Consider the following 115,343-nt stretch of genomic DNA (forward strand, 5'->3'; position numbering starts at 1 on the left):
CTGCGACATATAAAGTATTACAGCCTGTTTTTTCGACGCGAACCATAACGTGCTCGCCTTCGCCATCAAGCTCAAAACCTAAGTCTTCTTTCACCACGAAATCTTCAGGAATACTTTTTAATGTCCCTGAAGAGAGGGGTTTACCATGCAGGTACTGAACATTCATAACTTTCATTACTATTATCTTTGATAAGTAAAACTACAGCGGCGCAAGCAATCCCTTCTTTACGGCCCACAAAGCCCAATTGTTCTGTGGTGGTTGCTTTCACATTGACGTCGTCCATGTGGCATTCGAGATCTTCAGCAATATTCACACGCATTTGTGGAATATGTGGCAACATTTTTGGTGCTTGCGCCATGATAGTCACGTCGATATTACCAATTAAATAACCTTTTTTACGGACTTGGCAAAAGGCTTCTCTGAGTAATACTCGGCTATCTGCGCCTTTATAAGCAGGGTCAGTATCTGGGAATAACTTTCCGATATCCCCAAGTGCCGCAGCACCTAAAATGGCATCTGTCAGCGCGTGTAAGACCACATCACCATCCGAATGTGCGATAAGACCTTGTTCGTAAGGAATGCGAACGCCACCAATAACGATAGGACCTTCACCACCAAACTTATGCACATCAAAACCGTGTCCGATTCTCATTTTTTTTCCTTATGATTTCATTCTTGAAAGATAAAATTCCGCCAGTGCCAAGTCCTCTGGTCGCGTCACCTTAAGGTTATCAGCTCGTCCCGATACTAATATCGGTTGATAGCCACAATGCTCAAGTGCGGAAGCCTCATCCGTGATCACTGCATTTTCTTTCAATGCTTTATCTAAACAGTCGCGTAGTAATACTAATGGGAAAAACTGCGGTGTTAAGGCATGCCAGAGCGCTTCTCGCTCAACGGTATGGGAAATACTTTGCGTTCCCTCTGCGCCCCGCTTCATCGTATCCCGAACCGGAGCCGCCAGTATGCCCCCACAACAATCATTCTGAGTGGCTAACTGAACGATGGCATTTAAATCATCTAAATGCAGACACGGACGTGCCGCATCATGTACCAATACCCAGGCATCATCATATTCAGGTTGCTGTACCAGATAGTTTAATCCTGATAATACTGAATCTGCACGCGCTTTCCCCCCGGTAACCGTGACGATACGAGGGTCTTTGGCAATATCGAGGTGATGGAAATAATCATCTTCAGCACTTAATGCAACCACGATTTTTTGTACGTCTCCACTACGCAATAAGGCGTCAATGGTGTGTTCAATAATGGTTTTCCCTGCGACCGACAAATATTGTTTTGGGCAATCTGCATTCATACGACTGCCCACTCCCGCTGCGGGGATCAGAGCAACAATCGGTGCTGCACTGGATGTTCTTGGATTTATCATGATTCGAATCTTACATCAGAAATTATCAGGCTCTTGGGTGTGGACTACCCTACACGATGATTATTGAGATGACGGTGGATTATTACGCTCTTTGACCATTCGATAGAATGATTCCCCAGGCTTTAACATACCTAGCTCGCTACGTGCGCGTTCTTCAATTGCATCCTGACCATCATTCAAGTCATTGATTTCTGCAAATAGCTGCTCATTACGCTGTTTTAAACGCGCATTCACAATTTCCTGCGCAGCAACATCATCCTTAACTTTGACATAGTCATGGATGCCATTTTTGCCTAACCATAAGGAATATTGTAACCAAGCTAATATCGCAATTAATAGTAGCGTTAATTTACCCATCTTGCCCCCTGAAATGATTTGCTAATCATCCCATAACTAAGCGCATGACGCTACTGCGATGCAAATATTGTCTAAAAAAGTCAGAATTGTTCGCGCTAGAAGAGATTAAATATCACCCAATTCCCTATAAATGTAGAAAAGGATGATATTTAAGTAAAAATCAATTTGCTATAGAAATAACATTTCGCTGTTGCAGCAGTTGAATCACCTGCGCTAAAGAATCATGGATAGGGCGCAGCCCATCAAGGTGCAGTTCTGGATTTTGTGGCGATTGATAAGGCGAGTCAATCCCCGTGAAATGGGATATTTTTCCTGCTCTCGCTTGCTGATATAACCCTTTGGGATCTCGCTTTTCACAGACCTCAATGGGTGTATCCACATACAGCTCATAAAACTGGTCGGGTTCAAACAGTTCGCGAACTCGCTGTCTATCTTCCTGATAGGGAGAAATAAACGCCGTCGCCACAATCAGCCCCGCATCCACCATTAACTTGGCAACTTCGCCAATCCGTCGAATATTCTCCTGCCGCTCTGCATCACTAAACCCAAGGTCTCGACACAATCCATGGCGAACATTATCTCCATCAAGAAGATAAGTTTTGATCCCTAAGCTCGCCAACTGTGTCTCTATCGCCCCTGCCAAAGTGGACTTTCCCGACCCAGATAACCCTGTAAACCACAGCACCGCGCCTTTGTGACCATTGCGCTGCTCTCGCCATTGCCGAGTCACATTATGGGAATGCCAAACAATATTTTCAGGTGGCTTGTTTTCCAGTGTATCCATGACGTTATTTCCCACCTAACACATCACGGGTACCCCAATGCGGGAAGTGGCGGCGGATCAGTTGGTTAAGTTCAATTTCAAATTGGCTAAATTCACCACGGTGTACCGTTTCTTCTGGCTGCGCTTCTCGAACTAGCCCTGCTCCCACCGTCACGTTTGTTAGCCTATCAATCAAAATCATCCCACCGGTATCCCCATTATTTTGGTAATTTTCCAGTAGTAGCGGCTCATCGAAAGAAAACGCCACCAAACCAATGCCGTTCAATGGCAGCTCCGTGGCCACTTTCTGCGTTAAATTATTCACATCCACTTGATATTGAATATTTTCAACTTTGCCTCGGCTGCGTTTTCCCGCCACTTTAATATCCACTTGTTGACCTTGCACCAAAGGCTGCTCAGACATCCAAACCACGTCAACTAACGCGTGCTGACTTGCAAGTAATTCTTCGCTTTCAGCGACAATCAAATCACCGCGACTGATATCAATTTCATCGTTCAGCACTAGCGTGATAGCTTCTCCTGCAATGGCTGCTGGCGGGTTACCGGAAAATGTCACAATCTCTTTGATGGTCGAAACACTGCCAGAAGGCAGCACTTTCACGCGTTGCCCCACCTGTACAACCCCCGATGACACCGTGCCACTGTAGCCACGAAAATCTAAATTTGGGCGGTTCACATATTGCACAGGAAAGCGCAGTGGCTGGTTAGCGGCCGTTTGAGTGACTTGCACCGTTTCTAGCAGCGACAATAATGTTTCCCCTTGATACCACGGCAAATTACCGCTTGGTGATACGATATTATCCCCATCCAGTGCAGATATCGGCACAAACCAGACGTTTAAATCCACCGGAAGTTGCTGCGCAAATTGCAGGTAATCTTGCTGGATTTTATCAAACACGGACTGACTATAATCCACCAGATCCATCTTATTCACCGCGACGATCAAATGGCGGATCCCCAATAACGTACTAATAAAACTGTGGCGTCGCGTTTGCTCTTGAATGCCTTTTCGAGCATCGATCAGCAGAATAGAGAGTGAGCACGTTGATGCGCCGGTCGCCATATTGCGGGTGTATTGTTCATGTCCGGGGGTATCTGCGATGATAAACTTGCGTTTTTCTGTCGAAAAATAACGATATGCCACATCGATGGTGATCCCCTGCTCGCGTTCGGCAGCTAATCCATCCACCAGCAGCGCCAGATCTAATTTCTCACCTTGCGTGCCAATCCGCTTACTGTCGCTCTGTAAAACTGACAATTGATCTTGGTAGATTTGTTGCGTGTCATGCAGCAAGCGCCCAATCAAGGTACTTTTTCCATCATCCACGTTGCCGCAGGTAAGAAATCGCAATAAACCCTTATGTTGCTGAGCCTGTAAGTAAGCTTCCACGCCGCCTTGCTGTTGAATTTGATGCGCCATTGCATCGTTGTACGCTAATTCAGCCATGATGTTGCTCTCCTCACCGATTGATTAAAAATAGCCTTGGCGCTTTTTCAGCTCCATAGAGGCGGATTGGTCACTATCAATCAAACGCCCTTGGCGTTCACTGGTGGTGGATAGCAACATCTCTTCGATAATTTCAGGCAGAGTGCTAGCATTTGACGGCACGGCTCCCGTCAATGGCCAGCAGCCTAATGTCCGAAAACGCACTTTTTGCTTGGTAATGACCTCTCCCGCTTTTAGCTCGATGCGCCGATCATCCACCATGATTAAGGTACCATCGCGCTCAATTACAGGGCGTTCATCCGCAAAATAGAGTGGGACAATGTCGATGTTTTCCAAGTAGATATATTGCCAAATATCCAGTTCAGTCCAATTGGATAATGGGAAAACGCGGATGCTTTCCCCTTTATTGATTTGTCCGTTGTAATTGTGCCAAAGCTCCGGTCGTTGGTTTTTCGGATCCCAACGGTGCGAGCGGTCACGGAATGAATAAATTCGTTCTTTTGCCCGTGATTTTTCTTCATCACGCCTAGCGCCACCGAATGCAGCATCAAAGCCATATTTATCTAACGCCTGCTTTAAGCCCTCGGTTTTCATGATGTCCGTATGCTTAGCACTACCATGAATAAATGGGTTGATGCCGAGACGCTCCCCTTCTGGATTTCGGTGGATCAATAATTCAAAACCGTATTTTTTCGCCGTCTCATCACGAAACTGGTACATTTCACGAAATTTCCATCCGGTATCCACATGCAGCAAAGGGAAAGGGATCGTGCCCGGATAAAACGCTTTTCGAGCCAAATGCAGCATCACGGATGAGTCTTTACCAATGGAATAGAGCATCACGGGATTCGCAAATTCCGCCGCCACTTCACGAATAATATGAATACTTTCCGCTTCTAATTGCTGTAAGTGGGTTAATTTTTTTTCGTTCACGATTTACTCCTCGATTAAGCCAATTCCAGCACGGCTGAGCGCCATTGGATGGTTTCGGGTTGCTGACCAAACCACGCCAGCTGTTGATGTAATGCCGCCACTTCGCCAATGACGATTAATGCAGGCGCTGGCGCTTGCTGAGCCAATGACTCCAATTCATGCAACGCCCCCACGATCACTTTTTGATTTTGCCGAGTCCCACAGCCAATCACCGCAACGGGGGTATCTTGATGACGCCCATATTGAATAAGCTGCTGACAAATGTTAGCTGCTGTCACGGTACCCATGTAGATAGCCAGTGTTTGGTGACCGCGTGCTAGTGCTTGCCAATCCAGCTCAGCGCCATTTTGACGGCAATGACCGGTAATAAAAGTAATACTCTGCGCGTGTTCCCTGTGAGTCAGCGGGATCCCTGCATAAGCCGCCGCACCAATAGCAGCAGTGATACCGGGTACAACTTGAAAAGGAATATTGGCCTCGGCAGCAACCTGCAACTCTTCACCGCCACGCCCAAAAATAAACGGATCCCCACCTTTTAAGCGCACTACCTTTTTGCCTTGCTGAGCATAGTTGACGATCAACTGATTGGTTTCCTCTTGGGAAACACTGTGGTTGCCCGCCCGTTTCCCCACACAGACTTTGTCTGCATCACGGCGAACAAGGTCAAGGATTTCCGTGCTCACCAAATGGTCATACAACACCACATCCGCATTTTGCAGTACTCTCAGCCCTTTAAGTGTTAATAGCCCCGCATCACCCGGCCCCGCCCCCACTAAAGTCAGCTCCCCTTGGTTATCCGGCTTCGTTAGCTGTTGCTCCAGCTGCTTTTCGGCATCATCCAGTTGTCCACTTTCCACTAAAGAGGCAAAGCGCCCGCTAAAACTCAATTCCCAAAAACGTTTACGCTCACTGAGCTTGGTCAAATTCTGTTTTACGCGCTCACGCCAACGCCCTGCAATCTCCGCCATTTTACCCAGCGATGTCGGCAACAATGTTTCCAGTTTTTCCCGTAATAATTTGGCTAAGACAGGTGCGGTTCCACCCGATGAAATCGCCACCATAATGGGAGAACGGTCGATAATCGAGGGAACAATAAAGGAACATAAGGGCTGGTCATCCACCACATTGACAAAAATATGGCGCTGCTGCGCATCATGAAAAACTTTCTCATTGAGCGCTTGGTCATCCGTGGCAGCAATCACCAAGTAAGCATCATCAAGGTGATAAGCTTGATAAGGCTGCTGCACCCAATGCAATTGTTTTTGTTGATATGCCAACTGCAAGCTTTCGCAAAGCTCAGGGGAAATCACCACCAGCGAGGCATGAGCTTTCAATAATAATTCGGCTTTACGAGCCGCGACGACACCGCCGCCAATCAAGACCACTTGTCTTTCTCGCACACTCACAAATAAGGGTAGGTAATCCATAAATCGCTTCCATCCAGCATTTTAATTATAAGAGCAATGAAATTGACTATATGGCGTGAATTGATCACTTTGAAATGACAAAAAAGCATGAATAGGAACAGAAAGGCATAAGCTAAATGAAGTGAGGGAAACCCAGTAAATTAAGCCTATCTCCCGCAATTTGACATAAATAAAAAATAAAGGGATACCCTTATTTTAAATAAAGGCATCCCTTTGTTATTACACAAATAAATTAGTTTTTTACTTATTAGTAATGCAAGTAATTAATTATTTAAACCAAGTCTTTAATTTTCTTAAAACACATTAATTTTCATGCAACCCGCATTCACGTTTTAAGCCAAAGAAACGCGTCTGTTCTTCACTCATACCGGGTTCCCACGGACGGCTGGTATGAGTATCTCCCACCGATAAATACCCTTTTTCCCATAATGGATGGTAGGGTAAATTATGTTTGGTCAGATACTGATAAACCTCTTTATTATTCCAATCAATCACTGGCAGAATTTTAAAAATCCCGCGCCCAATACTTAATACAGGTAACGCCGCTCGGCTCGCCGATTGTTCTCGTCTTAATCCTGAAAACCAACTTTGCGCCTGCAATTCATGCAGCGCCCGCGTCATAGGCTCCACTTTGTTCAATTGGTTATAACGCTCAATTCCCTCAACCCCTTGAGTCCACAACTGCCCATGAATGGCCTCTTGCCATGCAGGGCTGGTCGCCGCTCGGTACACTTTTACGTTTAAATTTAACCGTTCCGTTAACTGTTCAATAAACTGATAGGTTTCGGGAAACAGATAGCCAGTATCCGTTAAAATGACCGGAATATTGGGCACCACTTGCGTGACTAAGTGCAGCGCCAAAGCACCTTGGATACCAAAGCTTGATGACAACACAAATTCAGCAGGAAGATGTTCAACCGCCCATTCAATGCGGGCTAGCGCGGTCATCTCTTCAAGTTTCGCGTTGAACTCCGCCAAATAAGCGACTTGGGCTTGTTTATCTAACGCCTGAACTTGCGTTAATTGAAGTCGGCTCATACCGCCTCCTTAACCTCGTAAAAATCGATAGCAGAATTGAGTACTGGCTTCACGACATTAGCGCGGATCAGGTAATCACCGAAACCTTCATTCGGCTGACGCTCTGTTGCCCAGCGACCAATCAGCTCATCAAGGATGGTTAAAATTTCTGCGCTGCTGATATTTTCCTTATACATCCGCGGAATACGCGTACCGATGCGGTTCCCGCCTAAATGTAGGTTATAACGGTCGAGGGCTTTACCCACCAGCCCCACTTCTGCCAGCATCGCGCGACCACAACCATTTGGGCAGCCCGTAACGCGTAAAACAATATGTTCATCCGCCACGTGATGCGCCGCCATGATGTTTTCAACTTGCGTGACAAACTCCGGCAAAAAGCGCTCAGCTTCCGCCATCGCCAGCGGACAGGTTGGGAAAGAGACACAGGCCATCGAGTTTTCACGCTGGCGCGTCACTTCACCGCTCATCAAACCGTGCTCAATGGCAATTTTCTCGATTGTCGCTTTATCTTCTTCCGCAATCCCCGCCACAATTAAGTTCTGATTGGCCGTTAGGCGAAAATCCCCTTTATGAACTTTAGCGATTTCGGCAACGCCGGTTTTTAACGGTTTATCCGCTAAGTCGATTAAGCGCCCATTCTCCACAAACAAGGTTAAATGCCAGCGGTTATCAATCCCCTTAAGCCAGCCAATTTGGTCGCCGCGCTCCGTAAATTGGTAAGGGCGAATAGCATCAAACTGCACACCAGCACGTTTTTCCACTTCCGCCTTAAACACCTCAATCCCAACGCGCTCAAGGGTGTATTTGGTTTTAGCATTTTTACGATCAGTTCGGTTTCCCCAATCGCGCTGCGTTGTGACTATCGCTTCCGCAATTGCCAAGGTTTTATCTAAAGGAATAAAACCAAATTCACTGGCAAGACGTGGGAACGTGTTGGTATCGCCGTGGGTCATCGCTAAACCGCCGCCCACCAGCACGTTGAAACCGATCAATTGCCCTTTTTCAGCAATCGCCACAAAGTTCATATCATTGGCATGGAGATCCACATCATTCAATGGCGGGATCACCACCGTGGTTTTAAATTTCCGAGGGAGATAGGTTTGCCCTAAAATCGGCTCTTCATCGGTGGTCACAATCTTTTCTTTATCCAACCAAATCTCAGCATACGCACTGGTACGCGGGAGCAAATGCTCAGAGATTTTTTTCGCCCATTCATAGGCTTGCTGATGCAGTTCGGACTGCACTGGGTTAGACGTACACAGTACGTTACGGTTTACGTCATTGGCGGTAGCTAACGCATCCAGCCCCACATGACTGAGCATTTGGTGCGCGGGTTTCACATCCCCTTTGAGAATACCGTGAAACTGGAATGTTTGACGGTTAGTAATACGAATGCTGCCGTATAACGTGTGCTCAGAGGCAAATTTATCAATATCAAGCCACTGTTTCGGGGTAATAATGCCCCCCGGTAAGCGACAACGCAGCATCATGGCATGACGCGGTTCTAGCTTCTGCTCAGCTCGCTCTGCGCGAATGTCTCTATCATCTTGTTGATACATGCCGTGAAACCGAATCAGCAAGAAGTTGTCTCCGTCAAAACCGCCCGTTAAGCCGTTTTTGAGATCGTCTTTGATAGTGCCTCGTAAATAGTTACTTTGCTGCTTCATCCGCTCGCTGTCAGCGAGCTTTCCTTCAACCACTAAGGCTGGCTGAGGTGCAGCTTTTTGATGTTCATTGCTCATTAATAAACGTCCCTCTGATAACGGCGCATCACACGCAGCTCACTTAAAAAGTCATCCGCTTGCTCTTCATCCATGTGCCCGTGCTCGCTGATGACATCCAATAATGCTTGTTCCACGTCTTTCGCCATGCGGTTTGCATCCCCACACACATAAATATGTGCGCCTTGCTGGATCCAGTCCCACACTTCGCTACCTTGTTCGCGCAATTTGTCTTGCACATACACTTTCTCAGCCTGATCCCGTGACCACGCTAATGAAACATGGGTCAGCAAACCGTCTTTGACATAACGCTGCCATTCCACTTGATATAAGAAATCGTCAACAAAGTGCGGATTACCGAAAAACAGCCAGTTTTTACCTTCGCTACCGTCGTTATCTCGTTGCTGTAAGAAAGCGCGAAATGGAGCAATACCCGTTCCCGGACCAATCATAATTACGGGAGTATTTGAGTCTGCGGGTAGGCGGAAATTATCATTATGTTCAATAAACACCCGCAGTTCGTCGCCTTCATTGAGACGATCCGCTAAAAAGCCAGAAGCGCCCCCTGTTCTTGGACGTCCATCAATGTCATAGCGTACAACACCAACGGTGGCATGGACTTCATCAGTCGCTTCTGCCTGTGAAGAAGAAATGGAATACAAGCGCGGTGTTAATGGGCGCAGTAAATCCACAAATTCTTGCGCACTTGGTTGAGCTGCCGCTTGGCGTACCATATCGACGATCGGCGTGGTTTGCGCATACTGCATAATGGCTGGCTTATCGCTGATCAAGCCTAATAAGCTATCGTCTTTGGATAACTGAGCGTATTTTTCGACGATCAAATGGGTATTTTGGGTCAACTCCAGTTGGTAAGTTAATGCATCACGCAGCGAATGGCGCTGTTGACCAATAAATACGTCCTCATCCCCCTGTAGCCATAGCAGGCTAATCAGCTCATCCACTAATGCAGGGTCATTATCAAACCACACACCAAGAGCATCTCCTGGCTGATAGCGTAAGCCTGAATTCCCCAAGTCAATCTCAATATGGCGTACATCTTTGTCGGAACCGCGGCCAGTTATCTTTTGATTACTCAACAACGAGGCAGTTAATGGTGCTGTTTTAGTGTATGGGGAAGAATCGAGCTGATTCACACTGCCAGATTGAGTATTGATGAGCTGGCTATCTGATTGAGCAGGCACTCGCGCTTTTAAAATTTGCGTCAGCGAGCTTACCCACTCGTCCGCCAATGCTTGATATTCAACATCCGCATCAACCCGAGGAAGCAACGCACTCGCCCCGAGTTTCGCAAACTGGCTATCAAAATCTTTTCCTGCTTGGCAAAAATGCTCATAAGAAGAATCGCCAAGTGCAAAAACCGCATAATGAGCGCTTGAGAGATCAGGAGCTTTCTTTGAATTCAAATATTTATGTAATGCAACGGCCTCTTCGGCTGGCTCCCCTTCACCTTGGGTGGATGCCACGACGATCACCACTTTTTCTTGATTGATCTGCTTAAACTTATAATCGCCAGCATTGACTAAATTGGCACTGATTTTCTCACTCAGTAGCTTTTCTCGAAGCTGCTCAGCTAAACGGCGGGCATTGCCCGTTTGGGATGCAGAAATAATGGTCACCGTTTCTTGAGGGGCATTGCTTGCAATCACAGGCTCGCTCAGCGTACCGTTTTGATTCACTATCCCCCACAAATAGCCAGATAACCAAGCAAGTTGGTGAGATGAATAATCCCCCACCACGGTTTGTAAGCGCCCTAATTGCTCCGTCGAAATCGGTAATGCTGATAATGGAGGTTGCTTGTTTTGCATTATTTTGTCACTCCAACGTGATCCATCATTGAATAATCAATAAAACGTTATTTATGCCATTCTCTATCCCAAATGAAGATAAAGGTTATAACAGCCATAACTAGGAAGATAAGAAACTATAGCCATAACTAATAGCTAAAAATCCTAAAGAAAATATTCGATGATGAATATCGAATAAAAAGATTAGACAGGAATCAATAAATAACGACATTTTTAGTGAAAATAACAGTAGAATACGCTGCTAAACATTAGTAAGGAGAAATTTATGAGCACAACTATCTACAAAGATTTTCACTTTGAAGCCGCCCACCGCCTTCCACATGTACCCGAGGGGCATAAATGTGGTCGCCTGCATGGGCACTCTTTCATGGTACGCTTAGAAATCACGGGGGAAATTGATGCGCATACGGGATGGATCATGGATTTTGCTGATGTAAAAAGCGCCTTTAAACCTATCTATGAGCGTCTAGATCATCACTATTTAAATGAGATTGAAGGGTTAGAAAACCCGACGAGTGAAGTACTTGCCCGCTGGATTTGGGGCACTGTTGCAAAGTTTAAGTAGCCGGTATGCTAAATTAACTATTTCATTACTGAGGTCCGTTTGGTGAATGCATTTAAAGGTCGTCATTTCACTGGTATTATCATTCTTTGGGCTGTACGTTGGTACTGCAAATACGGTATCAGTTACCGAGAACTTCAGGAAATGTTGGCTGAGCGCGGTGTAAATGTAGATCACACGACAATCTATCGCTGGGTTCAACGTTATGCACCAGAAATAGAAAAGCGGTTACGTTGGTATTGGTGTAATCCCTCCGACCTCAACAATTGGCATTTAGACGAAACTTATATCAAAGTGAATGGGAAATGGACGTACCTTTACCGAGCTGTCGATAGTCGAGGGTACACCATTGAATTTTATCTCTCGCCTCGTCGTAATACCAAGGCAGCTTATCGATTTTTAAGAAAAATATTCAATCGCGTTAAAAAATGGCAAATCCCCAGGGTTATCAATACAGATAAAGCCGCACCTTATGGCCGAGCGCTTAACCTTCTCAAAGAAGAAGGAAAATGCCCTACACATGTAGAACATCGACAAATCAAATTTCACAATAATGTCATTGAATGTGATCATGGAAAATTGAAGCGCGTGATAAATCCCACCTTAGGGTTTAAATCAATTAAAACAGCACATGCGACCATTAAAGGAATTGAGGTGATGCGTGCGCTTCGCAAAGGTCAAGCAGAACATTTTTACTATGGCCAACCGTTAGGAGAAGTGCGCCTCGTGAATAGAGTATTCGGACTTTAATCCACTTTGAGCGGAAAAGCTCAGCTTCACGATTCTATTTGCAACAGTGCCGGATTTGGCAACAAACCAAGCCACTATTACCACTCTTAAGCGCCATTACGGTTAAAGAAACCTGCAATGCAGGCTGTGTGTATCGCGAAGAAGCCTAAGCGATGGTATTAACGAGCTGTAGGATGGCTGAGCTGTAAGTTATCACCTACAGCTCAAGGCATAATGATTACTGAATATTCAGATATTTATGGGTTTGAATGGATAGCCGCCAGTTGCGTTGAATGCAGGTATCAATACATAACTTAGTCGCTGATACTTTTTGACTAATAGGCTGAAGCGCCACAATCGGTGGCTCACCCTGAGTTCGCAAAGATAATAGCTGATCAAGGGCTTCAATATCCTTTTCACGCGCTACAGGATGCTTGATTTCATTGGCACGATTAATCGCTTGTTCGAGCACTTGCAATCCCCCTTTCATACCTACTTTTGGCGAGACTGTGACCCAAGTATTTTCAGTGCAGATGATTGGGTAAGTGCCGCTGGTTTCAATCTGGCATTGAAACCCACTCGCTTCAAGGGATTGCGTTAAGGTTGTTAAATCATAAATGCACGGCTCTCCACCCGTTATCACAATGTGTTTTGCGGTATAGCCGTTTTGGTGCATTAATTGGATTAAGCTTTCGGCATCGGACATTGCCCATAAATCACTGTCTTGTGTTTTTAATGCAATATCACCCAATGTAGATTCCTTCGCGGGCTCTTTGTCCCAGGTCTGTTTGGTATCACACCAACTACAGCCAACTGGACAGCCTTGCAAACGAATAAAAACAGCAGGAACGCCGGTAAAAACACCTTCCCCCTGTAAAGTTTGGAAGATTTCATTAATTGGGTATTTCATATTGCTCCTAGAAGATTCCATTTGGCGCATATTATATTGCAGATATCTATCTCGCGGGCAATGCACTTTGTGATAATGTAGTCACCCAGCGTTCAGGAAAGTACGTCAACTCAATCAACGAAACCGAAACAATATTCGGTACAATATTTCGAAATAAAGTCAATGACAGGAAAAGACATGCAAAGTAGTGAACAAAATCAACTCAGAAAGGGGCTGAGTGTCCGGCACATTCGCTTTATGGCCTTAGGGTCCGCGATTGGTACAGGGCTATTCTACGGTTCTGCGTCTGCAATTCAGGCTGCAGGTCCCGCGGTGTTACTTGCCTACATGTTAGGTGGCGCCGCCGTATTTATGGTGATGCGCGCCCTTGGTGAAATGGCGGTCCATCATCCAGTCCCAGGTTCATTCTCTCACTACGCAAGCCATTATATGGGTCCTTTAGCTGGTTTTTTAACCGGCTGGAACTACGTGTTTGAAATGCTGGTGGTCTGTTTAGCCGATATTACTGCCTTCGGGATGTACATGGGCTTCTGGTTCCCTCATGTCGACCAATGGGTGTGGGTATTGAGTATCGTGCTATTTATTAGCGCGCTCAATCTTTGCCACGTTAAGATTTTTGGTGAGATGGAATTCTGGCTATCGATTATTAAAGTCAGCGCCATTATTGCCATGATTGTCGGCGGCGCCTTCTTGATGATTTACGGTTTTGGTCAAGAAACTAACCATGAAGTGGGTATCCAAAACTTGTGGGAGCATGGCGGCTTTATGCCAAACGGCATTGAAGGGGTGATTGCCTCTCTCGCAATCGTCATGTTTGCTTTTGGCGGTATTGAAGTGATTGGTATCACGGCAAGTGAAGCACAAGATCCTGAAAAAACCATACCAAAAGCTATCAATGCCGTACCTATCCGTATTCTATTATTCTATGGTTTAACGCTGTTTATTCTGATGTGTATCTATCCATGGAACCAAGTTGGTCAAAACGGCAGCCCGTTTGTCCAAATCTTCGATAGCTTAGGCATTCAATCTGCAGCAAATATCCTGAATATCGTGGTGATCACAGCAGCAATTTCCGCTATCAACAGTGATATTTTTGGTGCTGGTCGCATGATGTATGGTATGGCTCAAGATGGGCAAGCGCCTAAGGTCTTTACCAAATTGACCAAAAGCGGTGTGCCATGGGTGACAGTGCTGGTCATGTCTGTTGTGATGTTATTAGGGGTTTACCTTAACTACCTATTACCAGAAAAAATCTTCGTGATCATTGCGTCAATTGCGACCTTCGCGACGGTGTGGGTCTGGTTAATGATCTTACTGTCTCAAGTGGCAATGCGCCGTAAGATGAGCCAAGAAGAAGTCAAAAAACTGAAATTCCCAGTGCCGTTCTGGCCTGTTGGCCCTGCAATCACCATTGCATTTATGGTGTTTGTTATCGCCCTATTAGGCTTCTTTAAAGATACACAAGTGGCCCTAATCGTAGGCTTTGTGTGGGTAGCTTTACTCAGTATCACCTTCTTTGCCATGCGTTATTACCAGAAACGCTGATCCCTTTTCATTAAGAGGTCAATAAAACAGCCCTACATCGAGCAGATCTAGGGCTGTTTTTTAATGATTTTCGATTTTATGGAACCGTTAGTTCTGTTACATCACGCTGACGCAAGCGCCTGTTCAATATCTGCAATTAACTCATCAACATTTTCTAAACCAATAGATAATCGAATCAGCCCATCACTAATGCCGTATTGCAGCCTTTCTTCCGGTGTATAGGTCGAATGAGTCATACTAGCAGGATGCTGCGCCAGCGACTCGCAATCCCCCAGACTCACCGCTCTAGAGAATAGCGCTAAATGGTTTAAGAACTGCTTACCCGCTTCAAGTCCCCCTTTTAGCTCGAATGCAATCATACCTCCGGCTAATTTCATCTGTTTTTGGGCTAACTGATATTGCCCAAAGCTGGGTAAACCCGGGTACATAATAGTAGTTACTTTTGGGTTCGCTTCTAAATATTCAGCAATTTTCTGTGTACTCTGGACTATTCTATCCATACGAACAGACAAGGTTTTTATCCCTCGAATAATCAGGTTAGCGTCATGAGGAGATAAACATGCTCCCGTCATATCTTTCAAACCAACTAATCGGATTAGTTTTGCGCACTCTGCTGTTGTAACTACCGCTCCTCCCATGGCATCTCCATGACCATTCATGTACTTGGTCAAAGAGTGCAGCACAATATCCGCCCCCAGTGTCAGAGGTTTTTGAATATACGGCGTGCAGTAGGTATTATCGACTGCCACTAAGATATTATGTCGATGAGCAATGTCACTCACCGCAGCAATGTCCACCAAACGCATGTTCGGGTTAGCGGGTGACTCAAAAAATATCATGCGCGTTTTTTCCGTAATGGCTTGTGCGACATTCTCTGGGTCACTCATATCAATGTGCTTAACTTTCACACCAAATCGAGCCAATCCATGATGAAAAAAGGCATAAGTACAGCCATATACGGTTAAGTCGACTAACAGTTCATCACCCGGATTTAATAGTGTCCAAAATGTTGACGTGATTGCCCCCATACCAGACGAGAAGGCAATTGCAGCCTCCCCTTCTTCAAGAGAGGCAATTCTATTTTCCAATAGACTTAATGTTGGATTATTAATTCGGGTATAAATATAGCCATCTTTTTCATCACTAAAACAGGCTGCTCCCTCTTCGACACTTTGAAATACATAAGTCGATGTTTGATAAATTGGCGGTGCCAATGAACCTAAATGATCCTGTGCATGATAGTGACTATGAATTGCCCGTGTTTCGAAAGAACGTTTTATATCTAAACTCATACCACCTCCGAAAAATTACCCTCCTTGGGATTGAGATAATCGAGAACCGATAATTTGCATTGTTTCGTGGTCGGTTGGTAACCAACCTTCACCATTATTATGTTCACTTAATTCGGTATTTACGACCGCCTCTACCGCAGTAATAAGTGGTGTACTAATTAATAAATCGAAAGGCTACTTATCCCTTTCTTTGGAATAAACCAATTTCTTATCTGGGTCGACTTTATTTAAAGTAAATCTTTGTTGGGTTTTAATATTTCGGGTAACAAATACCTCAGGAATATCCTCACAAACAGATTGTGCATGAATAAAAAATTATGCAGTAATTGTGCAACTGCTCGATAGATATAAACAATTTCAATATTATATCTAACCCGACGTTTACGTAACAACTTATCAATCATGAGTATTATTTCCATCGGTGCTATATCACATTGATGGGGAACATGTCATGCTTCAGGAAATGAAACAGTAATAAAAATACAACCTTTTTCAATCTTAGCTAATTGTTCGGCTAATTTACGTGAGCATAATAATGGTTACCCATTTTCTTTAATCCTTCAATGCGCACAGGTCTAGGGATACACCTTGTGGCAACGACTAAATAGTCATAGTGATATTTTTTATTAATTCTTGAGTGTAATTCTTTATTTTTAAAATCAAACGAGTCAACTTTACCAATGACTAATTCAATTTCTGGTCTTAATAATTCACACTCAGGTCGCTTAGCTATTATTTAAAGAATATATTAAAAGCCACATACATAAATGCAGGTTTATAATAATGTATCGAATTATCTTTTATTCACATTATTTTTATTTTTTGAAAAAATGTCTTTATTAAGTTTTTTAGCCAAAATATTAGCTGACATGGTACCACCATCCACAATAACTCTATTTTTCATGATCTAAAATCCTTAAGAAATAAAACCTACTCATCGCCGCTCTTATACTTAATAAATATAGTTTAATGCCAACAATAACCAATACAATAAATTGCATATAATTCGAAAATCAACAAAAAAAACTAATCACCTCGAAACATTAAAGTACTTTATCCGGTAAAAGAAAAGTCACTCATTCATAAATAATAAAATAAAAATCCATTATAGCCCATTGAAATAAAAGTATTAGTATGAATAATGCCCAACAATCTTCCACTTAAATAAAACGTCCTCAGCGACTTGTCCATATCCAATATTATGCATCACTAAGTAATATTGATTATTTGATGCTTTGATGGATGTCACAATTCCTATATGTGGACGACCGTTATCTAAACGCCATGAAACGATGTCGCCGGGTAAATAATCATCTCCTTTTAAAGTGATGGGCTTAACCGTGCCTTTTCGCGTGAAAAATGTTTCTAAATTCGGCACTCTCCGATGATCAATGTTGGTATCTGGCTTACGAAGTCCCCACATTTTTTGGCTTGGATATTGGCTAAAGTTTTTCTTTATATCTTCATGAAGCTGTTTTTGAAGATCGATTCCCAGCTTACGGTAACTGCGGATCACAACATCAGAACAGACACCATAATGACTGGGAACATCCCCATTGGGATAATCTATCTGGCGATAAGATGAATCATAAACAACAAGGCGAGGTAATTGTTCAGCCTGTTTTGCCAATTCAAGGTTATTTTTTCCTAATGCATAGGGCATACAAAATAGTAAAGCAATGGGTAATAGTCGTTTCAAGGTATAACCCCCCGTGAAATAGAGAATAAAATCTACAATAATTACAGGGATAAATAAGGTGGGATAATCTTAAAAAGGCATTACTTAGTTAATTTAAATTGGGTAATGATAGGGTTATGGTCTGATGCATCCGTCTGTAATACCTGGCTTTCTTTCAGTTTTAAGCCACGATAAAACATAAAGTCTAATGGACGGCCAAAAGCTTTTGTCCGTAAATCTGAATCGAAGAGAACTTCCTTCAAGCCAACTGAACGAATAAAGCGTTTCAATGCATTCACACGCTGGCGGCTCCATGCATTAAAGTCCCCCGCGAGAATAACGGGACCGACATGTTTGCTAATGTGGGAGCCTAACTTACTCAACTGCTTCGTATACACATCAACCCCAAAACTAAAGTTGATTGCATGCACGTTCACGACCATTAAATGCTTGCCATTAGGCAATGGATAAACCGTGATTAACGCTGATTTAGCTAAACGTAATAACGGTTCTTTTTCCCGTAATGGGCAACAATAAATAGGGTGAGCTGTCGCGAGTGTCATTACCCCAGATGGATGAGGAGAAAAAGGTAAAGCAGGAACTTGATCGGCTATCAACTGATGTGAAGCCGCAAAAGAAACCAATTCGGGTGACATTTGTGCTTCTTGAAGCAATAACAGTTTTTTTTCTTTAACGAGCTCTGCTAACGTAGATTCCCAATTTGGTCGCTGCTGCTTATAAATATTCCACGTAACGACATCCAATGTATCACCCGCAGGAAACAGAGGAAGACCAATAGGAAGAGAATCTCCTAGCATATGGATTGGCATAGGCTGAATACGTTTTGCAGGCTCGCCCGCAATGTACCGAACAGAATAGGTTCTTTTAGCCACGTACCGGATTCCCTACGAAATTGATAACAACAATATTGTTGTCGACTATGCTAGTTTAGCATTGATTTGATTGAATCAAGTGCAGTATATCAAATATCTTGCGGGTAATCTTACGGAACTTATTATTCCTTTTTTTGACTTTACGAGGTCAGCCTGACTATCTCCGCCAAATTCTCTGTCATTAGCCGTGATAAGCCTGCTAGATAATGACTTAGCAAAGGAAAAATATGCATGTAAATAGAGGAATTCATTACCGCTTGATGAAGGCGGAGAGTGAGGCAATATTCGACACTTTTGGGCAGTTAGCCTATTTGAGATTTGAGATTATGTCGGATCAGCGATTCACCGTTGAAGTACTTTTATTCGCCCGGTCTAAAGGGAACGCTTTCGATGGGACTGCTTCAGAGGATAATAATGTTGCCTTTATCCTCCCTTTTTCATCCCCTTCAAACGCAAAAAAGCCACCCAATGGGTGGCTTCTCGGCTAATTTAATGTCTGGCAGTTCCCTACTCTCACATGGGGAGACCCCACACTACCATCGGCGCTACGGCGTTTCACTACTGAGTTCGGCATGGGGTCAGGTGGGACCACCGCGCTATTGCCGCCAGACAAATTCTGTTTATTCCCGTTTAAGTCTTTTCTTAAACCAGAATATCAATCCTGAACAAGCTGTGTGTCTACCTTGTGGCTTCCACTTTATTGAATCAACTCAATCTCTCTAAAACACCTTCGGTGTTGTCAGGTTAAGCCTCACGGTTCATTAGTATTGGTTAGCTCAACGTATCGCTACGCTTACACACCCAACCTATCAACGTCTTAGTCTTAAACGTTCCTTTAGGACCCTTAAAGGGTCAGGGAAGACTCATCTCAAGGCAAGTTTCCCGCTTAGATGCTTTCAGCGGTTATCTCTTCCGCACTTAGCTACCGGGCAATGCCATTGGCATGACAACCCGAACACCAGTGGTGCGTCCACTCCGGTCCTCTCGTACTAGGAGCAGCCCCTTTCAATCTTCCAACGCCCACGGCAGATAGGGACCGAACTGTCTCACGACGTTCTAAACCCAGCTCGCGTACCACTTTAAACGGCGAACAGCCGTACCCTTGGGACCTACTTCAGCCCCAGGATGTGATGAGCCGACATCGAGGTGCCAAACACCGCCGTCGATATGAACTCTTGGGCGGTATCAGCCTGTTATCCCCGGAGTACCTTTTATCCGTTGAGCGATGGCCCTTCCATACAGAACCACCGGATCACTAAGACCTACTTTCGTACCTGCTCGAGCCGTCACTCTCGCAGTCAAGCTGGCTTATGCCTTTGCACTAACCGCATGATGTCCGACCATGCTTAGCCAACCTTCGTGCTCCTCCGTTACTCTTTGGGAGGAGACCGCCCCAGTCAAACTACCCACCAGACACTGTCCGCACCCCAGATAATGGGGCAACGTTAGAACATCAAACATTAAAGGGTGGTATTTCAAGGTTGGCTCCACGCAGACTGGCGTCCACGCTTCAAAGCCTCCCACCTATCCTACACATCAAGGCTCAATGTTCAGTGTCAAGCTATAGTAAAGGTTCACGGGGTCTTTCCGTCTTGCCGCGGGTACACTGCATCTTCACAGCGAGTTCAATTTCACTGAGTCTCGGGTGGAGACAGCCTGGCCATCATTACGCCATTCGTGCAGGTCGGAACTTACCCGACAAGGAATTTCGCTACCTTAGGACCGTTATAGTTACGGCCGCCGTTTACTGGGGCTTCGATCAAGAGCTTCTCCTTACGGATAACCCCATCAATTAACCTTCCAGCACCGGGCAGGCGTCACACCGTATACGTCCACTTTCGTGTTTGCACAGTGCTGTGTTTTTAATAAACAGTTGCAGCCAGCTGGTATCTGCGACTGGCTTCAGCTCCATGGGTAAACCACTTCACCTAATGCCAGCGTGCCTTCTCCCGAAGTTACGGCACCATTTTGCCTAGTTCCTTCACCCGAGTTCTCTCAAGCGCCTGAGTATTCTCTACCTGACCACCTGTGTCGGTTTGGGGTACGATTAATGATAATCTAGAGCTTAGAGGCTTTTCCTGGAAGCGGGGTATAAGCTACTTCGCCACCGTAGTGACTCGTCATCAGACCTCAGCATATAGTGAACCGGATTTGCCTAATTCACCTGCCTACATCCTTAAACCGGGACAACCGTCGCCCGGCCAGCCTAACCTTCTCCGTCCCCCCATCGCAATTATCACCAGTACGGGAATATTAACCCGTTTCCCATCGACTACGCATTTCTGCCTCGCCTTAGGGGTCGACTCACCCTGCCCCGATTAACGTTGGACAGGAACCCTTGGTCTTCCGGCGTGCGGGTTTTTCACCCGCATTATCGTTACTTATGTCAGCATTCGCACTTCTGATACCTCCAGCATGCCTCACAGCACACCTTCACAGGCTTACAGAACGCTCCCCTACCCAACAATATTTACATATCGCTGCCGCAGCTTCGGTGCATAGTTTAGCCCCGTTACATCTTCCGCGCAGGCCGACTCGACCAGTGAGCTATTACGCTTTCTTTAAATGATGGCTGCTTCTAAGCCAACATCCTGGCTGTCTGAGCCTTCCCACTTCGTTTCCCACTTAACTATGACTTTGGGACCTTAGCTGGCGGTCTGGGTTGTTTCCCTCTTCACGACGAACGTTAGCACCCGCCGTGTGTCTCCCGTGATAACATTCTTCGGTATTCGTAGTTTGCATCGAGTTGGTAAGTCGGGATGACCCCCTAGTCGAAACAGTGCTCTACCCCCGAAGATGAGTTCACGAGGCGCTACCTAAATAGCTTTCGGGGAGAACCAGCTATCTCCCGGTTTGATTGGCCTTTCACCCCCAGCCACAAGTCATCCGCTAATTTTTCAACATTAGTCGGTTCGGTCCTCCAGTTAGTGTTACCCAACCTTCAACCTGCCCATGGCTAGATCACCGGGTTTCGGGTCTATACCCTGCAACTTATTCGCCCAGTTAAGACTCGGTTTCCCTACGGCTCCCCTATACGGTTAACCTTGCTACAGAATATAAGTCGCTGACCCATTATACAAAAGGTACGCAGTCACCCCACCCCAAAGCACATTCACTGCTTGTTTTGTGTGTTGGACGTCGCAAAAAGCGCTCCGTCAACGCGTGTTGAATGCCACTTCAAAGTTATCCTCAACACCAGAAAATGCTTTGGTGGTGGGGCTCCCACTGCTTGTACGTACACGGTTTCAGGTTCTATTTCACTCCCCTCGCCGGGGTTCTTTTCGCCTTTCCCTCACGGTACTGGTTCACTATCGGTCAATCAGGAGTATTTAGCCTTGGAGGATGGTCCCCCCATATTCAGACAGGATAACACGTGTCCCGCCCTACTCGTCGAGTTCACAACACTAACACCTTCGGATACGGGGCTATCACCCTTTACTGCCGGCCTTTCCAGACCGTTCTCCTGATGCTAATGCTGATTAAGACTCTGGGCTGCTCCCCGTTCGCTCGCCGCTACTAGGGGAATCTCGGTTGATTTCTTTTCCTCGAGGTACTGAGATGTTTCAGTTCCCTCGGTTCGCCTCGTTTGACTATGTATTCATCAAACGATAGTGCAACGAATTGCACTGGGTTTCCCCATTCGGAAATCGTCGGTTGTAACGGTTCATATCACCTTACCGACGCTTATCGCAGATTAGCACGTCCTTCATCGCCTCTGATTGCCTAGGCATCCACCGTGTACGCTTAGTCGCTTAACCTCACAACCCGAAGGTGTCTTCTTACAACGAGTGACTGTGCTTCATGATTTCGGCGTTAGTCCGTGCGCGCAATGCTCACATACTATTGTATGCTGCGCTTGCTGTGCGCGGGCTGCCTTGAACTCATTTCGCTCGTCGACTCGATAGTTCAAAGTACACTATTCAAGTTGAGATTTTTGAGAGACTCTCACATTGTTTAAGCGATAAACAATGTGCGTTGTTTTCAATTTTCAGCTTGTTCCAGATTGTTAAAGAGCATAATTATTCGCAATAGACTATTTCTAATCTATTCTGAATAATCAGAAAGTTTATGGTGGAGCTAAGCGGGATCGAACCGCTGACCTCCTGCGTGCAAGGCAGGCGCTCTCCCAGCTGAGCTATAGCCCCATAAAGGTAATTCCAGTATCGATTAAGTCATTAAAATGACAAATTTAATTTAGGCAAGGCTTGCTTGCTTAGTTGAATCGTTCCAATTTTGTTTAGACTAGGCGCGGATTGGCGAAGTTTACAATAAGTAAACGAGCTAATCTGCAACAACGTATAAACGAAATTTGGTAGGCCTGAGTGGACTTGAACCACCGACCTCACCCTTATCAGGGGTGCGCTCTAACCACCTGAGCTACAAGCCTATCGATACCGTTACTCTATTTCATCAGACAATCTGTGTGAGCACTTCACAAGTACACTTCAATGGTAAGGAGGTGATCCAACCGCAGGTTCCCCTACGGTTACCTTGTTACGACTTCACCCCAGTCATGAATCACAAAGTGGTAAGCGCCCTCCCGAAGGTTAAGCTACCTACTTCTTTTGCAACCCACTCCCATGGTGTGACGGGCGGTGTGTACAAGGCCCGGGAACGTATTCACCGTAGCATTCTGATCTACGATTACTAGCGATTCCGACTTCATGGAGTCGAGTTGCAGACTCCAATCCGGACTACGACGTACTTTATGAGTTCCGCTTGCTCTCGCGAGGTCGCTTCTCTTTGTATACGCCATTGTAGCACGTGTGTAGCCCTACTCGTAAGGGCCATGATGACTTGACGTCATCCCCACCTTCCTCCGGTTTATCACCGGCAGTCTCCTTTGAGTTCCCACCATCACGTGCTGGCAACAAAGGATAAGGGTTGCGCTCGTTGCGGGACTTAACCCAACATTTCACAACACGAGCTGACGACAGCCATGCAGCACCTGTCTCAGAGTTCCCGAAGGCACTAAAGCATCTCTGCTAAATTCTCTGGATGTCAAGAGTAGGTAAGGTTCTTCGCGTTGCATCGAATTAAACCACATGCTCCACCGCTTGTGCGGGCCCCCGTCAATTCATTTGAGTTTTAACCTTGCGGCCGTACTCCCCAGGCGGTCGATTTAACGCGTTAGCTCCGGAAGCCACTCCTCAAGGGAACAACCTCCAAATCGACATCGTTTACAGCGTGGACTACCAGGGTATCTAATCCTGTTTGCTCCCCACGCTTTCGCACCTGAGCGTCAGTCTTTGTCCAGGGGGCCGCCTTCGCCACCGGTATTCCTCCACATCTCTACGCATTTCACCGCTACACATGGAATTCTACCCCCCTCTACAAGACTCTAGCTGACCAGTCTTAGATGCCATTCCCAGGTTAAGCCCGGGGATTTCACATCTAACTTAATCAACCGCCTGCGTGCGCTTTACGCCCAGTAATTCCGATTAACGCTTGCACCCTCCGTATTACCGCGGCTGCTGGCACGGAGTTAGCCGGTGCTTCTTCTGTTGGTAACGTCAATCGTTGATGATATTAGCATCAACGCCTTCCTCCCAACTGAAAGTACTTTACAACCCTAAGGCCTTCTTCATACACGCGGCATGGCTGCATCAGGCTTGCGCCCATTGTGCAATATTCCCCACTGCTGCCTCCCGTAGGAGTCTGGGCCGTGTCTCAGTCCCAGTGTGGCTGATCATCCTCTCAGACCAGCTAGGGATCGTCGCCTTGGTGAGCCATTACCTCACCAACTAGCTAATCCCATATGGGTTCATCCGATAGCGCAAGGACCGAAGTTCCCCTGCTTTGCTCCTAAGAGATTATGCGGTATTAGCTACCGTTTCCAGTAGTTATCCCCCTCTATCGGGCAGATCCCCATACATTACTCACCCGTCCGCCGCTCGTCAGCGAGAAGCAAGCTTCTCCTGTTACCGCTCGACTTGCATGTGTTAGGCCTGCCGCCAGCGTTCAATCTGAGCCATGATCAAACTCTTCAATTAAAAAGCTTGATGCTCAAAGAATGTTACTGTCGTTTGATTTCCGAAGAAACCAAATTACCTATTAGTTCATATATATGAATTAACGTGTTAGTCACTCTTCAAGACTTAAAATCAAATATTTTTTTGATAGTGTCCTGTGAGTGCCCACACAGATTGTCTGATAAATTGTTAAAGAGCGGTGCGACTTAATCTTTACGATTATCAACTTTAGGTCGTTGTCGCGAGGTGTCGTATACTACGTTTTTTATTTAGAAAGTCAAGCGATTATTTTCAACTATTTTCTTTCTTCACCTCTGTTATCACGGGGCTTCGAGGTTTTCTTCGAGCCGGTTTGTCGTGACAACGGATGCGCATTATAGGGAGCTGCCAAAATCTCGCAAGTGTTTTTTTAAAAATAATTTCCAAGTGCTGATTTATCACTCAAAATGGTTACTTTGTGATGCTTTTTAAGGCTTTTGGCAGGTCTGCAAGGCTATTAATTACCAGATCTGCACTCGCAATAGCGTCATCTGTAACAGGTTCACCGCTTTTTACTAACACATTTGTACCCACAAGAGCCGCTTTACCCGCTTGCATATCTGCAAGTTTGTCGCCAACCATAATAGAAGAAGCCATATCAATGTTTAAAAATTGCTGAGCATCTAAAAGCATTCCTGGTTTTGGTTTGCGGCAATTACATTCTTGCTTATATTCTTCTACTGTTGCATCTGGGTGATGAGGGCAGAAATAGATACCATCTAAATCAACACCACGGTCGGCTAGAGACCAATCCATCCACTCAGTCAGCGTCATAAACTGGTCTTCAGTATAGATACCACGACCAATACCAGATTGATTAGTCACGACAACTAATGCATATCCCATCTTCTTGAGTTCAATCATGGCTTCAATAGCGCCATCGATAAATTCGAAGTCATCGATTTGATGTACATAGCCATGGTCGATATTAATTGTGCCATCTCTATCTAGAAAGATTGCTGGAATGCCTTTACTCACTGCTTTACTCCTCAAACTGAAATGGTTTTTAGTATCTCATGAAAAGAAATGAAATGAGAATAGAATAAATCCATCAAACTTTATTGACTTAGACGTCTAGACGCCTTAACATCCAATGTATGTTAGATACAGTATCTTGAATATAATTCGTCAGAGAATAGAAGATAGAATGATTAAGCTCTCAAATATTAATAAAGTGTTCCAGCAAGGAAACCGTAATATACAGGCGCTGACTGATATCAGCCTGCATGTTCCTGCTGGTCAAATATATGGTGTTATTGGCGCATCCGGCGCAGGTAAAAGTACCTTAATTCGTTGTGTGAATATGCTGGAACGTCCAACATCAGGGCAAGTCATTGTTGATGGTCAAGATTTAACGTCTCTGCCAGAGAAAGAAATTACGAAAGCACGCCGGGGAATCGGCATGATCTTTCAGCACTTCAACTTATTATCTTCGCGCACTGTGTTTGATAACGTGGCACTGCCATTAGAATTAGACAATACGCCGAAAGAAACCATTAAACAGCGGGTTAATGAATTACTCGAGTTAGTCGGTTTATCTGAAAAGAAAGATGCCTATCCAGCAAACCTGTCTGGTGGTCAAAAACAGCGAGTTGCTATTGCCCGTGCCTTAGCAAACTCCCCTAAAGTATTACTGTGTGATGAAGCAACAAGTGCATTAGACCCAGCAACGACGCGCTCTATTTTAGAATTATTGAAAGATATCAACCGTCGCTTAGGTTTAACTATCTTATTAATCACTCATGAAATGGATGTCGTGAAACGCATTTGTGACCAAGTCGCAGTAATCAGCGGTGGTCAGCTTATTGAGCAAGATAAAGTGAGTGAAGTTTTCTCTCATCCTAAAACCCCTGTTGCTCAAGCATTTATTCAGTCAACGTTAGTTATCGATATTCCAGATGACTATAAAGAACGTTTGCAGGCTGAGTCGGGTAAAGATCTCTCCCCGTTATTGAAACTGGAATTCACAGGGCAATCGGTGGATGCGCCATTAATCTCAATGGCCGTACGTAAGTTTGATATTGATATTAATATTTTAAGCTCTCAGATTGATTATGCCGGTGGCGTGAAATTTGGTGTGATGCTGGCTGAATTACACGGCTTAGAAAATGGCATTGAGTCTACTATTACATTTTTGAAAGAGCACCATGTGAAAGTTGAGGTTTTAGGTTATGTCTGAGGGAATGATTTCACTGCTTATTTCAGGAACGATTGATACCATTATCATGACTTTCGTTTCTGCAATTTTAGGTTTTATTTTAGGTATCCCGACAGGCGTACTACTTTATGTCACTCGTCGTGGGCAAGTCATGGAAAACACCGTTCTGTATAGCGTTATTTCAGCTGTTGTGAACGTATTCCGCTCAATACCGTTTATTATTTTATTAGTCTGGATCAGCCCTTTTACCAAATTCATCGTGGGTTCTGCGATTGGTATCGAAGGTGCGATTGTTCCATTGACTGTTGGTGCAATTCCATTTATTGCTCGCATGGTTGAAAACGCATTATTAGAAGTACCGAATGGTTTAATTGAAGCATCACGCGCTATGGGTGCAACTCCGTTACAGATTATCCGCAAAGTATTACTGCCAGAATCTTTAGCGGGATTAATTAACGCCGCAACCATTACATTAATTATGCTAGTCGGTTATTCCGCAATGGGTGGTGCAGTTGGTTCCGGTGGATTAGGACAAATTGCAATGCAATATGGGTACTATACTTATAATCCATTAGTTATGAATACCGTTCTAGTTCTATTGATTATCTTAGTATTCATCATTCAGTTCACGGGTGAATATCTAATGAAAAAAGTGTCACATAAATAGTCCGTAATCTAGATAGTCAGAAACAATAGCAGCGCCAAAAAACGCTACACAGTAGTTAAGGTGCTATAAATAGTGTCTAAAGGGGTAAATTATGTCTATTAAGTTAAAATCAATTGCAGTAGTTGGCGCGCTGTTAGGAACATTAGCTCTCGCTGGCTGTGGTGAAAAACAAAAAGACCCAAATAGCATCAAAGTCGGTGTGATCATGGGTAAAGAGTTTGAAGTTGCTGAAGTTGCACAAAAAGTTGCTAAAGAAAAATATGGTCTGAATGTTGAATTAGTCTCTTTCAATGACTTCGTACTACCAAACGAAGCATTAAGCAAAGGCGATATTGATGCTAACGCATTCCAACATAAACCTTATTTGGATCAGCAAATCAAAGACCGTAACTACAAATTAGTCCCTGTTGGAAATACCTTTATTTATCCAATCGCAGGATATTCTAAACAAATTAAATCTATTGATGAATTGGCTGACGGTTCACAAGTTGCACTACCAAATGACCCAACTAACTTAGGTCGTTCATTACTGTTACTGCAAAAACAAGGTTTAATTAAGTTAAAAGATGGCACAGGTTTAATGCCGACCGTGTTGGATGTTGTTGAAAATCCAAAAGGCTTAAAGTTTGTTGAATTAGAAGCACCTCAGTTACCACGTGCTCTGGATGATCAAAAAATTGCACTGGCTATCATCAATACAACTTGGGCAAGCAGCGCAACACCTAAATTGACGCCTGCAAAAGATGGTCTGTTTGTTGAAGATAAAGATTCGCCATATGTGAACGTTATTGTGGCTCGTGAAGATAATAAAGATAGCGAGAATGTGAAGAAGTTTATTCAAGCATATCAATCTAATGAAGTGGCAGAAAAAGCCAACGAAGTTTTCGATGGCGGAGCAGTTAAAGGCTGGTAAGCTTTTATCTTAAAAAAAATGAGTATAAAATGCTAGGTGACTTTATGTCACCTAGTTTTTTTGTATTATTCCAACAGGCATTAAACTGATTTGTTTTAAATAAACTAGCTTTAAACCGATTACATAATTAATGCGCTAGCGCAGATAATAAAAAGGTAATATTTATGAGATTGTTTTTGCTCGCCCTCGCTACATTTGCTTTAGCTGGGTGCGGAATTAATCAATACACCAGTCCAAGCATGAATAAAGGGTTTTCGAGCATGAAATTATCGAAGCCTTTACCTGTAGAAACTGAAGAAGATGTCAGTGCAGAAAACGTTAAATTAATGAACAGCCCTGAAGAGTTATTAGGAATGCCATTTCGTGACTTAGGTATTGTATCTGGTGAGTCATGCAGAAAAAATGCAAAGAGTCCGCCTATTAATCTTGATTCAGCCAAAAATGGTATGTTGACGCAAGCCGCTTATATCGCTGCGGATGCCGTGTTATTACATCAGTGCCAAACCAAATCTGCACCGGGTTGTTACCAAGCAACGGTATGTGAAGGTAGTGCACTTAAAATTGTTGAATAATCAACTTATGCAATCTTTTCAATTTAATGTTATTGGGCATATCGAATCCCCTTATAAAGAAAAGTTTGCCATTCCTCGCCAGCCTGGACTGGTTCAAAATGGCTTTGGGCGCCTGCATTTACATCCGCCATACAATGACCCCAATGCTGTTAGAGGATTAACTCAATTTAGCCATATTTGGGTATTGTTTATTTTTCACCAAACGATGGAAGGTGGCTGGAAATCCCTAGTACGCCCTCCCCGCTTAGGTGGCAACGATAAAATGGGGGTATTTGCCACTCGTTCAACATTTCGGCCAAACCCTATTGGGATGTCGTTAGTTGAATTAAAAGACGTGACTATCAAAAACAGTCAAGTCATTCTTGAACTCGGTAGCCTAGATTTAGTTGATGGTACGCCAGTGGTAGATATCAAACCGTATCTGCCTTTTGCTGAAGCTATCACAACAGCAAAAGCAGGTTACGCTCAAGAGGCTCCATCAGAAGATATGCAGGTTATATTTAGCTCACAAGCCCAAATTGAATGTGATAAATACCAATCTCGCTATCCCGGATTAGCGTCTTTTATTGAACAAGTATTAAAGCAAGACCCTCGTCCTGCCTATAAGAAACAATCCAATGAAGCCCGTGATTATGCGGTTCATTTATTAGATTTCAATGTGCGTTGGCGAGTGACAAATAATATCACTGAAGTGTTTGCCATCGAACGTAATGAAAAATCGCGTTAACCTCTTTTGACAAAGCATCGTCACTGGTAGACTAGCTGTTTATTCCGCTGCTTAGCAGCTTTAAATTATTGGGTAGGCATAAGCCCTACCATAATTTGTTGTTCTAATGGAACCTATACAATGCGTACTAGCAAATATCTGCTCTCAACTCTAAAAGAGACCCCTGCGGATGCAGAAGTTATCAGCCACAAGCTGATGCTGCGTGCAGGGATGATCCGTAAACTTGCTTCTGGTCTGTATGACTGGTTACCCACTGGCGTGCGTGTTCTGCGTAAAGTTGAAAACATCGTTCGTGAAGAAATGGAAAATGCAGGCGCTATCGAGGTATCTTTACCCGTCGTTCAACCTGCTGACTTATGGCAAGAAAGTGGACGTTGGGAACAATATGGCCCTGAGTTACTGCGCTTTGTAGATCGTGGTGAGCGTCCTTTTGTTTTAGGCCCAACCCACGAAGAAGTTATCACTGATTTAATACGTAATGAGATCACTTCATACAAACAATTACCATTGAATTTATTCCAAATTCAAACCAAATTCCGTGATGAAGTTCGCCCTCGTTTCGGTGTAATGCGTTCTCGTGAATTTATCATGAAAGATGCATACTCGTTCCACACAAGCCAAGAGTCATTGCAAGAAACTTACGATGCGATGTACCAAGCTTATAGCAAAATTTTCACCCGCATTGGCTTTGATTTCCGTGCAGTACAAGCGGATACCGGTTCTATCGGTGGTAACGCTTCTCACGAATTCCAAGTTTTAGCACAAAGCGGTGAAGATGATGTTGTCTTCTCTACTGAATCTGATTTTGCAGCCAATATCGAATTTGCTGAAGCGGTTGCTCCAAACGTTCAACGTGCAGCGCCAAGCCAAGAGATGCATTTAGTGGATACCCCAAATGCAAAAACGATTGCTGAATTAGTTGAACAGTTCAATCTGCCAATCGAGAAAACAGTGAAGACTCTGATTGTTCATGCAGAGAAAGACTCTGGTCATTCTTTAGTTGCCCTATTAATCCGTGGTGACCATGAACTGAATGAAATCAAAGCAGAAAAACACCCATTAGTGGCAAGCCCACTGCAATTTGCATCAGAAGAAGAGATCCGCAAAGCCGTTAACGCAGGCCCAGGCTCTTTAGGCCCAGTGAATATGCCAATGCCAATCGTGATTGACCGCAGCGTTGCGGTGATGAGTGACTTTGGTGCAGGTGCAAATGTTGATGGTAAACACTACTTTGGCATCAACTGGGAACGAGACCTCCCACTGCCGGAAGTTTACGACCTGCGTAATGTGGTAGCGGGTGACCCAAGCCCTGATGGTAAAGGTACCCTGTTAATTAAACGCGGTATCGAAGTGGGTCATATCTTCCAGTTAGGCACAAAATATTCCGAAGCGATGAAAGCCTCTGTGCAGAACGAAGAAGGTCATAACCAAATCGTGACAATGGGTTGCTATGGTATTGGTGTAACACGTATTGTTGCAGCAGCGATTGAGCAAAGCCACGATGAGCGCGGTATTGTATGGCCTGATGCTATCGCACCGTTCCACGTTGCTATCCTGCCAATGAACATGCATAAGTCCTATCGCGTTAAAGAAGTTGCTGAAAAACTGTATGCAGACCTGAAAGCACAAGGTATCGATGTTATTTTCGATGACCGCAAAGAGCGTCCAGGCGTGATGTTTGCCGATATGGAACTAATTGGTGTTCCGTACACTATCGTCATTGGTGATCGTAATTTAGATACTAACCAAGTTGAGTATAAATCACGCCGCAGTGATGATAAGCAACTGGTTGGTTTAGATAACGTAGTTAGCTTCCTGAAAGAAAAATTAGCTAAATAATCATTATATTAGCCTAAATAAAAAGCTCAGAGTTCAGTTTTTACTGTCTCTGAGCTTTTTTATTGTCTCTAAGCTTTTTTACAAAATAACCAAAATGAATTCAGGTTATTTGCAAGAGCGGGTTTTATCGAACTGAATATTTCCAATAGGAATAAATGCAGAATCAAATTGGCCATCTTCCATAGATGGGCGAATAGAATAGAAACCATCCACCTCTAAATAAACTGGCGTACCACCATCCACATCAGTATCACTATAGGCTTTCTCTAGTTCAATACCTGACGTGGCATATTTACGTCCAGAGCCACATTCGGTAAATACAGCGGCATCGGCCATATAGCGATATTCACCACGTTTTTTACTTGGAGTGACCTGTTTTAAGGTATGGTTCATTGAACTCTCAATCGCTTTGCCTTCTATATCTAGCAGAGTGATTGATTGGTTATCAGGAGATTGTGCAAAGTATGTACGCTCTGCTTTTGAGTTAGTTAATGTTAATACATTTTCCGTGCTAGACCAGTTCCCTGTTTCATGGAACATTTGGTTCCCCTCACGGGTTTCTAAATAAAGCAGTTGCTCAACATAGCTACCATCTGGATTCACTAATAATGTGGCTTCAATACCCGAACAATCCGCACAAGGAAGTACACCACTATAAACATGGTCTACAGGCGCGAAGTTCGCTTCGTTCACGCTGCTTTGACAGCCAGATAATGCCACGGCACCCGCCGAAATAAGAGCCAATAAAAGTACTTTCTTCATTATAATTCCTTTCAGATCATTCAATTATTTCTGTTTCGCTTATTAATACATCATAGCATTTCAAGAAATAAAAAAATAAGGTATGCAAAAATTTACAATCGGATAAATAACCAGCTAAAGATATCAGTTTAGTGAATAAGAATTTTCCTTTTCCCACGTCACTGATTATAGTTATTAAATTACTATGCTATTATCGAGCGAAGCACTTTTGATTTAGCTTTTTATTTCATCGGTAATTCCTTAGCCGATAATGCTTAGTCGATAAATGCTAGTGTTTTTAGATAAAACAAACATGTTCAAGGCGGCAATAACCGCCACTAACACAGTGGTGAGGGAATATGTCTACAGATAATGAATATCAACCAATCAATTGTGATGATTACGAATATCTAGAAATCGCATGCCAGCGTCAATTAAAGCTACAAATTAAGCTTAATGACGGCGAGAATATTGAAGGGCAAGCCAGTGATTTGCTCCTACGAAAAAAAATTGAGTACCTCGTCCTGATCACACAGGAAGGCACTAAGGAGCTACGACTGGATATTATCTCATCCTTCAGTCATCCTGAAATCGGCACTATCGTTGTCGACCACTCCCACTAATACTCGTTTTTCTGAGTTTCTTCTATGCCCCTTATGATAGTCACAGTCATAAGGGGTTTCTAATTTATAGATAGCTTATTCACGTTATTTGCTGGAAAAATCATCGGTATTTATCCAATGTTCGGAATTTTGCCAATCAATAGCAATCCCAACATTATCTTCTCCCACAAATCCGTCCGGTGTAATAAAACAGCCTACTGCACAAATAAGCGTTTCATTATAGTAAATTAGTGGCGTCCTTTCCCGCATCCACGGTGCAACCCCCAGCTCTTGCCAAATTTTCTTGCTGCTACGTGAATGATGGCGACCGATAATATTTAGCGAGCCTTGTAATCCAAAGCGAATTGTCACTTTTTCCGTTACTTCTGGTGGGCGGATCTGCCCTTCCCCCTCCATCACGACCAGTGTTCCCAGTGATTCAGGTAATCGATAAGCCGCTGGATAATCCCACTGGTATTGTTTTCCCATCAGGCTATTAATGCGTTTAACCACCCATAGAGCACCTTGATAACGACGAATTTCCACATCACCCAAGCGACAGATAGGTTCTGCATCCTGCCGAGCAAGTGCCACCTCCTGCCAAATCCGTTCTAGTTGATTAAATGGTGGCATAGCGAGCTGGTGACGACCAATCCAGCGGCGGATCAAGGCATTACGCTTGGCAACTGAACAATGGATAAGCCCATCAATATACAACCCTCCACGATAATCGATGATATCATCCAGTGAATCTTGCAGCAGTTCGTCCAATAGCGCCTCTTGATCTGCACACAATGATGCACTGCGAGAAACTGCATTCGCAAAATGAGGCCAACGTTCAGATAATCTTGGCATAATATTCAAACGCAGGAAGTTACGATCGTATCGATCGTCTTGATTACTATCATCTTCAACCCAAGGAAGTTGATGCTCCCCTCGATAATTTTCTAATTCATGGCGAGAAATAGCGAGCAGTGGACGTAGCAGAATCGTTTTTCCATTTTTCGCTTGAAAAGGAAGTGACTCCGGCATAGCAGAAAGCCCAGCAGGCCCACTTCCTCGCTTAAGCGCCAGCATGAATGTTTCAGCTTGATCATCAAGGTGCTGAGCCGTCACCAAAATCTCATCGTCGAGTAGCTCATCACGATATGCCTGATAACGTTCGGCTCTTGCTGCCGCTTCAATGCCAATTTGAGTACTGTCCACCGTCACATGCTGGCAAATAAACGGGATATTCCATTGTTGACATAACAAAGCGCAGTGAGCCTCCCACTTGTCCGCTTGAATATTTAAACCATGATGAATATGAATGGCACGGATTTGGAGTAAGGGACTTATACTATTTTTGATTTGGTAAAGGGCGTGCAACAGTACGGTAGAATCAATGCCACCACTGAATCCAACCAGTATTTTTTGAAAACCTTTTATTTTACTGTAAACGTGCTCAACAATAATTGCTGATTGTTCGGCCATTAACCTGCCCTTCCCATTATTTTTACGATTTTTTCTAGCGCTAAAACATAATATACCGAACATGATCACAAGCAAAATTTGCATCAATACCTAAGGATATTTAGATGTGAATGGGGTGCAAGGGGAAATATATCAGGTTAGCAAGAAAAACCCCGCCGAAGCGGGGAAAAAAATTAACGGTGCCACTACAATGCAATATTACTGCTTTAGTTCTATGTCAGGCGATGTAGCGCCTATCGTTTTTCCATTTTTAAATTCAATAACGATATAAATAGAAATCGTGTCTCCAATACTGCTAGCTGCATTAGTCCCAAACTTAATCGAACTGCCATCATCAGTTACTGGTGAATAAGTCCCAGTTTGACCTCCAATATAATAACGCTTTGAGTGATGTATATTACCCCCACCTTTAAGGAATTCATTGGTGCTTATTGACTTAGGCTGACCATAACCAAGGTGCGCATAGTCTATCTCCATATTGTATCCATACCCGGAACGCATCCCTATCTGGTTGCCATTAAATATTCGTATTTTCGATGACTCCAGTGTTTTCTCTATTGTGACTTTATTCGATTGAGCTTCCACACCCGTATTCGGCGTACCACTTAGTGCGCGAGGGGTGACATTAAAAGAAATTGTGCACCCTACATCGGCATCTTTTATGGTATACGTTTTAGTCGTCGCCAGAATTTGTGTATTGCTGCCGCGGGAACAGAGCCACCGTAAGCTGGTACCACCATTAGTTGAAGTATTCTCGAGATCGCTCGAACCATCCCCATCGTGGTAGTTATACATTCCAGTCAGTACCTGCCCTACCTCTGATGTGCCATCAATTTTTACATCGCGAGCTTCTGGTGCAAGCCCTTTAGTGGAGATGGCTGATGACGTAAACGTGGCGCCTATTGCTGGTTCAGTAATTTTCGGGTCTGTCTGCGGTGTTACCACCACCGTCAGCTTCTTTCCGTTACCATCGCCCGGTACCAGTGTATAGCTTCTTTGCGTAGCGCCTGAAATATCAATACCATCCAATTTCCACTGATACTGTGTGGCTTCCGTCGAGTCATTATCCATATCGGTAATGGTTGGGATGGCTGTTACCTTATCATTGACAGTAGGTTCAGTTTTATCAAATTTAACCTCACTGACTACGGGTTCATGCCCGATGACCGGTGATGTTTTGGCATCAACTTCAATCACAGAAGCAGACACTCCTTCTCCGATGACCAGCCCTGCTGTCAGCGTTATCAGACGAATAAGAAAGTTAATTTTTGTCCTAACAGCCATTTCATGAATATCCTCTTCTGTTGCCGAAATTTTTTATAAAAAACACCGCAACGGAATTATTCCGCTGCGGTTCGTACTGATTATTTGTTAGAGACAACAACCTTAATTTTTCGTTTTTGCTCCGTACCCTTAACGGTGTACTCCTGCGCAGTTGCAGACGCGATATCCTCGTATGTGCCAGAATTCACGGATTTCTCAATCTGCCATTGGTAAGTCAGATTGCTATCACAGGTGCCGTGACAGGTAACATCAGCTTTTAATTTCTCACCAACTAGTGGTCGAGCCCCTGATAGACCTGAGATGGTGACCGATTTCACGATGTTACCACCCACGGTTGGGATCCCTTTACCGCCAGATACTGAGGCATTATTAATATCGCTGTAAGTTGCCGCCGCAACAGGCACGCTCACTGATGGTTCGGTAATATCTGGGTTAGTGTTTGCGACTGCTTTGACTGTAATGGTTTTACCCAGTAATGCGGCTGTCAGTGTTAATGTGTCACCCGCCGTACCGCTAATAACACTTTTACCATCATGCCATTCATAAACGATGGATGTTTGCTTATCGCCGTCCGCATCGCTGAAGTTAAAGCCTGAAGCCGTCAACGTGTCACCTATCCCTAGTACACCATCCTTGTTAACATCTGTAGACTTGACCGCTCCTGCCGACAATACTGGTGCATGACCGATGACCGCTTGTGTCTCAGAGGAGGTAATCGAGGCGGCCAGCGCTGACGAACTGACAGCCATGCTCAGAACTGCACCAGCAATCAGAATAGATAATTGACCTTGGCGGATCATTGGGATTGTTTGCTTATTGTTACTCATCAAATTGTTACCTTTTATTTTAAAAATACTCTATGGGTGCATTTATTGTGCTGTTACGCGCAGCTTGCGCTTTTGCATGTCTGCTGTAACGGTGTATGTCATGGCGGTAGCGCCGTTTATTGCCTGATACTGTCCTGACCCTTGAGTTGTCTCCACTTCCCACTGCCAAGCAGTCGGTAGAATGCAGTTAACTCGGCAATCAGGTGTGGCTGTTAGAACATCGCCAACCACGGGACTCCCTTTCATGACAGTGCCGTTACGAAATATTTGTATTCCCAATGGTGCAGCCATCACTTCTACCACCATCGGAGCCATACTGATCCCCTCTACCTGTGGATTAAAAGTGAGGGTACCGGGAAGATTTCCGGCGGTTATTGCGGTGGTGTAAACTCCAGGTGCCGCTTCTTTCAATGCAGCCAACTTAACGCCACTTTGTGAAGACGGCAGGGATGGTCCACCTTTGTGCGTCGTAAAGGTAAATGGCAGCTGAATAGCTGAAGCCAATCCCGTCATCGGTGCGTTTTGGTCATCTCGCACTGTCAAAGTCAATGTGTCAGACTCAGAAACATTCAATGTGCCTGCGCCTACCGTCAGGCTGGAGTGGCGGGTAGAAAGCCCTGCATCTACAATGACCTTTACATAGACTAGTTTTGACGCATTCCCCTTTCCATCCCATGCTCTCGCGCTCAAGGTATAAGTATTGGTTGAACCCGCTTGCCAAGTAGGTAAGCGCATCTGCCAAGCAGTCAAACTTTTACCAACAGACTGCGTTTTCCCACCTTTAGCTGAAAATTCTGTCAGCATTCCCCATTCCACGCGATCAGCACCGTATTTTGCTTTCAAAATCGCGTTCACTAACTGTAGGCTAGCGCCACGACCGCGGATTACTTGCGGCAGAATCAGGCTAATAAGCTCTTGTTTTTGATACTCAAGTACGATGTGGTTATTACGCTCAACCAGTGCCATCCGATTGCTCGGGAGTGTACGCAGGTTCGCCACCGCAGCGGATGAGATTTGATCCTTCCAAGGCACACCGAATGAATAGTTAAGCTGCGCCTGAAGCTGAAGCTCATCCGTTCCCTTTCCTTTGCGCCAATCAGCACCGAAAGTGACTAATGGGAAAGGCGTATAATTCACCCCCACCGTCATCGCTTTTGGTGCCTTACTGCGGCTATCTTTGCCTTTCAGTGCCACTTCATCCCCGAAATATTGTTCGTATTTCAGTTTTCCGCCGAGCTGCGGATAAGACGGTAACCAGCCACTGGCGGCTATATCAAACCCGTTGGCTGGTCGTTCATCGTAATCAGCAAAGTCCCGTGACTGATGCCAGCTATTGAGTCGCAGATAACCATTGGCAGATAAATGCAGATAATCGGACCATAACTCGCCCCCAATACCCGCCCGACGATTGTTACCGGTAACATCAATATCGTAAAAAGTGTTTACACCATACATCCATTGGTCACTGAATCGGCGAACCCCAGCGCCTAAATTCAAGGTGGTACGGCCATCAAGGTTCCGACCACCGAACTGGGTAAATACCAGCCAGTCAGGGCTCTGATATAGCGGTAACAGCATGTCAGCAGATACGGTACTCTGTGATAACTTCTTTCCTGGCTGTACGCCAATCTGGGCAGTACCAAACTGATTCAGCCAACTTTCCACTGCGGATGAGGCCTCGCTAATTGCCATATTCTTGGCCTGTCTGGAAAGGTACGCTTCGGCACTTTCTGTATTCATCGCCACAAAAAAGTCAGGGGCCGTACGAGACAACCAATTTTGTATCTGGCTATCCTGTTCGTTAATCAATCTGTTTCCGGTCGTATTTTTGTCTGTTGTCTTTACAGAGTGTGTACTCGAATTATCAATTTCATCTTCAGCAGATAGAACTTCAAAAGCGCTATGGAATGTACGCATTTGATTTAGTTTTTTCCGTTCCTCCTTATCCGCCAATCCGTTAGCAAATACTGAGCCGACTGGCATGATGGATGCGGGTAGTAAAATGGAAAGTAATAAACGCATCTGAAATGATTTGATGCTGTAGCGGTTAATACCAAAAAACATTGTTCTATCCTTTATGCTTTCCTTTAAGGTGTTTTTTCATAATGGGTATATTTCCATTGTTAATAGCAGATAAATAAATACTGGCCATCTAAATTAAACAGTTTAGTTACCCTGCTATTTAAATAGCGAAAGAAGCACCATAATCATTATTGCCATCTTGTTTCGGGATGGAATTTATATGTCTAGATTAATAATAAAAACGGATTTATTCGGATTAAATATGAAGTAATAGAGAGTAAAATTAATTAAGTGACGATAATTTATTACGTATTGGAATAGATGTCATAGGCTTGAACCATTAAGCTGCGAGTTACTGGCGACATGCACTCATAGCAAGCGCTAGCTGCTTACATCCGAAAGCTCTTACTGACGTATTCAGATAACGTTTTCTTTGTGGAATATTTTGGAATGGAAGCTTTCTCACGACGAATATTTATATTATTAATATACAAACTTCATAAAATTAAATAAGCGAGATATTAAAAGACATTTCATTTTTTAATACTGTTTTTTGAATATGGTACTTTGGATAATTAAGATTCTGAACATTGATTGAAAACCATGAAAAATAAAACATGGGTCATAAAAAACGGGAGCTGGTTAAACCGACTCCCGTTTTAAAATAGAATGGATTGCACTTAATAGGTTAGCTAATTAGCAGTAACCATATCCCATCAGACGTTGATAACGACGATTTTTCAGTGCTTCTTCATCCAGAGTTTCTAACTCATTCAAGTCTTGCGTGATTTGTGCTTTCAGAGATTCTGCGATTTCATCGTAATTACGATGTGCGCCGCCCAGAGGTTCAGGGATCACGCTATCAATCAGTTTCAGCTCTTTTAAGCGAGGCGCCGTAATCCCCATCGCGTCAGCCGCTAATGGTGCTTTATCGGCACTTTTCCACAGAATAGATGCACAACCTTCTGGTGAGATAACGGAATAGGTGCTGTATTGCAGCATATTCACTTTATCACCCACGCCAATCGCTAATGCGCCACCTGAACCGCCTTCACCGATCACAGTACAGATCACAGGAACGGATAAGCGAGACATTTCACGTAAGTTACGTGCGATCGCTTCTGATTGACCACGTTCTTCTGCACCCACTCCTGGGTATGCACCTGGAGTATCGATGAATGTAATAATTGGCAGCTTGAAACGTTCAGCCATTTCCATCAGACGCAGTGCTTTACGGTAGCCTTCTGGTGCCGGCATACCAAAGTTACGGCGAATTTTCTCTTTCGTTTCACGGCCTTTTTGATGGCCAATAACCATCACAGGACGCCCATCCAAACGAGCTAAACCACCAATAATCGCTTTGTCATCGGCATACGCGCGATCACCTGCTAATTCTTGGTAATCTGTAAAAATACGGGAAATGTAGTCCAAAGAGTATGGACGACGTGGGTGACGAGCGAGTTTAGCAATTTGCCAAGCCCCCAGATCAGAGAAAATCTTACGTGTCAGTTCAACACTTTTTTCACGTAAACGGGCAACCTCTTCATCTAGGTTGACTTCTAAGTTGTTATCTTGACGGCTAACTGCAGTTAGGGAATCGATTTTCGCCTCTAATTCAGCAATCGGCTGTTCAAAATCAAGAAAGTCCAGACTCATAATATTCCTATTTTAGTCAAATTCTAATTCTACCTGCTCACTACCCAGCAGAGTTCGAAGGTCGTTCAGAAGGGGATCCACGGGTGTTACACGCCAAACAACGCCAAACTTAAGCTTAGCTCTGGCATCATCCTTCTGATAATACAAGTGAACCGGTATCGTGCCTGAACGATGAGGTTCAAGCGCATTACGAAGCCGATTCAGTAATTGATCGTTAATCTGTTTATCGGACAGTGAAATTGCAAGGCCGCGCGCATACTTTTCCCTTGCTTCACCGATATCCATCAATTCGCGCACTGTCATTTTATTACCACCATTGAAATCATCAAAGCTGACCTGACCGGTGGCAATTAAAATATTGTCTTTTTCCAACATATGTTGGTATTTATCCAGCGCATCTGAAAATAACATAATATCCAGACGACCGGAACGATCATCGAGCGTGCAAATCCCAATTCGGTTTCCACGTTTGGTGGTGATCACTTTGGCAGAGAGCACTAAACCTACCACAGTTGTCACTTGACCACGAGGGGTTGGGTTCACATCTTTCAATCTCAAACCATTTGTATAACGCTCTATCTCACTTAAGTATCGCGTTATTGGGTGACCTGTCAAATAGAGACCTAAAGTTTCGCGCTCACCTTCTAGCACGACTTGTTCAGGCCACTTCGGCACACTGGCGTAAGAACTTTCAACCTGCTCAGGGGCTTCGGCAAGCACACCAAACATATCTCCTTGCCCGATAGCTTCTGCTTTCGCATGCTGATCTGCCGCTTTTAATGCATCTTCAAGGGATGACATCAAGGCCGCTCGGTGAGGCCCTAAATGGTCGAATGCCCCTGCCATGATCAGCTTTTCCATCACACGGCGGTTGATCTTTTTAATATCCACACGAGCACAAAGGTCGAAAATTTCTTTAAAAATTCCACCTTGTTGGCGAGCTTCAATAATCGCTTCGATTGGCCCTTCACCAACGCCTTTAATGGCGCCGATACCGTAAACTATCTCACCTTCATCATTCACATGGAAGTGATATAACCCACTATTGATATCTGGTGGCAATACTTTTAAGCCCATACGCCAACATTCATCAACCAGCCCAACCACTTTTTCCGTGTTATCCATATCCGCAGTCATTACTGCAGCCATAAATTCAGCCGGATAGTGGGCTTTTAGCCATAATGTTTGGTACGAGACCAACGCATAGGCAGCGGAGTGTGATTTGTTAAATCCATAACCGGCGAATTTCTCCACCAAGTCAAAGATTTTCATCGACAACTCGCCATCTACCCCATTTTTGATGGAACCTTCCTCAAAAACGGAGCGCTGTTTTGCCATCTCTTCGGGTTTCTTTTTACCCATCGCACGACGCAACATATCCGCGCCACCGAGGGTATAACCTGCTAAAACCTGAGCAATCTGCATAACCTGTTCTTGGTATAGGATAATACCATAAGTTGGCTCTAGAACAGGTTTTAATGATTCGTGCTGCCAATTTACATCAGGATATGAGATCTCTTCACGACCATGTTTACGGTCGATAAAGTTATCTACCATCCCCGATTGCAGAGGACCCGGGCGGAATAAGGCTACCAGAGCGATCATATCTTCAAAACAGTCCGGTTGCAGGCGTTTAATCAGATCCTTCATTCCTCGAGATTCTAATTGGAATACCGCCGTGGTTTCCGAACGCTGCAACATATCGAAGCTTTTCTTATCCTGTAAAGGAATCGCTGCAATATCAATCGGTTCTAAATCTTTCTTGGCTCGACGAGCATTGATCATCTCCAATGCCCAGTTAATAATGGTCAGCGTACGCAGACCTAGGAAGTCGAATTTTACCAAGCCTGCATATTCAACATCGTTTTTATCGAATTGTGTAACGGGGTTATTACCTTCTGCATCGCAATAGAGCGGCGCAAAATCCGTAATTTTGGTCGGTGCAATAACCACCCCACCGGCGTGCTTACCGGCGTTACGCGTGACCCCTTCAAGCTTACGCGCCATATCGATTAGCGCTTTAACCTCTTCATCTGCTTCATAAATTTCAGGCAACTGAGGTTCCACTTCAAAAGCTTTTTCAAGGGTCATTCCCGGGTCAGGGGGAACGAGTTTAGAAATTCGGTCAACGAAACCATAAGGGTGTCCCAGTACGCGTCCCACGTCACGAATAACAGCTTTTGCTGCCATCGTACCAAAGGTAATAATCTGAGATACCGCATCTCGCCCATACATTTGAGCAACATGATCAATGACTTGATCACGTTTTTCCATGCAAAAGTCAACGTCAAAGTCTGGCATTGAAACCCGCTCAGGGTTCAAAAAACGCTCGAACAGTAAATCAAGTTCAAGTGGGTCTAAGTCAGTGATTTTTAGTGCATAAGCCACTAAAGAACCCGCACCTGAGCCTCGCCCCGGACCAACAGGAACGCCGTTATCTTTTGACCACTGGATAAACTCCATCACGATCAAGAAGTAGCCGGGGAATCCCATTTGGTTAATAACGTTGAGTTCGATTTCCAAACGTTCATCATATTCAGGGCGTTTTTCTGCTCGGACTTTCTCATCTGGGAATAGGAATTTGAGACGTTCTTCCAGGCCTTCTTTTGAACGCATGACCAAAAAGTCTTCCGTTTCCATATCCCCTGTCGGGAATTTGGGTAGGAAATATTCACCAAGACGAATAGTGACGTTACAGCGCTTAGCAATCTCTACACTATTTTCTAATGCTTCAGGGATGTCGGCAAACAGCTCGCACATCTCTTCTTCAGTACGTAAGTATTGCTGAGGACTATAATTTTTTGGACGCTTCGGATCGGCTAACGTGAATCCATCATGAATAGCGACGCGAATTTCATGAGCATCAAAGTCGCTACTTTCAATGAAACAGACCTCGTTGGTTGCTACAACAGGCAGGCCACGCTGAGTTGCCAATTCGACAGCGGCATGTAGGTAGCTTTCTTCATCAGGTCGCCCTGTACGAATAAGTTCAAGATAGTAAGCATCAGGAAAATGAGTTTGGTAAAAAGCTACACTCTCATCCACGAGTGCTTGGTTACCGCGAAGTAAAAACTGCCCCACATCCCCTTTTCGACCACCTGATAGTAAGATCAAACCTTCTTTATGTTTGACAAGCCAGTCCCGGTGAATAGTAGGCCCAATTGCACCATAACCTTTTTGGTAAGCTTCAGAGATGAGTAAGGTGAGGTTTTGATAGCCTTCGTTATTGCGAGCCAGAACTGTTAAGTGCGCAACCTCATCACCAAGTTGCTCACTTTCCATATAAAAATCAGCACCAATGATCGGCTTGATACCCGCACCATGAGCCGCACCATAAAACTTCACTAACCCACAAAGGTTAGTAAAATCTGTGATAGCAAATGCAGGCATGCCCATGGCGGCGACTTTTTTCACTAATGGACCGGTTTTTGCCAGCCCATCAATCATGGAGTAGTCACTGTGAACACGTAGATGAATAAAACGAGGAGAAGCCATTAACTTTATACCTATTTTTCTTATGCCGACTATTTAATGTCTAACGCACGTCTTACAGGCGCGAAGCTTTTACGGTGAAACTCGGTAGCGCCAAACTCAGCTAATTTTTCTAAATGATACGCGGTAGGATAACCTTTGTGTTTCGCAAAACCATACTCAGGAAAAGCTTTATCAAGCTCAACCATTTCCCTATCTCGAACCACTTTCGCCAGAATTGAGGCTGCGCTGATCTCTTGGACTAAGCTATCACCTTTAACAACGGCCTGTGATGGCATTGTCAGTTTAGGGCAGCGGTTGCCATCCACTAAGACGAATTCTGGTTGAATAGAAAGACCTTCAACCGCTCTTTGCATAGCCAACATTGTGGCATGCAATATATTCAATTGATCGATTTCTTCTGGCTCTGCGCGGCCGATACACCAACACAGCGCTTTTTCTTTGATCTCATCGAACAGCTTTTCACGCTTTTTTTCGCTGAGTTTTTTAGAATCCGCAAGCCCTTCAATAGGATTGTTGGGATCTAAAATCACAGCAGCAGTCACTACAGCACCGACAAGAGGCCCACGCCCCACTTCATCAACACCAGCAATTAAGTTGGCTTTTGGGTATATAAATTCCATTATTTTCGAACCAAATCTAATACAGCATCAGCGGCTTGTTGATCAGCATCACAACGAATCAATTGATGCAATTGTAAGAAAGTTTTCTTCAGCGCATCGACCTGCTCACCACCTTCCAACAATGGAAGTAACTGGTCTGCAAGTTGCTGTGGCTGACACTCTTCTTGGAGTAATTCTTTCACGATTTCTTTCCCTGCCAATAAATTTGGCAAAGAAACATAAGGCGTTTTGACTAAGCGCTTGGCAAGCCAGAATGTGAAGGGCTTCATACGATAACCGACTACCATTGGGCATTTGGTTAGCATACATTCTAAGGCAGCGGTGCCCGAAGCGAGTAATGTCGCATCTGCCGCAGTCATTGCATCGCGAGCCTGCCCATCCAGAATATGGACATTCAACTCTGGAGCAACCTGTTGTTTTATCTCATCGAATTGCTGACGTCGCTTCTGATTTACCAAAGGTACTACAATATGTAGATCGGTAAAGTGGCTACTTAATAGTGTAGCGGTTTTTAAGAAATCAGCACTGAGCATTTCCACTTCAGAATGGCGGCTTCCCGGTAACAAGGCTAAACATTTTGCAGTCGCGGGGATATTTAAACGCTCACGCGCGGCCTGTTTATCAGGGTTTAAGGGGATTGAGTCCGCCATGGTGTGCCCGATAAAACGGCAAGGGACATCAAAACGGTCATAAAATGCTTTCTCAAACGGAAGAAATGCCAAAACTAAATTTGTGGAACGACCAATTTTGAATACGCGCTTTTGGCGCCATGCCCAAACAGACGGGCTAACATAATGAATGGTTTTAATGCCCTTTGATTTTAAGCGACCTTCAAGGGTGATATTAAAATCAGGCGCATCAATGCCGACAAACACATCAGGTTGTAACTCAGTAAAACGCTGAGTTAAATCTTTACGGATGGATAATAAACGCGGTAAACGGCCAAGGACTTCAACAATCCCCATGACAGCGAGCTCTTCCATTTCATACCAAGCTTCACAACCTTCTGCTTGCATGAGTGGGCCTGCAACACCGACAAAACGGGCATTGGGAACTTGTTGTTTTAAGGCGCGGATAAGCCCTGCGCCTAAGATATCACCGGAGGTTTCTCCAGCAACAAGGCCAATAGTAAGTGGGCGGTTGCTATTCACCAAAATTCGCTCCTTATTAAAGGCCTTTCTTGTATTCATCTACAGCCGCAAAAATTAACGAATAATTCCGCGCTTAGATTGTGCTGAGTCTTCTAAGAAATCACTAAATACTTTGACGTGCTCGTCAGTTTTTGCCATTTCAGCAATTTCTTCACGCGCTTCTTCTAAAGATTTTCCTGAACGATATAACGTTTTATATGCGTTACGAATAGCGTGCAGAGATTCTTTTTCAAAACCACGGCGTTTTAAACCTTCAAGGTTTAAACCAAATGGAGTTGCATGGTTGCCCTGTGCAATAACGTATGGAGGCACGTCTTGTGCAACACCAGAGCATCCACCGACCATTACATGCGCACCAATCTGACAGAATTGATGTACCGCAGTCATACCACCAATAATAGCGAAATCACCAAGAGTGACGTGACCACCTAACGTTCCGTTATTCGCGATAATACAGCGGTTACCAATGATGCAGTCATGCGCAATATGGACGTTAACCATTAGTAAATTATCATTACCAATTTTAGTTAGGTCACCGCCTTGAGTGGTTCCACGATGGATAGTCACACTTTCACGGATGCGGTTACGGTCGCCAATCTCAACGCGAGTTGGCTCACCTTGGTATTTCAGGTCTTGGTTAATTTCACCAATCGAAGCAAATTGAAAAATAACATTGTCACGACCAATTTTCGTGTGTCCGTTTACAACAACGTGAGATTTCAGCTCAGTACCTTCACCAATTTCAACATTAGCGCCGATATAGCAAAAAGGACCAATGCGTACATTGGCACCAATAACAGCTCCATCTTCTACAATAGATGAGGGATGAACATAGGCAGTTTTGTCAATCATATCAGACCTCACGACGACGGGCGCACATCATTTCTGCTTCGCAGGCCACTTCTCCATCAACTTTTGCAACACCTTTAAAACGTGCTACACCGCGACGTTCTTTGATAAATTCAACTTCCAGGATCATTTGATCTCCTGGCAGAACGGGACGTTTAAAGCGTGCGTTATCAATCGCTGCAAAATAATATAATTCGCCAGGTTCAAGCTTGCCTACGCTTTTAAACGCAAGGATACCCGTAGCCTGAGCCATTGCTTCTAAAATTAAAACACCCGGGAAAATTGGTTTGCTAGGGAAATGTCCCTGAAAGAATGGCTCGTTAAAAGAGACGTTCTTTACCGCGCGCAAAGATTTACCTTCTTCAAAATCCAATACACGGTCAACCAAAAGGAATGGGTAACGGTGCGGAAGTAGTTCTAAGATTTCTTCTATATTCAGAGTATGATTATCACTCATCGAAATACTCTTCCTGTCTATTAATACTATTTAATTAATGAATCGGCCCGCTTTAACTCAATGGCGAGTTAACAGGCAGGCCGGAAAAAACGTAACTCAAGAAACTATTTTAGCTTGAATTACCAAATAATTACTGATTTTTTTGATTTTGGCTATCTAATTCACGTTCAAGTGTTTTTAGACGCTTATTCATCTCATTGATACTTAAGACTAAAGCCGCGGTTTTACGCCATGCTTTATTCGGCTGTAAAGGAATACCGGAAGAGTAAACTCCTGGCTCAGTAATTGGTCGCATGACCATTCCCATACCTGTTACGGTAACCTTGTCACAGATTTCCATATGACCATTGATAACACTGGCTCCGCCAATCATACAATAGCGACCGATTTTTAAACTACCAGCCATGATGACGCCTCCCGCAACTGCGGTATTATCGCCTATTGTTACATTGTGCGCAATTTGGCATTGGTTATCGATGATAACGCCACTGCCAATCACTGTGTTATCTAATGCGCCACGGTCAATTGTTGTACACGCGCCGATCTCTACACGAGACCCGATGATCACGGTACCCAATTGCGGGATCTTGATCCAATTACCACGATCATTGGCATAACCAAAGCCATCAGAACCGATCACTGTACCTGACTGGATTAAGCAACTTTCACCAATCTCAACATGATGGTAAACACTGACATTCGCCCATAAACGGGTACCTGAACCAATGCGGGTATTTTTACCAATAAAACAACCTGCACCAATCACAACGTTATCGCCTAGCACAACGCCACTTTCGATAACGGCATTCGCGCCAATTGCGACATTTTGACCAAGTTGGGCATCATCAGCGATAACTGCTGACGCATGGATATTCTCAGCTGGGGCTGGAGTAGTATCCATAATTTGCGCCATATGCGCATAAGCAAGATAAGGATTATCTACAACCAGTGCAGCAACCTTACAAGCACTCAGATCTTTTTCAGTTAATACCACAGCAGCAGCTTGGCAATCTGCCAACTTATCGCTGTAACGGCTATCAGATAAAAAAGTAATCTGCTGATTGTTCGCTGAATACATCGGTGCAATACCGGTGATGACGATATCGCCATCACCGTGTAACTGTGCATTCAACTGCTGAGCGAGGTCAGCTAATCGAATTGAAGACATCTATTATTTAACCTGTTTTTGAACCTGGCTGGTAATATCGATGCCATCTTTTGCGTACGCAACTGCGTTTGCATCGATAACAACGTCATAGCCTTCTTTCGCTGCAACGGATTTAATAGAATCTTGGATACGGCTCAGAATCTTATTACGCTCTTCAGCTTGACGACGACGGTTGTCTTCTTCAAATTTCTGAGCTTTCTCAGCGAACTGGTCACGTTTAGTGATTAATTCTTTTTCCTGCTTTTCACGATCGCTAGTGCTCATAGTTGCACCGTCACGACGCAGTTTTTCTACGCGTGATTGCAAATCTTTTTCCAGATTCTGCAGTTCAGTAGCACGGCTTTTGAATTCACTCTCAAGCTGTTTAGCAACGGCGTCACGAGCAGGCATGTTCTGGAAAACTTCGCCAACATTCACGATAGCGATTTTTTCAGCATACGCACCCGCAGACATTGCTAAAGCAATACTTACACCCGCTGCACACAACAATTTTTTCACGCTAAACTCCTTAACCCATTCTTATGGCTGGAAATTTTGGTAGCCCTCATTATCTTATGAGGGCTGATTTCGATAGAGACTGAATGATTACCAAGTTCTACCAATATTAAATTGGAACTGTTCTGATTTATCGCCTTCGTAATCCTTGATAGGTTGCGCATAGGAGAAGACCAGCGGCCCAAGTGGCGAAATCCACTGTAAAGCAATACCCGTAGAAACACGGACGTTAGTTGCTGTACCGTAGTCAGGCATACCCGCACGCCATGCTGGATTAATACTGTTCCAGTTGGTATCCCATACGGTTCCCGCGTCTACAAACAGAGAGGTACGGATCGTATTCGCATATTTCTCGTCGATAAATGGCGTTGGTGTAATCAGCTCAAATGAACCTGCATACATCGCGTTACCACCAACCGCATCGCTAGATGGGCTACCTGGCTCAGGGCCATCTTTGCCATCTATATTCTTCAGATATACAGCTTTCGGACCGATGTTATTTGAACGGAAACCACGGATGGTGCTAGAGCCCCCGGCATAGAAGTTCTCATAGAATGGCATTTGCTTGCTACCAATACCATCACCATAACCCGCCTGCGCTCGACCTAACACAACCCACGTTTCATCATCATTTAAAGGAACGTACTGAGCCGTATCAAAACGCAGTTTATAGTATTCGTTATCAGAACCAGGGACTGTCACTTTACCTGAAACGCTAGTTTTGTTACCCGATGTTGGGAAGAAACCACGGTTTAAGGTGTTGTAAGTCCAACCTAAGTTCAGTGTAAAGTCATCCGCTCTGAAGCTTTCTTTGTTACGACCATCTTTAGTCACCGGTGGGTTTTCACCCATAGATTGTAGATAATCCCACATTGCAGCTTGCGCACGCATGTCAGACAGGTCGTTATGAACATACCCCGCACCAATACGGAAGGAGTTATTTTCATTGAATGGGAAGCTTAATGTGCTATCTAAACCATACGTTTTGTTGTTATAGCCAGATAAGTCCGCATCTTTCGCACTAAAGTCGTTATAGAAGATACGTCCACCCAGACTCACACCGTTAACCGTGAAGTAAGGGTCTGTCATTGAAAACTCGACGTTTGTTGAGTAGTCATTTCGGCTGGCGTTAATACCAACCGCATTACCTGTACCCAACCAGTTATCCTGAGTGACACCAACTTGGAAGCTCACGCCACTTTCAGTACCAAAACCAACACCAAAGTTCATTGAACCGGTATTACGTTCTTTAACCTTATAGATAACATCAACTTGGTCTGGGCTACCCGGAATACGCTGAGTTTCAACATCAACAGTTTCGAAGAAACCAGTACGGTTCAGACGCTCTTTACCTAATTCAACTAAATCGTTACCTAACCACGCACCTTCCATTTGACGCATTTCACGGCGTAAAACGGAATCTTTACTGGTATCGTTACCTTGGAAACGAATTTGACGAACATAGAAACGGTTACCTGCATCAACGTTAACATGCAGCTTAACTGTCTTATCAGCATCATTAATTTCTGGCTGAGTCATTACGCGGGGATAGGCGTAACCATAACGACCAAACAGGTCTTTAATTTGGTTTTCCATCTGAGTCACTTGCGCACCATTGTATAACTCACCTGGTGTGATGGTGATCAGCTCTTGGATATCCGCTAAATGCTCTGCCGTATTACCATTAACATCCACACCAGAAATCTTATATTGATCTCCCTCAGTGACATTAATCGTAATGTAGATATCTTTCTTGTCTGGTGTCAGACTCACTTGCGTTGAGTCGATATTAAAACGTGCATAACCGCGATCAAGGTAGAAACTACGCAGGGTTTCTAAATCACCCGCCAATTTCTGTTTTTGATATTTTTGGTCAGCCGCCAGGTTCCACCATGGTACATCGTCACGTAATTGAAGCTTATTCACCAATTCCGCTGTTGAGTAGTTTTTATTACCTACGATGTTGATCTGCTGGATTTTTGCAGACACGCCTTCAGAGAACACAAATTTTAAATCCACGCGGTTACGTGGTAATGGCGTGACCACCGCTTTTACTGTCGCGTTGTATTTACCAACACTGTAGTAAAAGTCCTCTAAACCTTTTTCAATATTCGCAATTTTAGTGCGGTCTAATGCTTCACCCACACGGATATTGGATGCTTCCAAGTTCTGCTTTAGCATGTCATCTTTTACAGATTTGTTACCTGTAAAAGTGATACTCGCGATGGTTGGTCGTTCTTTAACTTGAACGATCAGCGTATTTCCATCACGCAGGACCCTAACATCTTCGAAGTTACCTGTAGAGAATAGCGAGCGAATCGAACGACTAATATCTTCGTTATCGATTGAATCCCCGACCCTGACAGGCATGTTCAATAATGCTGCACCAACGGCGACGCGTTGTAGACCTTCGAAACGAATGTCTTTAACTACGAATCCGTCTGAACCGTATGCAGTGGCGCTACCTAAAAGCAGCGACGCTATGAGCAACTTTTTCATCGCCATCGTTGTTATGCGTATTCCTTACTGGTCCCAAGCTTACAAAATTAGAAGCGAGAGAAATCATTAAAAAGTGCAAGTCCCATTAACAGAATCAATGCCATTGCACCAATTCGAAAACTAAAGTCTTGTACTCGCTCAGACACTGGACTCCCTTTAATTTTTTCAATTAATAAGAAGAGTAAGTGCCCCCCATCTAACACAGGCAATGGAAATAGATTGATGATGCCTAAGTTCACGCTAATCAGCGCAATAAACATCAGATAATATACCAAGCCTGACTCCGCCGAAACCCCCGCACCTTTTGCGATAGATACCGGCCCGCTCAAGTTATTGAGTTTAACATCCCCAACAACCAGTTTACCCATCATATTGACTGTCAGTTTCATTAACTGCCAAGTCTTGTCGCTAGCTTGAAACAGTGCAGATACAGGGTTGTATTGCTGCACCATTTTATATTCATCAGCTAGCGGTAATACAGTTAGTTCGACGCCCGCAACGCCAAAACGCTCACCTTTTTTATCTTCCTGCACATCAGGAACCAAGGTTAACTCAATCAATGTAGAATTACGTTGCACGGCTAATTTTAATGGTGTCCCCGGATTATTTCGGATTATTCTCGTCACTGGATTCCAAGTATCCAGTAGCTCTCCGTTGACACTGATAATTCTATCTCCCGGTTTTAAACCGGCACGCTCGCCCGCTAAGCCTTCCGTCACTTTATGGATGACAGGGTCAACCTTCGCAGACACTGGCATAATCCCTATTGATAAAATAGGATCCTGCTTTTCAGGGTCAAACTGCCATGCGCTTAAATCTACTGTTTTAGAAACTGGCTCATTATATCCTTGAGGTAAAACTTGTGCAGTAAATTCCCTGTCACCAATTTTACTCACCAGCGCTAAACGAACTGAATTCCAATCAGGTGTTTCGATACCGTCTATCGATTTTAGTTCCATTTGAGGCTCAAAATTTGCCTCAGCAGCAATGGAATTTGGCTTAATGCTATCAATGACTGGGCGAACAGACGGAATCCCAATCATAAAGACAATCCAGTAGACAACAATAGCGAGCAAAAAGTTCGCAATAGGGCCCGCGCTGATAATGGCGGCACGTTGTCCAACGGTCTTATTATTGAAAGCTAAATGACGGCGTTCAGGGCTTACTTCACCAACACGCTCATCGAGCATTTTGACGTAGCCACCAAGCGGAATCAGTGCTAAAACAAACTCTGTCCCATGTTTATCGACTTTACGCCATAGCGTTTTACCAAACCCTATAGAGAATTTTTCAACATAAACACCACAGCGGCGCGCGACCCAATAATGCCCAAATTCGTGTACCGTAATTAGCACACCAATCGCAATAATAAATGCCGCTAAGCTCCAAATAAATCCCATTAATCTTCCTAAAGACCAAAACCGTTGAAAACTAACAAATTCAGCCCTGCAAATACAGGGATTGCCGCAGTTAGACTATCAATTCTATCGAGTATTCCACCGTGACCTGGAATTAAATGGCTACTGTCTTTAATGCCAGATTGGCGCTTAAACATACTCTCTGTTAAGTCACCGAACACAGATACTACAACAACAATAATTGAAGTCACTAGTAAATAATCTGGCATTGCTGGGATTGGCGCATATAAGCTAAATAACCATGAGATAATTCCAGCTGTAATTAAACCACCGATTAACCCTTCCCATGTTTTACCCGGAGAAACTTTTGGTGCCATTTTATTGCGACCAATAGTACGTCCAAACGCATAAGCACCGGAGTCTGCACCCCATACCAATAGCATCACGTAGAGTAACCACCATGCCCCAACAGAGGTGTCAGCTTGGTAACCAATAGTTCTTAATACCATCATGCCACTATAGAAAGGCACAATAGTTAATACGCCAAACAGTAAGCGAATGATGACCGATTTTCCCCATGAAGCAGAGGCTGGGTATGTCACAACCAATAAAATGGCTGCAACCCACCAGATTAAACCGGCCCAGAGGCTATATAAAATAAACGGAGAGCTTGAAAGTGCGGTCATGTCTGGTAAAGAAAGTTGAATTGCGAGTAATACCACCGCAAATACAACCGCTAAACCGATACGTTTAGTTTGTGAATGCCATCCTGCAAATTGCGCCCATTCCCATGCGCCCAACGCACAGACTGCTATCACCACTAAACCGAAATTTGCTGGGGACAGTAAAAAAAGTGCAGCAATAACAATTGGAATTAAAATCACCGCAGTGAGTAAACGATACTTCAGCACATCCATCCCCTTTTATTTGACGAGTTCGTCATCTGATTCTGCTCCACCATAGCGCCGTTCTCGCTTGCTAAAAGCATCAACTGCATCCTGAAACACCATTTCATCAAAATCTGGCCATAAAACGTTGGTGAAATAAAATTCCGCATAAGCAACCTGCCATAACAAGAAATTACTAATGCGATGTTCTCCACCTGTACGGATCACCAAATCAACACACTCTTGGTCATGCATACAAACATGGTCACTAATCGTACTTTCAGTCACGTCATCGATAGATAACTCACCACAGCTCACTTTTTCATAAACTTGTTTAACGCTATTAACAATATCCCAGCGTCCACCGTAATTAGCGGCAATATTCAGTTGTAAACCCGTGTTACCTGCTGTTAATGCTTCCGCTTTATCAATTCTTTTTCTTAAGGTTTCACTAAAGCGACTAACATCACCAATAATTTTCAGTTTTACGTTATTTTTATGCAGGTTTTTGACTTCATTATCTAATGCAAAAACAAACAGATCCATCAACGAACTGACTTCTTTTTCTGGTCTTTTCCAATTTTCACTGCTGAATGCGTAAAGTGTCAGGGAACGAATATTATTCTTTACGGCAAAACGCACAGAACTACGTACAGATTCAACACCTGCTCGATGACCAGTAATTCTGAATTTTCCTCTCTGTTTTGCCCATCGCCCATTACCATCCATAATGATGGCAACATGCTTAGGCATCATAGAATCAGAGAGATTTTCACCACTAGAGTTCATTAAATGTTAATCCTTGTCTGTACTACTTGGGAAATCTGACTCAATCATAACTCTTATGATTATAATTGCTGATAAGACACATCCTTAATATGCTTATTGTTGATAAGCTTTCTATTCTCAACACGCCACATATTAAAGATATATTATAGTTATCAGCAACTAAATAAATCACATATCAAGATTAAAATTCTTGAGCAATTCGTTGAGCTGCTTCACGGCGAGCACAAGCATCGATTTCTAAGACCTCGTCAATAGACGTGGGTTCCGGCAAATGAATTAATTTATCCATAATCTCATGGTTGATTTTTGCAATATCCGTAAAGCGAATTTTGCCTTCTAAGAATGCACCGACAGTAATTTCATTCGCACCATTTAATGCGGTAGTTGCCGCTTGACCTTGGTGACATGCATCAATAGCCAGTTTCAGGCAAGGGTAACGTTGGTAATCAGGCTCAACAAAAGTCAGCGAAGATAACGTAGTGAAATCCAATGGCTTAGCACCCGACATAATGCGCTGAGGATAGGCCATGCTGTACGAAATTGGTGTGCGCATGTCAGGTGTTCCTAACTGGGCGATCACACTTCCATCACGGTAGCGAACCATAGAATGGATGACAGATTGAGGGTGAATAATCACCTCCATCTGCTTTTCATTAGCATTAAAGAAATAGCAAGCCTCAATATATTCTAGACCTTTATTCATCATAGTCGCGGAGTCTACCGAGATTTTGCGTCCCATTGACCAATTAGGATGATTACATGCCTCATCCGGTGTCACTTGGTCAAAATAAGATAACGGCGTATCTCTAAATGGTCCACCGGAGCCTGTTAATACGATGCTGGAAATCCCAGAAGCCGTCAGGTCGGCAAAGCCTAAATTCAATTGAATTTCTTCAGGTAGGCTTTGAAAAATCGCGTTATGCTCGCTATCAATCGGGAAAACTGTTGCTTGGTGCTCTCGAATCGCATTAAAGAATAAACGGCCACTGGTAATCAGAGACTCTTTATTCGCTAATAATATTCTTTTCCCTTTACGGATTGCTGACAGCGTTGGGAGTAGCCCCGCCACGCCAGTAATTGCAGACATCACTTGATCCGCTTCATCCAACCCAGCAAGTTCAATAGCGGATTCTGTACCCGATAAAACCTCTGTTTTGCAGTTATTTTCCGTCAGAATAGTGCGTAACGCTTTCGCTGCGCTTTCGTCAGCCATTGAGACATATTTAGGATTAAATTCAAGGCACTGGCTTGCCATCTCAGTCACGTTTTTACCTGCGACTAATGCAAGAATTTGGAATTGATCAGGATTTTGACGAACAACAGAAAGTGTACTTGTACCGATTGAACCTGTAGAACCCAGGATAGTAAGACGTTTCATAGTGATCAGATACTCTGTATTAATTCAATACTGAGATTATATCAGCTTAGCGATGAGAAAGGATTGTTTAATAGAAATGATAAATAATAAAGCCATGCTAAAGCACACTTTTAAAAAATGTGTTCAGATGGCTTTATTATCAAGATGGATTAAAACTCCATCAGCTCCGCTTCTTTTTGAGCTAATGCTTCATCCACTTTTTTGATGAAGTTATCCGTCAGTTTTTGGATATCATCCTGTGAACGGCGCTCATCATCTTCACTGATTTCTTTGTCTTTCAGTAAAGCTTTAACTTTATCGTTAGCGTCACGGCGGACGTTACGAATCGCGATACGACCTTGCTCAGCATCACCACGAACCACTTTGATTAAGTCTTTACGACGCTCTTCCGTTAATGGAGGAAGTGGAACGCGGATAACAGTACCTGCTGAAGATGGGTTCAGACCTAAGTCAGACGCCATGATCGCTTTTTCAATTGCAGGTGACATGCTACGGTCAAAAACAGAAATTGCTAATGTACGTGAGTCTTCAACGGTCACGTTAGCTAATTGACGCAGAGGCGTCGCTGAGCCGTAATATTCAACAGAGATGCCGTCTAACAGGCTTGGAGAAGCGCGGCCAGTACGAACTTTGCTGATTTGACTTTTTAGTGCTTCAAGGCTCTTTTCCATACGGTCTTGAGCATCTTTTTGGATTTCGTTAATCACGTTATCAACCCTTAAGAACTTGTTATTAAAGGCCGCAAAGCAGCCTCGCTTAAATTGTCTGAATTTATGTTAGATAATACATTCAAACTCAGGTCATGTCTCTGAGTATTAATTGTGAGAAATCAGAGTTCCTTCGTTTTCACCCATCACAACACGGCGTAATGCGCCTGGCTTATTCATGTTGAAAACACGAATTGGCAGGTTGTGATCGCGTGCTAGCGTAAATGCAGCTAAATCCATAACTTTCAATTCACGCTCAAGAACTTCTTGATAATTCAGGTTTTCATACAAAACGGCATCAGGATCTTTGGCAGGATCTGACGAGTAAACGCCATCAACTTTTGTGGCTTTCAGTACAACATCAGCTTCAATTTCAATACCGCGTAAGCAAGCTGCTGAGTCCGTTGTGAAGAATGGATTTCCTGTTCCCGCAGAGAAGATAACCACACGACCGTGTCGCAGTAAGCTGATAGCTTCAGCCCAACTATAGTTGTCACATACGCCATTGAGTGGAATTGCAGACATCAGTCTTGCGTTTACGTATGCACGGTGCAGCGCATCACGCATTGCCAGACCATTCATCACGGTTGCCAGCATACCCATATGGTCACCAACAACGCGGTTCATGCCTGCTTGTGCCAGACCGGCACCACGGAACAAGTTACCACCACCAATAACCACACCGACCTGTATACCCAGTTCTATAAGTTCTTTGATTTCCTGAGCCATACGATCTAAAACGCTAGCATCGATACCAAAACCTTCTGCACCTTGTAGAGCCTCGCCACTTAGTTTAAGCAGAATACGCTGATAAACGGGTTTTGCATTGGTTGCCATGAGTTGTGTCCTAACAGGTCATTATTGGAGTCATACATATAGAGCCTCGCTCTATATGCCGAAAAATGTATTTGATACAGAATGCTACACAAAAATAGTTCAAGTTGCAGGAAGTTGAGTCGCTACACCAAAATAGGTGAATGCATACAGCTTGAAATATGCAGTGTATTAAAGAAAGGCCGCCAATCGGCGGCCCTTTTCGTTGATTACTTGCTCATTGCAGCAACTTCTGCTGCGAAGTCAGTTTCAACTTTCTCGATACCTTCACCAACTTCAAAGCGGATGAAGTTAGTTACGTTAGCACCTTTTTCTTTCAGTAAGTCACCAACAGATTTGCTTGGATCCATTACGAAAGGCTGGCCAGTCAGAGAGATTTCGCCAGTGAATTTGTTCATGCGACCGATAACCATTTTTTCAGCGATTTCGCGTGGTTTACCAGATTGCATAGCGATGTCTAACTGAATTTGGTGCTCGTGAGCAACAACATCAGCTGGAACGTTTTCTGGAGTCACATATTCTGGCTTGCTTGCAGCAATGTGCATCGCAATGTGTTTCAGCAGTTCTTCATCTGCGCCTTCGCCAGCAACCAGAACACCGATACGAGCACCGTGCAGGTAGCTACCTACTTGTGTACCTTCCAGAATAGCAACGCGACGGATATTGATGTTTTCACCAATTTTCGCAACTAAAGCTGTACGAGCTTCTTCGAATTTTGCTTTCAGAGCGTCGATGTCAGCGTTTTTATCAGCAACAACAGAAGCTAAAACTTCTTTACCGAATGCTAAGAAACCAGCATCTTTAGCAACGAAGTCAGTTTCGCAGTTCAGTTCGATCAGCGCACCAGTTTTACCGTCGTTGAAAACTTCAGTCAGGATAACGCCTTCAGCAGCAACACGGCCTGCTTTTTTAGCGGCTTTCGCTTGACCTGATTTACGCATGTTGTCGATTGCTAATTCGATGTCGCCGTTAGCTTCAACTAATGCTTTTTTACATTCCATCATACCTGCGCCAGTACGTTCGCGCAGTTCTTTTACCAATGCAGCGGTAATTCCAGACATGTGATTTATTCCTCGATATGCCTCACGGGACTTTCCCACAAGGATAATTCTGATTCACAGAGACAAAAGGGGCCTAAGTAGGCCCCTTCTAACCAATATATAGCAATACCTGGTTAATAAGGGCTTTTGCCTTATTATTCAGCTTCTACTAAGCTTTCTTCTGCTTGAACAGCCAGATCTTGTGAACGACCTTCACGAACGGTGTTTGCAACAGCGCCCAGATACAGTTTGATTGCACGGATTGCATCGTCGTTACCAGGGATAACGAAGTCGATACCGTCTGGATCAGAGTTAGTATCAACGATAGCGAATACTGGGATACCCAGGTTATTAGCTTCTTTGATAGCAATGTGTTCGTGGTCTGCATCGATAACGAACAGAGCGTCTGGTAAACCGCCCATATCTTTGATACCGCCTAAGCTGTTTTCTAACTTACCAAGTTCACGAGTACGCATCAGCGCTTCTTTCTTGGTCAGTTTGTCGAAAGTACCGTCTTGTGACTGAACTTCCAGATCTTTCAGACGTTTGATTGACTGACGAACAGTTTTCCAGTTAGTCAGCATCCCACCTAACCAACGGTGGTTTACGAAATATTGATCACAGCTTCCAGCAGCTTCTTGAACGGCTTCGCTTGCAGCACGTTTAGTACCAACAAACAGAATCTTGCCTTTACGAGAAGCAATTTTAGTCAACTCAGCCAGAGCTTCGTTGAACATTGGAACAGTCTTTTCCAAGTTGATGATATGAACTTTGTTACGAGCGCCGAAAATGAAAGGTTTCATTTTAGGGTTCCAGTAACGAGTCTGGTGACCAAAGTGAACGCCCGCTTGTAACATATCGCGCATGGAAACAGTTGCCATTTTATACCTCTGTATATAAGTAATTGGGGTTATGCCTCCACGAATCCCATGCTACCGACTCTATAGCTGCGTCTAAACGCATAAGAGCACCCCGGCGCACGTGCCGATTCGTGTGTGTTATTACACAATTGAGTTTTAGTTTACGCACATCCAATCGATGCCTTTAAGATTCACTCACTAATCCAAATTAGATTAAAAAATGAGATAAAGAGAAAAATATGGATTGCCGGCGCGCTTTATACCATAAAATGCAGTTGTAATCCAATAATTGTTGTTTTTTCGCTGATAAAAACCAAGTGTATTATTCAGATCTCAACGAATTTTACCCATCACAAAAGACCCACGAAGCAAATATAGAGCAACAACAAAACGATAGCGAAAAATGGTCAAGATGAAAAATTCATCATCAAAAATCAACTTATTGTTTTTGACAATTTGTGCTCTATAAAGCTCAATTTGAACAAACTACGCCTGAGGCTTGGCTTACTCTGTGCTCCATTATCTGTTTTTAATCGAATTGTGGGCATCTAAACATATCGCCAACTAGTTGGCAGAAAATGCGGTGACTGTTACCATACTCGGCATCAACGGTAAAAATGTCGCAACAATTGCCCATTTCCAAACCCTTTTTTTAACATGTCGCAAATCCCTGCTGACATATATGGACTGAACTCATGGCTATTATTATCAAAACTGAAGAAGATATTCAGAAAATGCGTGTTGCTGGTCGCCTAGCAGCTGAAGTGTTAGAAATGATCGCACCGCATGTTGTGCCGGGAGTCAGTACAGGTGAATTGGATCGCCTTTGCCACAAACATATTGTTGAGCAACAACAAGCGATCCCAGCCTGCCTTGACTATCATGGTTTCCCTAAGTCTGTTTGTATTTCTGTGAATGATGTTATCTGCCACGGTATTCCAAGCGACGATAAAATTCTGAAAGATGGTGATGTGGTTAACATCGATGTCACTGTCATCAAGAATGGTTTCCACGGCGATACCTCTAAAATGTTCATCGTTGGTAAACCAACTATCCAAGGTGAGCGCCTGTGCCAAGTGACTCAAGAGAGTCTGTATCTGGCTATCCGCATGGTAAAACCAGGTATCCGTTTACGTACCATCGGTAAAGCTATTCAAGAATTTGTAGAGAAACAAGACCTATCAGTGGTTCGCGAATATTGCGGTCACGGCATCGGTGAAGGCTTCCACGAAGAGCCACAAGTGCTGCATTATGATGCAGATGATAGCGGCGTTGTGCTGCAAAAAGGCATGACTTTCACTATCGAACCAATGGTAAATACTGGCGATTTCCGTATCCGTACCATGAAAGACGGCTGGACCGTAAAAACGAAAGACCGTGGTTGGTCTGCACAGTACGAGCACACTTTAGCGGTGACTGACAACGGCTGTGAAATTTTAACTCTGCGTAAAGAAGAAGAACCATTTATTTCTGCGGTTCTGATCAACGAGTAATCGTATTTCAAGCTCCTCCTAGGGGGAGCTTAGTTTTTCTGTTCATCCCTCCTAAAAAAACGTAAGCTGATCATAATTTCTGTATGGCTCTCAACACGGACAGATCATGATGACGGCACCTTCAAACAGCTATTTATCCCCCACTCAATTCCAACCTTCCGATCTTGAGCTCTCAGCACTTCGGCAACACGTTGATCAATTTGATGCTTGGCTAGAATCCTCATTTCACCACGGAAAAAATGTCGTGGATTTACTCCGTGCCCGTAGTGACTACCTTGATGCCTTGCTCACCAAGCTTTGGCAGAGTTACCATTTTGACCAATATTCAGATATGTCGTTGATTGCTGTCGGTGGCTATGGTCGTCATGAGCTACACCCGCTATCAGACATTGATATTTTAATCCTCAGCCAGCAACCGCTGCCTGAAGAAATTGCCGCTAAAGTCGGTCAGTTCATTACCTTACTGTGGGATCTGCGTTTTGATATCGGGCACAGTGTTCGTTCACTGGAAGAGTGCATTGAAGCAGGTAAACAAGACTTAACCACCGCCACCAACCTGATTGAATCGCGCTTAATCTGTGGTGATATCACCCTATTCTTAAGCTTACAGAAAACCATTTTTAGTGATGACTTTTGGCCATCCGCAACCTTTTTTGCTGCGAAACTAACTGAACAACAAGAGCGCCATCAGCGTTATCACAGCACTAGCTACAACTTAGAGCCAGATATTAAAAGCAGCCCTGGCGGATTACGGGATATTCATACCTTACTGTGGGTAGGTCGCCGCCATTTTGGTGCGACAACTGTCGATGAAATGGTCGGCTTTGGCTTTCTCACCGAAGAAGAGCGGCAAGAGCTCAAAGAATGTTTATTGTTTTTATGGAAAATCCGCTTTGCCTTGCATTTAGTGGTCAAGCGCTATGACAATCGTCTACTGTTTGATCGTCAATTTAGTGTTGCACAATCATTAGGTTACACCGGAGAACGCAACCAACCTGTCGAGCACATGATGAAAGATTTCTATCGTGTCACTCGCCGCGTCAGGGAATTGAATCAAATGCTGCTGCAACTGTTTGATGAAGCTATTTTGGCATTGAATCCGAATGAAAAACCGCGCCCTATTGATGAATATTTTCAACTGCGCGGCAACTTAATCGATGTCATTGACGAAATGCTGTTTATTAAGCAGCCAGAAGCTATTTTGAAAATGTTTTATCAAATGGCTCGCAACCCCAATATTGAAGGGATCTACTCCACCACATTACGCCAATTACGCTTTGCACGGCGTGATCTGAAAGTCCCATTATGCGAAATCCCTGAAGCTCGCCGCATATTTGTCAAAATATTGCGCCACCCAAGAGCCATAAAAGGGGCTTTTGTGCCGATGCACTTACACAGTGTTCTCAGCGCTTATACGCCACTTTGGAGCAACATTGTCGGGCAAATGCAGTTTGACCTATTCCACGCCTATACGGTGGATGAGCATACTATTCGCGTCTTACAAAAAATCGACAGTTTTACGCAGGAAGAAAATCGCCGGGAGCACCCACTCTGCGTCAGTGTGTACCCTAAAATTTTACAACCAGAACTGTTGCGACTAGCGGCAATGTTTCATGATATTGCCAAAGGACGTTCAGGGGATCACTCCGATTTGGGTGCTGAATTTGTCTATGAGTTCGCCCTTCAACACGATTTTACAACCAAAGATGCCGAGCTTGTCTCATGGCTGGTGAAAAACCACTTATTGATGTCCGTAACAGCCCAACGCCGAGATATTCAAGACCCTGATGTGATCAAACAGTTTGCCGGAGAAGTAAAATCAACAGCGCGCTTGAATTACCTGATGTGCTTAACGGTTGCCGATATTTGCGCCACCAACAGCACATTATGGAATAGCTGGAAGCAAAGCTTGATCCGCGAGCTTTATCTTTCTACCGAGCATCAACTTAACCAAGGCATGCAAAGCACTCCCGATCTTCGTGAGCGCATTCGTCATCATCGTTACCAAGCGCTATCGCTACTGCGCCAATCTCACATCGATGAAGAGAAGCTCAACACTCTGTGGTCACGCTGTCATGCGGATTATTTCCTGCGTCACACGCCGATTCAACTGGCTTGGCATGCCAACCACTTGCTCAAACACGATTTAACTCAGCCTTTGGTGTTAATCAGCACTCAACCGAAACATGGTGGAACAGAAATTTTTATCTGGTGTCATGACAAAGCACATTTATTTGCGGCAGTCGCCAGTGAACTGGATAGACGCAACCTAAGCATTCATAGTGCTCAAATTTTTACTAATAAAGACAATATGGCAATGGATACTTTCGTGGTGCTCGAACCTAACGGCTCGCCACTTTCGAAAGATAGATATGAACACATTCGCAAGGCACTGTTACTGGCGGCTCAACAACCTGAAATTCCGTTACCAAAACCGCGAACACTCCCTGCGAAGCTACGCCATTTCAGCGTGCCAACCAAAGTAAATTTTCTACACTCAAATAATGACCGCCGCACCTATATGGAGTTATTCGCTCTAGATCAACCCGGATTGCTCGCCAAAGTGGGGCACATTTTCGCTCAAATGGAGATTTCTTTATACGGCGCCCGCATCACGACCATTGGCGAAAAAGTCGAAGACTTTTTTGTATTGGCAGATAGAGAACACAAAGCGTTGGATAAAAATATGCAACAAGAGTTATCAGAAAGGTTGACAGAAGCCCTTAAATCGAAGGATAAAATATAGTGCCAGTCTAATTTATGGCATGTTACCTGACTGAGAACCATTGTAGGAGAAACAGCATTAATGCAACAATTACAAGTAATTATTGAACAAGCATTCGAAGATCGCGCATCCATTACCCCAAATACCGTCACACCAACGGTTAAACAAGCCGTGATGGAAACCATCGCTTTATTAGATAGCGGTAAACTGCGTGTTGCAGAAAAAATTGCAGGGGTTTGGGTCACTCACCAGTGGCTGAAAAAAGCGGTTTTATTATCTTTCCGTATTCATGATAACCAAGTCATCGAAGGTGCTGAAAGCCGCTATTTTGATAAAGTTCCGATGAAATTTGCAGATTACGACAAAGCTCGCTTTGAACGTGAAGGCTTCCGTGTTGTTCCACCAGCAGCCGTACGTCAAGGGGCTTATATCGCCAAAAACAGCGTATTGATGCCATCTTACGTCAACATCGGTGCGTATGTTGATGAAGGAACAATGGTTGATACATGGGCAACGGTTGGTTCTTGTGCGCAAATTGGTAAAAATGTTCACTTATCTGGTGGCGTCGGCATCGGTGGTGTTCTGGAGCCATTGCAAGCAAACCCAACAATTATCGAAGATAACTGCTTTATCGGCGCACGTTCTGAAGTGGTTGAAGGCGTGATTGTTGAAGAAGGCTCCGTGATTTCTATGGGCGTTTATCTGGGTCAAAGCACCAAGATTTATGACCGTGAAACTGGTGAGATTTTCTATGGTCGCGTACCTGCTGGCTCCGTTGTCGTTTCGGGTAATTTACCGTCCAAAGATGGTAGCTACAGCCTATACTGCGCCGTGATTGTGAAAAAAGTTGACGAAAAAACCCGTGGGAAAGTCGGCATCAATGAGTTACTAAGAAGTATTGATGAGTAAGCATAGATGAGTGACTTACTCGTAAGTTACCGCATCAGTGACTAATCAAACTCTACACTCTCACCTTCCCGTACATTTTTAGGGGCATAAGGTGTAAAACGCGAAGCTACCCCGAAGCGCATGTCCATCTGCGAATCGGGTAGCCGAGTGACCCATCAAGCCATTATTCCACTGCTCTATTGATTCACAATGAAAAATTCTACACTTCAAGCATAAACCTCTCGTTAAGTCAGCAGAAGCCTCTGAGTTATAGATAGATAACGCAAATAATAAAGTAGATTCTATTACAAACAGAGGTTGGTCAAACTGGATTAATCGCGCATAATATGAGCGAGATTTACTGCCCTTGGTCAATTAGCTGCTATTATTAGATAGTTATTTTGTAACTCATCATTTTATAAGCAATTAGGGCTCAGTAAATGGTTATAAAAAGAGACCGCTTTGTTTATAGCCCTTATTTATAACCCTAAAAGTCATCGACACAGTCCCTTACGATTAAGCGAGCTAACATGTACGACAATTTGAAAAGTTTAGGTATCAGCAACCCGCAAGATATCGACCGCTATTCCCTGCGCCAAGAAGCTAATAACGATATTTTAAAAATTTACTTTCGCAAAGATAAAGGCGAGTTTTTCGCTAAAAGCGTGAAATTTAAGTACCCACGCCAGCGTAAAACTGTTGCAGCAACTGATGGCAGCAACAACTTCAAAGAAATTAACGAAATCAATACTAACTTACGTTATGTGATTGAAGAACTGGATCAAATTTGTCAAAACGACCAAACTGATGTTGATTTAAAACACAAAATTTTAGATGACTTACGTCATTTAGAACACGTTGTGTCCAATAAAATCGCGGAAATTGAAGCGGATCTCGAGAAACTCACTCGTAAATAATCCGTATACTCAATGCCTTGTAGCTGCACTGTAAATAGCCCGTTGGCACTCAATTACCAACATATTTCATGTTTACAGTGCAGATGCACAGATACATAAGTCTCGCTATTTACAGCAAATCCGCCCAAGATTGTAACCATGCTTTAGCAAACTCTTCCGGCTCATCCACTTCAGTGGCATCAATAAACAGCACATCGCCAATACGGCTGCCAGATTGCTCAGCTAATAATTCATCAAACTGTTTACCCGCTCCGCAGAAATTCTCATAGCTGCTATCACCTAAGGCAATCACGCCATATTTCAATTCAGGCTGATAGCCGACAACGTCTTTAATTTCATAGAAAAGAGGCGCAATAGTGTCAGGAATGTCACCTTGTCCAGTGGTGGAAGTGATCACCAGCGCAATGCCTTCTCCCGCATTGTAGACTTGCCAATCCGCCAGAGTTGGCTCATCAAACACGGCGACTTCATGGCCTTGCTGTTCAAAGATCTCTTGCGCTACTTCAGCAACCGCTAACGCGTTGCCATACACCGTCCCGACAAAAATTCCGATTTTGGACATTACGCCCTCCTTATAAAAGCCTATCAAACAGGATAATCAATCACATTAATGTCGAGCTTTGAGACAGTATCACCCCATCCAAATTGCTCAACTAATGATAGCCATTGTGCATCCCATGGTGCGACTAACGATATTTTTTCTTCTGTTATAGGGTGAATAAATATTAGCTGGCTAGCATGCAGCATCAAGCGAGAAACAGAAAAGTGCTCACTTACACCACGGTTTTGTCGTAAATCTCCATGTTTACTATCCCCAATAATTGGGTGACGTAAATGGGACATATGGCGTCTTAATTGGTGTTTGCGTCCGGTTTCAGGTTTAAGCTCAACAAGGCTAAAACGCGCAGTATCATAGCGGCCAATTGCCACTGGACACTCAACTGTCGCCAAGGGTTTGTAATGAGTGACGCACTCTTGTAGCCGTGGCTCTTTAGTGGCGTGTTTATCCGCAATTTTGTCGAGTTCCTCGAGTAACGGATAATCTAATCTGTCCCCTTGTGTAACGTAGCCCCGCACAATCGCATGGTACACTTTTTCCATGGTATGCTGTTCAAACTGCTCGGCGAGTGACCTTGCTACCTCACTGGATAATGCAAACAACAACACACCCGATGTCGGTCTATCAAGACGATGGATTGGAAAAACATGCTGCCCAATTTGGTCACGCAGTGTTTGCATCACAAACACCGTTTCTTTGCTGTCGAGCCAACTACGATGCACCAACATGCCTGCTGGTTTATTAACAGCAACCACATACTCGTCTTGATAGATAATGTCCAACATCCGTTATCCGCCCATCACAGTAAATTGAAAATAGCTATCTAATTCACGAAGATGGTCAAGAAACTCAATAAAGCGCCCTTCTTCATCGTCTTTGTAGATCTCTTCAAAATACGGTGCGATAGCAAAATTGCTCGGCAGCATGGCACCTTGATCGATCATTGCTGTCAGTCGAGGAATTAAAATCCACTGAAGCCATTGGGCGGCTTCCATCGTATCGATGGCAAAAGGTTCCACACTCTCAAACGCGTCAGGACTTGGCGGGACCTCTTCCCATAAGGATTTAGCTCTCATCTCTATTTCAAGATGACCGAGTTTCTCAAGGATGCGCTGCTCAATATTCATACTAAAACCTATTCAAATATAATAATTCAAAATATACCGTATTTTTGGACACTGTTTTGTCATAAACATGGTTCTGTCATAAACATAGTCTGTCGCAAATATAGTCTGTCGCAAATATAGTTCTGTCGCAAACATGGGGATGAAACAAGCAAAAAACAATCATGCGCCTCCAAATTATGTATCTATGTCCCTTTATTCACATTGACTAAAACAATTAATAATTGTTTATCATTTGTTGTATATTTAGCATTTATTATCAAATGTTTTTCTACACAGTTTGCTTTTTTCATTATTAATATAAAGATGGTTTATCTATGGGACTATTAAAGCAGTGGCGTCAACAAAACAAGACATGGAAATCTTTCACTAACAAATACGTACAGCTAAAAAGAAAGATCCGCATTGCTAAGTTGCCCTCACAACAATATCAGCAATATCAATCGATGTGCGATACATACCAAAGCGCACAGCTATCAGCGACTATCGATGGCGTACCTCAATTTATTGAGCGACCAATTAATAAATACCTGCATAAAACGTGGAGTGGTAAACAGAAATTATCCACCGCAAGCTATACGTTAGATTTGATTGAAAAAACCTTTACGCCTGAAGCTATCACCGCCATGTTTTCGAATAAACGAGATGGCTTAACGGTCGCGAATATTGAGCTAAAATCCGGGGATTTTGCCCAATTAAAAATGATTTATTCTCAATATCCACGTGAAGGGGATCTCTCCATCCATTTACTCAATGAAACGGGTGATGAAATCTATTTGATGAGCTTCTCATTTGGTGAACAAGGCCAACTGTATGTCTGCTCCCTACAAGGGCCATCGACTGAACAGAGCGTAGAGCAAGTGAAATCAATCACAAAACAGATGCATGCAATGAGACCTAAAAACCTTTTAATGTCTGCTATTTATGCGGTAGCTGCTTATTTCCAAATCAAATCTATTCTAGGGATTTCAAATAACAGCCATATCAAAAGCCAGCATTTAAAATCCAGCTACGATACTTTTTGGGAAGAGTGTGGCGGTGTTTTAAATACCGAAGGTTGGTATCAATTACCACTTCAAGAGCCGATGCGTGATATCGAGTCAGTGAAAAGTCAGAGACGCTCTGAATTCCGTAAACGCGAAGCACTGAGAGAAGCTATGTCTCAAAGCATTATTGAATCTCTTACTCAATACTCCAATACAGCCCAAAAATAAAAAAAAGTAGCCAGTTAAAAACTAACTGGCTACTTATCTATCAATTGACTTGCATCCTGCAATGCGACTTCCTGCCGCCTAACATCCTGTTAGATAAAAATTTAGCAGGCTAACTGTTCTGCTAGGTTATCCATTCCCTTGTTTTTTATATGTAAAAAAGCTAAACAACTACCCTGTCCAGCCCGATAAGAATGTATTAAATCCATTAAGCAAACAACCTAGTGTTCTACATTCAGGTTATTCAAAAAATAGTAAAAAACTTAAAATGGATAGTAACGCCATGAAATCAAAAGTTAAATAGTTCTCATTTCGATAAAATGAAAAATTATTAAGATATGGCTTAACCAAATTGTAGGCAATAACCTACAGCACCATGCTATAAATCTCTTACCCCTGAGATGATATAACGGGCTTCAGTTGTTGAATAAAGCTCGCAAGATTTTCTGCAATAACTTGTCGTTGTTTGCTTCCAAACGTTTCTACAATAATTTCTCCTGTTAAATTACACATAGAAATCATCTCTAATTCAGAGTCTAACGTGGCAATAAACAGCGTTGGTGATAACTTTAAGCGCTTTTGAGTCACCAAATGCCCAATCAAGTTTTCCTGCAAGCGAATAAAGTCCTCTTCACTCCACACTTGCACCAAATTCAATGACAAGTCACCACACGTCGCACTCATGTCCCCAGCTAACTGAGTGGTATAAAAAGCGTGAATATCGTCCTGTAATTGGAGATCTAACGCATTAGCCACATTATTTAAGCTTTTCTCTTCTAATGGAAACGGTTGAGGTTCCCAATAAACCACATCATCACCAGTACGAACGATGCAAGGAGAAGGTACCCCATACAGCTCAGCAGACTCAGGGGGAAGCCCTGTAGCTTCTTGCCACTTAGCCACATACTGGTTGGTAAAATTTTTAATTAAATCAGAGATTATTGTATTCATCGTTTTTCAATTGTGAGAAATAACATTATTGAAACCAATTTAAATTGGCAGACTCAATATTACGGATAAATGGTATTATGACAGAAGTTAACAAGCGAATAAAACGCACTCAGTTTGCCAATGTTCAGCGCTGACACACCGAAAAGATAAGGATCACTATGTCTCACTATCAAAATAACCCCGCTCTCGATAATTTAACCCTCGGGAAAAAGACGGCTTATCATGACCAATATGATGCCACTTTATTGCAAGCGGTGCCGCGTAGCCTTAATCGCGATCCTTTGGATATTCATGCTGATGCACTGCCATTCCACGGTGCCGATATTTGGACATTGTATGAACTCTCTTGGCTAAATGCCCGCGGCGTTCCTCAAGTGGCGATAGGCTCCGTCAGTGTTGACTCCACAAGTGAAAACCTTGTGGAGTCAAAAAGCTTCAAGCTTTATCTCAATAGTTTCAATCAGACGCGCTTCGAAACGTGGGAAAATGTACGAAGCGTTTTGCAAAATGACCTAAGTCACTGTGCCAATGGCGAGGTTAAGGTTACACTTTATAAACTTGATGACTTCACTCAGCAAGCCATTCACCAATTCCAAGGTATCTGTATTGATGAGCAAGAGATTGACATCGATAACTATGAATTTAATCGCCACTATTTGGTCGATTGCACCCAATCCGAGATCGTCGAAGAAACCCTTGTCAGCCACCTGTTGAAATCAAATTGTTTGATAACCAACCAACCTGATTGGGGCTCAGTACAAATTCATTATCGTGGTCCAAAAATTGACCGTGAAGCGCTATTACGTTACCTCGTCTCATTTCGTCATCATAATGAATTCCACGAACAGTGTGTGGAGCGCATTTTCAACGACATAACAACACTGTGCAAACCAGAAAAATTATCGGTGTATGCACGCTATACTCGCCGAGGTGGGCTGGATATCAACCCATGGCGCAGTAATGAGCAATTTATCCCTGATATAGGTCGCTTGGCACGGCAATAAGCGCCTACTAAATTGAAAATCAGTGTAATTTAAGAGGCTACTATTTAAATCATTTTCAATGAATTCACGCATCAAGAGCCCAATTAGGCAAAAGAGTGTTACTTAATTACTCATATCAGCCCATTAGGTTGCAATGCTAAAAAAATAAAAGAAAATTAACGAGTTAGATAGAGCATCCGATTATTTTTCACACTATGAAATGCTAAATTTCACTCTATATATCAATAAATTACATCATCATTTTGGATGAAAAAGAAGGGAGTGCTTCCCTTCTTTCCACATCATTCTCACATCACAGCTTTGACTTTTACTCCCTTCAAGGATTTGTATCAAAGCAAAAAATAATTCAGCACTCAAATGTTACAAAACTGTAATTGTTTTGTAAGGTTGTTTGGAATAGTAATGACATACACTCTGGCTTATAGATAATGTTTATTCCTTAACGCCTTAAAAATAAAGTTATGCATTCTATTATTTTTCCTTTTACTATTTTAAAAATAATTAACTGGAGAACTTCATGTTTAAAATTAAAAAGCTAATTACTGCATTATGCCTTTTTTCATCCTCTTTAGCATACTCAGACATCAATATGTATGGACCAGGAGGCCCTCATACTGCCCTAAAAGAAGCTGCTTCATTATATCAAAAGCAAACCGGAATAAAGGTGAATGTTAATTATGGACCGCAAGCAAGCTGGAATAACAGCGTAAAAAAAGATGCTGATATTATTTTTGGTTCCTCAGAACAATCAGCTCTTGCAATTATTAGAGATCACAGCGAAATATTTAATGAAAAAGATACCATTCCTTTATATTTACGAAAAAGCATTATTCTTGTTAAAAAAGGAAACCCTAAAAATATTCAATCAATCGAAGACTTAACAAATAACGGTATCGGTATCATTGTTAATGATGGTGGAGGGAGAAGTAATACATCAGGGACTGGTGTTTGGGAGGATATTGCAGGAAGAATGGGGAATATAAATATAGTCAAAAACATTCGTAAAAATATCATTCTATTTGCCCCGAACAGCGGCTCTGCTAGAAAAGAATTTGAAACAAATCCTAACGCAGATGCTTGGATAACATGGCTCGATTGGGCTATTAGCAATCCGAACATAGGTGATATCGTGCTTATTTCACCCGATAAGACAATATGGAGAGATATGAATATTACTGTTAGAAAAAACGCATCAGAAGAAGTTAATAACTTTGCAGAATGGCTACAATCAGGGAAAGCAGATAACGTTTTTTATAAATATGGGTGGGTCAAAAGTAATTAATTTTTAATATATACAGTTAATTAAAAATCGCCACCTATTTTACGAATAAATGCCTTTTTAAATTATAAAATTACTAGATAAATCATAATTTATCATATTATAAAGAAACCATATCTATACAGTAACTAGAAAATCTTAGACACATCAAAATACTGAAACTTAACATTAAAAGTCATTGATATTATAGAAGCCATTAAAAAGGCATTGATTGCAGAATAACCAAATCAAGAAGAATAAAAAATAGCTTTAAAAATATTTCGCCACATGAAATAAAAAATATATTGCCGATTAAATAAATAACATTATTTCAGATGGAAACATAACTACAGCTAGATTAATGCGAAGTATTTTAAAGGATATGTTTAACAAGACCATGTCAGATGATGTTATTGATTTTAACCCAGTAATCGCGACCAGAATCCTAAGTAGTCAAATAGCCATACCGCTTACCATTTCAAATAATATTGCAAACAAGACTTTTCAATCAGAGCTAGATAGATATAAGTATAAATTGAACGGAAAGGAATTCGTGCTGGTTTCACTGAAGGGTGATATGCTGCCAGATAAGACTATTGGCAAGGCTTCCCCTTGGTTAGAAGTAAAAGCGGATTATCATGGAAACACTCTTCTCCAACATTCCACGAAATAAGAAGCTTAATATCAAGAGCATACGGGAACGAGAAATCAAATGAGTTCGCTAACCAGCTTTTAGGACATAAATAAATGGACATGACAAGAATGTATCAGGATGATAGAGGTCTTAGCTGGAAAAAGATTGAGATTTGATATTGAATTTATTTCGAATTATTTTGGAGAATACTCCGTAACAAAATGATTTATAAAGGTAAAAAATGATTACTCATATCAGTCCATTAGGCTCTATGGATCTATTGTCTCAGCTTGAAGTCGATATGCTGAAACGTACAGCGAGCAGCCATCTGTATCAGCTATATCGAAACTGCTCCTTAGCGGTATTACATTCAGGAAGCTTAACTGACAGCAGTAAAGAGCTTTTAGAAAAAAGTACAGGTTTTGATATCAACATTTTACGCCGTGAGCGTGGTATCAAATTAGAGCTTATCAACCCGCCAGAAAAAGCGTTCGTTGATGGTAAAATTATTCGCTCATTACAAGCCAACTTGTTTGCTGTATTGCGCGACATTCTGTTTGTTCACGCTCAAATCAGCAATGCCAAACAGCAATTCCATCTCGATTTAGAAAACAGCACTCACCTCACTAATATGATCTTTTCTATCTTACGTAACGCCCGTGCGCTACATATTGGTGAAGATCCGAATATGATCGTGTGCTGGGGTGGTCACTCCATTAATGAAAATGAATACCTGTATGGCCGTAAAGTCGGTAATGAACTCGGCTTACGTGAACTGAACATCTGTACGGGTTGCGGACCGGGTGCCATGGAAGCGCCAATGAAAGGTGCCGCGGTAGGTCACGCTCAACAGCGTTATAAAGACAGCCGTTTTATCGGGTTAACTGAGCCGTCCATCATCGCGGCTGAGCCACCTAACCCATTAGTTAATGAACTGATCATCATGCCAGACATTGAAAAACGTCTTGAGGCATTTGTCCGTTTAGCCCACGGGATCATTATTTTCCCTGGTGGTGTGGGAACCGCAGAAGAGCTGCTGTATCTGTTGGGTATTATGATGGATCCTGAAAATACCGAGCAAGTACTACCATTAGTTCTGACTGGGCCAAAAGAGAGCGCAGAATACTTCTCTGTTTTAGATGATTTTATTCGCCATACTCTGGGAGATGAAGCTAGCAAGCATTACCAAATCATTATCGACAACCCGCAAGAAGTGGCGCGCGTGATGAAAAAAGGTATGTCAGCAGTGAAAGAGAGTCGTCGCAATACGGGTGATGCATACAGCTTCAACTGGTCGATTAAAATCGCCCCTGACCTACAACATCCGTTTGAACCGACTCACGAAAATATGGCATCACTGAATCTGCATCCGGGGCAATCCCCAGAAAAACTGGCTTCCGATTTACGCCGTGCTTTCTCTGGAATCGTCGCCGGTAACGTAAAAGAAGTCGGCATGAAAGCGATTGAAAAACATGGTCCTTTCAAAATTCATGGGGATAGCGACATCATGAAACGCATGGATATTTTACTTCAAGGTTTCGTGAAACAGCATCGTATGAAGTTGCCAGGTGGCACCGCTTATGAACCTTGCTATGAAATTGTGAAATAATCACCTACGCGCCAAGGACGGCGCGTTTAACCGCCAAATAGCTTATGATCCATTTATTAATTATTGATGCTCTAAACTTAATTCGACGTATCCACGCAGTTCAGGGGAGCCCATGTGGAGACACCTGTTTATCCGCTATTTCTCAATTAATTAACCACACTAACGCCACACATGTTGTGGCGGTATTTGATGAAGAAGGTCGCCACCATAGCTGGCGTCATGAAAAACTGCCTGACTATAAAGCAGGGCGCCAGCCTATGCCTGAAAACTTGCAAGCTGAGTTACCTCAGCTCATCGCCCAATTTGAAGAAAATGGCATTCATTGCTGGCAATCTGAAGGTGATGAAGCCGATGATTTAGCGGCCACGCTCGCCAAACGCATTGCCGATTCTGGTCATACTGTCACCATTGTCTCCACCGATAAAGGCTACTGTCAGCTACTCTCTCCAAACCTGCGTATCCGTGACTATTTTCAAAAACGTTGGTTGGATGTTCCTTTCATTGAAAATGAATTTGGGGTCAAGCCTGAGCAACTTCCTGATTACTGGGGTCTTGCGGGGATCAGCAGCAGTAAAGTTCCGGGAGTTGCAGGGATTGGCGCCAAAAGTGCCACGGAGCTGCTTCAGCGATTCCACACTATTGAAAACTTGTACGCCAACTTTGATGCTCTTGAAGAAAAATGGCAGAAAAAACTCGCTAATCAACAAGAAATTGCACTGATTTGCCGCGATATTGCCACATTAAAAACAGATATTACATTGAAAGGTAATCTGAATCAGTTGCGCTACCAAGCTAGATAACAGACACAAAAAAGGTCACTTCACAGTGACCTTTTAGGTTGATGACAAAGAGGGATAAAAGCGTGGTTTTTCCCTCTTTGTGTTATCAGGCGAAAATCAATAAATTGATTTTCCTCGTTAATTTTATAAACCAAACGAGCCATTTCCAAACCTGATGGGTTTATCAATGGTCTGAAAGGTCACTTCACAGTGACCTTTTACTATTCAAGCCAACTTTAACTTAATAATATTCACGCGCCATTGGGTTTGCAGACCAAACACGCTGTACATGCACAGTGACTTCTTCACGGTCATGGTAAAGCTGTTTTGCGTGGATCAGAACGTTAATACCATTCTCTTTCAGCTGAACTTTCATTTTTTCCAGAATATGCGCCACTTCTTCATAGCGTTTTTTCATCGGCAGCTTCAAGTTAAAAATGGTCTCACGGCACCAGCCTTCTTGCAGCCACTGAGTCATTAATGCAGCAACCTTGGCAGGTTTTTCCACCATATCACATACGAGCCACGTGATATTTTGAGAGGTTGGCTTAAATTTAAAACCATCTTCACGGTGATGTCGAACTTGCCCTGTATCCATCAGGCTTTCCGCCATTGGGCCATTATCTACCGCTTCCACCATCATGCTGCGTTTGACGAGCTGGTAGGTCCATCCCCCTGGACATGCGCCAAGATCCACCGCTTTCATGCCACTCGCTAAACGCTCATCCCACTCTTCATAAGGAATAAACACATGGAAAGCCTCTTCCAGCTTTAATGTCGAACGGCTTGGTGCATCCGATGGGAACTTCAAGCGCGGAATACCCATATAGAAATTCGAGCTATTATTCGAATAGGAATAACCCGTATAGCAGCACCCCGGCGCAATAAAGAACACGTGGACGACTGGGCGTTTAAAGTTCTCTTGCGCTAATAAAACTTTCTCTTGGCGTAACGCATTACGCAGAGGTACCGTAAATTTACGGCAGAATTTCATCAATTCTTTTGATTCATTGGTATCCGCAACTTCAACACGCAGATCCCCTGCTCTCTCAACCTGCTGGCTAAGCGCGTTCACAATCGGTGTGACTCTATCTTCTGGCGGTAAATCTTTTAATAAATCACCCACCACAAACATTTGGCGAGCAAAAATCAATTCACGAAATGGAAGTGTGCGCGCAAGGATGTCCGCATCCTCAGATTGATAACATTCGAAAATAACATAGCCGCTATTTTCTTTAACGCGGGCAAAACCGTAAATTTCTCGTTGCCCTGCTTTATCTGTAATTTCTGCTGCACACTCTTTTTCAAAGCCCGGGCGGCAATATAATGCAATTTTATTACTCATTGCGTGACGCCGATTTCCTTAGACGCATAGCGCCAATAACAACTAAAAGCCAGCCAACGAGGAAGCAAACGCCACCTATTGGCGTAAAATAAGAGAAGTATTTTACCTGTAATAAGGCCATACAATAAAGGCTACCACTAAAAAGAAGTATCCCTACGGAGAAAAACACACCTGCCCAATAGAACCACAAAATGACTTTACGCAGTAATACCGCACCCAGCACCATTAATGCAACGGTATGAAACATTTGATAACGTAGCCCTGTTTCAATCCAAGCCATTTGATGAGCACTCATAATTGGAGAAAGCGCATGAGAGCCAATGGCGCCAAATGCAACAATAAAAAATCCACTAATCCCTGCAAAAATTAACATCAAACGACTATTCACAATAGCACCTTCGTTTTAACTGTTTGATTATTGTATATGCGTCAAATCTTGGTCATTGGTAATAAAACCGAGCTTTTCTTGCTCACTGGCTGCTTGCGCCAGGATCCATTGACGAAATGCCGCTATTTTCCCTAAATCGGCCTGACTTTCTTGGCAGACCAGATAGAATGCATTTTTACTGACTAATACTTCACTAAACGGACACACCAATCTGCCTGCATCAATCTCATTCTTTGCCATCACATTATTAGTTAATGCTACCCCTTGCCCATGAACTGCCGCTTGGATCACCATGGCACTGTGGCTAAAAATGGGTCCTTGCTGCACATTCACAATATTTTGCAAATCCAACTGCTTAACATAGGCTTGCCAATCACGTCGAGAAGAGTCATGAAGCAACGTATGCTTAGCTAAATCTTCAGGGTTCTTCAGTTGATTCCCCCCGGTCATCAACGAAGGTGAACACACTGGCATTAAATATTCGGCGTAAAGCCTGTCTGTTCTTAAGCCTGTCCAGTTCCCTCTGCCATAAAAAATGGCAACATCCACATCATCCGCTAGCTTATCTTCTTCCCGATCAACTGCTTGAATACGCACATCAATGCCAGGGAAAGCTTGGTTAAACCCAGAAAGCCGAGGAACCAACCATTGTATCGCGAAACTTGGCGATAAGCTTACAGTTAGTGCGCCTTTTGCGCTTCTGGCTTGAAGCTTTCTCGTCGCCTCATTTAAAGACGAGAAAATTTCTTTAATATCAAGGTAATAACTTTGCCCTTCTTCCGTCAGCAGTAGTGAGCGATTTCGACGGCGAAATAGCTTTAATCCGAGGAAATCTTCTAAGCTTTTTATTTGATGACTGACAGCTGCCTGTGTCACAAATAATTCATCTGCCGCTTTAGTAAAACTTAAATGACGGGCAGCGGCATCAAACACTCTCAGAGCATTTAAAGGCGGTAATCTTTTAGACATAATCTCTTCAACTCAGCTTCGTTATATGCATTAGTTTTTCTTATCCGAAGCATTATAAATTGTCCCTTGAGGATACGCCAGTAAATACCTATAGTATGCGCACTTCCTAAGCCGGAACGAAAAGTTGCAGAGTTTAGTTACTTTGAAACTTTTGGCTTTGTGGTTGTGATGTTGTGTTTGCAAGTTGTCTGGTTAATCCAGGCTTTGTAGCGATTGCTACTGTTTTTTTTCACTTCCTGTACATTTACCCTGTCTGTCCATAGTGATTTTTATAGTGCACCGCCTAAGCGCGGTGCTTTTTTTATTTTGGGCGTCATAAAATTCATTATGAAAGATAAAATAACATTATCCTATCGGATTTCGAGTAAAACAGCCCATAAAACGCATTTAAATTAAATTTAACCATTAGGTTAAAAAGCAAAACTTCATCGATTTAGTGCGTTACCCTTTTCAGGCGCGCAATTATTCAAAAATTTGCGCAAAAATCTTTCTATTAAGTGTAACAAATTATTTCTAATAATCGATAACTGAATAACATTTTTTATCTCCATCTACTTATTCGCGGTTTTCCGTTATTATCATAATCAACGCATATTCATAACTACAACTACAGCCACATTCACCTATTGGATAGCTAACATCAAAGAATCAGCATAATGGATAACTTTAACGCCCCTCAATTTCGTCAGCAATTTCCAGCCATCGGCACTGACATTGTTTTCCTTGATAGCGCCGCGACCGCCCTAAAACCCTTAGATATGATCAATGCCTCTGACGATTACTACCGTTTTTCAGGCAGTTCGGTCTATCGAGGGCAATCCCCTGAAGTATTAAAAATTACTCGATTGTACGAACAAGCTCGCGTATTAACTGCAAGATTGATCCAATCTCCGGACGAAAAATCCATTATTTGGACTAGAGGTACCACTGAATCTATTAACTTGATTGCACAGAGTTATTTCCGTGACAAACTTCAAATAGGTGATGAAATTATCGTCAGTGAAACTGAGCATCACTCAAACTTGCTGCCGTGGCTGATGTTGGCACAACAAACAGGTGCAAAGATCGTAAAATGGGCGGTTACTCCTGACTTAACCTTAGATCTCAATGTGCTACAATCAATCTTGAACGCCAAAAGCAAAATTGTTGCAGTAACGCAAATGTCTAACGTAACGGGCTACCAGCCGGATATTAGCGCGATAACCACACTTGCTCATCAATTTGGTGCAAAAGTCGTTATCGATGGCGCTCAAGGCGTTGTACACCACCCTCTTAACGTCATTGAAACCAATGTAGATTTCTATGCTTTTTCAGCACACAAATTATATGGACCTACAGGTTTAGGCATCTGCTATGGAAAACCTGAACATTTCGCTAATATGAGTCCATGGCATGGCGGCGGTAAAATGTTAAATCACGTTGATTTTTCAGGCTTCACCCTCGCCCCAATACCTCAGCGATTTGAAGCTGGAACCCCGAATATCGCGGGTGTGATTGCCTTTTCTGCGGTGCTTAAGTGGCTTTCAACGCAAAACTTAGTACAAGCAGAAGCCTATACTTGTGCCCTGATAGACTATGCCTATGAGCAGCTTTCTCAGCTCGAAGGTGCAATTTGCTATCGCACTCAAAATTCTCCGCTTTTATCTTTCAATTTCCATAATATTCACCATAGCGATTTAGGGCTTTTCTTGACCAAACAGAAAATTGCATTACGCTATGGGCAACATTGTGCTCAACCATTGATGGATTCACTCAATATTAGCGGCTGTTTACGTATCTCCGCCATGCCATATAATAACAGGCAAGATATTGATAAATTTATTGATTCAGTAAAATTTGCACTTTCGATTTTAAATGATTAAAAGGTAATCTAATGACTTTGTCTCGACATGAACTGGCTTCTCATCCATTTGGCACAGAAATTGTCATTCACGAAATCGTTGAACAGTTTTCCAAACAAAAAGCGTGGGAAGATAAATATCGCTTACTTATTCAACTCGCGAAAAAATTGCCCTCACTCACAGATGAAGAAAAGCAACAGACTCAGGAAGTTCATGGGTGTGAAAACCGTGTATGGATTGGTGCTATTCTCAATGATGATGACACTTTCCATTTTTATGGGGATAGCGAAGGGCGTGTAGTGAAAGGGTTATTTGCTATTTTGCTCGCCTGCGTTGAACAGAAAAATGCACAACAAATTTTAGAGACTGATTTTGAAGATATTTTTAGCCAAACTGGTTTATCAGGGCAACTCAGTGAATCCCGCCAAAATGGGATCCACGCATTAATTGCTGCAATTAAGAATATTGCGGGCGAAATGACCCCAGCAGAATAATTATCCCGTTGAGGCTACTTTGTGGCCTCAATTCTACTATTTAGCTTCTCTTTGTGCTTTTGCAACCATCTTTTTCAACACATGGGACACCGCAATAAAGCCAAAACTGGCAGTTACCATTGTGACCGCGCCAAATCCTGATGCACAGTCCATACGTTTTGAACCATCTGCCGTGCTTTTCGCCGCGCACACGGTTCCATCACTTTGTGGATAGACCAACTGCTCCGTCGAAAACACACAATCGATTCCTAATTTACCTTTGCCATTTTTCACGACATTAAAGTCTGATTTCAGACGTTCTCGTAATTTCGCTGCCAAAGGATCTTGAATCGTTTTCGCTAAATCCGCGACTTGAATTTGGGTTGGATCAATTTGACCTCCTGCGCCCCCCGTCGTCACGATAGGAATTTTAAAACGTCGACAATACGCGAGCAGCGCCGCTTTTGGCCTTACACTGTCAATGGCATCAATAACGTAATCAAACCCCAAGGAAAGGTATTCGGCCACATTATCCACCGTAATGAAATCATCGATAACATTCACGGTACACTCAGGGTTGATTGCCAAAATGCGCTCTTTCATCACATCAACTTTAGGTAGCCCCACCGTTGATTTCAATGCATGAAGTTGGCGATTCGTATTTGTCACGCAGATATCATCCATATCTATCAGGGTGATAGCACCAATACCTGAACGGGCTAATGCTTCAGCAGCCCACACGCCAACGCCGCCCACGCCAATAACACACACATGTGAACGTGCAAAAAGATGAAGGGCTTGTTGCCCATATAAACGCCCGATTCCAGCGAATCGCTGCATCCACGCATCAGAAAGCTGAGCTTGCATAATCACAAACAACCTTAGTTAAAACGAAAATCTAATAAACAGTAAATGGGTGCTACATCGCACTAAAAACAGGTTGGCTCTTTTTCAGAACCCATACTCGACCATAGTGGTTATAAAAACCGGCCATTTTCCCTGCATCGTGCCCTGTTCCATGATAAATATCGAAATGGTGCCCTTTAATTGCGCCGCCCACATCGAGGGCTACCATCATACGCATTTCGTATCTACCCGTAAATTTCCCATTTCCATCTAACACAGGAACTTCGGCTAGCAATGCGGTTCCCGGTGGGATCAAGGTTTTATCCGATGCTACCGACGCTTTTGCTACTAATGGCACCGCACTCGCGCCTCTTACAGGGACAAATGATTGCGGTTTAAAGAAAACAAATGACGGATTACTCTCAAGTAATTCACGCACTTCTTGTTCACTGTGCGTGTTTGTCCAATCGTGAATAGCCTGTAGGGACATTTTCTCTAAAGGCACTTCACCTCTATCAACCAACACCTTGCCAATACTTTTATATGCATGACCATTTTTGCCTGCATAAGCGAAGAAATTCAGTGGGCTACCATCGCCGAAATCCACGTAACCACTGCCTTGCACTTCCATCATAAAATTGTCGACAGGAGAATCGCTGTAAGCCAGGATCAGATTGTTACTGAGTGCGCCATTATATATTTGCGCACGGCTAGGTAGGCGCCCCTTACCTTTTGACGGCATACCATACAATGGATAGCGATAATTTCCTTGCGGCGAGCGGCGAGCTTCAATCACAGGCGTGTAGTATCCCGTAAATTGGACGTTTCCGTAGTTGTCCATCCCTTCCATTTGGAAAGCCGATAAATTGAAACGCGATAACTGAGCAGGATCGCCTCCTGCCATTAACCAGTTTTCTATTGCGTGGTAGGTTTCACTATTATTGTTGAATAAGCGTGGCGATGCATTTTGAATTTCCGTGACTTGACGATTGAAATCAGGTGCATTAATCGGCCGACCTTGCACGGTTACTTGATTAACTTGCTGCAAGTCACTGTGCATTTTACCATCTTTATATTGTTGCCCTTTATCTGTTGGATGAGATTGACACCCTGCCAGTAAAGAAAAGAAGATGCCCGCGATTAACCCTTTCTGCCATGAATTCATCTTTATACCACCTAACACATATCCAATATGAAGCGCACAATAGCAAACCCAAATTGAGAATGAAACGGCTATAAATATTTAGTGAAGTTATTTTTGGGTTAGAAACCTTTAAAGAACAAAAAAACTACATTTTGTGCGATTTTTAAACACCACTTGATGAAAAATGAAAAAAAAACACGAAAAAACTTGCATCAGATCTCATCCCGAGTATAGTGCCCGCTATCGGACGCGGGGTGGAGCAGCATGGTAGCTCGTCGGGCTCATAACCCGAAGGTCGTTGGTTCAAATCCAGCCCCCGCAACCAATTTCTTGATTTAGTCAAACTTGATTCAGTCAAAGTAAATTCAGCAGTAAAATCAAAGTAGTATCCCAAAGTAGTCAAATATTCAGGCGCGGGATGGAGCAGCATGGTAGCTCGTCGGGCTCATAACCCGAAGGTCGTTGGTTCAAATCCAGCTCCCGCAACCAATTCCTGATATATTTAACCTCTTCAGTCGCGGGGTGGAGCAGCTTGGTAGCTCGTCGGGCTCATAACCCGAAGGTCGTTGGTTCAAATCCAGCCCCCGCAACCAATTCTTTTTTTCTTCTTATTTATCCTTTTCTATATTTTTCATAGTCATATCAAAACCCAAACTGATATTTAATCACTCAATTCCTCTTTTTCAGCCAATAAAAAAGGCGACTCACATTGCTGTTTGCCACCTTCTTCAACATGTAAAATATCGCGATTAATTGCGGATAGCTAGTTCACCACCATTACGGAAATAAGCTTTGATCCCTTCAAAAATCGACTCAGCCATCTGCTGTTGGAACTTAGCAGTTTTGAGTTTACGCTCTTCTTCTAAATTACTGATAAAGGCTGTTTCCACCAAAATAGAGGGAATTTCAGGGGCCTTTAATACCGCAAAGCCAGCTTGGTCCACTTTGTTTTTGTGTAGCCTGTTAACGCGGCCCATTCGTTTTAAAACTTCATCTCCAAACTTCAAGCTGTCATTGATCGTTGCAGTTTGCACCAGATCTAACATGGTGTGGTCGAGATACACATCACCACTTTTACTCACTCCACCAATTAAGTCAGCTTCGTTCTGAGTTTGGGCAAGGTAACGCGCCGTATTACTGGTGGCGCCTTTGGTCGATAGCGCGAAGACCGATGAGCCATGTGCCGAACGGTTAGTAAATGCATCCGCATGAATAGAAACAAACAAATCAGCCTGCATTTTTCTCGCTTTCGCCACGCGGACTTTTAATGGAATAAAGACATCCTCATTACGCGTCATATATGCCCGCATTTTCGGATCTTTATCAATCAGCGTTTTCAGGCGACGAGCAATTTGTAAAACCACATCTTTTTCACGGGTCTTATACTTACCAATCGCACCGGGGTCTTCCCCACCGTGCCCAGGGTCAATCATAATAACAATCGGTCTATCGGTACCCGCTTTCCCCGGTTTTTTCGCCTGTACGGGCATGCTCTCTTCTAAATCACCTTTGTTGTAATCTTCAAGGAGTGCCAATAATGGGTCATCGTTGGTTTCAACACCTTTACCTGGATAAAAATCCATGACTAAACGGTGTTTAAATTCAGCGACTGGCGGTAGGGTAAAGAATCGAGGAGACACTTTGTTTTTAACTTCAAAAACCAAACGTACCGTTTTAGGATCAAATTGCCCGACTCTCACTAATTTTAAGTAAGGGTCTCGAGACTGAATTTGGCTACCCATATTCTTAAGAACGTTATTTAATTGAACGCCCTCTAAATCAACAACAATACGCTCTGGATTGTTTAAAACAAACTGACGATACTTTAAAGGAATGCTGGATTCTAGAGTAATACGGGTGTAACTCGAGGCAGGCCAAATACGAACGGCAACAACGCTACTACTGGCAGCAAAACCGAATGGGCTGACACTTAATAGCATAACCGCCGCCGCACCTTGCAATAGGCGACGTTTTGATGGGTTGTGATCTTGATGACTCATCAATAATTCCGAATCTATATCCTGAAAAGTTTAATAATATCTAAGACAAGAGATAATATATTAGCGACTAATTCGCACTCTATCTAGTTCTTCATCCTTTGTCATTACCAATCTATTCTATTTATATCTCAGCACGTATCTATTCAATGCAATACAAACGCCATACTTGCGTAATTTAAATAGTTAATGATGCTCAATTGTCGAATAACATTTATTGGCAATTATCTGATATGTAGGTTGCATTGCTGTGATTATATCTATTTATATTTAGAGATATGTAAACCTTAAAAATAAATTTGTTACTTTTATTGCCCTAACTTTTACTTGATATTTCCCTCCAAAAAGAATAAAAATACAGTTATTGCGAATAAAAATTCAGTTAAGAGGGTAATTATGAAAGAGCGCAGCACCGAATTGGTTGATGAATTTCGCCATTCGGTACCTTATATAAACGCCCACCGTGGCAAGACATTTATCATCATGCTTGGCGGTGAAGCAATTGCTCATGAGAATTTTCCTAGTATTGTCAATGATATAGGGCTACTTCATAGCCTTGGCATTCGTATTGTCGTTGTTTATGGCGCTCGACCTCAAATTGAAGAGATCCTTGCTGAACATAATTATGACGCCATTTATCATAAACATACCCGTGTTACTGATGCGAATACCCTTGAATACGTTAAGCAAGCTTCTGGAGCATTGCAGCTCGACATTACCGCCCGTTTATCGATGAGTTTAGGCAATACGCCATTGCAAGGGGCACACATTAACGTCGTGAGTGGTAATTTTGTGATTGCACAGCCTTTAGGGGTCGATGATGGAATTGATTATTGCCATAGCGGTCGTATTCGTCGCATCAACGAAGATGCCATCAATGCTCAACTCAATAATGGATCTATCGTGTTAATTGGTCCCGTGGCAGTTTCTGTCACTGGTGAAAGCTTTAACCTCACCTCAGAAGAGATTGCAACTCAGCTTGCCGTTAAAATCAAAGCCGAAAAACTGATAGGCTTCTGCTCATCTCAAGGTGTGGCTGATAAGGACGGTAATATTCTGTCTGAACTCTTCCCAAATGAGGCAGAAACACGGATTCAAGAATTAGAGTCTGAAGGGGATTATTATTCTGGAACAGTTCGCTTCTTGCGTGGTGCAGCTTCCGCCTGTCGCCGAGGTGTACGCCGTAGCCACTTACTTAGCTATCAAGAAAATGGCTCACTGATCCAAGAACTATTCTCCCGGGATGGTATCGGTACACAGATAGTTATGGAAAGCTCAGAAAAGACTCGCCGTGCAAATATCAATGATATTGGTGGGATTTTAGAGCTAATCAGGCCTCTTGAGCAGCAAGGTATTCTGGTTAGACGATCACGGGAACAACTCGAAATGGAGATCGATAAGTTCACGATTATTGAACGCGATAATTTGGTGATAGCCTGCGCAGCACTTTACCCATATCCCGAAGAAAAACTCGGAGAAATGGCTTGCGTGGCAGTGCACCCTGATTATCGTAGCTCCTCTCGGGGTGAAGAACTGCTACAGCGGGTTATGGCGCAAGCGAAGCAACTAGAGCTGGATAAACTGTTTGTCTTAACCACTCGGAGCATTCATTGGTTCCAAGAACGCGGTTTTATTCCGGCAGAAATTGAGATGCTTCCTGTCAAAAAGCAGGCTTTTTATAACTATCAGCGTAAATCGAAAATCTTAATGCTGGATATTAAAAGCCAAGCCGCTTGAAGTATCCCAGAACGGTGGCAAACAAATTAGTTTGCCACACGACCTAACTAGCCGCCCATAAACCCAGATATTCAAGTCATACTCTGGGTTTTTCTTTAATGCGACCTAATATTAAGTTAAGCGATTTGCACCACTCGGCACTTTTCGCACAATGGGTTTTGCGCTAACAGTGGACGTAAAATCGCTTCCATTTCGGCGAAAGAGCTGCCGTAAAAATAGAATGCGGTTTCTGTTGGGCCATCCCAAACACCGTGGATCCCACCGATATCTTCGACCGCTTCATCAAACTGATCAAAAAGATCGTTAATATCATTATTTTCATAGACATCATCAGCTAAATCTGTGCCATTAAAATAAATCGCCAGCCCTTCATCCGCACCAAAGTCGATTTGAACGTCTTCACCATGAATAGTTAAGCGAGAGCCTTTAGGGGCTAACATTGCCGAAAACATTTGAATAATCAGGCTAATATTCTCATCACTTGCATCGCTTAGTGCCAATTCAATATCACATTCAGCAACTTCGCCATTTTCACCTAATTGGGTACCACCACCACTGACTTGGATTTGCCCTTCTTTGCCTAATTTTTCCATGGCTTGATCAAATGCATCTTCCAAATCTGCACGGCGAGCAGGATCAATTTTGGCATTCAATGTTACTGTCACGGCGGTCATTTGTTGCTGATTTTCCATATTGGTACCTTAAATGTCTGGGAATTAATTTAACTGCTCAAACTGTAGTGCTCAAACTGTAGTGCTCAAACTGTAACGCTAAGCCACTACGGCGTTTAGTGGGGGTTTCTATTGCACGGCGTAACACTTTTTTACTGCCATACAATGAAAGTTCGTTCTTAGCTCGTGTCATCGCGGTATAGACGAGCTCTCGGGTAATCACTGGCGAATATACATAAGGTAAAACCAAGGCGGTATGAGTAAACTCCGAACCTTGAGATTTATGAACAGTCATCACGTACGCCGTTTCATGTGCTGGCAGCCGATTGGGTTGGATCCCGCGAATGGTGCCATCAGGAAATTGGAAATAGGCTCTCATCTGCCGCTCTTCATCTAACAAGATAATACCAATATCACCATTAAAGAGGCCTAGTGCACTGTCATTGCGGCTGATCATAATCGGTCTTCCAACATAGTGCTTATGCTTCAAGTTATATGGTTTTGTAATTAACCCTTGGCGATGAAGTAATTTTTCAAGTTTGTCATTTAGACCTGAAACCCCGTAAGCCCCTTCCCTCAATGCGGCAAGTAGACGGTATTGATTAAATTTATGTAGGACATCGGCAGGTTTTTCCCTCGCTTTAACGGCTAATAAATAGTGCTGATAGAACCCGACCGAATCTAATAACATATTAGCGTAACTTTCGCTAATTTCGGCTTCGGCATCGTTATCTGGCGTAGTGCTAGGGATAAAGTTATGAATATCGGTGAAACTCTGTGCAAGAATATCATCCACTCGCTTCACATTCCCTGTATTGACGGCGAAAGCTAGCTGACCAATCCCTGAATCGGCAGAAAAACGGTAACTGTGTCTTAATAGGCATAAGCTATCACGGATAGCTGGCCCATTATTTGAGGTGAATTCACTTAATGAGCATCCAGCCAGTCGCTCCAACTGAGCGGCTCGATCAGGGCTATAGCCTTTATTCGCGAAACGGCAGATATCACCTAAAACAGCCCCTGCCTCAACAGAAGCGAGTTGATCTTTATCGCCTAAAAATATCAGTTTAGCGGAGTTAGGCAGTGCTTCAATGAGCTTCCCCATCATGGGCAAATCTACCATTGAGGCTTCATCGACAATCAAGATATCCAGCGCCAGTGGGTTATCACGATGATAACGAAACTGCTGGCTTTCAGGTTGAGCCCCCAATAGTCGATGTAACGTTTTGGCTTGAGAAGGGAGTAATTCACGTTCATCGTCATTTAACGGTAGCTGTTTCATCGCACCCCCCAATGACTCGGTTAAACGCGCAGCGGCTTTACCTGTTGGGGCGGCTAATTCAATACGCAAACGATGTTGCTGTTGATGACCTAACTTAATCAGCGCCGCTAAAATTTTCGCTACCGTTGTCGTTTTACCCGTTCCAGGCCCCCCAGAAATAACCGAGACTCGGCTCGTTAACGCAACAGCAGCGGCAACTTTCTGCCAATCTATCTGCGTTGATTCAGGGAACAGCTCCGTTAAAATCGGCTGAATTTTAGCATTATTAACTGTTTTAGTATTATTAACATCAGGTAATTCAGTCTCTGAAAAGAAGTGAGCAACGCGCTGCTCGTATTGCCACATACGCTGGAAATAAAGAAAATCACCTGATAGCAGCAATGGAGCAACAGACTTTCCCCCAACTTCACACACGGATTCGCTCGATAATAACGCCGCTCTGATAGTGGCTTGATTTGGCTCCCCAATCATGTGCCATAATTGCGCCGTAAACTCAGGGTGTCTTCCCATAAATAATACGTCTGGGCGAATATCATCCAACGATAAGCAAACATGCCCAGACATAGTTTCTGCGCTGAGCAAGGCAGCCACTAACAATAAAATCGGGTTATCTTCATTCGCAATGTTATAGGCAAACTGCACATCAAGAGGCGTGAATATCCGCGCTTCAATAGCTTGATTAAATAACGCCTTCATCATTGTGGCTCCTTAGATTGAGCATCATGAAATAGCGCATCAAATTCACTGATAAATTCAACTGTTGGTCGATAAAAGAAGATGCCATTTTGAGAATCTATGCGTTCTGTTCCTCGTAAAAAGAGATAATAAACACCACCAAAATGAGTCTCATAATCGTAATTTGGCATCCTCTGTCGTAAAAAACGGTGTAATGCCAGCGAATAGAGCTGATATTGCAGATCATATCGATGGTCAATCATCGCTTCAGCCATTGCCTCTTGAGTATAATAAGAGGCATCTTCACCTAAATAGTTGGACTTATAATCCAATAAATAAAATTTACCTTTCCAACAGAAGGTTAAGTCAATAAAGCCTTTTAAAATACCTTGTACCTGCTCAAAATTAAGCGGAGGACAATGTTTTGATAGAGGGTCATACTTGTGAGTAACGCGATCAACCTCTTTTGCATTGAGCAAGCTATCAATCGGTAAATAGAACTGCATTTCATCCAGTCTATCTTGAGCAGGAAGAGCCGACAAACAGAGCCCATCATCGGATAGCGGTACATTAAGAATGGCATTCAACCAACCTTGTAACATCGGAACCCATTGAGTATCAAAGCCTGCTACTTGTAGTTTTTCTTCTAGCCATTCGGATGAAATGTCACCTGAAAAATCAATTTCTTCCATTAAGCTATGTAAAAATGTACCGGGCGCAGCACCTTTAGGAAACTGATGGGGGGTCAGTGGGTTTTCTTGTATTTCTTGTGTTTCTACATCATGGCTGACTTCAATATCCATCTTAGGGGCTAATGAGTTAGCAAATTGCTCAGCCGATAAGGTTTGATCTTCTTCTCCATGGGATGTGCTATAACTCAGACCTGAATAGCTTGTTACACGCCAGCTATCATCAAAATGTCGAGAAACTGCTCTAGCGGATAACTCGTCACAAGTCTCTTTGGTTAGATTCAGCCTCACCATTTCAGGGGGATCAATCGATTGTACATCAATCACATCATTACTGAGTGCATCGAGCATGCTGCTGAGTAAAACACTGTCACCTTCTTGCCCTTTTTGCAGCAAATATCCCAGTGCGGATAGATGTAAATCCGTATTGCCTGCTTTTTTACGGTTGCCTTTGATAAGCGGTGCGACTCCGACACTACAGTGATAAATAGCGCGAGTGAGTGCCACATACAATAAGCGTAAATCCTCGGCTAAGCGTTCTTCATCCGCTAATTCGACATACTCTTTTGAATCATCAAGGTCGAGTTTCGTAATGTAATCATCTCGGTCATGAAACAGGCCTTTTGATTGAGGTAAAAAGTTACTCGCAAACGGCAACCAGACAATTTTATATTCTAGCCCTTTGGACTTGTGTATGGTGCTGATTTGCACCAAATGTCTATCACTTTCAAGACGCATCTGTTGTGCGTCTGATTGATGGTCTGGGTGAGCAATCTGTTGGGCTAACCAACGGGTTAGTGTGTGCTCACCTTCAAGTTGGAGAGACATCTCTTGCAGAAGTTCACCAATATGCATGAGATCCATCAAACGGCGCTCACCTTCAGAGCCCGATAACAAGGTTTCAGCGATATGCCGCTTAGACATAATCCCACGTAACATAGGTAAAACACCGCGTTTACGCCAAATTACAGCATAGTGAGCAAACTCATCAACTAGATTTTCCCAAGCTTTTTCATCGTAATTTAGGTTATCAATATCTTCTGCTGTTAAGCCCAATAATCCCGTTGCTAAGGCACTGCGCAACACCCGTTCTTTTTCTGGTGTTAATACTGCCAATAATAGCCAGAGAATTTCTTTAGCTTCTTGGGTCGCAAATACACTTTCTCGATTTGATTGGAACACTGATGGGATATTAAGTTGATTGAGTGCATCACGGATCAATATCGCCTCACGACGGCTCCGAACTAATACGGTAATATCCGAGGCTTCTACAGGCGTTTGCTGTTGTTGATTTTCAAAGTAGGTAGAACCTTGCAGACCACCAGCAAGATATTGTCCTATTTGCGCCGCACATTGCTGTGCAAGGACTTGTTCATATTCCGAAACAGAGACCGCTTCAGCTTGCTGCTGCCAGAAAGTGAGCGCTTTCACTTCTTTCCCATCATGGATCAGCTTTTTGCGGCTATTATGAGCCGCAAAATTAACGCTTTGAAATGGAATTTGTTCAAAAATAAATGGTTTTTCAGCATGATGAAAAACCTGATTTACTGCTTCAACCATACTCTGGGATGAGCGATAGTTTGTCTCCAACGTATAGTGAGCACTAACTTGCTTTTTCGCCGCAATATACGTGAAGATATCCGCACCACGGAATGCATAAATGGCTTGTTTCGGGTCTCCGATAAACAGCAATGCAGTATCGTCAGTTTCCTGATAAATACGCTGAAAAATACGATATTGCTGCGGGTCAGTATCTTGAAACTCATCAATCATCGCAACTGGGAAACGTCTAGCAATTGCTTCAGCAAGCAATGCCCCACCATCTTGATGTAACGCACTATCTAAGCGAGTCAGTAAATCATCAAAACCTAACTCACCGCGCGTTTGCTTCTCATGAGCAATAGTCTGGCGTACTTCATTAATCGCCTGAGGAATAATCAAATCTTTAATCGTCAGCGCTTGGTCGAGCAATTCATCAACTAATCTAAAGACTGCATGAGAAGGTCCTGAACCGCTTTTGGATTTTTCATCTAATCGAGATTGCGCAAAACGCTCTAAAATATCTCTCGGCAGTTGATAATCATCGGTGCTTTTCTCTGCCCATTCGGTTATTTTTTCTAACCATGTAGGTAAATAACGTGTGCTGTAGCTACGTTTGTCTACATCAGAATCAGAGATGAGCTTTTCGAAATCAGTGACGTTTTTTGCCCATAGATCTTTTAAATTCTGAATTAAACCAATCAAACGTTGATGACGTTCTTCAAGAGTTTCAGGTAATTCCGGCTGATTGATAATGGCGGGAATATCCCCTTGCAAGAACGGCTTAATATCGTTCAATAGTGCTTCAGGTCCATTCCACTCTGTATGAACCACTTTGGTCATCGAATAATCCAGAGGATAAAAATGACGACGCCAAAAATCCGCACATGCTTGTTTCTGGATAGGAAATTCATCTTGGATCATGGTTTGTTCAAACAAAATGCCTGATTCAAACGCATTGTGCGCTAACATTCGTTGGCAAAAACCATGAATGGTGTAAATAGCGGCTTCATCCATTTGACGCTCAGCGGCTAATAGCCAATTCGCCGCAAAAACGCGTTGTTCTTCGCTCGGTAATTCCGTTAATAGTGTGAGATATTCTGGCTCCGATTCGAATCCCAAGCCATTACGTAAACACGCCAAACGCATCTTATGAATACGCTCACGGATACGCCCTCGTAATTCATTGGTCGCCGCTTCAGTAAAGGTCACAACCAGAATTTCTTCAACACTTAAAGGTCGAGGGAATGCATTTTCATTCCCTAAACCTAATAATAGACGCAGATAGAGGATCCCTATCGTATAGGTTTTGCCTGTACCAGCCGATGCCTCAATTAACCGCTGTCCACGTAACGGAAGTTTATAAGCATCTAACAATTGGGAACTCATCTGCACCTTATTCACTCAACATTTTCCTTGATAGGTAACATCTTCTGAAGATCTGACGCTTGCGGGTACAACACCCAATTTTTCAGTTTTGCATACCCTGATGTTGCATCAACACCCTGCCCAATAACTTGAGATGCCATAACTAAACCTTGGTGTTTTAAAACCGCATTTTCATAATAAGCAATCACTTCAGCTTGAGTGGCGGTCTCCAATCTCGATAACACTTTATCTCGAGAGTCAAAACTGAAAATATTACGAGAAAAATCGGAACCATAACGTCCTACTTCTTCATAGAATGTTTGTGGAGGCTGTTTCATTTCCGTAATAATGGACTGTTTATATTGTACAAACTCAGCAGAAGGCAATTTTTTCAGCTTATCCAAAGTAACCTGATAGAAGTCTTGATAGCGAGTATTGAGATAATTTGGTGTTTTGACATTACTTTGCAGTAAGAAACCAATACCCCACTGATCACCAAGCCCCACTTTGAACGCAAATACAGCATAACCTAGTTGTTCATTGGTCCGTAATTGGTCGTAAAACCACGGCTGAACAATTTTAGATAAAATACCGGACAGAACCGCACCATCGATACGGTCGTAACCATCAGGAATAAATAACTCAGCCAATGCGTTATCACTGCTATTACCTTGCTTATGGAAATTTGCCAGATAGGTTTTATTCACCACAACGATGTCACCAATCCACCAATTTTTACCTTTGCTCTTTAACAGCTTACTGACGTCTTGGATAGTTTGAATACTTTGCTGCTGAGTAATGTTACCCACAACTAATGCTTGTAAGGCGGCACCTTCAACGATGGACTTACGATAGTTAGTAATATCCTTCAAAGTGATAGCGTCTAAAGCGGCTAATCGTTGCTCCTGTTCAAAATAAGGAACGCTGTTAAGGCGCTGCAATGGCTGCATGGCTAGCTCGTATGCTTTCGCATTGTTTGCCACTTCGATTTGTTCTTTGTACCAAGATTTTGCCTGAATCAACTCTCTTTCTGTTGGCTCAAAACTTAAATACTGCTTGGTCATCGATAAAAAAAGCTCTGATAAATGCTGAGTATAACCGCTCGCATTTAGCTGTAGTCCAACCCCTTGGGAGACGGAGACGGACATCCCAGCCACGGAGGCTTGATACTGTAATTCATCCATTTTTAACGATGAAATATATTGCAATAAAGAACCTACTACTTGGGATTTTGCTGTTTCATCTTGATCGTTATAACGTAGATCTAACGTAATACTCGCCTTCGGCTCATCAGCAAAATACTGACTTGGCATATACAACACACGCGTATTCCCTTCCTGATAAACCATTTCAGGGTGTTTATACGCTTTATCCGTTTTAATCAGTGATAAGTTATCGGGAATATAAGGGTTTAACTTTGGCAATTTAAAGGTCATTTTTGACTCTAAATCAGCCCATTCTGTGAACTGCTTTTGACTGATTTTATCGACTTGGTAAGGCGCATCGACAAAGTAAGCTTTTTTATTACTTGGTTCATTCGGACTAATAAACCAAATACGTGCATTTTTCGCTGTCAATTCAGAAAGTCTCTGTTTTATCGCCGTAGGATTATATTTATCCGCAACATAATCAGAATCCAGAACGTGATTAACAGGCATAGTGATCATTTGGTCAGAAAGCCATTCGATATAGTTCATGTCTCTGACAATGGAGCCATAACGAAATGATAAATTAAGCACCTTGGCTATTTCATCAAAATAATCCTGGTTAACACCTTGATTTTTAATTAAATCAATATAAGAAAAAATAGCCGCGATAACTTGATTACGTTCCGCTAGCCCCTTATCTGTTAACGTGACATAGATAGAGAATGAACCATAATTACGATCTGCATTTGGCGAGGCTGATGCGCTGATGCCTTCTGCTAATCCTTGAGAAATAAGCCAATCAGATAACGTTCCCGGACTACGATTTCCAATTAAGTAGCCGATGTATTCATCACTCTTACTACGAAAATCGGCCATATTATTTTTGATGCTAAATTCGATTTGCAGTGCTTTTTGTGGCTGAGAGGGAACATAGTGGATCACTATCCCCTTTTCTTTATCAGTCACTGCGGGGATCGTAACCTCTGGTACTGAAGCATTAAAATTAGGAATACGACCAAAGGTTTCATTGGCAATTTTCGCTAATTGTTCAATAGATTGGTCGCCATACAACACGCCATTCATCAAGTTTGCTGAGTAATAACGTTTGTAGAAACCCACTAACTCATCTTGGAGTTTGCTATTGGGTTTGTCTTTCAACGTTTCCAGATTTCCCCCCGCAAAGCGAGAGTTTGGATGAGCTGGATTTAGCGTTTCAGAACGAATTTGCCAAATACGCATACCATCACGAGCACGAGCCATGGTGAGTTCAGCATTGACAGCATTACGTTCTTTATCTGCATTTACGGGGTCAAGTAACGGCTCAGCGAGCGCATCCGCGAGTCTATCCGTGGCAGCCTCAAGCGCCCCATTTTCAACTTCAAAATAATAGGCCGTGCGATGAGGTGCCGTGCTGGCATTATGGCTTCCTCCATGTTTTTGTAAAAACTCAGAGAAGCTACTTGGCTCAGGGTATTTTTTAGAGCCCATTAACACCATGTGTTCTAAATAATGAGCAAGCCCTAACTGGCTATTCGGGTTCTCAATACTCCCTACCGGTAATGAAACTGCCGCTAACGACTTAGTCGCTTTAGGGTCTGAAACCAGTAAAACCGTCATATCATTATTGAGTTTGATAGCTTTATATTCTCGCGGGTCACTGACGCTTTTATTGATAGTCTCTGGTAAAACTTGCCAAAGTGGCTGCGCAGCAATAGCACTACCTATAAATAGTAGTGATAACAAGAATAAATGAGCGATATGTTTCGATAATCGTAACATTCTTAGATGCTCTCCCTTATTTTAAGTACTCTGCCATCGGCAGTAAGAAGCGCCGAGTATTACTCAGCAGCGATTCAATCAATGAACTATTTATGCTTCTGCAAGCTCTTAATACATAATCATCTTCCATTTCACCCACTTTCATTTGGCTTCCTTGTAGGCTTTGCAGTAGCGCCGATAACGCCTTTTGCTGCACATCTTCTGAAGTAAAGTCATATTCCTTTGTTTTTTTATCAAAACACGCCGAAATCCAATTCCAACCACTCTGATTTAACAGAATTAACGGTGTATTCATTCCTTCACAATATCCTTCAATAAGCGTATTCAAGTGTACTTTTGCACGCTCAGAGGATATGGCAGAGAAATGCCAAATACTGTTTTCTCGCCCTAATGCGATGCTTTCACCTTCACGAATAAAAGCATTAAAAAACAAATGTTCTATCCATAATTGCACACCATCATTGGCGGTAAGATAAGCAGGCCGATAACGCAATATTCCTGACTCGTGAACATTTCGCAATAAGCCTGTAATTTTGACCTCATGTATTTCACACTCAATCGGATAATCAACACGCGGGTCCCCATACTCTTTCACTTTTTCAGCTAATGGAGCAATATCATTCAATTGTTTCTCCCAAAATAGCTGACCAAATTGTTTAGCAGGTAACTGCCCCGAGGCTTTTAAAGCATGATAAAGGGGATTTGGGTCTTCATCTTTGACTAACAGATCTAACACTTGATCATTGATTTTATAGCGTTGCAATCCACCCAATACAAAAGGCTCTTCTTCTGGAAGCTCAGTTTCTTCAATTGAAAAATGTACTTTTAAGCGTTGTTGGAAAAAGCCACGAATAGGATGTCGATAAAAACGTAAAATTTGTTCTAACGATAACTCTGTAATAGGTTCACGTTGTTTTAATACTGACGTAAACGACTTAGCCACTTGCTCTGCACTTTTCGCAGCGGGTAACCATTCTTGCGCAAAGCTTTGATAAAGAGAGTCAGAGGCAAAGTTTTCTTTCGCAAATGGCACTCTATTATGTTCAATGACCAAATACTGCTTTAGCCGCTGTGCACTTTCATCGATATTTAACGATTGGTCACCCTCTAAGCAGAAACTCTGACAGATATACTCCAATAATTCAGTGACTAATACCGATGGATTGCATTCTTGGTTATCTCGAATTGAACGTCCGATATAGCTAATATAAAGCCGCTTTGTCGCTGAATTTAATGCTTCTAAGAATAGATATCGGTCATCATCACGACGCTTTCTATCTCCTCGCTGGACTTTTTCTGACATTAAATCAAAACCGAGTGGCGGTACATTACGTGGGTATGCGCCATCGTTCATACCCAGTAAACAAACCACTTTAAACGGCACAGAACGCATTGGCATTAACGTACAAAAATTCACTGCACCGGCGAGGAAACGCTGGCTAATTTTTTCATCATCAAAGCAAACCGATAACTCGTCACGAATTAAACGTAATGGAATGGTTTCTTGGTAGTTGGCGGTCAACGCATTTTCAATAATTTTATGCCACTGCGTCGTGAGTAATGCTAAGACAACTTCAGTTTCACTATCGACTTTGAAGCAGCTATCGATTAATTGTTGGCAGATCTCTTTCCATTCATCGAGCGTGCGTTCTTGGTCTAAGCGTGTTCGCCATTCTCTAAGTGTATCGACGAGTAATGCTAATTTCCCAGCCAGTTGAGCTGCTAGCCCACTACATTCATCATACGGTAATACACCATTCCATGGGCCATTACGGCTATCCATCGCATAACCGAGTAGCATTCGGCTTAAACCAAATTGCCATGTATTTTGCCCTATAACCGGTAACGATAGTGCTCGTACGTTATCATCATCAAGCCCCCAGCGAATTCCGGATTCATTGACCCAACGCCTTAACAAACTCAGTTCACTCTCATCAATATCGAAACGAGCAGCAAACGCTGAAACTTCTAATAACGTCAGCACTTGCTCTGTTGAAAATCGACTTTGAGGCAAGTCCAATAACATAATAAACGCTTGTAGGATTGGGTGTGCTTGTAACGCCTTTCGGTCTGAAATGGAGAACGGAATATAGTGTGATGAGCTGGTGTTACCGAAAACAGCCTGAATATATGGTGCATAACTGTCGATGTCAGCAACCATGACAATCACATCACGGGGGGTTAATGTAGGATCTTCTTCAAATAGAGCCAATAAACGATCCTGTAAAACTTCAACTTCACGCTGAGCACTATGACATGAATGAAATGTCACAGATTGATCACACTGATGAAGTGAGCGCTTCTGTGAACTACTTTCATATTCATCTAAAGTCACGCCTAACTGAGCGTGATTTTCAAGGTCGAGAATATCTTGCTGTAAATTTTCGAGAAGGTTATTTCGCCCATTATCAACAAAGGCCGACACTTCATTGGCAGCCTCAATTTGGGAAATAAAATATAAGTTGTCGCGACCAAGTTTGCCCCATGATGCTAAGAGTGGGTTTGCTAAATTTTGTTCGCCTTCAGCATTAAATAAATTGGCAGCATGCTCATCAATTTTAAAGCGGGAAATTTCGTGCTTATCCAAATAGTGGCGCAATTTTCGTTGTTGTAATCGCGCTAAAAAGGCACTGCTTTGAATATCTCCCCAATAATAGCGGCACGGGTTGGTAAACATTAAGTGAATATCTGAATATTCTGCAATCGCGTTGAGCGCTTGTAAATACACAGGCGGAAGAGATGAAATGCCGCAAATAAATAAGCGTGACGGTAAATTTTTAGCTAATTCTGGCGATGATTTTAGCTTATCAATAAAACTCTGATACAAATTTGCTCGATGCCAGGGGGATTGACCAAGCTGCTCTGTATATTCCACCAAACCTAGCCATAATCTTTTTTGCCATAATTGATTTTCACTGAGACCATCAATCAACTCATTACGTTGCCACAGAGCAATCCATTCCGGTCGGTAAACCAAATATTGGTCAAATAAATCGGCAATACGCCCTGATAATTGGTGTAATTTACGCTTGTCTGAATCATCTTGCAGATAGTGGCGTAGAGGCTCAAATTCAGCTTCATGAATAACATTTGGCAAAATCGTCATTAACTTCCATGTCATCGCTTGTTTAGTATAGGCGCTCTCTTTGGGGATATCAGGAAGTACCCGACGAAACATATCCCAGATAAACGTTGCGGGTAATGGGTAGTTAATATTGGCGGCTATTCCAAAACGCTTAGCAAGCTCTATTTGTAGCCATTGGGACATTCCAGGGCTTTGTACTAATACAATTTCTTGCTCAAAAGGATGAGTGAGGGGGTCATTCTCCATTAAGTGCGCAATTAGCTCTTTGAGTAGATCTAATTGGTTAGAATGATAAACCTGAAACATGACTCTCTCCTTTTGCACACTGCCAACGATTTATCGAATATAGTTTCCCGCCCACTAACAAGGACACCTTAGATTCACTACAGTTCCCAAGGCTTGAAGAATGCACGATTTTCATCTGATCTTTTTGAGAATAACCTTCTTGATACTGTTTTTCTGGATACGGTGACCCCATTTCCCATGGAGCTTTATCATTAAAAGAGCGTTTTCCTTCTAATGTTCCATGTAGAGATCGAATTGCCTGTGAACCTTGGTATATTTGATTAAAATTCAAAGCGATATATTGGCTGTAGTTTAGCAGAGCTATCAGCAAGATAGCAAAAACAACCACCGAAATCATCGACTCTACCAGTGCAAATCCTTGCGGTGAATTCTTCATTGGCAAAATCCTTTAATTGCCACAGGGCAGTAATCTATCCAGCCATTTTCACGAGCTTGTAGACGCCCTTCATTCCATATCGGTACCACCCATCGATATATCGTTATTGATTGATTTTTATATAATTCACCTTTACCCGATAAAATGAATTGATTATTTTTATAATGCTTAAGGCAACTAATCCATCCGTGATTTATTTCTCTTTGGCATACCCAAGGACTCATTTTTTCAGCTTTCAATTTCCAATGTTGAACTAGCCCCCATGACAATGCTGATTCTGCTAAATTAAATGATTGGTAATATTTTTCTTCACGGATTAATTCATAGCTAGCTCGCGCTTGATAGTAATGTAATGCTTTTAAGAGTATGAGCCCGACACTCATTAAGACCATCACCATGACCAAGGCGATATTTCCTTTCTCAGTATTTTTTAACCTCATGGCACATTCCTTAGTAGTACAGAGGAATGATAATCAAACGTTTTATTGGGCAACAAAATACTTTCAACCGTCATCGACATTTCTAAAATTTTTGCTGTGGGTTGCCAATCAAAAGTCAGTTTATTGACTTTCACTATATTAGGGTCAAACAAAGAGTGCCAACGGGTACCATCGCAGTTTGTCACATTACGGTTAGACTCGAGCTTATTGTTATTGAGCCTAAATCCAAAAAAATCGGAATGTAATGAATGATTTTGTCCTATAACCCATTGCCCTGATAAATCTTGGTCATAGGCAAAAATAATACAGGAGTTAGCCTGATGACTTAAAAACTTAGCATTGATGGTAATGGCTTGACCTTCGCAAAGTGGTTTTGAAGGCGATTGGCTGCAATGACCTATTCGACGAAAATCTTTTTCCATATTAATCAACACCTGCCTGACCTCCCTATCCAATTGGTATTGAAAAAAAGCCTGAAATAACTGCTTAAATAACACGGGGATCGTATTCATCGCAGCAATACAGACCAAACAACTAATTAGCATCGCAATCAGCGCTTCCAACAAGGAAAAACCTTTTTCTTCTTTATGTTTTTTAGTGCCGATTAACATTTGGGCACGCCTGCTAATGTTTGTGGACTGCAACTGCGTACCCGGCCAGAAGATGAAATAATCACGGATATTTGGTCATTCTCATTATTGAGCTCAATCCGAAACGGGCTGCTCGTCCCTTGCCTACCGTAAAAATAAATTAATTGCCTAGATGCGTACTTAAGCTTAATACTTTCAAATTTATCGCTTTTAAATTGGCTGATTTCTTGCGCAGTCTCCACATCAGTAACCGCTAAACGCCACTCTTTTGATGTGAAGCTTACCGTCATAATACGGTGCTGATTTAAATAAATGCCTTCCATTATGTTACTGTAGATAAATTCGGCGGTTTGCCTCGCTGCATCAATAAGTTGTAGACGTCTCACTTGTTGTTGCCATTGATAAAACGCAGGTAGAGCCACGATTGAACAAAGAAACAGAACAACCAGAATTTCAATTAAAGTGAATCCCTGCTCATCAGCATTACTTTTTAGCCACTTTACTTTTTCCTGTATTAAATTCGCCTGCTCAGGCATTTCCCTATCCCTCTCGACCGCTCTTTATGGATAAGTTTGGATAAAAATTTCACATAGCTACAGCCTTCATTTGCTCTTCTTCATAACCCTTCCCAACAAAATGTCACTTTTGCATTTTCCTTGAATGCTTTTGGAAACCGCTTCGCAAAATTAAAAGTAGAGATAAAAAAGTACTCCCGAAAAAGGAGGGGACAGATCAGAATAGTGTTCCGGGATAAGACTAAAATTGGAAATAACGGAAGATAATGAGGGTTAAAAATAGTAACCGTTGATAGGGATATAAAGGTATGGAACAGCTTAGAAAATAGCGTGAATCGTAAAGATAATAAAAAATAAAGGCATAAACCGTACTCGTGCCTATGCCTTTACATCAATCCACCAGCCCTTAGACCGTAAATGGATATTTTATTGCTTCGTGGCACTGATATTCTTCTAAGATGAAATCATTCGTTGTTACCCACGTTTCAAGATCTTCCAAGGTTTTAATTGCAGGGTTAATCGTTAAGCTTGGAGATGGGTATGGTTCACGTTTTAATTGGACATCACGCATTAAAGGCAATTGGTTTTCATAAATATGCGCATTCACAATTTTATGATAAGCCTTACCCGCTTTGTGACCCGTAATACGCGCCATTAGTGCCAGCAAAACAAAACATTGAACCTGATTAAAGTTAAGCCCAAGAGGCACATCGCAGCTACGTTGGTATGACGTCAAATGCAGCGTATCGCCAAGTAGTGAAAACGTGTGAGTATGCATACAAGGACGTAAGCAGCCCATTTCAAACTCACCAGGGTTATAGAAAGTCACGATTTCAGCGCGGTCATCAATACCGTTTTTCAGGTTGTTAACCACTTTCTTTAATTGGTCAAGATGAGATCCATCAGGGCGCTGCCATGAGCGACCTTGGACGCCATAAACGCGCCCCATATCATCTTCACCTTTACGATGCGGGTTATCTAACCATGCTTGGTTTTCATTAGCATTGGCATTCCAAGTATTACAACCAATTTCACGGAACTGCGCTGCATTATCATAGCCACGCAAGTACCCTAATAACTCAGCAATAGCCGCTTTATAAAAGCTTTTGCGCGTCGTAATTAAAGGGAATTGATTATTGCCCACATCATATTCGAGGTCTGCATTAATCACGGTTAAACAGCGAACACCAGTACGCTTGTTTTCAACCCATTGACCTTCATCGATAATACGTTGGCATAATTCAAGATACGGCTTCATAGTGGCTCTCTTACTCCAAAATACAGGCAGTTTGTGTTATCGAATATCCCTCAATAACACAAACCGAAAATGACTTAATTTACTGCTTATTAGCGCGATTTACTGTCTACGTTATTTACTGTCTACGTTATTTACTGCCTACGCGACTCGCTATCTGCACCACTTGCTATCGACGCTACTGGCTATCTACGCTACTTACTTTCAACGTTTTTAGCGGGCTTATGGGCTGGGATATTTTTACCGTATTTGTAAGCCCAGATAATCATCAATACACCGATAATAATCATCGGAATCGAGAGGATTTGCCCCATACTGATGCCACCGAATAAACCTAACTGCGCATCTGGCTGTCTGAAGAATTCAACGATGATACGGAATGCTCCATAACCGATAAGGAACAGACCCGATACGCTCCCCATTGGGCGAGGTTTACGTACAAATAAATTCAAGATCAGGAATAAAACAATGCCTTCTAAAACCATTTCATACAGCTGGGATGGGTGTCTTGGCAATACACCGTATTGCTCAAGAATAGGCAACAAAGACGGGTCTTGTACCGCAAGTTGGATATCTTCACTTCTTGAGTGAGGGAATAGAAATGCCCATGGTGTATCTAGGGTAACACGCCCCCACAGTTCGCCATTAATAAAGTTACCGATACGCCCCATTCCAAGACCAAAAGGAATCAAAGGTGCAACAAAATCAGAAACTTGCAAGAAATGGCGCTTCGTGCGATAGGCAAACCACATCATGGCACAAATAACCCCAATCAAACCGCCGTGGAAGGACATACCACCATCCCACACTTTGAACAGATATAGAGGGTCATCTAAGAAAACCGGCAAGTTATAGAAGAAAACATAGCCAAGTCGTCCACCCACAAATACACCGACAAAGCCAATGTACAACAAGTTCTCGACTTCATTTTTTGTCCAGCCGCTGTTTGGCTTAGAGGCGCGACGCCCGGCTAACCATAGCGCAAAAACGAATCCGACAAGGTACATAAAACCATACCAGTGCAAAGAGACTGGGCCAATCGAGAACATTACGGGATCAATTTCCGGAAATGCTAAGTAGCTGTTACTCATCGTTCCCCACTTTAAAATAATTGAGTCAAAAATTATGCCGCATAATAACACGAGGTTATTGTCAGCATATAATTACATATTAATAACATAGAAGATCAAACTAGATCCCGCCACGTACAAAACCACCCAGTCCATTTCTTTCCATAAACTCACTGATCTTATGTCGGACATTTTCGCTGGTTTCTGCACTGAGCAAATCAGGCACTAACTCAGCCATCAATTGAGGATCAAGCTGACGAATTAAATACTTCATGCGAGGAACACTGCGCCCACTCATACTCAAACTACGATAACCTAATGCAATCAGCACCATAGCACTTAATGGTTGCCCCGCCATTTCACCGCACACACTAATCGGCAAACCTATACGCTGACATTCCATATGTACCATGGATAGAAAACGCACCACTGCTGGGTGCAGGTTATCATAGAGCGCCGCCACATGAGTGTTATTACGGTCGACGGCGAGTAAATATTGTGTAAAGTCGTTGGTACCTATCGAAATAAAATCCACTCGCTGCTTTAACTCTGGCAACAAAAACAAGAGCGAAGGCACTTCCAGCATCACCCCAATTGGGGGTAAATCAATCGATTTTCCGAGTTGTTGGCTCACTTCATTTTTGGCGCGATTAATCAGCTCGATCGCTTCATCCACCTCATTAATGCTGGTGATCATCGGCAATAAAATTCGTAAATTACCTGTATCTTGGTTGGCTCTCAGCATAGAGCGCAATTGGATCAAAAAGATTTCAGGCTGATCAAGCATGATTCGGATCCCACGCCACCCCAAGCAAGGATTCTCTTCGCTGATCGGCATATAAGGCAGTTGTTTGTCAGCACCGATATCTAAGGTTCTCAATACCACCGGTTTAGTGGAAAACAGCTGCAATACTTCGCGATATAGCTGCTTTTGCTCATCCTCAGATGGAAAACCATTGTGCAGCATAAATGGCAGTTCGGTTCGGTATAGTCCAACACCATCAACACCATCATGAATTTGCTGTTCATAGCGAGGGCTCAATCCGGCATTGAGGCAAATATCCACATGCTCACCGTTTTTGAGCACGGCATCTTGAGAAAGCGTACCTTCCGCTAATCGGCTAAGCACATTTTCTTCTTCAATAATTTGCTGGTATTCCTGAGCAATAAAATTTTCAGGCTCAATAAACACTTCGCCGCGGTATCCATCCAAAATCAGATGACGATTATGTAATAAGGAAGGTTCAATATCCGCCCCCATAATCGCGGGGATCCCCATCGCTCGGATCAAAATGGCAGAGTGGGAGTGTGTTGCACCATCACGCACAATCACACCCGCTAATTGCTCAAGCGGTAATTCAGCAAGAACACTCGCACTCAACTCATCAGCCACCAAAATAAAACGGTCTGGCCATTGACTGGTCGGTGTCAGTGAATCATCCAGATGAAATAATAAACGCTGCCCTAAGGTGCGAAGGTCCGAGCCGCGCTCTCTCAAATAAAGGTCACGCAAACGTGAGAACTGCAGAGCGTAATCTTCGATAACGGTTTTCACTGCCCACTCAGCCACCGCCCCTTGATTGATCGCTGTAAATAACCGATGTTTCAATTGGGGGTCATTAAGTAAGTGATTATACAAATCGAAAATAGCCGCGCTTTCTTTAGATGAGCTCGCCATAAACCGCTTACTAATACGACGAAACTCTGCCGCCGCACTTTCCAGCGCTATCACCAAACGCTGGCGCTCTTCATCAATATTTAATGTGGTCGCTTGATACACATTGTCTAAAGAAGGTTGGGAGGTATCTTGCCAGCCATAAGCCATTGAAATTCCCTGAGAAACAGGAATAGCTTTGAGGCGATTTTGCCGATATTGTCCGAAAATACCTTTTGTTTGCGCTTGGGATAAAATCACCGCTAACTGCATCGATAGCGTGACCATAAAGGACTCTTCGGTTTCGCTGAATAACCGTTTCTCTCGCTGTTGAACCACGAGTACTCCCAGCAATTGACGTCGATAAACGACAGGCACGCCAAGAAAGGCTTTAAGCTGTTCTTCTTTGAGTTGAGGGAGATATTTGAATTGTGGGTGTTCGCGAATATCGGCGAGGTTCAACATTTCCGATTGTCGACCGACTGCGCCAACAACCCCTTCGTCGAATCCTAAACGAATAGCAATCCCGCTAGGCTTTTTCAGCCCGCGGGTTGCCATTAGGTAATAACATTGGCGAGGATGATCGGCTAAGTAAATCGAGCACACATCGGTGCGCATCGCTTTGCACGTCTCATTGACTAAAACTTCAAGAGCTTGAGTCAGACTGGTCGCCATCGCGACCTTTTCGACAATGTCACGTAAACGCGTCAACATAGGCTTACTTAACTCCGCGCCTACGATTATTAAAAACAGGTCGTTGTGGTAATTTTTGTTCCTGCAAAGGCATAACTACGGGAGCGAATTCCTTCATCACACGGCGATAAACTTCGCGTTTAAAAGAGACCACTTGCCTAACCGGATACCAATAACTGACCCACCGCCAGCCGTCAAATTCTGGCGATTTACTGCGCTGCACGTTTATATCGGCATCATTACATTGGAGTTGAAGTAAAAACCAACGTTGTTTCTGTCCTATACAAACAGGTTTTGTATCCCAACGCACCAAACGCTTAGGTAATTTGTAGCGTAACCAATTACGGGTAGATGCAAGTAACCTTACATCTTTACGCTGTAGTCCGACTTCCTCGTATAACTCACGATACATCGCTTGTTCTGGCGATTCCCCAGGGTTAATCCCACCTTGAGGAAATTGCCAAGAATGCTGACCATAACGGCGAGCCCATAAGACCTGACCTTGCCGATTACAAATTACAATTCCTACATTCGGGCGGTAGCCATCATCATCGATCACTAGACTACCTCAATAACCAAATTTGAAAGATGCCTAATTGTTTCACACATACCCAAACTGGTAAACCTATATCAATACAGTTTGCAGATATGTCTGAAGTAATTACAATAGTCTGCGTCTCAACGGGGTGCCAATTTGGGCTGAGAAATAACCCGTAGAACCTGATCCGGCTAATACCGGCGTAGGGATTTGAGCTACCGCCTACAAATTATTGTATCGGTCCCTCCTCAAATCCTGTGTTTTTTTATGATTTACGCAGGAATTACAATGACTAAAAATAAACTCTTTACCTCACTCATTGCTTTAACCACCCTAAGTTTCGCTGCTTTCGCCTCTGCCGAAAAACCAACGCTGACTGTGTATACCTATGATTCCTTTGCCGCAGAATGGGGCCCAGGCCCGCAAATCAAAAAGAATTTCGAAGCTCAATGTGAATGTGAGTTAAAACTGGTTTCTCTGGGGGATGGTGTTGCGCTACTGAATCGCCTACGCATGGAAGGAACAAAAAGCAAAGCCGACATTATCTTAGGGTTAGATAACAACTTGCTCGACTCTGCAGAGAAAACTGGCTTATTTGCCCCAGCAGATATCAAAACGGATGCGCTTAAATTACCTATCGAATGGACAAGCAAAACATTCATTCCTTATGATTATGGCTATTTCGCCTTTATCTATGACACCAATAAAATCAAACAACCACCAAAAAGCATGGATGAACTGCTTGATAGCAAAAATAATTGGAAAATCATTTACCAAGATCCACGCACCAGCACCCCAGGCTTAGGGCTAATGTTATGGGTTGAGAAAATCTACGGCGATAAATCGGCTGATGCATGGAAAAAAATGGCGACTAAAACACTGACCGTGACCAAAGGTTGGAGTGAATCTTATGGGCTGTTCTTAAAAGGTGAAGGGGATTTTGTCCTGAGCTACACCTCTTCGCCGGGTTACCAAATTTTAAATGATAAGAAAGACAACTACGCAGCGGCATTGTTCGATGAAGGGCATTATATGCAAGTCGAGGTTGCTGCAAGATTGAAACACAGCCCACAGCCTGAGCTGGCAAAACAGTTTTTACAATTCATATTAACCCCCGATTTCCAAGGCACATTACCGACCACTAACTGGATGTACCCAGTTATCGATATGCCACTGCCTGAAGTGTATAACGTACTACCGCTGCCAACTAAATCCCTGCAGTTTAGTGCAGGGGAAGTGGCTAAAGAACGTCAAACGTGGACGCGATTATGGCAAACCGCCGTCAGTCGTTAATCAATTTAACCTTATTACCGGGGGCGATAGCCTCCGGTCTTTTAATCGTCGTTGCCCTGCTCGCTTTTGGGGCACTGTGGTTTTTCGCACCTGAAATTTCCCTCAGTGAGATAATTGATGACGATTATTTATGGCATGTCATCGGCTTTACGTTCTGGCAGGCATTACTTTCCGCTATTTTTTCCATTATTCCCGCTATTTTTCTTGCTCGAGCTCTATATCGCCGACGCTTTTGGGGAAGAATGCTATTGCTCCGCTTGTGTGCAATGACCCTTGTATTACCCGTTTTAGTTGCCGTTTTCGGTATTTTATCGGTATATGGACAAACCGGATGGCTGGCAAAACTGTGCCTATGGCTCGGTGTTGACTATCAGTTTTCTCCTTATGGTCTGCGTGGCATTTTACTAGCACATATCTTTTTCAATATGCCTCTCGCCACTCGTATGCTATTACAATCTCTTGAAAATATAGCCATTGAGCAACGCCAAAGTGCCGCTCAACTGGGCTTCAATGAGTGGCAACAATTCACAATTTTGGAGTGGCCTTATTTACGCCGTCAGATGTTGCCAACAGGCGCACTGATTTTCATGCTTTGCTTTGCCAGCTTTGCGACGGTACTGGCTCTGGGTGGTGGTCCTGCGGCGACCACTATCGAACTCGCGATTTACCAAGCCCTGAGCTACGACTTTGATTTAGGGCGCGCCACACTGCTTGCGTTGATTCAGTTGGGATGTTGCGTAGGATTAATGCTTATTTGTCAACGCATTAACCATGCTTTTTCCGTTGGATTTAGCCACCAAACATCGTGGTTTGATCCTGCTGATAATCTATTTCGCCGTCTACGTGACTGGCTGGTGATCGCAGCAGCGATTTTGTTATTAATTCCGCCGTTATTCGCGGTTATTGTTGATGGGCTCAACGGTCAATTACTGGATGTTTTACAGCAATCTGCGTTATGGCAAGCCACATCAACCTCGCTGTTTATTGCACTCTGTGCAGGAATTTTGTGCGTGCTCCTCACACTAATGCTGCTGTGGAGTAGCCGTGAACTGCGTTTAAGAAATGCATTAAAACTCGGGCAAGCCATTGAGTTAAGCGGGCTGATTATTCTTGCTATGCCGGGTATTGTGCTGGCGACAGGCTTTTTTATCTTTTTCAATGAAACTATTGGAATACCCGAAACGCCTTATCCATTGGTGATCATGACTAACGCCTTACTCGCTATCCCTTACGCGCTAAAGGTGCTGGATAACCCAATGCGAGATCTGGCTCAACGCTATAACCCGTTATGCCAATCACTCGAAATTACCGGTTTTAACCGATTTAAAATCATTGAATTGCGGGCATTACGCAAACCTATAGCACAAGCTTTGGCATTCGCTTGCGTAATTTCTATTGGGGACTTTGGCGTGGTCGCCTTATTCGGGAATGAAGAATTCCGCACCTTGCCTTACTATCTTTATCAACAGATTGGGGCTTATCGAACCAATGACGGCGCGGTAACCGCGATGTTATTGTTGTTACTCTGTTTCTGCCTGTTTAGCTTACTCGAACGTCTATCGGGGAAAACGCATGATTGAATTACAAAATTTAGATTATCAATACGATAGCCTAAATATGCATTTTGATATTACAGTAGATTCGGGGGAACGAGTTGCCGTAATGGGTCCTAGTGGCGCAGGCAAAAGCACGTTGCTCAGCCTAATCAGTGGGTTTCAATTTCCTCGCAGCGGCACTATCACCTTAAAGGGTGAAAATCATACATTTACGCCCCCCGCTAAACGCCCTGTTTCCATGTTATTTCAAGAAAATAACCTGTTTGCTCACCTAACGGTTAGACAGAACATTGGATTAGGCTTACAACCCAGTTTACGCTTAAATGCATCACAAATGGCTGAAGTTGAACAAATGGCGCAGCAGGTCAGTTTAACCGAATGTTTAGACCGAACACCTGCGCAATTGTCTGGAGGACAACGTCAGCGAGCTGCACTCGCCCGCTGTTTAATTCGCAATCAGCCGATTTTATTGCTGGATGAGCCGTTTTCCGCCCTTGATCCAGCGCTGCGCAGTGAAATGCTGCAATTACTCAATGACGTTTGCGTTAATAAATCCATCACATTGTTAATGGTATCTCATAGTATCGAAGACTCGCTACAAATCGCCCCTCGTAGTTTAGTGATTGCTGATGGCACAATTGTGTATGACGGCAATACTGAAACACTGCTACAAGGCAAAACCAACGCTTCTGTATTATTGGGCATTTTTAACTCGCCCAACAAATAATACTGTATAAATTCCCACTACTCGCGTATATTAATTTGCAGATTATTTACGCGAGTTTCCTTTATGCCTCAGTCAAACACGCCAGCTGAAAAAGGCTTTATTCTTAGCCGCCATTGGCGAGATACCCGCTACGGTGTCGAGGTAAGCTATTGGTTACTCACGGATAATAAACCGCAAAAAGTCATTGTTCCCTATCAACAAGCCGTGGGTTTTTTACCTGAATCCAAGTTTCCGCTCGTACGCCATTTAATTGAAGGACAAGCTGATATCAGTTATCGCGCCGTTGAACTGCGGGATTTTAAACGCGAAAAAGTCTACGCCATCTATTGCCAGCAATATCGTCAATTACAAAACCTGGATAAAAACTGCCAAGCATTAGGCGTTGAACTGCTGGAAACCGATATTCGCCCTTGTGAGCGTTATTTAATGGAGCGCTTTATTACCGCTCCCGTGTGGTTTTCTCGCAATCATCAGGGGAAATATCAACTCAAACCCTGTGAAGGTTATCGCCCGACACTGCACGCTGTTTCCCTCGATATTGAAACTAGCCAACATGGGGAGCTTTACTCGATTGGGTTATCTGGCTGCGGTGACAATGTGGTGTTTATGTTGGGACCCGAGCAAGGCCCTGCCCTGAATGATCAACATCGACTCGTGTATACCACCAGCCGCCCTCAATTACTTGAAAAATTGAACGAATGGCTGCAACAGTACGATCCCGATGCCATCATCGGCTGGAATCTGATCCAGTTTGATTTGCAAGTCTTACAAAAGCATGCAGAGCGCTATGGCATCCCTCTATTACTAGGTCGGCAAGGAAAAAAACTCGAATGGCGAGAACACGGTTTTAAGCAAGGTGTCTTTTTTGCCTCTGCTGAAGGTCGCTTAATTATCGATGGTATTGATGCGTTAAAATCGGCGACATGGAGTTTTAGCTCATTCAGCTTGGAGTTCGTTGCCCAGCAGCTGCTTGGCGAAGGGAAAGCGATTGATACCCCCTATGACCGTATGGATGAAATTAACCGCCGCTTTGCCCACGATAAACCTGCTTTAGCCCATTACAATATTCAAGACTGTATTTTGGTGCACCGCATCTTTGAGAAAACCGATTTAATGGCGTTCTTGCAAGAGCGCTCGACAGTCACGGGGCTCGCCGCCGATCGCATGGGAGGCTCTGTAGCCGCCTTTTCCCATTTATATATTCCTCGGCTACACCGCTTAGGGTTTGTTGCTCCAACGCTCTGTGAGCAAAAATTTCAACTCAATCCCGGTGGATTTGTCATGGATTCTCAACCAGGTTTGTATGACTCTGTTTTGGTGCTTGATTACAAAAGCCTGTATCCCTCTATTATTCGCACCTTTTTAATAGACCCAGCAGGCATGATTGAAGGGCTTGCACACCCAGAACCTGAACATTCTGTTGAAGGATTTCGCGGTGCTTGGTTTTCCCGTACTACCCATTGCTTGCCAGATATTGTCAGCCATATTTGGCAAGGTCGTGATAAAGCTAAACAGCAAAAAAACGCCCCGCTTTCTCAAGCCCTCAAAATTATTATGAATGCCTTTGCAGGGGTTTTGGGTGCCGATGGATGCCGCTTTTTTGATCCGCGATTAACCGCGTCAATCACCATGCGCGGTCATGAAATCATGCGAATTACCAAACAATTGATTGAATCCCAAGGCTATCAGGTAATTTATGGGGATACCGACTCCACCTTTGTTTGGCTACGAGATCCCCATACTGATGAACAAGCCCAAAAAGTGGGTTATCAACTACGTGACCATGTAAATAATTGGTGGAAACAGCATCTTAAAGAAGAGTGGCAACTTGATGGCGTGCTCGAACTTGAGTATGAAACCCATTATCGGCGCTTTTTGATGCCCACAATTAGAGGCACAGACCAAGGTAGTAAAAAACGTTATGCGGGTTTAAGCCAAGATACGATGGTTTTTAAAGGCTTAGAAACCATTCGCTCCGACTGGACACCTCTCGCGCAAAATTTCCAAAAAGAGCTGTATACGCGCATTTTTTATCGCCAGCCTTATCGGGAATTTATTCGCGATTATATTCATGCCATCCGTTCAGGAGAATATGACGATCGCTTGATTTACCGCAAGCGCCTACGGCGTAAATTATCAGATTATCAACGTAATGTGCCACCTCATGTACGAGCCGCACGTCAAGCCGATGAGTACAATTTGCAATTACAGCGCCCATTGCAATATCAAAATGGGGGATGGATCAGTTATATCATCACTCAAGCGGGTCCCGAGCCATTAGAGACTGTGACGGCTAAACCTGACTATGAGCACTATATTCTTAAGCAAATCAAACCTATCGCCGATGGAATTCTGCCATTTCTGCAAGATGATTTTGACGCTATTTTGACTGGGCAAATTAATCTTTTATTTTAAAGCCTAACGAACAGCGAGAATTGTACAATTCTTATTACAATTGCCGCATTTTTAACAGGTGACGATAAGCGAATGTTGAATTAATATAACGCCCCTTTGATATCTCGACCTGTTATACGCACAGCTTGGCGAGAAAATCGGCTATACTCATCAAAATTCGAGCAGCGCGACTCGAAAGAGAGAAGAGCTATAATTGCCAAACGGCAAAACGATTAAAAAAATTTCGCATCACCCTTGGTATATAACCGTTATATCAACACTGGGCAAAGACACCGGTTAGTTGTCTTAAACATCTAAAAATAAACAATCAAAATTATGGAATTAAATTAAACCTATGCCATTTACTCTTGGTCAACGCTGGATCAGCGACACAGAAAGCGAACTTGGATTAGGCGCCGTCGTGGCTATTGATGCCCGTATGGTGACGTTGCTTTTCCCTGCCACTGGGGAAAACCGACTGTACTCACGTAGTGATGCCCCAATTACCCGAGTGATGTTCAACGAAGGTGATACCATCACCAGTCACGAAGGTTGGCAGCTACAAGTTGAAAGTATTCAAGAAGATAAAGGGTTATTGACCTACACAGGAACGCGCTTAGACACCCAAGAAGCGGATGTCAGCCTGAGAGAAGTGTTCCTTGATAGCAAGCTAACGTTTAATAAGCCACAAGATAGACTGTTCGCGGGTCAGATCGATCGTATGGATCGTTTTGCTCTGCGTTTTCGTGCACGTAAATTCCAAAGCGAACAAGTTAAACACCAATCTACAGGTCTGCGTGGTATCCGCGCGAGTTTGATCCCGCATCAGTTGCATATTGCTAACGAAGTTGGTAAGCGCCACAACCCGCGAGTTTTACTGGCGGATGAAGTGGGCTTAGGGAAAACCATCGAAGCGGGTATGATAATCCATCAACAATTGATGGCAGGTCGTGCTGAGCGAGTATTGGTCATTGTCCCAGATAGCTTACAGCATCAATGGCTGGTGGAAATGCTGCGCCGTTTTAACCTGCGTTTCTCCCTGTTTGATGATAGCCGCTACAGCGAAGCCCAACACGACAGCGATAACCCATTTGAAACTGAGCAATTAGTCCTATGTTCTCTGGATTTTGTACGTCGTAATAAACAGCGTTTTGACCAACTCGTCGAAGCTGGCTGGGATATGATGGTGGTCGATGAAGCTCACCATCTGCAATGGAGCGAAACCGCCCCAAGCCGTGAATATCAAGTGATTGAAACCTTAGCTGAGCACGTTCCTTCCGTTTTACTGCTAACGGCAACACCGGAGCAATTAGGTCAAGAGAGCCACTTTGCGCGTTTGCGCCTCCTCGACCCTAGCCGCTTCCATGACTACCAAGAGTTTTTAGCCGAGCAAGAAAATTATCGCCCTGTCGCCGACGCGGTTTCACTGCTACTTTCTGGTGATAAACTAACGAATGATCAGCAAAACCTGCTCAGTGAACTTATCAAAGAACAAGATATTGAGCCGTTATTAAAAGCCGCGAATCTTGAAGGCGATGACAGCCAAGCCGCTCGCCAAGAACTGATCCATATGTTGATGGACAGGCACGGTACTAGCCGCCTGTTATTCAGAAACACCCGTAATGGCGTGAAAGGCTTCCCACGTCGTGAATTGCATTCTTTAAAAATGCCACTGCCAACTCAATACCAAACGGCAATCAAAGTCGCTGGCATTATGGGCACCAAAAAGGATGTAGAAACTCGCGCGAAAGAGATGCTGTATCCGGAACAAATCTACCAAGAGTTTGAAGGCGAAAACGCCACTTGGTGGAACTTCGACCCACGAGTTGAATGGTTGATGGGCTTCTTAACCGCAAATCGCCACGAAAAAGTACTGGTTATTTGTGCCAAAGCCGCCACTGCATTGCAACTTGAGCAAGTTCTGCGTGAACGTGAAGGGATCCGCGCGGCGGTATTCCACGAAGGTTTATCCCTGTTAGAACGAGACCGCGCTGCGGCATACTTTGCTTCACAAGAAGAAGGTGCACAGGTCTTGCTGTGTTCTGAAATTGGTTCAGAAGGCCGTAACTTCCAATTTGCTAACCAATTAGTGATGTTTGACTTACCATTCAACCCTGACCTGCTTGAGCAGCGTATTGGGCGTTTGGATCGTATTGGTCAAAACCGCGATATCGTGATCAACGTGCCTTACTTGGAAAATACCGCGCAATCCGTGCTGATCCGTTGGTTCCACGAAGGGTTAGACGCTTTCGAACATACTTGCCCTACTGGTCGTACTATTTACGATAAATATTACCAACAACTGCTGCAATTTATGGCTGAGCCAACTATCACTGACGGGTTTGATGAATTTATTAAAATCTGTCGTGAAGAGCACGATGCACTTAAAGCTCAGTTAGAGCAAGGTCGTGACCGTTTGCTGGAAATGCACTCAAATGGCGGTGAAGCGGGTAATAAATTAGCCGAAGAGATTGGTGAAGGCGATAACGAAACCGAGCTGGTTAACTTTGCGTTGAACTTGTTTGATATCGTTGGGATCAACCAAGAAGATAAGAGCGATAACTTAATTATCCTTACGCCATCTGACCATATGTTAGTGCCTGATTTCCCAGGATTACCGCAAGATGGCTGCACGATCACCTTTGACCGTGAACAAGCGCTTTCCCGCGAAGATACACAGTTTATTAGCTGGGAACATCCGATTATTCGCAACGGTTTGGATTTAGTGTTATCCAGCGATACAGGTAGCTGCGCAGTTTCTGTGTTGAAAAACAAAGCGTTGCCAGTGGGTACCTTATTGACTGAACTGATTTATGTGGTTGAAGCGCAAGCACCGAAACAACTGCAAATCAGCCGTTTCCTACCAGCAACACCAGTTCGCTTATTGATTGATTTAAAAGGTAATAATCTCTCTTCTCAAGTGGAATTTGAGAGTTTTAACCGCCAATTAAATGCCATCAACCGCCATATGGCGAGCAAACTGGTCAATGCGGTACAAAACGAGGTGCACTCTGTATTACGCCTCTCTGAGCCGATGGTCGAGAAAGAAGCAAAATCCATTATTGAGAATGCCAAAGAAGCGGCTGATAAAGCCCTGACTCTGGAGCTGTCTCGCTTGGAAGCGCTAAAAGCGGTTAACCCAAATATTCGTGATGAAGAGCTCGAAATTATCGAGGAAGAGCGTCGCCAATTGATGACCAATATCGACCAAGCTTCATGGCGCCTCGACGCTATCCGCTTAGTGGTTGTCACGCATCAGTAGGGAATGTTGTTTTTGTTTGCTTGGCTTGCACTCAACATTTCCCTAAATAATTCGAGTTACAGGTAGGCGGCAAACGAAGATATCCCTAGGAGCATACACAAGTATGTGACTAGGGTGGCTGAGAGCAGCCAACACCCCTGTAGCGCGAAGTATGACGGGAAATCAGTAAGCGGCAAACGCCAGCTATCCCTAGAAGCATACACAAGTATGTGACTAGGGTAGCTAAGAGCAGCCAACAACGCTACAGCGTGAAGAATGAAAGATAAACAAAGTAGATATTTATAGTTTGGCTTTATATCTCTACATTATTAGCCAAAATTATTCGCGTTGTAGCTAGGCGGCAAACGCCAGCTATCCCTAGGAGCATACACAAGTATGTGACTAGGGTAGCTAAGAGCAGCCAACAACGCTACAGCGTGAAGAATGAAGGATAAAGAAACATGTTACCCTACAACCCGCCAACAGACCCATGGCTACATATACTCTATCAAGACGAGCATATTATTGTAGTCAATAAACCTAGCGGCTTACTCTCTGTGCCGGGGAAAGCCCCTGAGCACCATGACAGTATCATGAGTCGTATTCAGCGGGATTACCCTGCGGCTGAGTCCGTTCACCGTTTAGATATGGCAACCAGTGGTGTTATGGTGGTGGCGCTGCATAAAGCGGCTGAGCGTGAACTCAAGCGGCAGTTTAGAGAACGTGAGCCGAAAAAACATTATGTTGCTCGCGTGTGGGGTCGTTTGGAAAAGCCGGAAGGTTTGGTGGATTTACCACTGATTTGTGACTGGCCGAATCGCCCTAAGCAGAAAGTCTGTTTTGAAACGGGGAAATCGGCACAAACCGAATACCAAGTTTTAGAATATGAAGAACAGGCAACGCGAGTCAAACTTTCACCAATTACGGGACGTTCTCATCAGTTACGTGTGCATATGCTCGCGTTAGGGCACCCTATTCTTGGTGACAGATTTTATGCCCATGAAGAAGCATTAGCATTGGCACCACGTTTGCAGTTACATGCTCAGGAACTGTATATCACCCATCCTGAGTATGGCACGCCAATGCATTTTACTTGCCCGCCCGATTTTTAATCTTATTGAAGCGCTTAGGCTATTTAAGCGCTTTAATTATTTAACAGCTTAAGTTATTTAAAAACTGAAGTTATTTAAAACCCTTCTCTTTTTTAACAAGATCATACGCCGCCTGAATTGACTGCGCTTTTTGCTTCGCAATTTCCATCATTTCTGGCGGTAACCCTTTCGCCACCAGCTTATCAGGGTGATGCTCACTCATTAGCTTACGGTACGCTCGCTTAATTTTAGTTGGGTCATCATCGACGGCAACCCCAAGTACTTTGCAGGCATCTTCCAGCGTTGGCCCATTATTTTGTTGATAATAGCCCCCGGACTGCTGCTGAGAATAGCCATGACCAAACTGGCGACCACTTTGGATCATATCTAAGAATTGCTCAAACTGAATTTTGGAGATGCCCAGCTCTTCGGCGATGATAAATAGTACTTTTCTTTCGTTAGGATGTAAGGTTCCATCCGCGAAAGCCGCTTGCAATTGAATTTCCAGAAACATCTGAACAAGGTCAAAACGACCATAACAAGCCATACGTAATTGTTTAAGAACATCACGCAGTGGAAAGTCTGGGGATTTCCCCTCTCTAAAGGCTTGTTGAGCGGCTTTGCGAGTTTCTCCATGCAGTTGCATTCTGTCCATCAGGTTCGATGCTAACTGGATATCAGTCTCGGTAACACGCCCTTTTGACTTGGTTAAATGCCCTAATATTTGAAAGGTACTCGCGAAGAAAATAATTTGTCTGTCGCGCTTATTGAAGGCGCCAGCGAACTTACGTTGAGCCGAAGCCTTATCAAAACCGTGCCCAATCAGTAAGCCGGCTAATGCTCCCCAAAACCCTAAACCGGAGA

General features: G+C 43.3%; 90 protein-coding genes, 5 tRNA genes, 3 rRNA genes, 2 pseudogenes and 1 riboswitch (2 of these 101 running past the window's edge). Of the genes and pseudogenes, 33 read left to right on the forward strand and 67 right to left on the reverse strand.

Going from position 1 to position 115,343, the window contains the following annotated elements:
- The 11 genes from truD to cysJ form a co-directional block, all read right to left on the reverse strand.
- Nucleotides 1-175: the beginning of a tRNA pseudouridine(13) synthase TruD gene (truD, locus tag LDO51_RS02030; RefSeq protein WP_225576154.1), read on the reverse strand. It extends 875 nt beyond the left edge of the window; 175 of the gene's 1,050 nt are visible here — the first part of the coding sequence; the start codon lies at nt 173-175; the stop codon falls past the left edge of the window.
- Nucleotides 141-653, reverse strand: coding sequence for a 2-C-methyl-D-erythritol 2,4-cyclodiphosphate synthase (gene ispF / locus LDO51_RS02035; RefSeq protein ID WP_108478380.1), 513 nt, complete (start codon nt 651-653; stop codon nt 141-143). Before ispF ends, truD begins: the two co-directional genes overlap by 35 nt.
- A 9-nt stretch (nt 654-662) precedes the next feature.
- Nucleotides 663-1,391, reverse strand: a complete 729-nt coding sequence (gene ispD, locus LDO51_RS02040) for a 2-C-methyl-D-erythritol 4-phosphate cytidylyltransferase (protein ID WP_225576155.1) — start codon at nt 1,389-1,391, stop codon at nt 663-665.
- A gap of 60 nt (nt 1,392-1,451) precedes the next feature.
- Nucleotides 1,452-1,748 (reverse strand): cell division protein FtsB, encoded by a 297-nt coding sequence (ftsB, locus tag LDO51_RS02045; protein ID WP_224058697.1) that lies wholly within the window; start codon nt 1,746-1,748, stop codon nt 1,452-1,454.
- A 160-nt stretch (nt 1,749-1,908) separates the two neighbouring features.
- Nucleotides 1,909-2,532 carry an adenylyl-sulfate kinase gene (cysC, locus tag LDO51_RS02050; protein WP_225576156.1) on the reverse strand — a complete coding sequence of 208 codons (624 nt, stop codon included), beginning with the start codon at nt 2,530-2,532 and terminating at the stop codon, nt 1,909-1,911.
- A gap of 4 nt (nt 2,533-2,536) precedes the next feature.
- Nucleotides 2,537-3,979, reverse strand: coding sequence for a sulfate adenylyltransferase subunit CysN (gene cysN, locus LDO51_RS02055; RefSeq protein ID WP_225576157.1), 1,443 nt, complete (start codon nt 3,977-3,979; stop codon nt 2,537-2,539).
- 24 nt (nt 3,980-4,003) lie between these two features.
- On the reverse strand, nt 4,004-4,912 hold the full coding sequence (cysD, locus tag LDO51_RS02060) for a sulfate adenylyltransferase subunit CysD (protein WP_225576158.1): 909 nt from the start codon (nt 4,910-4,912) through the stop codon (nt 4,004-4,006).
- Between the two features lie 14 nt (nt 4,913-4,926).
- Nucleotides 4,927-6,339, reverse strand: coding sequence for a siroheme synthase CysG (gene cysG / locus LDO51_RS02065; protein ID WP_225576159.1), 1,413 nt, complete (start codon nt 6,337-6,339; stop codon nt 4,927-4,929).
- Between the two features lie 303 nt (nt 6,340-6,642).
- Nucleotides 6,643-7,377: a phosphoadenylyl-sulfate reductase gene (locus LDO51_RS02070; protein WP_225576160.1), complete on the reverse strand. Its 735-nt coding sequence runs from the start codon at nt 7,375-7,377 to the stop codon at nt 6,643-6,645.
- Nucleotides 7,374-9,119 (reverse strand): assimilatory sulfite reductase (NADPH) hemoprotein subunit, encoded by a 1,746-nt coding sequence (gene cysI, locus LDO51_RS02075; protein WP_225576161.1) that lies wholly within the window; start codon nt 9,117-9,119, stop codon nt 7,374-7,376. The genes LDO51_RS02070 and cysI overlap by 4 nt, the downstream gene beginning before the upstream one ends.
- Nucleotides 9,119-10,924: an NADPH-dependent assimilatory sulfite reductase flavoprotein subunit gene (cysJ, locus tag LDO51_RS02080; RefSeq protein ID WP_225576162.1), complete on the reverse strand. Its 1,806-nt coding sequence runs from the start codon at nt 10,922-10,924 to the stop codon at nt 9,119-9,121. The genes cysI and cysJ overlap by 1 nt, the downstream gene beginning before the upstream one ends.
- A 265-nt stretch (nt 10,925-11,189) precedes the next feature.
- Between cysJ and queD the strand changes: the two are divergent.
- The 3 genes and pseudogenes from queD to LDO51_RS02095 form a co-directional block, all read left to right on the forward strand.
- Nucleotides 11,190-11,474, forward strand: a pseudogene (gene queD, locus LDO51_RS02085) (6-carboxytetrahydropterin synthase QueD); the annotation flags it as partial.
- Between the two features lie 57 nt (nt 11,475-11,531).
- Nucleotides 11,532-12,236 carry an IS6 family transposase gene (locus LDO51_RS02090; RefSeq protein WP_104872945.1) on the forward strand — a complete coding sequence of 235 codons (705 nt, stop codon included), beginning with the start codon at nt 11,532-11,534 and terminating at the stop codon, nt 12,234-12,236.
- A 53-nt stretch (nt 12,237-12,289) separates the two neighbouring features.
- Nucleotides 12,290-12,385 (forward strand): annotated as a pseudogene (locus tag LDO51_RS02095) (6-carboxytetrahydropterin synthase QueD); the annotation flags it as partial.
- Between the two features lie 68 nt (nt 12,386-12,453).
- On the opposite strand, the gene queE reads toward LDO51_RS02095, so the two are convergent.
- Nucleotides 12,454-13,125: a 7-carboxy-7-deazaguanine synthase QueE gene (queE, locus tag LDO51_RS02100; RefSeq protein ID WP_225576163.1), complete on the reverse strand. Its 672-nt coding sequence runs from the start codon at nt 13,123-13,125 to the stop codon at nt 12,454-12,456.
- A 177-nt stretch (nt 13,126-13,302) separates the two neighbouring features.
- Here queE and LDO51_RS02105 point away from each other — a divergent pair, with 177 nt between their 5' ends.
- On the forward strand, nt 13,303-14,670 hold the full coding sequence (locus tag LDO51_RS02105) for an amino acid permease (protein WP_225576164.1): 1,368 nt from the start codon (nt 13,303-13,305) through the stop codon (nt 14,668-14,670).
- A gap of 101 nt (nt 14,671-14,771) precedes the next feature.
- On the opposite strand, the gene LDO51_RS02110 is transcribed toward LDO51_RS02105, so the two are convergent.
- From LDO51_RS02110 to gmhB, 9 genes are all read right to left on the reverse strand, one after another.
- Entirely contained in the window at nt 14,772-15,962 is a 1,191-nt protein-coding gene (locus tag LDO51_RS02110; protein WP_225576165.1) for a methionine gamma-lyase, read from the reverse strand.
- Between the two features lie 1,129 nt (nt 15,963-17,091).
- Nucleotides 17,092-17,625, reverse strand: coding sequence for a DUF1287 domain-containing protein (locus tag LDO51_RS02115; RefSeq protein ID WP_225577199.1), 534 nt, complete (start codon nt 17,623-17,625; stop codon nt 17,092-17,094).
- A gap of 116 nt (nt 17,626-17,741) precedes the next feature.
- Complete coding sequence (locus LDO51_RS02120) at nt 17,742-18,533, reverse strand: endonuclease/exonuclease/phosphatase family protein (RefSeq protein WP_225576166.1); 792 nt, start codon at nt 18,531-18,533, stop codon at nt 17,742-17,744.
- 494 nt (nt 18,534-19,027) lie between these two features.
- Nucleotides 19,028-19,143 (reverse strand): 5S ribosomal RNA (gene rrf, locus LDO51_RS02125).
- A gap of 130 nt (nt 19,144-19,273) precedes the next feature.
- Nucleotides 19,274-22,291 (reverse strand): 23S ribosomal RNA (locus LDO51_RS02130).
- 311 nt (nt 22,292-22,602) lie between these two features.
- Nucleotides 22,603-22,678: transfer RNA gene (locus LDO51_RS02135), tRNA-Ala, on the reverse strand.
- A gap of 165 nt (nt 22,679-22,843) precedes the next feature.
- Nucleotides 22,844-22,920 (reverse strand) — tRNA-Ile (locus LDO51_RS02140).
- A 65-nt stretch (nt 22,921-22,985) separates the two neighbouring features.
- Nucleotides 22,986-24,526, reverse strand: a 16S ribosomal RNA gene (locus LDO51_RS02145).
- The 16S, 23S and 5S rRNA genes sit together here with 2 tRNA genes alongside, the layout of an rRNA operon.
- Nucleotides 24,527-24,955: 429 nt before the next feature.
- Nucleotides 24,956-25,522 carry a D-glycero-beta-D-manno-heptose 1,7-bisphosphate 7-phosphatase gene (gene gmhB / locus LDO51_RS02150; RefSeq protein ID WP_179897019.1) on the reverse strand — a complete coding sequence of 189 codons (567 nt, stop codon included), beginning with the start codon at nt 25,520-25,522 and terminating at the stop codon, nt 24,956-24,958.
- A 169-nt stretch (nt 25,523-25,691) separates the two neighbouring features.
- Between gmhB and metN the strand changes: the two genes are divergently transcribed.
- The 6 genes from metN (at nt 25,692) to proS (ending at nt 31,420) form a co-directional block, all read left to right on the forward strand.
- Nucleotides 25,692-26,723, forward strand: a complete 1,032-nt coding sequence (metN, locus tag LDO51_RS02155) for a methionine ABC transporter ATP-binding protein MetN (RefSeq protein ID WP_225576167.1) — start codon at nt 25,692-25,694, stop codon at nt 26,721-26,723.
- A complete protein-coding gene (gene metI, locus LDO51_RS02160) occupies nt 26,716-27,369 on the forward strand; it encodes a methionine ABC transporter permease MetI (protein ID WP_225576168.1) in 654 nt (217 codons plus the stop codon). The genes metN and metI overlap by 8 nt, the downstream gene beginning before the upstream one ends.
- Before the next feature lie 91 nt (nt 27,370-27,460).
- Nucleotides 27,461-28,282 (forward strand): MetQ/NlpA family lipoprotein, encoded by an 822-nt coding sequence (locus tag LDO51_RS02165; protein ID WP_225576169.1) that lies wholly within the window; start codon nt 27,461-27,463, stop codon nt 28,280-28,282.
- A 164-nt stretch (nt 28,283-28,446) separates the two neighbouring features.
- Nucleotides 28,447-28,854 (forward strand): Rcs stress response system protein RcsF, encoded by a 408-nt coding sequence (gene rcsF / locus LDO51_RS02170; RefSeq protein WP_225576170.1) that lies wholly within the window; start codon nt 28,447-28,449, stop codon nt 28,852-28,854.
- Nucleotides 28,855-28,861: 7 nt separating this feature from the next.
- Nucleotides 28,862-29,581: a tRNA (N6-threonylcarbamoyladenosine(37)-N6)-methyltransferase TrmO gene (gene tsaA, locus LDO51_RS02175; protein WP_225576171.1), complete on the forward strand. Its 720-nt coding sequence runs from the start codon at nt 28,862-28,864 to the stop codon at nt 29,579-29,581.
- 120 nt (nt 29,582-29,701) lie between these two features.
- Nucleotides 29,702-31,420 carry a proline--tRNA ligase gene (gene proS, locus LDO51_RS02180; RefSeq protein WP_225576172.1) on the forward strand — a complete coding sequence of 573 codons (1,719 nt, stop codon included), beginning with the start codon at nt 29,702-29,704 and terminating at the stop codon, nt 31,418-31,420.
- A gap of 105 nt (nt 31,421-31,525) precedes the next feature.
- Here proS and LDO51_RS02185 read toward each other — a convergent pair whose 3' ends face one another.
- Entirely contained in the window at nt 31,526-32,182 is a 657-nt protein-coding gene (locus LDO51_RS02185; RefSeq protein ID WP_225576173.1) for a copper resistance protein NlpE N-terminal domain-containing protein, read from the reverse strand.
- A gap of 338 nt (nt 32,183-32,520) precedes the next feature.
- On the opposite strand from LDO51_RS02185, the gene rof reads away from it, so the two are divergent.
- A complete protein-coding gene (rof, locus tag LDO51_RS02190) occupies nt 32,521-32,784 on the forward strand; it encodes a Rho-binding antiterminator (RefSeq protein ID WP_006658392.1) in 264 nt (87 codons plus the stop codon).
- Between the two features lie 84 nt (nt 32,785-32,868).
- Here rof and tilS read toward each other — a convergent pair whose 3' ends face one another.
- The 21 genes from tilS to rpsB all read right to left on the reverse strand — a co-directional run bounded on the left by tilS (nt 32,869) and on the right by rpsB (nt 58,633).
- The gene (gene tilS / locus LDO51_RS02195) at nt 32,869-34,236 is read right to left on the reverse strand and encodes a tRNA lysidine(34) synthetase TilS (RefSeq protein WP_225576174.1); all 1,368 of its coding nucleotides are present in this window, start codon (nt 34,234-34,236) and stop codon (nt 32,869-32,871) included.
- Nucleotides 34,237-34,434: 198 nt separating this feature from the next.
- Nucleotides 34,435-35,520, reverse strand: a complete 1,086-nt coding sequence (locus tag LDO51_RS02200; protein ID WP_225576175.1) for a hypothetical protein — start codon at nt 35,518-35,520, stop codon at nt 34,435-34,437.
- 80 nt (nt 35,521-35,600) lie between these two features.
- Nucleotides 35,601-36,347 (reverse strand): ZirU family protein, encoded by a 747-nt coding sequence (locus LDO51_RS02205; protein WP_225576176.1) that lies wholly within the window; start codon nt 36,345-36,347, stop codon nt 35,601-35,603.
- 42 nt (nt 36,348-36,389) lie between these two features.
- The gene (locus LDO51_RS02210; protein ID WP_225576177.1) at nt 36,390-38,411 is read right to left on the reverse strand and encodes an inverse autotransporter beta domain-containing protein; all 2,022 of its coding nucleotides are present in this window, start codon (nt 38,409-38,411) and stop codon (nt 36,390-36,392) included.
- Nucleotides 38,412-39,065: 654 nt separating this feature from the next.
- Nucleotides 39,066-40,025 carry an acetyl-CoA carboxylase carboxyl transferase subunit alpha gene (gene accA / locus LDO51_RS02215; protein ID WP_225576178.1) on the reverse strand — a complete coding sequence of 320 codons (960 nt, stop codon included), beginning with the start codon at nt 40,023-40,025 and terminating at the stop codon, nt 39,066-39,068.
- Between the two features lie 12 nt (nt 40,026-40,037).
- A complete protein-coding gene (dnaE, locus tag LDO51_RS02220; protein ID WP_225576179.1) occupies nt 40,038-43,520 on the reverse strand; it encodes a DNA polymerase III subunit alpha in 3,483 nt (1,160 codons plus the stop codon).
- 29 nt (nt 43,521-43,549) lie between these two features.
- Nucleotides 43,550-44,140, reverse strand: coding sequence for a ribonuclease HII (gene rnhB / locus LDO51_RS02225; protein ID WP_154603340.1), 591 nt, complete (start codon nt 44,138-44,140; stop codon nt 43,550-43,552).
- On the reverse strand, nt 44,140-45,294 hold the full coding sequence (gene lpxB, locus LDO51_RS02230; protein ID WP_225576180.1) for a lipid-A-disaccharide synthase: 1,155 nt from the start codon (nt 45,292-45,294) through the stop codon (nt 44,140-44,142). The genes rnhB and lpxB overlap by 1 nt, the downstream gene beginning before the upstream one ends.
- 51 nt (nt 45,295-45,345) lie before the next feature.
- Nucleotides 45,346-46,143 (reverse strand): acyl-ACP--UDP-N-acetylglucosamine O-acyltransferase, encoded by a 798-nt coding sequence (gene lpxA, locus LDO51_RS02235; protein ID WP_108478503.1) that lies wholly within the window; start codon nt 46,141-46,143, stop codon nt 45,346-45,348.
- A 1-nt stretch (nt 46,144) separates the two neighbouring features.
- Nucleotides 46,145-46,597, reverse strand: coding sequence for a 3-hydroxyacyl-ACP dehydratase FabZ (gene fabZ, locus LDO51_RS02240; protein WP_006658399.1), 453 nt, complete (start codon nt 46,595-46,597; stop codon nt 46,145-46,147).
- Between the two features lie 130 nt (nt 46,598-46,727).
- The gene (gene lpxD, locus LDO51_RS02245; RefSeq protein WP_225576181.1) at nt 46,728-47,765 is read right to left on the reverse strand and encodes a UDP-3-O-(3-hydroxymyristoyl)glucosamine N-acyltransferase; all 1,038 of its coding nucleotides are present in this window, start codon (nt 47,763-47,765) and stop codon (nt 46,728-46,730) included.
- 3 nt (nt 47,766-47,768) lie between these two features.
- Nucleotides 47,769-48,263, reverse strand: coding sequence for a molecular chaperone Skp (skp, locus tag LDO51_RS02250; RefSeq protein ID WP_225576182.1), 495 nt, complete (start codon nt 48,261-48,263; stop codon nt 47,769-47,771).
- An 87-nt stretch (nt 48,264-48,350) separates the two neighbouring features.
- The gene (gene bamA / locus LDO51_RS02255; protein ID WP_225576183.1) at nt 48,351-50,765 is read right to left on the reverse strand and encodes an outer membrane protein assembly factor BamA; all 2,415 of its coding nucleotides are present in this window, start codon (nt 50,763-50,765) and stop codon (nt 48,351-48,353) included.
- Nucleotides 50,766-50,806: 41 nt separating this feature from the next.
- A complete protein-coding gene (gene rseP / locus LDO51_RS02260; RefSeq protein ID WP_225576184.1) occupies nt 50,807-52,159 on the reverse strand; it encodes a sigma E protease regulator RseP in 1,353 nt (450 codons plus the stop codon).
- Between the two features lie 8 nt (nt 52,160-52,167).
- Nucleotides 52,168-53,034, reverse strand: a complete 867-nt coding sequence (gene cdsA, locus LDO51_RS02265) for a phosphatidate cytidylyltransferase (protein ID WP_225576185.1) — start codon at nt 53,032-53,034, stop codon at nt 52,168-52,170.
- A gap of 6 nt (nt 53,035-53,040) precedes the next feature.
- Nucleotides 53,041-53,793 (reverse strand): polyprenyl diphosphate synthase, encoded by a 753-nt coding sequence (gene uppS, locus LDO51_RS02270; RefSeq protein ID WP_225576186.1) that lies wholly within the window; start codon nt 53,791-53,793, stop codon nt 53,041-53,043.
- 181 nt (nt 53,794-53,974) lie between these two features.
- Nucleotides 53,975-55,171, reverse strand: a complete 1,197-nt coding sequence (gene ispC / locus LDO51_RS02275; protein ID WP_225576187.1) for a 1-deoxy-D-xylulose-5-phosphate reductoisomerase — start codon at nt 55,169-55,171, stop codon at nt 53,975-53,977.
- Nucleotides 55,172-55,320: 149 nt separating this feature from the next.
- On the reverse strand, nt 55,321-55,878 hold the full coding sequence (gene frr / locus LDO51_RS02280; protein WP_036956356.1) for a ribosome recycling factor: 558 nt from the start codon (nt 55,876-55,878) through the stop codon (nt 55,321-55,323).
- A gap of 108 nt (nt 55,879-55,986) precedes the next feature.
- On the reverse strand, nt 55,987-56,715 hold the full coding sequence (gene pyrH / locus LDO51_RS02285; RefSeq protein ID WP_006814045.1) for a UMP kinase: 729 nt from the start codon (nt 56,713-56,715) through the stop codon (nt 55,987-55,989).
- Between the two features lie 206 nt (nt 56,716-56,921).
- Entirely contained in the window at nt 56,922-57,773 is an 852-nt protein-coding gene (gene tsf / locus LDO51_RS02290; RefSeq protein WP_225576188.1) for a translation elongation factor Ts, read from the reverse strand.
- 134 nt (nt 57,774-57,907) lie between these two features.
- Nucleotides 57,908-58,633, reverse strand: a complete 726-nt coding sequence (rpsB, locus tag LDO51_RS02295; RefSeq protein WP_036956352.1) for a 30S ribosomal protein S2 — start codon at nt 58,631-58,633, stop codon at nt 57,908-57,910.
- A 674-nt stretch (nt 58,634-59,307) separates the two neighbouring features.
- Between rpsB and map the strand changes: the two genes are divergently transcribed.
- The 4 genes from map to LDO51_RS02315 all read left to right on the forward strand — a co-directional run bounded on the left by map (nt 59,308) and on the right by LDO51_RS02315 (nt 64,635).
- Nucleotides 59,308-60,105, forward strand: coding sequence for a type I methionyl aminopeptidase (gene map / locus LDO51_RS02300; protein WP_036956350.1), 798 nt, complete (start codon nt 59,308-59,310; stop codon nt 60,103-60,105).
- A 106-nt stretch (nt 60,106-60,211) separates the two neighbouring features.
- On the forward strand, nt 60,212-62,851 hold the full coding sequence (gene glnD, locus LDO51_RS02305) for a bifunctional uridylyltransferase/uridylyl-removing protein GlnD (RefSeq protein ID WP_225576189.1): 2,640 nt from the start codon (nt 60,212-60,214) through the stop codon (nt 62,849-62,851).
- 60 nt (nt 62,852-62,911) lie between these two features.
- Entirely contained in the window at nt 62,912-63,739 is an 828-nt protein-coding gene (gene dapD / locus LDO51_RS02310; protein WP_225576190.1) for a 2,3,4,5-tetrahydropyridine-2,6-dicarboxylate N-succinyltransferase, read from the forward strand.
- A gap of 509 nt (nt 63,740-64,248) precedes the next feature.
- Nucleotides 64,249-64,635 carry a DUF3461 family protein gene (locus tag LDO51_RS02315; protein ID WP_036956344.1) on the forward strand — a complete coding sequence of 129 codons (387 nt, stop codon included), beginning with the start codon at nt 64,249-64,251 and terminating at the stop codon, nt 64,633-64,635.
- Nucleotides 64,636-64,744: 109 nt separating this feature from the next.
- Here LDO51_RS02315 and LDO51_RS02320 read toward each other — a convergent pair whose 3' ends face one another.
- Genes LDO51_RS02320 through LDO51_RS02330 form a run of 3 tightly spaced genes read right to left on the reverse strand, consistent with a single transcriptional unit; the run spans nt 64,745 to nt 66,321 of the window.
- On the reverse strand, nt 64,745-65,197 hold the full coding sequence (locus tag LDO51_RS02320; RefSeq protein ID WP_225576191.1) for a flavodoxin: 453 nt from the start codon (nt 65,195-65,197) through the stop codon (nt 64,745-64,747).
- Nucleotides 65,198-65,220: 23 nt separating this feature from the next.
- Nucleotides 65,221-65,979 (reverse strand): tRNA pseudouridine(65) synthase TruC, encoded by a 759-nt coding sequence (gene truC, locus LDO51_RS02325; RefSeq protein ID WP_181477515.1) that lies wholly within the window; start codon nt 65,977-65,979, stop codon nt 65,221-65,223.
- Between the two features lie 3 nt (nt 65,980-65,982).
- Complete coding sequence (locus LDO51_RS02330) at nt 65,983-66,321, reverse strand: YqcC family protein (RefSeq protein ID WP_211887486.1); 339 nt, start codon at nt 66,319-66,321, stop codon at nt 65,983-65,985.
- A 314-nt stretch (nt 66,322-66,635) separates the two neighbouring features.
- On the opposite strand from LDO51_RS02330, the gene LDO51_RS02335 reads away from it, so the two are divergent.
- Entirely contained in the window at nt 66,636-67,532 is an 897-nt protein-coding gene (locus LDO51_RS02335; protein ID WP_225576192.1) for a VirK/YbjX family protein, read from the forward strand.
- 387 nt (nt 67,533-67,919) lie between these two features.
- On the opposite strand, the gene syd is transcribed toward LDO51_RS02335, so the two are convergent.
- Entirely contained in the window at nt 67,920-68,480 is a 561-nt protein-coding gene (gene syd, locus LDO51_RS02340; protein ID WP_225576193.1) for a SecY-interacting protein, read from the reverse strand.
- Nucleotides 68,481-68,638: 158 nt separating this feature from the next.
- Between syd and queF the strand changes: the two genes are divergently transcribed.
- From queF to xni, 5 genes are all read left to right on the forward strand, one after another.
- The gene (queF, locus tag LDO51_RS02345) at nt 68,639-69,484 is read left to right on the forward strand and encodes an NADPH-dependent 7-cyano-7-deazaguanine reductase QueF (RefSeq protein WP_225576194.1); all 846 of its coding nucleotides are present in this window, start codon (nt 68,639-68,641) and stop codon (nt 69,482-69,484) included.
- A gap of 517 nt (nt 69,485-70,001) precedes the next feature.
- A complete protein-coding gene (locus LDO51_RS02350; protein ID WP_225576195.1) occupies nt 70,002-70,766 on the forward strand; it encodes a substrate-binding domain-containing protein in 765 nt (254 codons plus the stop codon).
- A 358-nt stretch (nt 70,767-71,124) separates the two neighbouring features.
- Entirely contained in the window at nt 71,125-71,415 is a 291-nt protein-coding gene (locus tag LDO51_RS19615) for a hypothetical protein (RefSeq protein WP_225576196.1), read from the forward strand.
- Between the two features lie 202 nt (nt 71,416-71,617).
- The gene (ppnN, locus tag LDO51_RS02360) at nt 71,618-72,985 is read left to right on the forward strand and encodes a nucleotide 5'-monophosphate nucleosidase PpnN (RefSeq protein ID WP_225576197.1); all 1,368 of its coding nucleotides are present in this window, start codon (nt 71,618-71,620) and stop codon (nt 72,983-72,985) included.
- A gap of 44 nt (nt 72,986-73,029) precedes the next feature.
- A complete protein-coding gene (xni, locus tag LDO51_RS02365) occupies nt 73,030-73,785 on the forward strand; it encodes a flap endonuclease Xni (RefSeq protein WP_225576198.1) in 756 nt (251 codons plus the stop codon).
- Nucleotides 73,786-74,005: 220 nt separating this feature from the next.
- On the opposite strand, the gene rlmM is transcribed toward xni, so the two are convergent.
- From rlmM to LDO51_RS02380, 3 genes are read right to left on the reverse strand one after another with little or no spacing between them, the layout of a single operon-like run.
- Nucleotides 74,006-75,109: a 23S rRNA (cytidine(2498)-2'-O)-methyltransferase RlmM gene (rlmM, locus tag LDO51_RS02370; protein ID WP_225576199.1), complete on the reverse strand. Its 1,104-nt coding sequence runs from the start codon at nt 75,107-75,109 to the stop codon at nt 74,006-74,008.
- Nucleotides 75,102-75,497: a DUF423 domain-containing protein gene (locus LDO51_RS02375; protein WP_036956331.1), complete on the reverse strand. Its 396-nt coding sequence runs from the start codon at nt 75,495-75,497 to the stop codon at nt 75,102-75,104. The genes rlmM and LDO51_RS02375 overlap by 8 nt, the downstream gene beginning before the upstream one ends.
- A 27-nt stretch (nt 75,498-75,524) precedes the next feature.
- A complete protein-coding gene (locus LDO51_RS02380) occupies nt 75,525-76,466 on the reverse strand; it encodes a transcriptional regulator GcvA (protein ID WP_036956330.1) in 942 nt (313 codons plus the stop codon).
- A gap of 656 nt (nt 76,467-77,122) precedes the next feature.
- Between LDO51_RS02380 and csdA the strand changes: the two genes are divergently transcribed.
- Together csdA and csdE are read left to right on the forward strand one after the other, a co-directional pair.
- The gene (csdA, locus tag LDO51_RS02385; protein ID WP_225576200.1) at nt 77,123-78,328 is read left to right on the forward strand and encodes a cysteine desulfurase CsdA; all 1,206 of its coding nucleotides are present in this window, start codon (nt 77,123-77,125) and stop codon (nt 78,326-78,328) included.
- 11 nt (nt 78,329-78,339) lie between these two features.
- Nucleotides 78,340-78,801 (forward strand): cysteine desulfurase sulfur acceptor subunit CsdE, encoded by a 462-nt coding sequence (csdE, locus tag LDO51_RS02390; RefSeq protein WP_225576201.1) that lies wholly within the window; start codon nt 78,340-78,342, stop codon nt 78,799-78,801.
- Nucleotides 78,802-78,837: 36 nt separating this feature from the next.
- Here the strand turns inward: csdE and tcdA are convergent, their stop codons facing one another.
- Both tcdA and mltA read right to left on the reverse strand, forming a co-directional pair.
- Nucleotides 78,838-79,647 carry a tRNA cyclic N6-threonylcarbamoyladenosine(37) synthase TcdA gene (gene tcdA / locus LDO51_RS02395; RefSeq protein WP_225576202.1) on the reverse strand — a complete coding sequence of 270 codons (810 nt, stop codon included), beginning with the start codon at nt 79,645-79,647 and terminating at the stop codon, nt 78,838-78,840.
- A gap of 52 nt (nt 79,648-79,699) precedes the next feature.
- Nucleotides 79,700-80,791, reverse strand: coding sequence for a murein transglycosylase A (gene mltA, locus LDO51_RS02400; RefSeq protein WP_225576203.1), 1,092 nt, complete (start codon nt 80,789-80,791; stop codon nt 79,700-79,702).
- 227 nt (nt 80,792-81,018) lie between these two features.
- On the opposite strand from mltA, the gene LDO51_RS02405 reads away from it, so the two are divergent.
- The 3 genes from LDO51_RS02405 (at nt 81,019) to LDO51_RS02415 (ending at nt 81,363) form a co-directional block, all read left to right on the forward strand.
- Nucleotides 81,019-81,095, forward strand: a tRNA-Met gene (locus LDO51_RS02405).
- A gap of 87 nt (nt 81,096-81,182) precedes the next feature.
- A tRNA-Met gene (locus LDO51_RS02410) sits at nt 81,183-81,259 on the forward strand.
- A gap of 27 nt (nt 81,260-81,286) precedes the next feature.
- Nucleotides 81,287-81,363: transfer RNA gene (locus LDO51_RS02415), tRNA-Met, on the forward strand.
- 156 nt (nt 81,364-81,519) lie between these two features.
- On the opposite strand, the gene amiC is transcribed toward LDO51_RS02415, so the two are convergent.
- Nucleotides 81,520-82,770: an N-acetylmuramoyl-L-alanine amidase AmiC gene (gene amiC, locus LDO51_RS02420; protein ID WP_225576204.1), complete on the reverse strand. Its 1,251-nt coding sequence runs from the start codon at nt 82,768-82,770 to the stop codon at nt 81,520-81,522.
- 393 nt (nt 82,771-83,163) lie between these two features.
- On the opposite strand from amiC, the gene argA reads away from it, so the two are divergent.
- Complete coding sequence (gene argA, locus LDO51_RS02425) at nt 83,164-84,504, forward strand: amino-acid N-acetyltransferase (protein ID WP_225576205.1); 1,341 nt, start codon at nt 83,164-83,166, stop codon at nt 84,502-84,504.
- Between the two features lie 116 nt (nt 84,505-84,620).
- Here the strand turns inward: argA and LDO51_RS02430 are convergent, their stop codons facing one another.
- From LDO51_RS02430 to rppH, 13 genes are all read right to left on the reverse strand, one after another.
- Nucleotides 84,621-85,196 carry a hypothetical protein gene (locus LDO51_RS02430; RefSeq protein ID WP_225576206.1) on the reverse strand — a complete coding sequence of 192 codons (576 nt, stop codon included), beginning with the start codon at nt 85,194-85,196 and terminating at the stop codon, nt 84,621-84,623.
- A gap of 37 nt (nt 85,197-85,233) precedes the next feature.
- Entirely contained in the window at nt 85,234-87,153 is a 1,920-nt protein-coding gene (recD, locus tag LDO51_RS02435; RefSeq protein ID WP_225577200.1) for an exodeoxyribonuclease V subunit alpha, read from the reverse strand.
- Nucleotides 87,153-90,764 (reverse strand): exodeoxyribonuclease V subunit beta, encoded by a 3,612-nt coding sequence (recB, locus tag LDO51_RS02440; RefSeq protein WP_225576207.1) that lies wholly within the window; start codon nt 90,762-90,764, stop codon nt 87,153-87,155. The genes recD and recB overlap by 1 nt, the downstream gene beginning before the upstream one ends.
- Nucleotides 90,761-93,655, reverse strand: a complete 2,895-nt coding sequence (gene ptrA, locus LDO51_RS02445) for a pitrilysin (protein WP_225576208.1) — start codon at nt 93,653-93,655, stop codon at nt 90,761-90,763. The genes recB and ptrA overlap by 4 nt, the downstream gene beginning before the upstream one ends.
- 16 nt (nt 93,656-93,671) lie before the next feature.
- Nucleotides 93,672-97,046 carry an exodeoxyribonuclease V subunit gamma gene (recC, locus tag LDO51_RS02450; RefSeq protein WP_225576209.1) on the reverse strand — a complete coding sequence of 1,125 codons (3,375 nt, stop codon included), beginning with the start codon at nt 97,044-97,046 and terminating at the stop codon, nt 93,672-93,674.
- Nucleotides 97,024-97,422, reverse strand: a complete 399-nt coding sequence (locus LDO51_RS02455; protein WP_225576210.1) for a type IV pilus modification PilV family protein — start codon at nt 97,420-97,422, stop codon at nt 97,024-97,026. The genes recC and LDO51_RS02455 overlap by 23 nt, the downstream gene beginning before the upstream one ends.
- Nucleotides 97,419-97,862, reverse strand: coding sequence for a DUF2509 family protein (locus LDO51_RS02460; protein WP_225576211.1), 444 nt, complete (start codon nt 97,860-97,862; stop codon nt 97,419-97,421). Before LDO51_RS02460 ends, LDO51_RS02455 begins: the two co-directional genes overlap by 4 nt.
- Nucleotides 97,859-98,473 carry a prepilin peptidase-dependent protein gene (locus tag LDO51_RS02465; RefSeq protein ID WP_225576212.1) on the reverse strand — a complete coding sequence of 205 codons (615 nt, stop codon included), beginning with the start codon at nt 98,471-98,473 and terminating at the stop codon, nt 97,859-97,861. Before LDO51_RS02465 ends, LDO51_RS02460 begins: the two co-directional genes overlap by 4 nt.
- A complete protein-coding gene (locus tag LDO51_RS02470) occupies nt 98,467-98,988 on the reverse strand; it encodes a prepilin-type N-terminal cleavage/methylation domain-containing protein (RefSeq protein WP_225576213.1) in 522 nt (173 codons plus the stop codon). The genes LDO51_RS02465 and LDO51_RS02470 overlap by 7 nt, the downstream gene beginning before the upstream one ends.
- A 385-nt stretch (nt 98,989-99,373) precedes the next feature.
- Nucleotides 99,374-100,225, reverse strand: a complete 852-nt coding sequence (locus tag LDO51_RS02475) for a thymidylate synthase (RefSeq protein WP_225576214.1) — start codon at nt 100,223-100,225, stop codon at nt 99,374-99,376.
- Between the two features lie 191 nt (nt 100,226-100,416).
- On the reverse strand, nt 100,417-101,313 hold the full coding sequence (gene lgt / locus LDO51_RS02480) for a prolipoprotein diacylglyceryl transferase (protein WP_225576215.1): 897 nt from the start codon (nt 101,311-101,313) through the stop codon (nt 100,417-100,419).
- Between the two features lie 100 nt (nt 101,314-101,413).
- Nucleotides 101,414-103,660 carry a phosphoenolpyruvate--protein phosphotransferase gene (gene ptsP, locus LDO51_RS02485; RefSeq protein ID WP_225576216.1) on the reverse strand — a complete coding sequence of 749 codons (2,247 nt, stop codon included), beginning with the start codon at nt 103,658-103,660 and terminating at the stop codon, nt 101,414-101,416.
- Between the two features lie 4 nt (nt 103,661-103,664).
- Nucleotides 103,665-104,198 carry an RNA pyrophosphohydrolase gene (rppH, locus tag LDO51_RS02490; protein WP_006659219.1) on the reverse strand — a complete coding sequence of 178 codons (534 nt, stop codon included), beginning with the start codon at nt 104,196-104,198 and terminating at the stop codon, nt 103,665-103,667.
- 113 nt (nt 104,199-104,311) lie between these two features.
- Nucleotides 104,312-104,404: riboswitch (TPP riboswitch) on the forward strand.
- Between the two features lie 61 nt (nt 104,405-104,465).
- On the opposite strand from rppH, the gene thiB reads away from it, so the two are divergent.
- From thiB to rluA, 6 genes are all read left to right on the forward strand, one after another.
- Nucleotides 104,466-105,470 (forward strand): thiamine ABC transporter substrate binding subunit, encoded by a 1,005-nt coding sequence (gene thiB / locus LDO51_RS02495; protein ID WP_225576217.1) that lies wholly within the window; start codon nt 104,466-104,468, stop codon nt 105,468-105,470.
- Nucleotides 105,446-107,050 carry a thiamine/thiamine pyrophosphate ABC transporter permease ThiP gene (gene thiP, locus LDO51_RS02500; RefSeq protein ID WP_225576218.1) on the forward strand — a complete coding sequence of 535 codons (1,605 nt, stop codon included), beginning with the start codon at nt 105,446-105,448 and terminating at the stop codon, nt 107,048-107,050. The genes thiB and thiP overlap by 25 nt, the downstream gene beginning before the upstream one ends.
- The gene (gene thiQ, locus LDO51_RS02505; protein ID WP_225576219.1) at nt 107,043-107,753 is read left to right on the forward strand and encodes a thiamine ABC transporter ATP-binding protein ThiQ; all 711 of its coding nucleotides are present in this window, start codon (nt 107,043-107,045) and stop codon (nt 107,751-107,753) included. The genes thiP and thiQ overlap by 8 nt, the downstream gene beginning before the upstream one ends.
- Nucleotides 107,754-107,816: 63 nt before the next feature.
- The gene (locus LDO51_RS02510) at nt 107,817-110,168 is read left to right on the forward strand and encodes a DNA polymerase II (protein ID WP_225576220.1); all 2,352 of its coding nucleotides are present in this window, start codon (nt 107,817-107,819) and stop codon (nt 110,166-110,168) included.
- 334 nt (nt 110,169-110,502) lie between these two features.
- Complete coding sequence (gene rapA / locus LDO51_RS02515) at nt 110,503-113,409, forward strand: RNA polymerase-associated protein RapA (protein ID WP_225576221.1); 2,907 nt, start codon at nt 110,503-110,505, stop codon at nt 113,407-113,409.
- Nucleotides 113,410-113,849: 440 nt separating this feature from the next.
- On the forward strand, nt 113,850-114,500 hold the full coding sequence (gene rluA / locus LDO51_RS02520; protein ID WP_225576222.1) for a bifunctional tRNA pseudouridine(32) synthase/23S rRNA pseudouridine(746) synthase RluA: 651 nt from the start codon (nt 113,850-113,852) through the stop codon (nt 114,498-114,500).
- A 70-nt stretch (nt 114,501-114,570) separates the two neighbouring features.
- Here rluA and djlA read toward each other — a convergent pair whose 3' ends face one another.
- On the reverse strand, nt 114,571-115,343 hold the 3' portion of the coding sequence (gene djlA / locus LDO51_RS02525) for a co-chaperone DjlA (RefSeq protein WP_154627675.1). 43 nt of this gene lie beyond the right edge of the window; the window shows 773 of its 816 coding nt (coding positions 44-816); its start codon lies beyond the right edge, outside the window; the stop codon is at nt 114,571-114,573.

It is taken from the genome of Providencia alcalifaciens, assembly GCF_020271745.1.
Lineage (GTDB): Bacteria > Pseudomonadota > Gammaproteobacteria > Enterobacterales > Enterobacteriaceae > Providencia > Providencia alcalifaciens_B.

Bases quoted from the DNA above. Each gene is read 5' to 3' on its own strand.
- rcsF (WP_225576170.1), top strand. From the start codon at position 28,447: ATGAGATTGTTTTTGCTCGCCCTCGCTACATTTGCTTTAGCTGGGTGC.
- amiC (WP_225576204.1), bottom strand. From the start codon at position 82,770: ATGAGTCATCAAGATCACAACCCATCAAAACGTCGCCTATTGCAAGGT.
- rpsB (WP_036956352.1), bottom strand. From the start codon at position 58,633: ATGGCAACTGTTTCCATGCGCGATATGTTACAAGCGGGCGTTCACTTT.
- dapD (WP_225576190.1), top strand. From the start codon at position 62,912: ATGCAACAATTACAAGTAATTATTGAACAAGCATTCGAAGATCGCGCA.
- mltA (WP_225576203.1), bottom strand. From the start codon at position 80,791: ATGAATTCATGGCAGAAAGGGTTAATCGCGGGCATCTTCTTTTCTTTA.
- rapA (WP_225576221.1), top strand. From the start codon at position 110,503: ATGCCATTTACTCTTGGTCAACGCTGGATCAGCGACACAGAAAGCGAA.
- LDO51_RS02430 (WP_225576206.1), bottom strand. From the start codon at position 85,196: ATGGAAAATCAGCAACAAATGACCGCCGTGACAGTAACATTGAATGCC.
- thiP (WP_225576218.1), top strand. From the start codon at position 105,446: ATGGCAAACCGCCGTCAGTCGTTAATCAATTTAACCTTATTACCGGGG.
- ispC (WP_225576187.1), bottom strand. From the start codon at position 55,171: ATGAAACGTCTTACTATCCTGGGTTCTACAGGTTCAATCGGTACAAGT.
- LDO51_RS02380 (WP_036956330.1), bottom strand. From the start codon at position 76,466: ATGTCTAAAAGATTACCGCCTTTAAATGCTCTGAGAGTGTTTGATGCC.
- tilS (WP_225576174.1), bottom strand. From the start codon at position 34,236: ATGGCCGAACAATCAGCAATTATTGTTGAGCACGTTTACAGTAAAATA.
- fabZ (WP_006658399.1), bottom strand. From the start codon at position 46,597: ATGAGTGATAATCATACTCTGAATATAGAAGAAATCTTAGAACTACTT.
- queF (WP_225576194.1), top strand. From the start codon at position 68,639: ATGTCTCACTATCAAAATAACCCCGCTCTCGATAATTTAACCCTCGGG.
- accA (WP_225576178.1), bottom strand. From the start codon at position 40,025: ATGAGTCTGGACTTTCTTGATTTTGAACAGCCGATTGCTGAATTAGAG.
- LDO51_RS02320 (WP_225576191.1), bottom strand. From the start codon at position 65,197: ATGTCCAAAATCGGAATTTTTGTCGGGACGGTGTATGGCAACGCGTTA.
- metI (WP_225576168.1), top strand. From the start codon at position 26,716: ATGTCTGAGGGAATGATTTCACTGCTTATTTCAGGAACGATTGATACC.
- LDO51_RS02470 (WP_225576213.1), bottom strand. From the start codon at position 98,988: ATGCCTGAGCAGGCGAATTTAATACAGGAAAAAGTAAAGTGGCTAAAA.
- glnD (WP_225576189.1), top strand. From the start codon at position 60,212: ATGATGACGGCACCTTCAAACAGCTATTTATCCCCCACTCAATTCCAA.
- LDO51_RS02070 (WP_225576160.1), bottom strand. From the start codon at position 7,377: ATGAGCCGACTTCAATTAACGCAAGTTCAGGCGTTAGATAAACAAGCC.
- cdsA (WP_225576185.1), bottom strand. From the start codon at position 53,034: ATGGATGTGCTGAAGTATCGTTTACTCACTGCGGTGATTTTAATTCCA.
- LDO51_RS02475 (WP_225576214.1), bottom strand. From the start codon at position 100,225: ATGAAGCCGTATCTTGAATTATGCCAACGTATTATCGATGAAGGTCAA.
- LDO51_RS02115 (WP_225577199.1), bottom strand. From the start codon at position 17,625: ATGCCCTATGCATTAGGAAAAAATAACCTTGAATTGGCAAAACAGGCT.
- tsaA (WP_225576171.1), top strand. From the start codon at position 28,862: ATGCAATCTTTTCAATTTAATGTTATTGGGCATATCGAATCCCCTTAT.
- lgt (WP_225576215.1), bottom strand. From the start codon at position 101,313: ATGAGTAACAGCTACTTAGCATTTCCGGAAATTGATCCCGTAATGTTC.
- cysC (WP_225576156.1), bottom strand. From the start codon at position 2,532: ATGGATACACTGGAAAACAAGCCACCTGAAAATATTGTTTGGCATTCC.
- recC (WP_225576209.1), bottom strand. From the start codon at position 97,046: ATGTTTCAGGTTTATCATTCTAACCAATTAGATCTACTCAAAGAGCTA.
- LDO51_RS02335 (WP_225576192.1), top strand. From the start codon at position 66,636: ATGGGACTATTAAAGCAGTGGCGTCAACAAAACAAGACATGGAAATCT.
- ptrA (WP_225576208.1), bottom strand. From the start codon at position 93,655: ATGTTACGATTATCGAAACATATCGCTCATTTATTCTTGTTATCACTA.
- thiB (WP_225576217.1), top strand. From the start codon at position 104,466: ATGACTAAAAATAAACTCTTTACCTCACTCATTGCTTTAACCACCCTA.
- LDO51_RS02330 (WP_211887486.1), bottom strand. From the start codon at position 66,321: ATGAATATTGAGCAGCGCATCCTTGAGAAACTCGGTCATCTTGAAATA.
- proS (WP_225576172.1), top strand. From the start codon at position 29,702: ATGCGTACTAGCAAATATCTGCTCTCAACTCTAAAAGAGACCCCTGCG.
- lpxA (WP_108478503.1), bottom strand. From the start codon at position 46,143: ATGATTGACAAAACTGCCTATGTTCATCCCTCATCTATTGTAGAAGAT.
- ispF (WP_108478380.1), bottom strand. From the start codon at position 653: ATGAGAATCGGACACGGTTTTGATGTGCATAAGTTTGGTGGTGAAGGT.
- LDO51_RS02105 (WP_225576164.1), top strand. From the start codon at position 13,303: ATGCAAAGTAGTGAACAAAATCAACTCAGAAAGGGGCTGAGTGTCCGG.
- thiQ (WP_225576219.1), top strand. From the start codon at position 107,043: ATGATTGAATTACAAAATTTAGATTATCAATACGATAGCCTAAATATG.
- tsf (WP_225576188.1), bottom strand. From the start codon at position 57,773: ATGTCTGGAATTACCGCTGCATTGGTAAAAGAACTGCGCGAACGTACT.
- LDO51_RS02465 (WP_225576212.1), bottom strand. From the start codon at position 98,473: ATGTTAATCGGCACTAAAAAACATAAAGAAGAAAAAGGTTTTTCCTTG.
- LDO51_RS02455 (WP_225576210.1), bottom strand. From the start codon at position 97,422: ATGAAGAATTCACCGCAAGGATTTGCACTGGTAGAGTCGATGATTTCG.
- pyrH (WP_006814045.1), bottom strand. From the start codon at position 56,715: ATGGCAACCAATGCAAAACCCGTTTATCAGCGTATTCTGCTTAAACTA.
- csdE (WP_225576201.1), top strand. From the start codon at position 78,340: ATGACTTTGTCTCGACATGAACTGGCTTCTCATCCATTTGGCACAGAA.
- ispD (WP_225576155.1), bottom strand. From the start codon at position 1,391: ATGATAAATCCAAGAACATCCAGTGCAGCACCGATTGTTGCTCTGATC.
- LDO51_RS02350 (WP_225576195.1), top strand. From the start codon at position 70,002: ATGTTTAAAATTAAAAAGCTAATTACTGCATTATGCCTTTTTTCATCC.
- rseP (WP_225576184.1), bottom strand. From the start codon at position 52,159: ATGGGATTTATTTGGAGCTTAGCGGCATTTATTATTGCGATTGGTGTG.
- LDO51_RS19615 (WP_225576196.1), top strand. From the start codon at position 71,125: ATGTTTAACAAGACCATGTCAGATGATGTTATTGATTTTAACCCAGTA.
- bamA (WP_225576183.1), bottom strand. From the start codon at position 50,765: ATGGCGATGAAAAAGTTGCTCATAGCGTCGCTGCTTTTAGGTAGCGCC.
- cysN (WP_225576157.1), bottom strand. From the start codon at position 3,979: ATGGCTGAATTAGCGTACAACGATGCAATGGCGCATCAAATTCAACAG.
- LDO51_RS02205 (WP_225576176.1), bottom strand. From the start codon at position 36,347: ATGAGTAACAATAAGCAAACAATCCCAATGATCCGCCAAGGTCAATTA.
- queE (WP_225576163.1), bottom strand. From the start codon at position 13,125: ATGAAATACCCAATTAATGAAATCTTCCAAACTTTACAGGGGGAAGGT.
- syd (WP_225576193.1), bottom strand. From the start codon at position 68,480: ATGAATACAATAATCTCTGATTTAATTAAAAATTTTACCAACCAGTAT.
- LDO51_RS02165 (WP_225576169.1), top strand. From the start codon at position 27,461: ATGTCTATTAAGTTAAAATCAATTGCAGTAGTTGGCGCGCTGTTAGGA.
- tcdA (WP_225576202.1), bottom strand. From the start codon at position 79,647: ATGCAAGCTCAGCTTTCTGATGCGTGGATGCAGCGATTCGCTGGAATC.
- cysG (WP_225576159.1), bottom strand. From the start codon at position 6,339: ATGGATTACCTACCCTTATTTGTGAGTGTGCGAGAAAGACAAGTGGTC.
- LDO51_RS02185 (WP_225576173.1), bottom strand. From the start codon at position 32,182: ATGAAGAAAGTACTTTTATTGGCTCTTATTTCGGCGGGTGCCGTGGCA.
- map (WP_036956350.1), top strand. From the start codon at position 59,308: ATGGCTATTATTATCAAAACTGAAGAAGATATTCAGAAAATGCGTGTT.
- LDO51_RS02510 (WP_225576220.1), top strand. From the start codon at position 107,817: ATGCCTCAGTCAAACACGCCAGCTGAAAAAGGCTTTATTCTTAGCCGC.
- truC (WP_181477515.1), bottom strand. From the start codon at position 65,979: ATGTTGGACATTATCTATCAAGACGAGTATGTGGTTGCTGTTAATAAA.
- LDO51_RS02315 (WP_036956344.1), top strand. From the start codon at position 64,249: ATGTACGACAATTTGAAAAGTTTAGGTATCAGCAACCCGCAAGATATC.
- uppS (WP_225576186.1), bottom strand. From the start codon at position 53,793: ATGAACTCTAGTGGTGAAAATCTCTCTGATTCTATGATGCCTAAGCAT.
- LDO51_RS02210 (WP_225576177.1), bottom strand. From the start codon at position 38,411: ATGTTTTTTGGTATTAACCGCTACAGCATCAAATCATTTCAGATGCGT.
- ftsB (WP_224058697.1), bottom strand. From the start codon at position 1,748: ATGGGTAAATTAACGCTACTATTAATTGCGATATTAGCTTGGTTACAA.
- rlmM (WP_225576199.1), bottom strand. From the start codon at position 75,109: ATGAGTAATAAAATTGCATTATATTGCCGCCCGGGCTTTGAAAAAGAG.
- xni (WP_225576198.1), top strand. From the start codon at position 73,030: ATGATCCATTTATTAATTATTGATGCTCTAAACTTAATTCGACGTATC.
- cysJ (WP_225576162.1), bottom strand. From the start codon at position 10,924: ATGCAAAACAAGCAACCTCCATTATCAGCATTACCGATTTCGACGGAG.
- metN (WP_225576167.1), top strand. From the start codon at position 25,692: ATGATTAAGCTCTCAAATATTAATAAAGTGTTCCAGCAAGGAAACCGT.
- LDO51_RS02460 (WP_225576211.1), bottom strand. From the start codon at position 97,862: ATGAGGTTAAAAAATACTGAGAAAGGAAATATCGCCTTGGTCATGGTG.
- csdA (WP_225576200.1), top strand. From the start codon at position 77,123: ATGGATAACTTTAACGCCCCTCAATTTCGTCAGCAATTTCCAGCCATC.
- ptsP (WP_225576216.1), bottom strand. From the start codon at position 103,660: ATGTTGACGCGTTTACGTGACATTGTCGAAAAGGTCGCGATGGCGACC.
- lpxD (WP_225576181.1), bottom strand. From the start codon at position 47,765: ATGTCTTCAATTCGATTAGCTGACCTCGCTCAGCAGTTGAATGCACAG.
- LDO51_RS02110 (WP_225576165.1), bottom strand. From the start codon at position 15,962: ATGAGTTTAGATATAAAACGTTCTTTCGAAACACGGGCAATTCATAGT.
- cysI (WP_225576161.1), bottom strand. From the start codon at position 9,119: ATGAGCAATGAACATCAAAAAGCTGCACCTCAGCCAGCCTTAGTGGTT.
- rof (WP_006658392.1), top strand. From the start codon at position 32,521: ATGTCTACAGATAATGAATATCAACCAATCAATTGTGATGATTACGAA.
- dnaE (WP_225576179.1), bottom strand. From the start codon at position 43,520: ATGGCTTCTCCTCGTTTTATTCATCTACGTGTTCACAGTGACTACTCC.
- LDO51_RS02200 (WP_225576175.1), bottom strand. From the start codon at position 35,520: ATGGCTGTTAGGACAAAAATTAACTTTCTTATTCGTCTGATAACGCTG.
- argA (WP_225576205.1), top strand. From the start codon at position 83,164: ATGAAAGAGCGCAGCACCGAATTGGTTGATGAATTTCGCCATTCGGTA.
- rnhB (WP_154603340.1), bottom strand. From the start codon at position 44,140: ATGGAATTTATATACCCAAAAGCCAACTTAATTGCTGGTGTTGATGAA.
- recD (WP_225577200.1), bottom strand. From the start codon at position 87,153: ATGAAGGCGTTATTTAATCAAGCTATTGAAGCGCGGATATTCACGCCT.
- ppnN (WP_225576197.1), top strand. From the start codon at position 71,618: ATGATTACTCATATCAGTCCATTAGGCTCTATGGATCTATTGTCTCAG.
- rluA (WP_225576222.1), top strand. From the start codon at position 113,850: ATGTTACCCTACAACCCGCCAACAGACCCATGGCTACATATACTCTAT.